Annotated in this window: 103 protein-coding genes and 1 tRNA gene (1 of these 104 cut by a window edge); 54 read left to right on the top strand and 50 right to left on the bottom strand. The window is 64.4% G+C overall.

What is annotated here, in order from left to right; translation table 11 throughout:
- Positions 1–927: the 5' portion of an alpha/beta hydrolase gene (locus tag AC3FLX_RS03430; RefSeq protein ID WP_488693893.1), read on the bottom strand. 12 nt of this gene lie to the left of the window's left edge; only the first 927 of its 939 coding nucleotides appear in the window; it begins with the start codon at positions 925–927; the stop codon falls past the left edge of the window.
- 100 nt (positions 928–1,027) lie between these two features.
- Between AC3FLX_RS03430 and AC3FLX_RS03425 the strand changes: the two genes are divergently transcribed.
- The 6 genes from AC3FLX_RS03425 to AC3FLX_RS03400 all read left to right on the top strand — a co-directional run bounded on the left by AC3FLX_RS03425 (position 1,028) and on the right by AC3FLX_RS03400 (position 7,959).
- Entirely contained in the window at positions 1,028–1,390 is a 363-nt protein-coding gene (locus AC3FLX_RS03425; RefSeq protein ID WP_488693891.1) for an HNH endonuclease, read from the top strand.
- Positions 1,391–1,491: 101 nt separating this feature from the next.
- A tRNA-Leu gene (locus tag AC3FLX_RS03420) sits at positions 1,492–1,576 on the top strand.
- 237 nt (positions 1,577–1,813) lie between these two features.
- Positions 1,814–2,563 carry a metalloprotease LoiP gene (loiP, locus tag AC3FLX_RS03415; protein WP_488693889.1) on the top strand — a complete coding sequence of 250 codons (750 nt, stop codon included), beginning with the start codon at positions 1,814–1,816 and terminating at the stop codon, positions 2,561–2,563.
- Between the two features lie 249 nt (positions 2,564–2,812).
- On the top strand, positions 2,813–4,516 hold the full coding sequence (gene aspT, locus AC3FLX_RS03410) for an aspartate-alanine antiporter (protein ID WP_488693887.1): 1,704 nt from the start codon (positions 2,813–2,815) through the stop codon (positions 4,514–4,516).
- Between the two features lie 79 nt (positions 4,517–4,595).
- A complete protein-coding gene (gene aspT / locus AC3FLX_RS03405; protein ID WP_488693884.1) occupies positions 4,596–6,281 on the top strand; it encodes an aspartate-alanine antiporter in 1,686 nt (561 codons plus the stop codon).
- Positions 6,282–6,330: 49 nt separating this feature from the next.
- Positions 6,331–7,959: a bifunctional aspartate transaminase/aspartate 4-decarboxylase gene (locus tag AC3FLX_RS03400; protein WP_488693882.1), complete on the top strand. Its 1,629-nt coding sequence runs from the start codon at positions 6,331–6,333 to the stop codon at positions 7,957–7,959.
- Positions 7,960–8,096: 137 nt separating this feature from the next.
- On the opposite strand, the gene hutG is transcribed toward AC3FLX_RS03400, so the two are convergent.
- The 11 genes from hutG to AC3FLX_RS03345 all read right to left on the bottom strand — a co-directional run bounded on the left by hutG (position 8,097) and on the right by AC3FLX_RS03345 (position 20,364).
- Positions 8,097–8,918, bottom strand: coding sequence for an N-formylglutamate deformylase (gene hutG / locus AC3FLX_RS03395; protein ID WP_488693880.1), 822 nt, complete (start codon positions 8,916–8,918; stop codon positions 8,097–8,099).
- A 41-nt stretch (positions 8,919–8,959) separates the two neighbouring features.
- Positions 8,960–10,366, bottom strand: a complete 1,407-nt coding sequence (locus AC3FLX_RS03390; RefSeq protein ID WP_488693879.1) for a formimidoylglutamate deiminase — start codon at positions 10,364–10,366, stop codon at positions 8,960–8,962.
- Positions 10,363–11,589 (bottom strand): imidazolonepropionase, encoded by a 1,227-nt coding sequence (hutI, locus tag AC3FLX_RS03385; RefSeq protein WP_488693878.1) that lies wholly within the window; start codon positions 11,587–11,589, stop codon positions 10,363–10,365. The genes AC3FLX_RS03390 and hutI overlap by 4 nt, the downstream gene beginning before the upstream one ends.
- Entirely contained in the window at positions 11,586–12,170 is a 585-nt protein-coding gene (locus tag AC3FLX_RS03380; RefSeq protein ID WP_488693877.1) for a HutD/Ves family protein, read from the bottom strand. The genes hutI and AC3FLX_RS03380 overlap by 4 nt, the downstream gene beginning before the upstream one ends.
- A complete protein-coding gene (gene hutU, locus AC3FLX_RS03375; protein ID WP_488693876.1) occupies positions 12,170–13,873 on the bottom strand; it encodes a urocanate hydratase in 1,704 nt (567 codons plus the stop codon). Before hutU ends, AC3FLX_RS03380 begins: the two co-directional genes overlap by 1 nt.
- A gap of 59 nt (positions 13,874–13,932) precedes the next feature.
- Positions 13,933–15,495, bottom strand: coding sequence for a histidine ammonia-lyase (hutH, locus tag AC3FLX_RS03370; protein ID WP_488693875.1), 1,563 nt, complete (start codon positions 15,493–15,495; stop codon positions 13,933–13,935).
- An 85-nt stretch (positions 15,496–15,580) separates the two neighbouring features.
- Positions 15,581–16,342 (bottom strand): histidine utilization transcriptional repressor HutC, encoded by a 762-nt coding sequence (gene hutC / locus AC3FLX_RS03365; protein WP_488693874.1) that lies wholly within the window; start codon positions 16,340–16,342, stop codon positions 15,581–15,583.
- Between the two features lie 21 nt (positions 16,343–16,363).
- A complete protein-coding gene (locus AC3FLX_RS03360) occupies positions 16,364–17,143 on the bottom strand; it encodes an ABC transporter ATP-binding protein (RefSeq protein ID WP_488693873.1) in 780 nt (259 codons plus the stop codon).
- On the bottom strand, positions 17,140–18,003 hold the full coding sequence (locus AC3FLX_RS03355) for an ABC transporter permease (RefSeq protein ID WP_488693871.1): 864 nt from the start codon (positions 18,001–18,003) through the stop codon (positions 17,140–17,142). Before AC3FLX_RS03355 ends, AC3FLX_RS03360 begins: the two co-directional genes overlap by 4 nt.
- A 13-nt stretch (positions 18,004–18,016) precedes the next feature.
- Positions 18,017–18,976 (bottom strand): ABC transporter substrate-binding protein, encoded by a 960-nt coding sequence (locus AC3FLX_RS03350; protein ID WP_488693869.1) that lies wholly within the window; start codon positions 18,974–18,976, stop codon positions 18,017–18,019.
- 356 nt (positions 18,977–19,332) lie between these two features.
- Positions 19,333–20,364, bottom strand: coding sequence for an NAD-dependent epimerase/dehydratase family protein (locus AC3FLX_RS03345; protein ID WP_488693867.1), 1,032 nt, complete (start codon positions 20,362–20,364; stop codon positions 19,333–19,335).
- Between the two features lie 10 nt (positions 20,365–20,374).
- On the opposite strand from AC3FLX_RS03345, the gene AC3FLX_RS03340 reads away from it, so the two are divergent.
- Together AC3FLX_RS03340 and AC3FLX_RS03335 are read left to right on the top strand one after the other, a co-directional pair.
- Complete coding sequence (locus AC3FLX_RS03340) at positions 20,375–21,430, top strand: CDP-6-deoxy-delta-3,4-glucoseen reductase (protein WP_488693865.1); 1,056 nt, start codon at positions 20,375–20,377, stop codon at positions 21,428–21,430.
- A gap of 261 nt (positions 21,431–21,691) precedes the next feature.
- Positions 21,692–22,879, top strand: coding sequence for an acetylornithine transaminase (locus AC3FLX_RS03335; protein ID WP_488693863.1), 1,188 nt, complete (start codon positions 21,692–21,694; stop codon positions 22,877–22,879).
- 116 nt (positions 22,880–22,995) lie between these two features.
- Here the strand turns inward: AC3FLX_RS03335 and AC3FLX_RS03330 are convergent, their stop codons facing one another.
- From AC3FLX_RS03330 to AC3FLX_RS03300, 7 genes are all read right to left on the bottom strand, one after another.
- On the bottom strand, positions 22,996–23,712 hold the full coding sequence (locus AC3FLX_RS03330) for an ABC transporter ATP-binding protein (RefSeq protein ID WP_488693862.1): 717 nt from the start codon (positions 23,710–23,712) through the stop codon (positions 22,996–22,998).
- 17 nt (positions 23,713–23,729) lie between these two features.
- The gene (locus AC3FLX_RS03325) at positions 23,730–24,506 is read right to left on the bottom strand and encodes an ABC transporter ATP-binding protein (protein WP_488693860.1); all 777 of its coding nucleotides are present in this window, start codon (positions 24,504–24,506) and stop codon (positions 23,730–23,732) included.
- A 13-nt stretch (positions 24,507–24,519) separates the two neighbouring features.
- Positions 24,520–25,674, bottom strand: a complete 1,155-nt coding sequence (locus AC3FLX_RS03320) for an ABC transporter permease subunit (RefSeq protein WP_488693858.1) — start codon at positions 25,672–25,674, stop codon at positions 24,520–24,522.
- Between the two features lie 13 nt (positions 25,675–25,687).
- Entirely contained in the window at positions 25,688–26,623 is a 936-nt protein-coding gene (locus tag AC3FLX_RS03315; RefSeq protein WP_124683376.1) for a branched-chain amino acid ABC transporter permease, read from the bottom strand.
- Between the two features lie 219 nt (positions 26,624–26,842).
- Positions 26,843–28,051: a branched-chain amino acid ABC transporter substrate-binding protein gene (locus tag AC3FLX_RS03310; RefSeq protein WP_488693856.1), complete on the bottom strand. Its 1,209-nt coding sequence runs from the start codon at positions 28,049–28,051 to the stop codon at positions 26,843–26,845.
- Positions 28,052–28,712: 661 nt separating this feature from the next.
- Entirely contained in the window at positions 28,713–29,705 is a 993-nt protein-coding gene (gene ispH, locus AC3FLX_RS03305; protein WP_488693854.1) for a 4-hydroxy-3-methylbut-2-enyl diphosphate reductase, read from the bottom strand.
- Positions 29,705–30,190, bottom strand: coding sequence for an FKBP-type peptidyl-prolyl cis-trans isomerase (locus tag AC3FLX_RS03300; RefSeq protein WP_488693852.1), 486 nt, complete (start codon positions 30,188–30,190; stop codon positions 29,705–29,707). The genes ispH and AC3FLX_RS03300 overlap by 1 nt, the downstream gene beginning before the upstream one ends.
- 385 nt (positions 30,191–30,575) lie before the next feature.
- Between AC3FLX_RS03300 and rpmB the strand changes: the two genes are divergently transcribed.
- The 3 genes from rpmB (at position 30,576) to nadB (ending at position 32,809) form a co-directional block, all read left to right on the top strand.
- Positions 30,576–30,809, top strand: coding sequence for a 50S ribosomal protein L28 (gene rpmB, locus AC3FLX_RS03295; protein ID WP_008644908.1), 234 nt, complete (start codon positions 30,576–30,578; stop codon positions 30,807–30,809).
- Positions 30,810–30,822: 13 nt separating this feature from the next.
- A complete protein-coding gene (rpmG, locus tag AC3FLX_RS03290) occupies positions 30,823–30,993 on the top strand; it encodes a 50S ribosomal protein L33 (RefSeq protein WP_029051226.1) in 171 nt (56 codons plus the stop codon).
- Positions 30,994–31,192: 199 nt separating this feature from the next.
- On the top strand, positions 31,193–32,809 hold the full coding sequence (gene nadB, locus AC3FLX_RS03285; RefSeq protein WP_488693849.1) for an L-aspartate oxidase: 1,617 nt from the start codon (positions 31,193–31,195) through the stop codon (positions 32,807–32,809).
- A gap of 3 nt (positions 32,810–32,812) precedes the next feature.
- Here the strand turns inward: nadB and nadC are convergent, their stop codons facing one another.
- The 6 genes from nadC to purN form a co-directional block, all read right to left on the bottom strand.
- A complete protein-coding gene (gene nadC / locus AC3FLX_RS03280; RefSeq protein WP_488693846.1) occupies positions 32,813–33,676 on the bottom strand; it encodes a carboxylating nicotinate-nucleotide diphosphorylase in 864 nt (287 codons plus the stop codon).
- The gene (gene nadA, locus AC3FLX_RS03275) at positions 33,673–34,827 is read right to left on the bottom strand and encodes a quinolinate synthase NadA (protein WP_488693845.1); all 1,155 of its coding nucleotides are present in this window, start codon (positions 34,825–34,827) and stop codon (positions 33,673–33,675) included. Before nadA ends, nadC begins: the two co-directional genes overlap by 4 nt.
- A gap of 143 nt (positions 34,828–34,970) precedes the next feature.
- Positions 34,971–36,161 (bottom strand): DesA family fatty acid desaturase, encoded by a 1,191-nt coding sequence (locus AC3FLX_RS03270; RefSeq protein ID WP_488693843.1) that lies wholly within the window; start codon positions 36,159–36,161, stop codon positions 34,971–34,973.
- Between the two features lie 307 nt (positions 36,162–36,468).
- Positions 36,469–37,824, bottom strand: a complete 1,356-nt coding sequence (locus AC3FLX_RS03265; RefSeq protein WP_488693841.1) for a mechanosensitive ion channel family protein — start codon at positions 37,822–37,824, stop codon at positions 36,469–36,471.
- Between the two features lie 38 nt (positions 37,825–37,862).
- Positions 37,863–39,257: an RsmB/NOP family class I SAM-dependent RNA methyltransferase gene (locus AC3FLX_RS03260; protein WP_488693840.1), complete on the bottom strand. Its 1,395-nt coding sequence runs from the start codon at positions 39,255–39,257 to the stop codon at positions 37,863–37,865.
- Positions 39,254–39,913, bottom strand: a complete 660-nt coding sequence (purN, locus tag AC3FLX_RS03255) for a phosphoribosylglycinamide formyltransferase (protein ID WP_488693838.1) — start codon at positions 39,911–39,913, stop codon at positions 39,254–39,256. Before purN ends, AC3FLX_RS03260 begins: the two co-directional genes overlap by 4 nt.
- Before the next feature lie 237 nt (positions 39,914–40,150).
- On the opposite strand from purN, the gene AC3FLX_RS03250 reads away from it, so the two are divergent.
- Complete coding sequence (locus tag AC3FLX_RS03250) at positions 40,151–40,810, top strand: response regulator (RefSeq protein WP_029051234.1); 660 nt, start codon at positions 40,151–40,153, stop codon at positions 40,808–40,810.
- Between the two features lie 102 nt (positions 40,811–40,912).
- On the opposite strand, the gene AC3FLX_RS03245 is transcribed toward AC3FLX_RS03250, so the two are convergent.
- Entirely contained in the window at positions 40,913–42,703 is a 1,791-nt protein-coding gene (locus tag AC3FLX_RS03245) for an ATP-binding response regulator (RefSeq protein ID WP_488693836.1), read from the bottom strand.
- 285 nt (positions 42,704–42,988) lie between these two features.
- On the opposite strand from AC3FLX_RS03245, the gene AC3FLX_RS03240 reads away from it, so the two are divergent.
- The 6 genes from AC3FLX_RS03240 (at position 42,989) to dut (ending at position 50,456) form a co-directional block, all read left to right on the top strand.
- Positions 42,989–43,978 (top strand): bifunctional riboflavin kinase/FAD synthetase, encoded by a 990-nt coding sequence (locus tag AC3FLX_RS03240; protein ID WP_488693835.1) that lies wholly within the window; start codon positions 42,989–42,991, stop codon positions 43,976–43,978.
- Between the two features lie 121 nt (positions 43,979–44,099).
- The gene (gene ileS / locus AC3FLX_RS03235; protein WP_488693833.1) at positions 44,100–46,979 is read left to right on the top strand and encodes an isoleucine--tRNA ligase; all 2,880 of its coding nucleotides are present in this window, start codon (positions 44,100–44,102) and stop codon (positions 46,977–46,979) included.
- Positions 46,979–47,515 carry a signal peptidase II gene (gene lspA / locus AC3FLX_RS03230; protein ID WP_488693831.1) on the top strand — a complete coding sequence of 179 codons (537 nt, stop codon included), beginning with the start codon at positions 46,979–46,981 and terminating at the stop codon, positions 47,513–47,515. Before ileS ends, lspA begins: the two co-directional genes overlap by 1 nt.
- Positions 47,516–47,633: 118 nt before the next feature.
- Positions 47,634–48,833, top strand: coding sequence for a bifunctional phosphopantothenoylcysteine decarboxylase/phosphopantothenate--cysteine ligase CoaBC (gene coaBC / locus AC3FLX_RS03225; protein ID WP_488693829.1), 1,200 nt, complete (start codon positions 47,634–47,636; stop codon positions 48,831–48,833).
- A gap of 20 nt (positions 48,834–48,853) precedes the next feature.
- Entirely contained in the window at positions 48,854–49,873 is a 1,020-nt protein-coding gene (locus AC3FLX_RS03220; RefSeq protein WP_488693827.1) for an LLM class flavin-dependent oxidoreductase, read from the top strand.
- Positions 49,874–49,961: 88 nt separating this feature from the next.
- Positions 49,962–50,456: a dUTP diphosphatase gene (dut, locus tag AC3FLX_RS03215; RefSeq protein WP_488693825.1), complete on the top strand. Its 495-nt coding sequence runs from the start codon at positions 49,962–49,964 to the stop codon at positions 50,454–50,456.
- 61 nt (positions 50,457–50,517) lie between these two features.
- Here dut and AC3FLX_RS03210 read toward each other — a convergent pair whose 3' ends face one another.
- From AC3FLX_RS03210 to clpS, 4 genes are all read right to left on the bottom strand, one after another.
- Complete coding sequence (locus tag AC3FLX_RS03210) at positions 50,518–51,363, bottom strand: VOC family protein (protein WP_488693824.1); 846 nt, start codon at positions 51,361–51,363, stop codon at positions 50,518–50,520.
- A gap of 3 nt (positions 51,364–51,366) precedes the next feature.
- Entirely contained in the window at positions 51,367–52,383 is a 1,017-nt protein-coding gene (locus AC3FLX_RS03205; RefSeq protein WP_488693822.1) for a Bug family tripartite tricarboxylate transporter substrate binding protein, read from the bottom strand.
- 205 nt (positions 52,384–52,588) lie between these two features.
- Positions 52,589–54,886 (bottom strand): ATP-dependent Clp protease ATP-binding subunit ClpA, encoded by a 2,298-nt coding sequence (clpA, locus tag AC3FLX_RS03200; protein ID WP_488693821.1) that lies wholly within the window; start codon positions 54,884–54,886, stop codon positions 52,589–52,591.
- Complete coding sequence (clpS, locus tag AC3FLX_RS03195) at positions 54,883–55,209, bottom strand: ATP-dependent Clp protease adapter ClpS (protein WP_049815983.1); 327 nt, start codon at positions 55,207–55,209, stop codon at positions 54,883–54,885. The genes clpA and clpS overlap by 4 nt, the downstream gene beginning before the upstream one ends.
- A gap of 570 nt (positions 55,210–55,779) precedes the next feature.
- On the opposite strand from clpS, the gene AC3FLX_RS03190 reads away from it, so the two are divergent.
- A complete protein-coding gene (locus AC3FLX_RS03190) occupies positions 55,780–55,989 on the top strand; it encodes a cold-shock protein (RefSeq protein ID WP_488693819.1) in 210 nt (69 codons plus the stop codon).
- Between the two features lie 239 nt (positions 55,990–56,228).
- On the opposite strand, the gene AC3FLX_RS03185 is transcribed toward AC3FLX_RS03190, so the two are convergent.
- Complete coding sequence (locus tag AC3FLX_RS03185; RefSeq protein WP_488693818.1) at positions 56,229–56,693, bottom strand: VOC family protein; 465 nt, start codon at positions 56,691–56,693, stop codon at positions 56,229–56,231.
- Positions 56,694–56,903: 210 nt separating this feature from the next.
- Positions 56,904–58,154 (bottom strand): NADP-dependent isocitrate dehydrogenase, encoded by a 1,251-nt coding sequence (gene icd, locus AC3FLX_RS03180; RefSeq protein ID WP_488693817.1) that lies wholly within the window; start codon positions 58,152–58,154, stop codon positions 56,904–56,906.
- A gap of 299 nt (positions 58,155–58,453) precedes the next feature.
- Here icd and AC3FLX_RS03175 point away from each other — a divergent pair, with 299 nt between their 5' ends.
- The 3 genes from AC3FLX_RS03175 (at position 58,454) to AC3FLX_RS03165 (ending at position 59,985) form a co-directional block, all read left to right on the top strand.
- A complete protein-coding gene (locus tag AC3FLX_RS03175; RefSeq protein ID WP_488693816.1) occupies positions 58,454–59,065 on the top strand; it encodes a pseudouridine synthase in 612 nt (203 codons plus the stop codon).
- A 124-nt stretch (positions 59,066–59,189) separates the two neighbouring features.
- Positions 59,190–59,384 carry a hypothetical protein gene (locus tag AC3FLX_RS03170; protein WP_488693815.1) on the top strand — a complete coding sequence of 65 codons (195 nt, stop codon included), beginning with the start codon at positions 59,190–59,192 and terminating at the stop codon, positions 59,382–59,384.
- A 151-nt stretch (positions 59,385–59,535) separates the two neighbouring features.
- The gene (locus AC3FLX_RS03165; protein ID WP_488693814.1) at positions 59,536–59,985 is read left to right on the top strand and encodes a DUF192 domain-containing protein; all 450 of its coding nucleotides are present in this window, start codon (positions 59,536–59,538) and stop codon (positions 59,983–59,985) included.
- A gap of 140 nt (positions 59,986–60,125) precedes the next feature.
- Here AC3FLX_RS03165 and AC3FLX_RS03160 read toward each other — a convergent pair whose 3' ends face one another.
- Positions 60,126–60,611, bottom strand: a complete 486-nt coding sequence (locus tag AC3FLX_RS03160) for a YajQ family cyclic di-GMP-binding protein (protein WP_488693813.1) — start codon at positions 60,609–60,611, stop codon at positions 60,126–60,128.
- 107 nt (positions 60,612–60,718) lie between these two features.
- On the opposite strand from AC3FLX_RS03160, the gene murB reads away from it, so the two are divergent.
- Complete coding sequence (gene murB / locus AC3FLX_RS03155; RefSeq protein ID WP_488693812.1) at positions 60,719–61,729, top strand: UDP-N-acetylmuramate dehydrogenase; 1,011 nt, start codon at positions 60,719–60,721, stop codon at positions 61,727–61,729.
- A 19-nt stretch (positions 61,730–61,748) separates the two neighbouring features.
- Here the strand turns inward: murB and ppnP are convergent, their stop codons facing one another.
- Both ppnP and argF read right to left on the bottom strand, forming a co-directional pair.
- Entirely contained in the window at positions 61,749–62,060 is a 312-nt protein-coding gene (gene ppnP, locus AC3FLX_RS03150) for a pyrimidine/purine nucleoside phosphorylase (protein ID WP_137928229.1), read from the bottom strand.
- 83 nt (positions 62,061–62,143) lie between these two features.
- Positions 62,144–63,067 (bottom strand): ornithine carbamoyltransferase, encoded by a 924-nt coding sequence (gene argF, locus AC3FLX_RS03145; RefSeq protein WP_488693811.1) that lies wholly within the window; start codon positions 63,065–63,067, stop codon positions 62,144–62,146.
- Between the two features lie 436 nt (positions 63,068–63,503).
- On the opposite strand from argF, the gene AC3FLX_RS03140 reads away from it, so the two are divergent.
- Entirely contained in the window at positions 63,504–63,809 is a 306-nt protein-coding gene (locus AC3FLX_RS03140) for a DUF3579 domain-containing protein (protein WP_488693810.1), read from the top strand.
- 154 nt (positions 63,810–63,963) lie between these two features.
- On the opposite strand, the gene rpsT is transcribed toward AC3FLX_RS03140, so the two are convergent.
- Positions 63,964–64,230 (bottom strand): 30S ribosomal protein S20, encoded by a 267-nt coding sequence (gene rpsT / locus AC3FLX_RS03135; protein ID WP_124683347.1) that lies wholly within the window; start codon positions 64,228–64,230, stop codon positions 63,964–63,966.
- 343 nt (positions 64,231–64,573) lie between these two features.
- Between rpsT and murJ the strand changes: the two genes are divergently transcribed.
- The gene (murJ, locus tag AC3FLX_RS03130) at positions 64,574–66,124 is read left to right on the top strand and encodes a murein biosynthesis integral membrane protein MurJ (protein ID WP_488693809.1); all 1,551 of its coding nucleotides are present in this window, start codon (positions 64,574–64,576) and stop codon (positions 66,122–66,124) included.
- 16 nt (positions 66,125–66,140) lie between these two features.
- Positions 66,141–66,989 carry a SirB1 family protein gene (locus tag AC3FLX_RS03125; RefSeq protein WP_488693807.1) on the top strand — a complete coding sequence of 283 codons (849 nt, stop codon included), beginning with the start codon at positions 66,141–66,143 and terminating at the stop codon, positions 66,987–66,989.
- A 24-nt stretch (positions 66,990–67,013) separates the two neighbouring features.
- Here AC3FLX_RS03125 and AC3FLX_RS03120 read toward each other — a convergent pair whose 3' ends face one another.
- Entirely contained in the window at positions 67,014–67,664 is a 651-nt protein-coding gene (locus AC3FLX_RS03120; RefSeq protein WP_488694694.1) for a VTT domain-containing protein, read from the bottom strand.
- Positions 67,665–67,789: 125 nt separating this feature from the next.
- On the opposite strand from AC3FLX_RS03120, the gene mutL reads away from it, so the two are divergent.
- Genes mutL through AC3FLX_RS03105 form a run of 3 tightly spaced genes read left to right on the top strand, consistent with a single transcriptional unit; the run spans position 67,790 to position 71,284 of the window.
- Positions 67,790–69,766, top strand: a complete 1,977-nt coding sequence (mutL, locus tag AC3FLX_RS03115; protein WP_488693805.1) for a DNA mismatch repair endonuclease MutL — start codon at positions 67,790–67,792, stop codon at positions 69,764–69,766.
- Positions 69,767–69,783: 17 nt separating this feature from the next.
- Complete coding sequence (gene miaA, locus AC3FLX_RS03110) at positions 69,784–70,737, top strand: tRNA (adenosine(37)-N6)-dimethylallyltransferase MiaA (RefSeq protein ID WP_488693804.1); 954 nt, start codon at positions 69,784–69,786, stop codon at positions 70,735–70,737.
- 52 nt (positions 70,738–70,789) lie between these two features.
- Positions 70,790–71,284, top strand: coding sequence for a GNAT family N-acetyltransferase (locus AC3FLX_RS03105; protein ID WP_488693802.1), 495 nt, complete (start codon positions 70,790–70,792; stop codon positions 71,282–71,284).
- Between the two features lie 45 nt (positions 71,285–71,329).
- On the opposite strand, the gene purM is transcribed toward AC3FLX_RS03105, so the two are convergent.
- Entirely contained in the window at positions 71,330–72,382 is a 1,053-nt protein-coding gene (purM, locus tag AC3FLX_RS03100; RefSeq protein ID WP_488693800.1) for a phosphoribosylformylglycinamidine cyclo-ligase, read from the bottom strand.
- Between the two features lie 204 nt (positions 72,383–72,586).
- Here purM and AC3FLX_RS03095 point away from each other — a divergent pair, with 204 nt between their 5' ends.
- From AC3FLX_RS03095 to panB, 7 genes are all read left to right on the top strand, one after another.
- Positions 72,587–73,657 carry an AI-2E family transporter gene (locus tag AC3FLX_RS03095; RefSeq protein WP_488693798.1) on the top strand — a complete coding sequence of 357 codons (1,071 nt, stop codon included), beginning with the start codon at positions 72,587–72,589 and terminating at the stop codon, positions 73,655–73,657.
- Positions 73,658–73,704: 47 nt separating this feature from the next.
- Positions 73,705–74,421 carry a DnaA regulatory inactivator Hda gene (gene hda, locus AC3FLX_RS03090; protein ID WP_488693796.1) on the top strand — a complete coding sequence of 239 codons (717 nt, stop codon included), beginning with the start codon at positions 73,705–73,707 and terminating at the stop codon, positions 74,419–74,421.
- A 106-nt stretch (positions 74,422–74,527) separates the two neighbouring features.
- Positions 74,528–75,202 (top strand): histidinol-phosphatase, encoded by a 675-nt coding sequence (locus tag AC3FLX_RS03085; protein ID WP_474227366.1) that lies wholly within the window; start codon positions 74,528–74,530, stop codon positions 75,200–75,202.
- Between the two features lies 1 nt (position 75,203).
- Positions 75,204–76,799, top strand: coding sequence for a polynucleotide adenylyltransferase PcnB (gene pcnB / locus AC3FLX_RS03080; RefSeq protein WP_488693794.1), 1,596 nt, complete (start codon positions 75,204–75,206; stop codon positions 76,797–76,799).
- 1 nt (position 76,800) lies between these two features.
- Positions 76,801–77,319, top strand: a complete 519-nt coding sequence (gene folK, locus AC3FLX_RS03075) for a 2-amino-4-hydroxy-6-hydroxymethyldihydropteridine diphosphokinase (RefSeq protein WP_488693792.1) — start codon at positions 76,801–76,803, stop codon at positions 77,317–77,319.
- A 20-nt stretch (positions 77,320–77,339) separates the two neighbouring features.
- Positions 77,340–77,981: a deoxynucleoside kinase gene (locus AC3FLX_RS03070; protein ID WP_488693791.1), complete on the top strand. Its 642-nt coding sequence runs from the start codon at positions 77,340–77,342 to the stop codon at positions 77,979–77,981.
- A gap of 122 nt (positions 77,982–78,103) precedes the next feature.
- Positions 78,104–78,925, top strand: coding sequence for a 3-methyl-2-oxobutanoate hydroxymethyltransferase (gene panB / locus AC3FLX_RS03065; protein ID WP_488693789.1), 822 nt, complete (start codon positions 78,104–78,106; stop codon positions 78,923–78,925).
- A gap of 62 nt (positions 78,926–78,987) precedes the next feature.
- Here panB and pabB read toward each other — a convergent pair whose 3' ends face one another.
- From pabB to AC3FLX_RS03045, 4 genes are all read right to left on the bottom strand, one after another.
- The gene (gene pabB / locus AC3FLX_RS03060) at positions 78,988–80,787 is read right to left on the bottom strand and encodes an aminodeoxychorismate synthase component I (protein ID WP_488693788.1); all 1,800 of its coding nucleotides are present in this window, start codon (positions 80,785–80,787) and stop codon (positions 78,988–78,990) included.
- A gap of 477 nt (positions 80,788–81,264) precedes the next feature.
- Positions 81,265–82,407: a molecular chaperone DnaJ gene (gene dnaJ, locus AC3FLX_RS03055; protein WP_488693787.1), complete on the bottom strand. Its 1,143-nt coding sequence runs from the start codon at positions 82,405–82,407 to the stop codon at positions 81,265–81,267.
- A gap of 172 nt (positions 82,408–82,579) precedes the next feature.
- The gene (gene dnaK / locus AC3FLX_RS03050) at positions 82,580–84,523 is read right to left on the bottom strand and encodes a molecular chaperone DnaK (protein ID WP_488693785.1); all 1,944 of its coding nucleotides are present in this window, start codon (positions 84,521–84,523) and stop codon (positions 82,580–82,582) included.
- A gap of 181 nt (positions 84,524–84,704) precedes the next feature.
- The gene (locus AC3FLX_RS03045; RefSeq protein WP_488693784.1) at positions 84,705–85,259 is read right to left on the bottom strand and encodes a cob(I)yrinic acid a,c-diamide adenosyltransferase; all 555 of its coding nucleotides are present in this window, start codon (positions 85,257–85,259) and stop codon (positions 84,705–84,707) included.
- Positions 85,260–85,464: 205 nt separating this feature from the next.
- Here AC3FLX_RS03045 and AC3FLX_RS03040 point away from each other — a divergent pair, with 205 nt between their 5' ends.
- The 10 genes from AC3FLX_RS03040 to AC3FLX_RS02995 all read left to right on the top strand — a co-directional run bounded on the left by AC3FLX_RS03040 (position 85,465) and on the right by AC3FLX_RS02995 (position 95,397).
- Positions 85,465–86,883: an FAD-binding oxidoreductase gene (locus AC3FLX_RS03040; protein ID WP_488693782.1), complete on the top strand. Its 1,419-nt coding sequence runs from the start codon at positions 85,465–85,467 to the stop codon at positions 86,881–86,883.
- Positions 86,884–86,893: 10 nt separating this feature from the next.
- Entirely contained in the window at positions 86,894–87,784 is an 891-nt protein-coding gene (locus AC3FLX_RS03035; protein ID WP_488693780.1) for a LysR substrate-binding domain-containing protein, read from the top strand.
- Between the two features lie 204 nt (positions 87,785–87,988).
- Positions 87,989–89,491: an FAD-linked oxidase C-terminal domain-containing protein gene (locus AC3FLX_RS03030; protein WP_488693778.1), complete on the top strand. Its 1,503-nt coding sequence runs from the start codon at positions 87,989–87,991 to the stop codon at positions 89,489–89,491.
- Between the two features lie 74 nt (positions 89,492–89,565).
- Positions 89,566–90,504, top strand: a complete 939-nt coding sequence (locus AC3FLX_RS03025; protein ID WP_488693777.1) for an ion transporter — start codon at positions 89,566–89,568, stop codon at positions 90,502–90,504.
- A gap of 32 nt (positions 90,505–90,536) precedes the next feature.
- The gene (gene glcE / locus AC3FLX_RS03020) at positions 90,537–91,652 is read left to right on the top strand and encodes a glycolate oxidase subunit GlcE (RefSeq protein WP_488693776.1); all 1,116 of its coding nucleotides are present in this window, start codon (positions 90,537–90,539) and stop codon (positions 91,650–91,652) included.
- Between the two features lie 33 nt (positions 91,653–91,685).
- Positions 91,686–92,957 (top strand): glycolate oxidase subunit GlcF, encoded by a 1,272-nt coding sequence (glcF, locus tag AC3FLX_RS03015; protein WP_488693775.1) that lies wholly within the window; start codon positions 91,686–91,688, stop codon positions 92,955–92,957.
- Positions 92,958–93,109: 152 nt separating this feature from the next.
- Positions 93,110–93,484 (top strand): CidA/LrgA family protein, encoded by a 375-nt coding sequence (locus AC3FLX_RS03010; RefSeq protein WP_488693774.1) that lies wholly within the window; start codon positions 93,110–93,112, stop codon positions 93,482–93,484.
- The gene (locus tag AC3FLX_RS03005; protein ID WP_488693773.1) at positions 93,481–94,206 is read left to right on the top strand and encodes an LrgB family protein; all 726 of its coding nucleotides are present in this window, start codon (positions 93,481–93,483) and stop codon (positions 94,204–94,206) included. Before AC3FLX_RS03010 ends, AC3FLX_RS03005 begins: the two co-directional genes overlap by 4 nt.
- An 86-nt stretch (positions 94,207–94,292) precedes the next feature.
- Positions 94,293–94,697: a VOC family protein gene (locus AC3FLX_RS03000; RefSeq protein ID WP_488693772.1), complete on the top strand. Its 405-nt coding sequence runs from the start codon at positions 94,293–94,295 to the stop codon at positions 94,695–94,697.
- Between the two features lie 7 nt (positions 94,698–94,704).
- Complete coding sequence (locus AC3FLX_RS02995; protein WP_488693770.1) at positions 94,705–95,397, top strand: helix-turn-helix transcriptional regulator; 693 nt, start codon at positions 94,705–94,707, stop codon at positions 95,395–95,397.
- 12 nt (positions 95,398–95,409) lie between these two features.
- On the opposite strand, the gene AC3FLX_RS02990 is transcribed toward AC3FLX_RS02995, so the two are convergent.
- The 3 genes from AC3FLX_RS02990 to AC3FLX_RS02980 all read right to left on the bottom strand — a co-directional run bounded on the left by AC3FLX_RS02990 (position 95,410) and on the right by AC3FLX_RS02980 (position 98,285).
- A complete protein-coding gene (locus tag AC3FLX_RS02990) occupies positions 95,410–95,904 on the bottom strand; it encodes a glutathione peroxidase (protein ID WP_488693769.1) in 495 nt (164 codons plus the stop codon).
- A gap of 65 nt (positions 95,905–95,969) precedes the next feature.
- Positions 95,970–97,109, bottom strand: a complete 1,140-nt coding sequence (locus tag AC3FLX_RS02985; RefSeq protein ID WP_488693767.1) for a PilT/PilU family type 4a pilus ATPase — start codon at positions 97,107–97,109, stop codon at positions 95,970–95,972.
- A gap of 132 nt (positions 97,110–97,241) precedes the next feature.
- The gene (locus AC3FLX_RS02980; RefSeq protein ID WP_488693765.1) at positions 97,242–98,285 is read right to left on the bottom strand and encodes a type IV pilus twitching motility protein PilT; all 1,044 of its coding nucleotides are present in this window, start codon (positions 98,283–98,285) and stop codon (positions 97,242–97,244) included.
- A gap of 112 nt (positions 98,286–98,397) precedes the next feature.
- Here AC3FLX_RS02980 and AC3FLX_RS02975 point away from each other — a divergent pair, with 112 nt between their 5' ends.
- A complete protein-coding gene (locus AC3FLX_RS02975) occupies positions 98,398–99,087 on the top strand; it encodes a YggS family pyridoxal phosphate-dependent enzyme (protein WP_488693763.1) in 690 nt (229 codons plus the stop codon).
- 91 nt (positions 99,088–99,178) lie between these two features.
- On the top strand, positions 99,179–99,997 hold the full coding sequence (gene proC / locus AC3FLX_RS02970; protein WP_488693761.1) for a pyrroline-5-carboxylate reductase: 819 nt from the start codon (positions 99,179–99,181) through the stop codon (positions 99,995–99,997).
- 64 nt (positions 99,998–100,061) lie between these two features.
- Here proC and ubiA read toward each other — a convergent pair whose 3' ends face one another.
- From ubiA to recG, 5 genes are all read right to left on the bottom strand, one after another.
- On the bottom strand, positions 100,062–100,946 hold the full coding sequence (ubiA, locus tag AC3FLX_RS02965; RefSeq protein ID WP_488693759.1) for a 4-hydroxybenzoate octaprenyltransferase: 885 nt from the start codon (positions 100,944–100,946) through the stop codon (positions 100,062–100,064).
- Between the two features lie 98 nt (positions 100,947–101,044).
- Positions 101,045–101,530 carry a Dps family protein gene (locus AC3FLX_RS02960; RefSeq protein ID WP_488693757.1) on the bottom strand — a complete coding sequence of 162 codons (486 nt, stop codon included), beginning with the start codon at positions 101,528–101,530 and terminating at the stop codon, positions 101,045–101,047.
- Positions 101,531–101,613: 83 nt separating this feature from the next.
- Positions 101,614–101,799: a hypothetical protein gene (locus AC3FLX_RS02955; protein ID WP_488693755.1), complete on the bottom strand. Its 186-nt coding sequence runs from the start codon at positions 101,797–101,799 to the stop codon at positions 101,614–101,616.
- Positions 101,800–102,056: 257 nt separating this feature from the next.
- Positions 102,057–103,013, bottom strand: coding sequence for a LysR substrate-binding domain-containing protein (locus AC3FLX_RS02950; protein WP_488693754.1), 957 nt, complete (start codon positions 103,011–103,013; stop codon positions 102,057–102,059).
- Positions 103,014–103,125: 112 nt separating this feature from the next.
- Positions 103,126–105,312, bottom strand: coding sequence for an ATP-dependent DNA helicase RecG (recG, locus tag AC3FLX_RS02945; protein WP_488693752.1), 2,187 nt, complete (start codon positions 105,310–105,312; stop codon positions 103,126–103,128).
- A 192-nt stretch (positions 105,313–105,504) separates the two neighbouring features.
- Between recG and queA the strand changes: the two genes are divergently transcribed.
- The 6 genes from queA (at position 105,505) to AC3FLX_RS02915 (ending at position 112,803) form a co-directional block, all read left to right on the top strand.
- The gene (gene queA / locus AC3FLX_RS02940) at positions 105,505–106,557 is read left to right on the top strand and encodes a tRNA preQ1(34) S-adenosylmethionine ribosyltransferase-isomerase QueA (RefSeq protein ID WP_488693751.1); all 1,053 of its coding nucleotides are present in this window, start codon (positions 105,505–105,507) and stop codon (positions 106,555–106,557) included.
- A gap of 34 nt (positions 106,558–106,591) precedes the next feature.
- Complete coding sequence (tgt, locus tag AC3FLX_RS02935) at positions 106,592–107,722, top strand: tRNA guanosine(34) transglycosylase Tgt (RefSeq protein WP_488693749.1); 1,131 nt, start codon at positions 106,592–106,594, stop codon at positions 107,720–107,722.
- A 222-nt stretch (positions 107,723–107,944) separates the two neighbouring features.
- Positions 107,945–108,271 (top strand): preprotein translocase subunit YajC, encoded by a 327-nt coding sequence (gene yajC / locus AC3FLX_RS02930; protein ID WP_488693748.1) that lies wholly within the window; start codon positions 107,945–107,947, stop codon positions 108,269–108,271.
- A 209-nt stretch (positions 108,272–108,480) separates the two neighbouring features.
- A complete protein-coding gene (gene secD, locus AC3FLX_RS02925; RefSeq protein ID WP_488693746.1) occupies positions 108,481–110,346 on the top strand; it encodes a protein translocase subunit SecD in 1,866 nt (621 codons plus the stop codon).
- Positions 110,347–110,370: 24 nt separating this feature from the next.
- Positions 110,371–111,345 (top strand): protein translocase subunit SecF, encoded by a 975-nt coding sequence (gene secF / locus AC3FLX_RS02920; protein ID WP_488693734.1) that lies wholly within the window; start codon positions 110,371–110,373, stop codon positions 111,343–111,345.
- Positions 111,346–111,433: 88 nt separating this feature from the next.
- A protein-coding gene (locus tag AC3FLX_RS02915) for an IS3 family transposase (protein WP_488693732.1) occupies positions 111,434–112,803 on the top strand; the annotation gives its coding sequence in 2 pieces (ribosomal slippage) (positions 111,434–111,902 and positions 111,902–112,803; 1,371 coding nt in all).
- Positions 112,804–112,834 lie beyond the last annotated feature (31 nt).

The raw sequence follows: 112,834 nt of genomic DNA, 5'->3' as shown, positions 1-112,834 counted from the left end.
GATCATCCCCAGCAGCGCGCGCGACAACTGGCTGTCGTCGCGCATCAGGTCGTCCATCGCATTGAAGTGATGGCGGCCCGGCAGCGCGACATCCTCGCGCACATTGCCCGGCCACGCGGCGCGGATCAGCGCGTGCTGGCGATGGTACTCGCTCGATTCGAGCTCGCCGACCGCGGTGATCAGCGGCGCACCGGTGGCCGGCACCATGAATGCCGGCGACAGGCGCGCCACATCGGCTTCGCTCAATTGCAGGTCGGTCTGAAGGAAGTCGGCGCGGCGCAGCGGCTCAAGGTCGTAGAGGCCGCTGATCGACAGCCCGCCCTTGATCAGGTCAATGGGCAGGTCATCGCCGAACTGCGGCCACAGCGCCGCCATCAGCATCGTGACCAGATGCCCCCCCACCGAGTGTCCGGCCAGAAAAATACGGTTGCGATCGTGGCCCAGCCGGTCGGCCTCCCGATACAGCCACGCCACGGATTGCATGACCTGCCACACGATCGTTTCGACGGTCACGGCGGGACACAGCGCGTAGTTGACCACGGCCACCGACACGCCACGGCGCGTGGGCACGTTGGCCACGAAGCTGTGGTCATGCTTGTCCAGCGCGCGGTAGTAGCCGCCGTGCAGGAAGACCAGCAGCGGCGGCGCGTCGTCGTCGCGCAATGTGGCGGGAAAGTAGTCGAGGGTTTCGGTCTCGGAAAGTGGCGAATCGGCATCGCCGTAGGCCAGATTCTCGAAATACGTCACCATGCCGGCCCGCGCCAGTGCCGAATCGGCCGCCCAGCGCGCCATGTGCACGGCATTGTCCGGCACATTGGCGCGATTGTTGTACGCCTTCGCATAAAACGCGGGGTCCTGGGAAGGCAAGGCTGCCAGGCTGGCCAGGCTGGCGGTGGGCGTGGCATCGAGGGTCGGCTGGGCGGACATGGCTCTCGGCTCCGGGTGAGGTCGCTGCGGCACCGCATCGGGCGGTTGCGCGCTATCCTACCGCAACTGCCAGCCCCCCCCTGATTTCACCGGACCCCACATGGTCGTCAAGCGCCGGCTGCGAGCCGGCAAGGCCCCGCAGCTCGGCCCGCCCGAGACTGCAAGCGTTTCGACTCACGCGCGCTGTCCGCTCTGCGGCCGGTCGCTGCTCGACGACGCCAGTACCGACCTGCACCACCCGGTACCCCGCAGTCATGGCGGGCGCGACGTCGTCCCCATGCACCGCGTCTGCCACCAGAAGATTCACTCGGTCTTCACCGAAGCCGAGCTGGCCACGACCTATCACGACTGGGACGCGCTGCGCGCCCACCCGGCCATGACCGACTTCATCCGCTGGATCGCCCGCAAGCCGCCCGGCTACTACGACCGCAGCCGCGCCACCAACGATCGACGCGGACGCTAGCCCCCGCCGGGGTACCGGCTGGTTGTCCGAGGTGTGGAATTGCGGCATAATCCGCGACTCATCATCGCGCGATGTGCATTTCAGTCCATCGCCAAGCCCATGCCCGGGTGGTGAAACAGGTAGACGCAGGGGACTCAAAATCCCCCGCCGCAAGGCGTGTCGGTTCGAGTCCGACCCCGGGCACCATTCCCTCGGTTCCATTCCGAACTACTCCGAAGCTTTCGGCCTCTCGGCCTTGCTCTCGCTTCAGCCCCCCACCCCATAGCTTGTCAGCGTAACGCCCACCAACCTGCTCTCCGGCCCTCCCCCACCCTGCGGCAGAACCTGCTTTGTCAGACACAAACCACTGGTCGTTGCGCCGCCGCGTGCTTATCCTTTCCCCTGCGCCTCCGTCTCAACATATCGATACAGGGAAAAGAAAGAATGAATCGCCTTACTGCTACCGCCGCGGCCTTTGGCTGCGCGGCCCTGCTGGCCGGCTGCGCCGGCGCCAATATGGACAGCCTCACGCAGGCCGGCGGCAGCCTGTTCTCCGCGGCCTCGTTGACTGACGCCAACGTCAAGCAGCTGTCAGACCAGTCCTGCGCGGAGATGGACAAGAAGAACACGGTCGCCGCTGCGAACAGTACCTATGCCAAACGGCTCGTGAACATCATGAGCGGCTTGCAGAACACCGGCCTGCCGCTCGATGCCAAGGTCTATATGACCAAGGACGTCAATGCCTGGGCGATGGCCAACGGCTGCGTCCGGGTCTATAGCGGGCTGATGGACATGATGAGCGACGACGAAGTGCGCGGCGTGCTTGGCCATGAAATCGGCCACGTGGCACTGGGGCATACCAAGCGGGCGATGCAGGTGGCGTACACGACGGCCGCCGCGCGCGGCCTGCTCGGATCCACCGGCAATGTCACGATGACCGCGCTGTCGGCGTCCCAGATCGGCGCACTCGGCGAGACTTTCATCAATGCGCAGTTCTCGCAACGCCAGGAAAGCGAGGCCGACGACTACTCGTTCGACCTGCTGACAAAGAACAATGCCAACCGCCAGGCGCTGGTCACGGCGTTCCAGAAGCTGGCCAAGCTTGATGGCGGTCAGTCCAGCCTGCTGAGCTCGCACCCTGGCTCGGACGCGCGCGCCAAGCATATTCAGGACCGCCTCAACAGCGGAAAGTAATACCGCCCAGCACGATCCCGGCTGCATCGCGCAGCCGGCGCCCCCCCTCCTTCCCCAAGCCCTTCTTGCGCAATGCAATGGAAGCGGCGCAATTCCTCCCACCTCCAAGGCATAGCCGTTTGTTTGATTGCGTTTAATACGCCTTAAAAAGCTTTCAGTACGCGCGCGCTCCTTGTGTCCCGATAATGGCTCACGCCTGCGGAACTCCCGTACGGCTTGCCATGAGCCAAGGGAGGCCCGCGCCGCGTCATGGATTCCGCTTTCGCCCTGCTTGCTGGACAACCGGAGATTGCGCTGTTCCTGGCACTGGCCGTGGGCCATGCGGTGGGCGCCATCCGCTTCGGCCCGTTCCAGCTTGGCGGCATCTGCGGCACGCTCATTGCGTCCCTGATCATCGGGCAGACCGGCGTCCGGCTCGATAACGACGTCAAGAACGTCGCCTTCGCGGTTTTTATCTTCGCGCTCGGCTTTACCGGCGGCCCGCAGTTCTTTGCCAATGTCGCGCGTGAATGGCGGATCGGCGTGCTGTCACTGGTCGAAGTATTCGTATTGCTGGCATTGCTGGCGATTGCGGTGCCCCTGCTCCATCTGGACCCCGGCACCGCATCGGGCCTGCTGGCAGGCGCGGCCACCGAATCGGCCGTCATCGGCACGGCCTCCGAAGCCATTGCGCGGCTCGCACTGCCGGCCGACGCCATCCGCGTGCTGCAGACCAACATCGTCACCGCGTACAGCGTGACCTATCTGTTCGGTCTGATTGCGATTGTCTTGTTTACAAGTCAGTTGGCACCGTGGCTGCTGCGCCAGGACCTGCGTGAATCGGCCAAACAGCTCTGGCAGAAGCTGGGCGGCCGGAACGACATGGTGGAGGGCCAGATGGCCGCGCTGCCATTGATCGTGGCGCGCGTGCTGCGGGTCGAGGGCATGGCCGGCAAGCAGGTCATCGAGGCCGAGCAGGAAGTTGCGCTTGGCGTGACGATCCGGCGCATCCGGCGCGACGGCAATACCTTCCGCCCCACACCCGAAGAAGTGCTGCGGACAGGCGACGTCGTGCTGGCCGTGGGCCGGCGCGATGCGATGGTGCCGTTTGCCGCCCGGGTCGGGCCGGAAATGCCGGAAGAGCCTGGCATGGATGCCGTGGTGCAGGCCGAGCAATCGGTGCTGCTGACGCGCCGCGAGATCATCGGCCTGTCCCTGGCACGACTACGCCAAAGCGTGGATGTGGGGATGGGCCGCGGCGTGTTTGTCTCGCGTATCACGCGCATGCAGCACGCCTTGCCCGTCCTGCCGCAGACCGTGCTCCAACGCGCCGACGTCGTGACATTGTCGGGCCCCGAGGAAGCCCTGCGGCGCGTCGTGCCCGAACTCGGCTATCCGGTCACACCGACGATCCGCACGGACTTCGTCTTCCTTGGCATCGGCGTGTTGCTCGGCATGGTGATCGGCTCGTGGAGCATCAAGGTGGGCCAGGTCGACCTGACGCTCGGCGTGGGCGGCGGCTGTCTGGTATCTGGCCTGGCCTGTGGCTGGCTGCGCGCGCGGCTGCCCGTGATGGGATCACTGCCAGCGCCCGCCGCAGAAATCCTCAAGGATTTCGGGCTGGCCACCTTCATTGCCGCCGTGGGCCTGTCCGCCGGCCCCGATGCGCTGCACCTGATCAAGAAGTACGGCCTGATCCTGCCCATCGCCGGCGTGCTGATCTCGGTGATTCCCGCCGCCGTCTCGCTGTTCATCGGCCATCGCTGGCTCAGGCTCGACATGCCGATTCTGCTGGGCGCGGTAGCTGGCCAGCACTGCAGCACGCCAACCATCATGGCGCTGACCAACGCGGCGGGCAACGGCACGCCGGTGATCGGCTACACGATTACTTACGCCATCTCCAATGTCCTGCTGCCACTGCTCGGCCCGATCGCCGTAGCAATGGCCGGCGCCCTAGCCACGGTGCCGAAGTAGCTGTGCCAGGCGTGCCGGGCATCACAAGTGCCCGCCGCACGCGCCCCCTTCAGCCTTGTCACGCGTTACAGGAGGTTTTATGGATTGGTTGCACACCATCTTTCAGAAATCGCCAGAGTCAGCGCTATTCCTGTCGCTGGCCATCGGCTACGCCATCGGCAAGATCACGTTCGGCAAGTTCCAGCTTGGCGGCGTTGCCGGATCGCTGCTGGCCGCGGTCATCATCAGCCAGGTTGGCGTGGAGATCGACAATGGTGTGAAGGCCGTGATGTTCGCGGTCTTCATCTACGCGGTGGGCTATGAAAGCGGCCCGCAGTTCTTCAACTCGCTGAACCGCAGTTCGCTGCGCGAGATCGCGATGGCCGTGTTCATGGCCGTAGCCGGGCTTGTCACGGTCGTGGTGCTGGCCAAGATATTCCATCTCGACAAAGGCATCGCGGCGGGCCTGGCCGCCGGCGGCATGACGCAGTCGGCCATCATCGGCACGGCCGGTGACGCCATCACCAAGCTCGGACTGCCACCTGACCAGGTGAAAATCCTGCAGGCTAACGTGGCCATTGGCTATGCGGTGACCTATGTGTTCGGGTCGCTCGGCGCGATCATCGTCTGCGTGAACATCCTGCCGCGCCTGATGGGGGCGGATCTCAAGACCGACGCGAAGAAGATGGAAGCGGCCATGCACGGCGGGCTGCCGCAATTCGGCCCGGGCCAGTTCGGCGCGCTGCCGCGACTGGTGGGACGACTGTTCCGAGTGACCAATGCCGCGGGCAAGACCGTCAAGGATATCGAGGTCGGCGGCGAGGACTTGATCACCGTGGAAAAGCTTCACCGCGGCGGCAAGCCCTTGGAATTCAATCAGGACACCGTGCTTCAGGCCGACGACATCGTGCTGCTGGTAGGCCGGCGCGACGCAATGGTGCCGACCGCTCTGGTGATTGGCGATGAAGTGGCCGACGCCGAAGGCATGGGCATGGTCATGCAGACGCGCCGTGCCGTGTTCACACGCAAGGGCCTGAACAACCAGCCGCTCGGAGAAATCGTCGCCAACATGAGCCGCGAGATGCGTCACGGCGTGTATCTGGAACGCATCGAGCGCTACGACCACCCGCTGCCGATCCTGCCCGACCTGAAGCTGCAGCACGGCGACATCATCACGTTCTACGGCACGCCCGCCGATACCAAGCGCGCCGTCGAGCGCGCCGGTTATGAACTGGTACCGAGCGAGAAGACCGACTTCGTCTACTTCGGCGCCGGTGTGCTGGTGGGCCTGCTGATCGGCCTGCTGGTGGTGCGTGTCGGCTCGATTCCGCTGACACTCGGCGCCGGCGGCGGCGCGCTGCTCTCCGGCCTGGTGTTCGGCTGGGCACGGTCCAAGCATCCGATGTACGGCGCCATGCCGACAGCGGCCTGCCAGTTGCTGAAAGACTTCGGCCTGGCTGCGTTCGTGGCCATCGTCGGCATCAACTCGGGCTTGCAGGCCGTGGACACGCTGCGCCAGAGCGGCCTGACGATCTTCCTGCTCGGCGCCGTGGTCACGTTGCTGCCACTGTTCCTGACGATGCTGTTCGGCCGCTACGTGCTCAAGTACGACAACGCCGCGATCCTCGCCGGTGCATTGGCCGGTTCGCGCAGCGCCAACCCCGCGTTCGGCGGCATTCTCGACAAGGCCGAAAGCCCCGTGCCGACCGTGCCGTTCGCTATCACCTATGCCCTGGCCAACGTGTTGCTGACCCTGCTTGGCCCACTTGTCGTCGGCATAGTCTGACACCCCATCGATACCGCAATCGAATCGGATACCCGAAAGGAGCAACGCCATGAGCAAACCGGACCTGTCCAAGCTGTCGAGCCTCTCGCCGTTCGAACTCAAGGACGAACTGATCAAGCTTGCCAGCAGCGATGCCAACCGCCTGATGCTGAACGCCGGCCGCGGCAACCCTAACTTCCTGGCCACGGTGCCACGCCACGGTTTTTGGCAACTCGGCCTTTTTGCAATGCGCGAATCGGAGCGCTCGTTCCAGTACATGCCCGAGGGCGTGGGTGGCTTCCCGCGCCGCGAAGGCATCGAGGAACGCTTCGACCTGTTCGCCCGGGAAAACGGCGAAGTTCCGGGCGTGAAGTTCCTGGCCGGCGCCGTGTCCTACGTGCGCGACCAGCTCGGTCTCAGCGCGGCCGATTTTCTCTATGAGATGTGCGAAGGCATCCTGGCCTGCAACTACCCGGTGCCGGACCGCATGCTCAAGCTGAGCGAGATCATCGTCGGCCAGTACATCCGCAAGGAGATGATCGGCAAGCATCCGTTCATCGGCGAATTCGACCTGTTCGCCGTGGAGGGCGGCACGGCCGCGATGACCTACCTGTTCAACTCGATGCGCGAGAACCACCTGCTCAAGGCCGGCGACAAGATCGCGCTGGGCATGCCGATCTTCACGCCGTACATCGAGATTCCCGAGCTGAACGACTACCAGCTCGTTGAACTATCGATCGACGCCGATCCGGATTCGCGCTGGCAATACTCGAACAAGGAACTCGACAAGCTGCGCGACCCCAGCGTCAAGGCCTTCTTCCTGGTCAACCCGAGCAATCCGCCGTCGGTGCGGATGAGCGATGAAAGCCTGGAATACCTGGCCTCGATCATCGAGGAGCGGCCCGACCTGATCATCCTGACGGACGATGTCTACGGTACGTTTGCCGACGACTTCGTGTCGCTGTTCGCGCTCTGCCCGCGCAACACGATCCTGGTGTATTCGTTCTCGAAGTATTTCGGGGCCACGGGCTGGCGGCTTGGCGTCATCGCCACGCATCGCGACAACATCTTCGACGAGAAGCTGGCCAAGCTGCCCGCGGATCAGCGCAAGCAATTGCACAAGCGCTACAACTCGATCACCACCACGCCGGACTCGCTCAAGTTCATCGACCGCATCGTGGCCGACAGCCGCACCGTGGCCCTGAACCATACGGCCGGCCTGTCCACGCCGCAGCAGGTGCAGATGGTGCTGTTCTCGCTGTTCTCGCTCATGGACACGCCGGACGCGTACAAGCAGGCGATGAAGCGCCTGATTCGCAAGCGCAAGGCCGCGCTGTTCCGCGAGATCGGCATCGCACCGGAGGAAACGGGAGACCCGAATGTGGTGGACTACTACACGCTGCTCGATATCGAGCAGCTCGGTGGCAGGGCACTGGGGCCGGAGTTCGTGAAATGGGTACTGGCGTCGACCGAACCCACCGAGCTGCTGTTCCGGCTGGCCGAGGACGCAGGCGTGGTGCTGCTGCCGGGCCGCGGCTTCGGCACGCGCCATCCATCGGGCCGCGTGTCACTGGCCAACCTCAATGAATCGGACTACGCGAAGATCGGCAAGTCGATCCGCAAGTTGTTCGAGGAATATGTGGAGCGCTACAACCAGGCTACCGGTAGCAAGGCGAACAAGAACGTCACGAAGAAGTAGGGGGAGCGTCAGCGCAGCAAATCGGCCCGTCTGCGGCATGTCTCGCCGCCACGGGCCGTTTTTTTGGCTGCGGGCTGCCGGTTCCGGCTCCCCTCTCCCGCACGGGAGTGGGGAGAAACCATCAATGCCTCGGCGACTCAGCGCGCCTCGACGAAGGTCAGCACCGTTTCCAGCATCTTGCGGATGGCCGGTTGCACGTTGGCGGCCTTTGCGGGGTCATACGCGAACGGATAGACCTCTTCCATATACGACGATTGCGTCAGCTCCAGCTGGATCGCGTGCACGCCATCGGACGGATTACCGTACTGGCGCGTGATATAGCCGCCCTTGAAGCGGCCATTGAGCACGGCCGTATGGTTCGGCACCGCCTTGGCGATGTCGACCACATCGGCGGCTAGCGCCGCGTCGCAGCTCTTGCCATCGGCCGACCCGAGGTTGAAATCGGTCAGCTTGCCTTCGAAGAAGCGCGGCAACACCGAGCGGATCGAGTGGGCGTCCCACAGCCCGATCGTGCCGTGCTCGGCGCGCAGGCGCTTGATCTCTTCCTGCAGCGCGTTGTGGTACGGATGCCAGACCGCGCCGCGACGCAGGGCGATTTCGGCATCGTCCGGACCGGACGTACCATCGGCGTACACCGGCGTCTTGTCGAACGTATCGACCGGGCATAGGCCGGTGGTGTCCTGGCCGGGATACAGGTTCGCGTTATCGGGCGGACGGTTCAGGTCGATCACGTAGCGCGAATGCGTGGCCATCAGGATCGACGCGCCCAGCTCGCGCGCGAAGTTGTACAGGCGGTCCATGTGCCAGTCGGTATCAGGCACGGTGCGGGCCTCGGATGTCAGGCGCGCGGCCAGACCGGCCGGTACATAAGTGCCGACGTGCGGCATCGACACCAGCAACGGGCGGGTGCCGCGATGCAGCGTGAAAGCGGGAATATCGGTGGTAAAGGAGGAGGACATCTTGTCTCGGGGCTGCTTGATTATGGCGGGTGCGGGACCCTTCAGTCCGCCAGCAGACGCGCACGCGCCTCGGCAAACAACCGGCCGGCATCCGCCTGCTGGGGATGCACGCCGTGCTGCACGCGGCACGTGCCGCCCGTACGAACTTCCGCTAGTGTCTCATGTCCGTGGCTGGCGAACACGTAAGTAGCCAGCGCGTGGGCGCCGTCCAGCCCGGCCAGGGTCGGATGCTGGCCATCCAGCACCAGGAAGTCGGCGCGCTGGCCGGCGGCCAGTCCCGCCACGGGCCGCGCCGCCGCGCGCGCACCGCCCGCCACGGCATCGAGCCAGAGCCGGTCGGCCACCTGCGGGTGCGCTTGCGACGCCAGCACGTTGCGGCGCTGCAAACCCAGGCGCTGTCCGTATTCGAACGTGCGCAGTTCCTCGGCCACGCTGACGCTGGCATGGCTGTCCGATCCGATACCCCACCATCCGTGCTGCGCCATATAAGGCGCGGCGTCGAATACGCCGTCGCCAAGATTGGCTTCGGTGGTCGGACAGATGCCGGCCACGGCGCCGCTATGGGCCAGCCGGCGCCGTTCATCCCAGTCCATGTGCGTGGCATGTACCAGGCACCAGCGCGCATCGACGGGGACATGGTCGAGCAGCCATTCCACGGGGCGTACGCCCGTCGATGCCAGGCAATCGTCGATTTCCTTTTGCTGCTCGGCGATATGGATATGCACTGGCGCGGTGGCATCCATCGCGTGTAGCGCGGCAACGGCATGCGTAAGGCTGCGGGGCGGCACCGCGCGCAGCGAATGCGGTGCCAGGCCCAGCCGTGCTCCATAGGCGGCGCAGTGCGGCGCCAGCTTTTCCAGCAAGGCCTGCATGGCATCGGTGTCGTTCAGGAAACGGCGCTGGTCGTGCTGAGCGGGCTTTCCGCCGAATCCGGCCGTCTGGTACAGCACGGGCAGCAGCGTCATGCCGATACCGGCCTGCTGCGCGGCGCGCAACAGGCGCAGTGACATCTCGGCGCGATCGGCGTACGGCTTGCCGTCCGGGTCATGATGGACGTAGTGGAACTCGCACACGCTGGTGTACCCGGCGCGCAGCATCTCGATATAGAGCTGCGTGGCGATGGCTTCGAGCGCATCGGGGTTCAGGCGCAGCGCGAAGCGATACATCAGCGTGCGCCAGCTCCAGAACGAGTCGCCACCGGCAGGATCGTCGTCGGGCGACACGCTGCGGTATTCGGTCAGCCCCGCAAAGCCACGCTGGAATGCATGCGAATGAAGATTCGGCATACCCGGCAACACGGGCCCAGCCGCTTGCGGCGTCGCCGCGTCCGGCACGGCACCTGGCTGGATCGTCGTGAACACGCCATCCGCATCCCAGGCCAGCAGCACATCGCGCACCCAGCCTTGCGGCAGCAGCGCGTGGGCCGCGAACAGTTGGCCGCCACTCATCGGAACACCCTCCCCTGCCGTACCACGCCAGCACACGGGTTGCGGCCGAACCAGTACGCCAGCTCGGCAGGCGACGCCACGCGCCAGAGCGCGAAATCGGCGGCACGGCCCACGGCAAGGCGTCCGTGCCGATCCGCGGCCCCGAGCGCGCGCGCCGCATGCGTGGTCACGCCTGCCAGCACCTCAGGCACCGTCATGCGGAACAACGTACAGGCCATGTTCATCATCAGCAGCAGCGATGTAGTGGGCGACGTGCCCGGATTGTGATCGGTGGAGATCGCCACCGGCACGCCGTACTGGCGCAGCAGCGCCAACGGGGGCAGATGGGTATCCCGCAGGAAATAGTAGGCACCCGGCAGCAATACCGCCACCGTGCCGGCTTCGGCCATCGCCGCCACACCGGCTTCGTCCAGATGTTCGAGATGATCGGCCGACAGTGCGCGATGCCGCGCCGCCAGCGCCGCGCCGCCCAGGTTGCTCAGCTGCTCGGCGTGGAGCTTGACGGGCAGGCCGTGACGCGCGGCGGCGTCGAACACCCGCCCGGTCTGCGCGGGCGAAAAGCCGATGCCTTCGCAGAACGCATCCACCGCGTCGACGAGTTTTTCCTCGGCCAGCGCCGGCAGCATCGTGTTGCAGACCAGGTCGATGTAGTCGTCGGCGCGGCCCGCGTATTCCGGCGGCAACGCATGTGCGCCAAGGAATGTCGTGTGCACGGTCACACCGTAGACCTCGCCGAGCTGACATGCCACGCGCAGTTGCTTGCGCTCGGCTTCGAGCGACAACCCATAGCCAGACTTGATCTCGATGGCAGTCACGCCTTCCGCAAGCAACGCCTGCAGCCGCACGGCGGACTGCGCGAACAGCGTGGCTTCGTCGGCCTCGCGCGTGGCGCGCACGGTCGACACGATGCCGCCGCCGGCCCGCGCGATCTCCTCGTAGCTGGCACCCGCCAGCCGCATCGCAAATTCGTCGGCACGCTGGCCGCCATAGACCAGGTGGGTATGGCAATCGACCAGGCCGGGAGTGATCCACGCACCGTCGCAGGTGTGCCGGTCAAGGTGGGCAAAGTTGCCCGGCAGATCGGCCATCGCGCCGAGCCATGCAATGCGGCCATGTTCGATCACCAGCGCACCGTCGCGGATGGCGCGCTCAGGGTCGCCATCGGGCAGCAGATGGCAGTGATGCCAGACGCCGTCGGCGGATGGCGCGTCGTGGATGTTCATCGATCCCGCTCCATATGCAAAATCACGCGCAGGCACAGCGCGGAAAGTTCGGAGTGATACAACGTGACGGCCGCCGTGCCGGCGGGCATCAGTATGCCCTCCCCGGCCGACAGATGCTGCCCGGCGCTGGTGTCCCAGCTACCGCGCAATGCCAGCAACAGCTCGGTGGCGTCGGCGGGCACCGCGGTGAAGGGCTGCCGCATCAGTCGGACTTCCGCGCGGCAGCGGTCGCGGCGCGTCATCACATTGAAGTCACGCGTCGGGCCATCCACCAGCGTGGCATGCACGGCGGTGTCGCCGGAAAACGGGAACGGCTCGCCCACGCGCACCAGCCGGTGGCCGAACGAATCGTCATGGGCCTGCAGGTGGACGCCCGCGCCATCGATCAGCACGATCTGCCGGTCGATGCCCGGGAATGCCGAAAATGGTCCGTCCGTGGCGATATCGGCCACGCTGATGCGCCAGACGAACGTGTCCATGCCGGCGCCCGGCGGCCACACGGCGATCTCGCGCGTGGTGCCGCCGCCGTTCTTCCACGGCGTGGGCGTGATCGCGTCCAGCGCGAACTTCGTGAGCGTCATCAGCGGTTCACCATCGGCAGGTCCAGACCCTTCTCCTTCGCGCAATCGATGGCAATGTCGTAGCCCGCATCGGCATGGCGCATCACGCCCGTTGCCGGATCATTCCAAAGCACGCGCTCGACGCGCTTGGCCGCCGCGTCGGTGCCGTCGCAGACGATCACCACGCCCGAATGCTGCGAGAAGCCCATGCCCACGCCGCCACCATGATGCAGGCTCACCCACGTGGCTCCACCGGCGGTGTTCAGCAGCGCGTTGAGCAGCGGCCAGTCGGACACAGCATCGGAACCGTCGCGCATGGCTTCGGTTTCACGGTTCGGCGATGCCACCGAGCCGCAGTCGAGGTGATCGCGCCCGATCACCACCGGCGCCTTGAGCTCGCCACTCTTCACCATCTCGTTGAAAGCCAGGCCAGCGCGATGGCGTTCGTCGAGACCAACCCAGCAGATGCGGGACGGCAGGCCCTGGAACGCGATGCGGTCACGCGCCATGTCCAGCCAGCGGTGCAACGGCTTGTCGTCCGGGAACAGCTCCTTCATCTTGGCATCGGTCTTGTAGATGTCCTCCGGGTCGCCCGACAGCGCCACCCAGCGGAACGGCCCCTTGCCGCGGCAGAACAGCGGACGGATATAGGCCGGCACGAAGCCCGGGAAGTCGAACGCATTCTTGACGCCTTCCTCGAAGGCCACCTGGCGGATGTTGTTGCCGTAGTCCACCGTCGGCACGCCCATCTGCTGGAAGGCCAGCATGGCCTGCACGTGCTTGACAATCGATTGGCGCGCCGCCGCTTCCACCGCCTTGGGGTCGCGCACGCGCAGGTCTTCCCACTGTTCGACCGTCCAGCCCTCGGGCAGATAGCCGTTGATCACATCGTGCGCCGAGGTCTGGTCGGTCACGATGTCCGGACGCATGCCACCGGCCTTCGCACGGCGCGCGAGTTCGGGCACGATTTCGGCGGCGTTGCCGAGCAGGCCCACCGAAATCGCCTCGCCCTTCTTCGTCGCGTCTTCGATCATCGCCAGCGCTTCGTCGAGCGTGGTCGCTTTCTTGTCCAGATAGCGCGTGCGGATGCGGAAGTCGATACGCGATTCCTGGCATTCGATCGCCAGTACGCAGGCACCCGCCAGCACACCGGCCAGCGGTTGCGCGCCGCCCATGCCGCCCAGACCCGCCGTCAGAATCCACTGGCCGGTGAGGTCGCCGTTGTAGTGCTGGTTGCCAGCTTCCACGAAGGTTTCGAACGTGCCCTGCACGATGCCCTGCGTGCCGATGTAGATCCACGAACCCGCCGTCATCTGGCCGTACATCATCAGGCCGGCGCGATCGAGTTCATTGAACTTGTCCCAGGTGGCCCAGTGCGGCACCAGGTTGGAGTTGGCGATCAGCACGCGCGGCGCATCGGCATGGGTGCGGAACACGCCCACCGGCTTGCCCGACTGCACCAGCAGCGATTCGTCCTCGCCCAGGCGGCGCAGGCTGTCCAGGATGGCGTCGAAGCATTCCCAGTTGCGCGCGGCCTTGCCGATGCCGCCGTAGACCACGAGGTCCTGCGGGCGCTCCGCCACCTCGGGATCGAGGTTGTTCTGGATCATGCGGTAGGCGGCTTCGATCAGCCAGTTCTTGCAGTGCAGCTGGTTGCCGCGCGGGGCGCGGATCTCGCGCTGGCCGCGCTGGGTGTCGGTGAATTGGTGTTCGTTGGCGTTCATGGTGTGTCTCGCGTCTGTTCGTGTGTTCAATACGGTTTCGGTCTGGCGCCGCTGGCGCGTCAGACCGCTACGTTCGTCGGCAGGATGCTCCTGACCGCGTCGGGCCAGCCGGCGCCGGCATCGCCCTGCACCACCCATTGCTTCATCGCTTCGATATCGGGCGCGAGATAGCGGTCCGATTCCACAAAGTCCACGCGGCCGCGAATGCGGGCCAGTTCCTGCTCCACCAGCGGCGAGGACTTCAGCGGACGGTGGAATTCAATGCCCTGCGCGGCGGCCATTGCCTCGATGCCGACGATCACCGCCGTGTTGGCGGCCATATCGCCAAGGCGGCGCGCGCCGTAGGTGGCCATCGACACGTGATCTTCCTGATTGGCGGAGGTCGGCAGGCTGTCCACGCTGGACGGATGCGCCAGCGACTTGTTCTCCGATGCCAACGCCGCCGCGGTGACCTGGGCAATCATGAAGCCCGAGTTCAGGCCGCCATCGCGCACCAGGAACGGCGGCAGGCCGGACAGGCCCGTATCGAGCAGCAGCGCCAGGCGGCGCTCGGAAATGGCGCCGATCTCGGCGATGGCCAGCGCGATGATGTCGGCGGCAAAGGCCACCGGTTCGGCGTGGAAGTTACCGCCGGACACCACATCGCCCTGTTCGGAGAACACGAGCGGGTTGTCCGATGCCGCGTTGGCTTCGATACGCAGCACGCGCGCGGCGTGGCTGAGGTTGTCCAGGCAGGCGCCCATCACCTGCGGCTGGCAGCGGATCGAGTACGGGTCCTGCACCCGGCCGCAGGTCTTGTGCGAGTCGACGATCTCGCTGCCATCGAGCATTGCGCGCACCGCGCCGGCCACGGCGATCTGGCCGACCTGCCCGCGCGCTTCATGGATGCGCGCATCGAACGGCTTCACCGAACCCTTGATCGCTTCGAGCGACAGGGCGCCCGCCACAAGGCCGGCCGCGAAGGCATCCTCGGCGGCGAAGAGACCGGCCAGCGCCAGCGCCGTCGATACCTGCGTGCCGTTGAGCAGCGCCAGCCCTTCCTTCGGTCCCAGCGTGAAGGCGTCGAGTCCCGCATGGGCCAGACCCTGCGCGGCCGGTACACGGCGGCCATCGATCATCACGTCGCCCACGCCGATCAGCGTGCACGACATATGGGCCAGCGGCGCGAGATCGCCCGATGCACCGACCGAGCCCTTGGCCGGGATGCACGGCGTCACACCGTTGTTGGCCAGCGCCAGCAGCGCGTCGATCAGTTCGGGCCGCACGCCCGAATGGCCGCGCGCCAGGCTGACGGCCTTGATCGCCAGAATCAGGCGCACCGTATCGGCCGGCAGATCGGCACCGGTGCCCACGCTGTGCGACAGCACCAGGTTGCGTTGCAGCTCGGCCAGCTTGTCGTGGGCGATGCGCGACTGCGCCAGCTTGCCGAAGCCGGTATTGATGCCGTAGACCACGGCATCCGCATCGATGATGTCCTGCACGGTGGCCTGGGCGGCACGTACGCCGGCCCAGGCGGAGTCCGCCATGTTCAGGCTAACTTCACCGCGATAGATGCGGCGCAGGTCGTCGAGCGATACGTGGCCGGGGTTCAGGGTCAGGAGGGAGCGGGAATCTTGGGTCATCTTCAATCTTGTATGTTCCTGTCTATACAGGTTAGTCGAAAAATAAACCTGATGGCCAGCTTTTGACTGGCCTCAGGTAACTGTTCTAGCCGAAGGCGGGATTGCCGTCGGCGCGAAAACGGCTGCCCAGCCGGTACCGGTTGCCCGGATGCAGGCAGCGCACGAACGTTACGGGCACGCCGTTGGTCCAGGTGCGGCGTGTCAGCAGCAGGCAGGGTTGCGTCGGCGGCATCTCCAGCTGCACGGCCTGCTCGGCCGTCGCGGCGATGGCATCGACAACATGCTCCACCTGGTCATAAGGCACGTTGCGCAGCAGGTACTCGCCCGGCTGCGTATCGGCAAAATCCTGCGTGATGAAATCGGGCGCCACGCGCGGGTTCACATAGCGATCCTCAAGCTGTACCGGCACGCCGTCCTCGCGGTGGATGCAGATCGAGTGGAACACCGATTCGCCCGTGCGCAGCTCCAGCGCGGCCGCCACTTCGATCGATGCGGAAACCCGCTCCACCAGGATCACGTCGCACGCATAGTCGTGGCCGCGCATGCGAATCTCGTCCTGCAGGTTGACCACGGACAGCAGCGTCGACTGCGGCTTGTGCTCGGCCACGAACGTGCCCACGCCGGCCACGCGCACCACCCGGCCCTGCTCCGACAGCTCGCGCAATGCACGGTTGACCGTCATGCGCGACACCGAGAAGCGGTTCACCAGTTCCTGCTCGGACGGCACGCGGTCGCCGGGCTGCCACGCGCCGCTCTGGATCTGGCGCGCGATGTATTCCTTGACCTGCTGGTACAGCGCAGCCGGTGCGTTGGATGAGGAAGGTGCCGGGTTGGCGGACTGATTCATGGCCTGTTGCGGGTCGCCCGTTCAATGCTCGGCCGAAGCCAGGGCCTCGGCGCGAATCTCCTCGGTGAGCCGGGCCTTGAGCGCGGAGAACTCAGGCGATGTCTTGATCGTGTAGTGGCGCGGATGGGCAAAGTCCACCGCGATTTCGCTCTTGATCCGACCGGGCCGCGCGGAAAACACCGCCACGCGGTTGGCCATGAAAATGGCCTCGTCGATATCGTGCGTCACGAATAATACCGTCTTGCGGTGCGACTCCCAGATCCCGAGCAGCAGCTCCTGCATCAGCACGCGCGTCTGGTTGTCCAGCGCGCCGAACGGCTCGTCGAGCAGCAGGATCTTCGGATCGTTGGCCAGCGCGCGCGCAATCGCCGTGCGCTGCTGCATGCCGCCGGAAAGCTGCTTCGGATAGTGCTGCTCGAAGCCCCGCAAACCCACGCGGGCAATAAAGAAGTCGCTACGCTCCTTCTGTTCCGCCACGCTCATGCCGCGCTCGCGCAGGCCAAAGCGCACGTTCTGCTCGATCGTCAGCCACGGGAACAACGTGTAGGACTGGAACACCATGCCGCGATCGGCGCCCGGCCCGGCCACGGGCTGGCCATCGAGCAGCACGCGACCGCCGCTGGGCGTATCCAGCCCGGCCACGATGCGCAGCAGCGTGGATTTGCCACAGCCCGACGGCCCGAGGATCGTCACGAAATCGTTGTCGCGCACTTCGAAATCGACCGGCAGCAACGCTTGCGTGCTGCCGCCGCGCGGATTCTCGAACGTACGGGAGACCTGCTGGATCGACAGCGCGCTCATTTGATCGAACTCCACGGAAACAGGCGCTGGTTGGCCAGCTTGAAGACCAGATCGGACACCAGCCCAATGCAGCCGATGACGATGATGCCGAAGATGATCTGCCCGGTGTTCAGCAGCGCCTGGCTGTCGGTGATCATGTGCCCGATGCCCGACGACGAACCGATCAGCTCGGCCACGATCACGTAGGTCCAGGCCCAGCCCAATACCAGCCGCAGTGTCTCGGCAATCTCGGGCGCGGCACCCGGAATCAGCACGCGGCGCACGATGCCGCGCGGCGTGGCGCCCAGCGTGTAGGCGGCCTCGACCAGGTCCTTGCGTGCGCCGCCCACCGTGACCGCCACCATCAGCACGATCTGGAAGAACGAGCCGATGAAGATCACCAGCAGCTTCTGCGTTTCGCCGATACCGGCCCACAGGATCAGCAGCGGAATGAACGCGGACGCGGGCAGGTAGCGGCAGAACGACACGAACGGCTCGAAGAACGCCTCCGCCGCCTTGTACGCGCCCATGAAGATGCCCAGCGGCACTGCCAGCACCGCGGCCAGCACGAAGCCACCGACCACGCGCCACACGGTCATGCCGATATCGCCAATGAAGCCGTACTGCGTGAACAGCAGCCAGCCTTCGTTGGCCATCGTCAGCGGATCGGCCAGGAACGTGCGCGGCACGAACCCGCCCAGCGTGGCGATGGCCCAGATGCCAAAGAACAAGGCAAAGAACGACAGGCCCAGCATCCAGCGGATTTGCGAAGACACCGGCACCAGTGGCGAGAGCCACGGATGGCGGGCACGCGGCGCACGATCCGCCGCCGCGGCGACGATCGGCGCTGGCGCGCGCGTGGTGGTAGAGGCTTGCGACATGGATGCCTCCCGCTTACTTGAGGTATCGGGCGTCATAGATCGCCGTCACATCGGGCACCTGGCGGATCACGCCGATCTCCTTGAGCACGTCGGCCGCCTCCTTGCTGAAGCTGGCCAGCTCGCCCGAGAAGAATTTCTGGTTTGCCGACTTGTCCTGCCAGCGCAGGTACGCCGACGACTTGGCAAACTGCTCGCCGGTCTGCTTGACCGCCGACCCCATCAGCTCGTTGGACTTCTCGGGTTCCTTGCGGATCATCTCAAGCGCTTCGAAGTAGCTGTCGACCAGCGCCTGCGCGGCCTTGGGATTGTCCTTGAGCCATTTCGGCGCGCAGCCGAGCGTATCGGTCACCATCGGGTAATCGAGCGTGGTGGCCAGGATCTTGCCCTTGTCCGGATTCGCGCGCACCGTCGACAGGTACGGCTCGTAGGTCATCGCGCCGTCGTTCTGACCGGCCACAAAAGCCTGCGCCGCCGCTTGCGGCGACAGTGTGGTCAGCTTGACGTCTTTCAGGGTCATGCCGTTTTTCTTCAGCATCCAGGCCAGCCCGAAGTACGGCGCCGTGCCTGGTGCATCGACACCGATGGTCTTGCCCTTCAGGTCGGCAAAGGTTTTTACGTCACCGCGCACGGCCAGGCCGTCCGCGCCGTAGGATTTGTCGAGCTGCACGATCTGCGTGATCGGCACGCCGTTGGCATTCCATGCCACATGGGTTTCCACCGTCGTGGCCGCGCACTGGATCGCGCCCGAAGCCAGCGCGAGGTGCCGGTCCTTCTGCGGAATCATCTTGATTTCCACGTCCACGCCATGCTTCTTGAAGATGCCGGCCTTGTCGGCCAGCGAAAGCGGCGCGAAGCCGGTCCAGCCGCTCATGCCAATGGCGACCGGCGTGTTCTGGGCGTGGGCCGTGGTGGCGGCCACCGTGGCAAGGGCAAAAGCGGAAAAGGTCAATGCGGCGCGGCGGTGCAGCTTCATGCTGTCGGCTCCCGATGGGGTCGTTCTTGGATGTCGGTCCCGTCTCCTGGACCAGGGCGGCGCTGTACCGCGCTCGGCCTGACGGGCAATCTAGCAATCCTGTATATACAAGTCAAATCCGGGGTTTACCTGAGGGATCGTACATGTGCGGCATCCGGAATCCCCCGCATGACGCGCATTTTTAGTGCAGCGCGATACCACGATGCACTAAAGCGCATTTACCGGTCGACGCCGGTGATGTCGCGCGCACCATCTTGTCTATACAGGAAGCTTGGCCGGACTGTGACGCAATCGGTGTGCCAGCGGGGATGGTTGGCGGGGGCGCGCCTCGCATCGCCCCCGCCCGAGGGCAGCAATCAGCGATCGAAGAAGGAAGTGACGGTGGGGTAACGCAAACGCAGCCGCAGTTCGCGCTTGAGCCGGCGGTTGTCCAGCCGGCGGGACTCGCTCATGAAGCTCAGGAGCGTGGGGTCGATGGTGTCGCGCGCCTGCTGCCGGGTGATGCGCGGCGGGCGCGGCAGCCCCTTGCGGTCTGCCACGAGGTCGAAGTAGTCGGCCATGCGCAGTTCGGTGTCGTCGCTGGCATGCACCACGCGCTGCGGACGGCCGCGCCAGAGCGCCGCGATCATGGCGCGCGCCAGGTCGTCGGCATGGATATGGCTGGTATAAACATCGTCCTGCGGCGCCAGCGCCGGCGTGCCCTTGTTCAGACGTGCCACCGGCAGCCGGTCTTCGGCATAGATGCCGGGAATCCGCACGATGCTGGCCCGCCAGCCGGCGTCGCGGCCAAAGGCACGCACCGCCGATTCCGCCGCCACGCGCCGGCGGGCGCGCGCAGTCTGGGGACGTACCGCGTGGAATTCCTGCACGCGCGCGCCGCCGCGGTCGCCGTAGACGCCGGTGGTGCTGGCATAGACAAAGGCGCCCGCGGCCGGGGCACGGCCGGGCACCGCAAACGCGCGGTGCCAGCCCCGCTCGGGTAGAATGGCGGCCTCGCCGGAACCGGTGCCAGAACGCGCGGCGCGCGTCCGGCGCCAGGCCGTGCGCCGCAAGGCGCCGAGCAAGGCACGTGTGCGCGGATCGCCGTTGCCCAGCCCGGGCGGCGGCGCCAGGTCGATGACCCGGTCCGCCAGCCGTGACAGCCGCGCCAGTGTGGCGGGCCGGTCCAGGTCGGCCACCAGCGGCACCGCGCCGGCCGCGCGCAACTCGGCCTTGCGAGCGGGTTGCGAAGTGACGGCGAACACGCGCATGCGCGTGGCCAGCTCGCGCAGGATGCGGGTGCCAACATCGCCGCAGCCGACGATCAGCAGGCGCGGACGGCCCAGCCGCCGATGCCGAACGCCCCGTGGGGAAGACAACGCCGCTTGCGGCGACAGAATTTGGTTCATAGACCCGATTATGGCTTATCAAGTTACCGTCATGCCGAGTGGCCACAAGTTCGAAGTGGCTGCCGACGAAACCATCCTGGGCGCCGCGCTGCGCCATAGCATCGGCCTGCCCTACGGCTGCAAGAACGGCGCCTGCGGGTCCTGCAAGGGCCGCGTCGTCGAAGGCACGATCCAACAGGGCGACCACGCCGCGTCCGCGCTGACAGCGCAGGAAAAGACCGAGGGCCGCGCCCTGTTCTGCTGCGCCAATGCCACCTCGGACATCACGATCGAATGCCGCGAGGTGCATGGCGCCGGCGACATCCCCATCAAGAAGATTCCGTGCCGCGTGAGCACGATGGAACGGCTGGCCGACGACGTCATCTCGGTCAAGCTGCAACTGCCCGCCACCGAGCGCATGCAGTTCCTGGCCGGCCAGTACGTGGAATTCCTGCTGCGCGACGGCAAGCGCCGCAGCTACTCGATCGCCACGCCGCCGCATGAGGAAGGCCCGATCGAACTGCACATCCGCCACATGCCCGGCGGCGCATTCACCGACTACGTGTTTGGCGCCAAGGAAGGCATGCCGGCCATGAAGGAGCGCGACATCCTGCGCTTCGAGGGTCCGCTGGGCAGCTTCTTCCTGCGCGAGGAATCGGACAAGCCGATCATCCTGCTGGCCTCCGGTACCGGCTTCGCGCCGATCAAGGCCATCGTCGAGCATGCCGCCTACACCGGTATCACGCGCCCGATGACGCTGTACTGGGGCGGCCGCCGTCCGGCCGACCTGTACATGCACGCGCTGTGCGAGCAATGGGCACGCGACCTGCCGAACTTCAAGTACGTGCCGGTGGTGTCCGACGCCCGCGCCGAGGACAACTGGGCGGGCCGCACCGGCTTTGTCCACCAGGCCGTGATGGCCGACCATCCGGACCTGTCGGACCACGAGGTCTATGCCTGCGGCGCACCGGTCATGGTCAACGCCGCGCGCACCGATTTCTCGGCCCAGTGCAAGCTGCACGAGGACGCGTTCTTTGCCGATTCGTTCACGTCCGAGGCCGATCTGCACCCGGCCGGCGCGGCCTGATCGCGCCGCGCTGCCGTTCCGCCGACACAACAATGCCACCCGGGTCTGCCAAATTTCGCTTTGACACCCGGACGCATGCGTCTTATATTGGCCGCCATGAACACCGCCTTGATCCGACGCCGCGCTCGTACGTTGCTCCCCTCCGGGGTGCCGCGCGGCTGACCGTAGACAGCGTCTGTTCAGGTCAACAAGCCACGGGCAACCCCCGTGGCTTTTTGCTTTTGTCCGTCCATCGTTTCATGCCGACCCCAGGAGTCCGCCATGGCATTTGCTGAGTATCCCGTCCAATCGCTGATGTACATCACCAACCGCCCCGAACTGGTCTTCACCGAAGGCAAGGGTTCGTGGCTGACGGACCATAACGGCAAGCGCTACCTGGACTTCGTGCAAGGCTGGGCCGTCAACGCACTGGGTCACTCGAACGAAGGCATGATCGAGGCGCTGGAGAAGCAAGCGCGCAAGCTGCTGAACCCCAGCCCGGCCTTCTACAACGAGCCGATGCTGAAGCTGGCGCAACAGCTCACCGACAATAGCTGCTTCGACAAGGTGTTCTTCGCCAACAGCGGCGCGGAAGCCAACGAAGGCGCGATCAAGCTGGCGCGCAAATGGGGCCGCAAGCACAAGAACGGCGCCTACGAGATCATCACGATGGACCACAGCTTCCACGGCCGCACGCTGGCGACCATGAGCGCGTCGGGCAAGGCCGGCTGGGACACGATCTTCGCGCCGCAGGTACCGGGCTTTCCGAAGGCCGAACTGAACAATCTGGAATCGGTGGAAAAGCTGATCACCGACAAGACCGTCGGCATCATGCTGGAGCCGGTTCAGGGCGAAGGCGGCGTGATTCCCGCCAGCCGCGAATTCATGCAGGGCCTGCGCGCACTGGCCGACAAGCACAAGCTGCTGTTCATCGTCGATGAAGTGCAAACCGGCTGCGGCCGCTGCGGCACGCTGTTCGCGTACGAACTGTCGGGCGTGGAGCCGGACATCATGACGCTGGGCAAGGGCATCGGCGGCGGCGTGCCGCTGTCCGCGCTGCTGTGCAAGGCGGACGTGGCCAGCTTCGAGGCCGGCGACCAAGGCGGCACGTACAACGGCAACCCGCTGATGACCGCCGTGGGCAGCTCGGTGATGTCGCAGCTGACCGCGCCGGGCTTTCTGGACGACGTGAAGGCCAAGGGCGAGTACCTGCGCGAGCAACTGCTGGCGCTGTCCGCCGAATTCGGCCTGGGCGGCGAGCGTGGCGAAGGCCTGCTGCGCGCGCTGGTGCTGAACAAGGATATCGGCCCGCAGATCGTGGAAGAAGCCCGCGAAATGAACCCGACCGGCCTGCTGCTGAACGCACCGCGCCCGAGCCTGCTGCGCTTCATGCCGGCACTGAACGTGACGCGCGAAGAGATCGACCAGATGATCGGCATGCTGCGCGAACTGCTGAAGAAGCTGGCCTGATTTCCGGCGGCACAATAAAAAACGCCTCGCGGTTGCGAGGCGTTTTTCTTTTGAAGCACTGGCTGTCTGCTCGCCTCCCCCGCCGTGCGGCAGAGGCGAGAACATCCTCCGGGCGATTACTCGCCCAGATAGGCTGCCCGCACCTTCGGGTCGTCCAGCATCTGCTTGGCGTCGCCGCTCATCGTGATCAGGCCAGACTCCATCACGTAGCCGCGGTGAGCGGCCTGCAGCGCCAGGCGCGCATTCTGCTCCACGAGCAGCACGGTCACGCCCTGTGACGACACGGTACGCACCACTTCGAAGATCTTCTCGACCATGATCGGCGAGAGACCCATCGACGGCTCGTCCAGCAACAGCAGCTTCGGCTGGCTCATCAGCGCACGCGCCATCGCCAGCATCTGCTGCTCGCCACCCGACATCGTGCCGGCCAGCTGGTTGGCACGCTCCTTCAGGCGCGGGAAGGTTTCGAACATGCGATCGATGTCAGCCTTGATACCGGCCTCGTCGTTGCGCGTGTACGCACCCATCTGCAGGTTCTCGGTGATCGTCATGCGCGCGAACACGCCGCGGCCTTCCGGCACCATCGCCAGGCCCTGCTTGAGCAGCGTGTAGCTGGGCACGCCCTTGATGGACTTGCCCATGTACTGCACGTCGCCACCGGCCCAGCCCTGCAGGCCGGTGATGGCCTTCATGGTCGTGGTCTTGCCGGCACCGTTGGCACCGATCAGCGTCACGAGTTCGCCGTCCTGGATCTCCAGATCCACGCCCTTGACGGCCTGGATGCCGCCGTAGGCCACCTTCAGGCCGGCAATCTTAAGAATCGTCTGTGTCATGTTGCTTCTCTCCCGCCTCAGTGCGCCGATGCGCCGAGGTAAGCCTCGATCACGGCAGGATTGCTCTGGACTTCATGCGGCAGGCCCTGCGCGATGACCTTGCCGTAGTCCAGCACCGTCAGACGGTTGCACAGGCCCATCACCAGCTTCACATCGTGTTCGATCAGCAGGATGGTCTTGCCATCGTTCTTGATCTTTTCCAACAGGCCGCGCAACTCCACCTTTTCGGTGGCGTTCATGCCGGCCGCCGGTTCGTCCAGCGCCAGCAGCTTCGGCTCGGTGGCCAGTGCGCGGGCGATTTCAAGACGGCGTTGGTGACCGTACGACAGGTTGCGCGACGTGAAGTTGGCGTACTTGCCAATGCCCACGTAGTCGAGCAGGTCGTGGGCCATGTCCTCGATGCCCTCTTCCTCGCGGCGCACCGAAGGCGGGCGGAACACGGCGCCGAACAGGCCGGCCTTGGTCCGCACATGGCGGCCCACCATCACGTTCTCCAGCGCGGTCATCTCGCCGAACAGGCGGATGTTCTGGAACGTACGCGCGATGCCGGTCTTGGCCACCTCGTGCACGGCGGTGGGCTGGTACGGCTTGCCACCGAGCACGAACTCGCCGGAATCCGGCGTGTACAGGCCCGTGATCACGTTGAAGAACGTGGTCTTGCCGGCGCCGTTCGGGCCGATCAGGCCATAGATTTCACCGGGCTTGATCTGCAGACCCACTTCGGACAGCGCCTGCAGGCCGCCGAATCGCTTGTTGACCCCCTGTACGGACAGAAGGAAATCGGAATTGCTCATGTTGTCCTCCTGTTCAGAAACGGCCCACGCTGCCGGGACGACGCACCACCGGGCGGTCTTCCTTGCGAGGCGACGGCCAGATACCGGCCGGGCGATACAGCATCACGCCCACCAGAGCCAGACCGAACAGCAGTTGGCGCAGCACTTCGGCGTCGATGATGACGTGGCCGAACAGGCCGGTCTGCATCGGTTCCGCCACCACGCGCAGCAGTTCCTGGAAACCCACCAGCAGGATGCCGCCCAGGATCACGCCCGGGATGTGGCCCATACCGCCCAGCACCACGATGGCCAGGATGTAGATCGATTCCCACAGCGTGAACGATTCCGGCGACACAAAGCCCTGGAACGCGCCGAACACCGCACCCGAGGCGCCGCCGAACGATGCACCCATCGCGAAGGCCAGCAGCTTCATGTTGCGGGTGTTGATGCCCATCGCCTTGGCCGCGATTTCGTCTTCACGGATGGCAACCCAGGCGCGGCCGATACGCGAGTTCTGCAGTCGCAGGCAGATGAACACGATCACGATGACCAGGAACACCAGCAGGTAGTAGTACATGAACACCGGCGTGAACTTCATCCCGAAGATCTCGTGCGATTTCGAGAAGTCGAAGCCGAAGATGTGCACCGGGTCCACCGCCGTGATCCCCTTGGGGCCGTTGGTGATGTTCAGCGGACGATCCAGGTTGTTCATGAAGATCCGGATGATCTCGCCGAAGCCCAGAGTCACGATGGCCAGGTAGTCGCCGCGCAGCTTCAGCGTCGGCGCTCCCAGCAGCACACCGAACGTGGCCGCGATCAGCACCGCGCAGGGCAGCACCAGCCACATCGTCAGATGCAGGCCGTTCGGAAAGAGCTGGTGGATCCACTCGAACTGGTTGGCCAGGTGCGGCGAACCGAGCAGCGCCATGCTGTAGGCGCCCACCGCGTAGAACGCGATGTAGCCCAGGTCAAGCAGGCCCGCAAAGCCGACCACGATGTTCAGGCCCAGCGCCAGCATGATGTAGAGCAGCGCGAAGTCCAGCACGCGCACCCAGTAGTTGCCGCCGAAGGTCTGGACGAAGAACGGCGCGCACAGCGCCACGACCAGGAAGGCCAGCAAGGCCGCCAGGGTCTTGGCCGGGACACGCGACGGTGCCGCGACGGCCGTGGATGGAATCGGAGTATTCATGGATTCTCTCCCCTCAGGCGCGGTCGGCAACACGTTCGCCCATGATGCCGGACGGACGGAACACAAGTACGGTAATCAGCACGATGAACGCAAACACGTCCTGGTAGTTCGAACCGAACACACCATTGGTCAGGTCGCCGATGTAGCCGGCGCCCAGTGCTTCGATCAGGCCCAGCAGCATGCCGCCGACCATAGCGCCGGCCAGGTTGCCGATGCCACCCAGCACCGCGGCGGTGAACGCCTTCAGGCCGGGGATGAAGCCCATGTAGAAGTGGGCGTTACCGTAGTTGGTGGCCATCATCACGCCAGCCAGCGCCGCCAGCGTGGCGCCGATCATGAACGTGGCCGAAATCACGAAGTTGGGGTTCACGCCCATCAGGCCCGCGACCTTCTGGTTCTCGGCGGTGGCGCGCATCGCGCGGCCGAGCTTGGTGCGGTTCACCAGGGCCAGCAGGCCTGCCATGACCATCACGGCCAGGCCGATGATGACCATTTCCTTGCCGGTGATGGTGGCGCCGGTGGAGCCGATGTCGATCGGTTCCGAAGGCAGCAGCTGCGGGAACGTCAGCGGGTTGCGCGACCAGATCAGCATCCCCATCGTCTGGAGGATGATCGATACACCGATCGCGGTAATCAGCGGAGCGAGACGCGGCGCATTGCGCAACGGCCGGTAGGCCACGCGTTCAATCGTATAGGCAAGCACTGCGCAGACGGGCATGGCGATCAGCGTTGCGATCACCAGCGTCAGCCATTCGGGCAGGCCGGGGGCAAATTTCTGCAGCCCCATGATTGCCGACAAAGCGGTCAGCGCGCCAATCATCAGGACGTCGCCGTGAGCGAAGTTGATGATGCCCAGAATGCCGTAGACCATGGTGTAGCCCAGTGCGATCAGCGCGTAGATGCTGCCGAGCACCAGACCGTTCACGATCTGCTGGATAAAGATATCCATGAAAACTCCTGCTTCAGCCCCGCTCCGGTTGGCATGGTGTGGATGCCGCGGAAGGGACGGTAATGTTGGATAGGTCGGGTAGGTTTGTAGTCAGGTTGCTGGTGTGCTGCCCGCCCTGTTCCATCCATGATAAGGATGCTGATAACACGTTGGCGAGACTAAAAAGAACGGCACCGCAAGGTACTCACGGTGCCGTTCGATCGGGCCGGTAAGCCCAGATTACATCTTCACGACGTCGAGGACGGACTTCTTCTTGTCCTTGTACTCGTACAGCGTGATGGTGCCTTCCTTCATGTCGCCCTTCTCATCGAAGGCGATGTTGCCGATCACGCCCTTGTAGTTCGTCTTGGGCATTTCGGCCAGGATGGCAGCCGGTTCGGTCGAGCCGGCGCGCTTCATGGCATCGACGATCACCATGACGGCGTCATAGGTGAACGGTGCATAGATCTGCACCGGCGAGTTGAAACGTGCCTGATAGCGCTTCTCGAAGTCAGCGCCGGTTTCCATCTTGGACAGGGCCAGGCCAGCTTCCGAGCAGATGATGTTGCTCACCGCATCGCCAGCCAGTTCGGCCACCTTGTCGGTACAGACGCCGTCACCGCCGACGATCTTCGACGAGATGCCCAGTTCCTTGGCCTGCTTGGCGAACGGACCGCCGGTGGCGTCCATGCCGCCGTACATGATCACGTCCGGCTTCTTGCCCTTGATCTTGGTCAGAATGGCCTTGAAGTCGGTGGCCTTGTCGTTGGTGGCTTCACGTGCCACAACGTTCACGCCAGCAGCCTTCGCGGTCTTCTCGAACTCGTCGGCCAGACCCTTGCCGTAGGCGGTGGCATCGTCAACGATGGCCACGCTCTTGGCGTGCAGGCTCTTGGCGGCGTAGTTGGCCAGGGCCGGACCCTGCTGGGCGTCGGTGGCCACCACGCGATACGTGGTCTTGAAGCCTTGCTTCGTGTAGTCAGGGTTGGTCGACGACGGCGAGATCTGCACGATGCCAGCATCGCTGTAGATCTTCGAAGCCGGGATCGAGACGCCCGAGTTCAGGTGACCCACGACGGCCACGACCTTGGCGTCGACCAGCTTCTGCGCCACGGCGGTACCGGTCTTCGGATCGGCTGCGTCGTCTTCGCCCACCAGTTCCAGCTTGATCTTCTTGCCGCCGATCTCCAGACCGGTCTTGTTCACTTCCTCGACGGCCAGGCGAGCGCCGTTTTCGTTGTCCTTGCCAAGGTGCGCGATACCGCCGGTCAGCGGCGCAGCGTGGCCGATCTTGATGACGGTTTCACCACCACCTGCAGCGGCGGGCGCCGCGGCGGCTGCCGGTGCAGATGCTGCCGCATCAGCCGGCTTTTCTTCCTTCTTGCCACATGCAGCGACCAGCGCCACAGCGGCCGCGATCGGCAGAATCTTGGCAAACGTGAATTGCATGAGTGATCTCCTAGGATTCACAAAAACAGGGAAATAACTACGCCTCCCGGACGTATTCCCTGGACCGCCTTTGTTTAGTTTCAATTTGAAACGCGCGCATTGTATCCCCTTTCTTTACGGATGCAATACGCGACGCAACAACCTGAACCATTTACCCGCCAAATGAGCTAGGGAATTTCCCCAATGCACAGATTGGGGCAATCTCCGCCCACTTGGCAGACCCGTCTTCAACGCTTTCAAGAATCATGCCTGCTGCGCCTGTAGAGGCGCTTACGCCATGATTTAAGCCTTCCCGGCGCCACCTATAATACTTTCCTATTAATTAGGTATTTCATTCGAAATAACTGGCACCTACTCTAATGTGCAGAATGTAGCGCCGCACCATAATAGGGAAAACCCCACTCTGCGGGATTACCCTGATATTGTCTGCGTGTTCATACAGCCACCAATCGGATAATCGGCTCAAATGGGCTTTGTACCGTGCATTACCCCGTGCGTGGACGCTTTGAAATGTATGCGGTCAGGGTAAAACCCGAGGCACCACTGCGGTGCAACCGGCGGTCAGCCACGGCGGGCGGAAGTGCGGGAGGGCTTCAGACGCGAACGCCGCTGGCGGGATGCCAGCGGCGTTCGGAAAAGACGGGATGCGAGGAGGGAGGCGTCAGGACTGGACCGATACGCTGGCCAGGCCGCGCGGCAGCGGGAACGACATGTTTTCTTCCACACCTTCCAGCGCGCGCACGCTCTTGACGCCGAACGTACGCAGGCGCTCGACGATAGCCTGGGCCAGGGCCTCGGGCGCCGAAGCCCCGGCGGTCAGGCCGATGCGGCGCTTACCGGCAACCCACTCGGGCTTGAGCTGCTCGGGATCGTCAACCATGTAGGCCGGCACGCCCAGGCGGTCAGCCAGTTCGCGCAGGCGGTTCGAGTTCGAGCTGTTCGGGCTGCCCACCACGATCACGACCTCCACCTGCGGCACCATGAACTTCACGGCGTCCTGGCGGTTCTGCGTGGCATAGCAGATGTCCTGCTTCTTCGGCTCGCGGATCTGCGGAAAGCGAGCCTTGAGCGCGGCCACGATTTCGGCGGTCTCGTCCACCGACAGCGTGGTCTGCGTGACGTAGGCCAGTTGCGCCGGGTCGGCAACCGCGAGGCGGTTGACGTCCTCGACCGACTCCACCAGCAGCATGCCCCGCTCGGACTGGCCCATCGTGCCTTCCACTTCGGGGTGCCCCTTGTGGCCGATCATGATGATTTCGCAGCCTTCGGCGCGCATCTTGCTCACTTCGACGTGGACCTTGGTCACCAGCGGGCAGGTGGCATCGAACACGGTCAGGCCGCGGCGCGTGGCATCCGCCCGCACTTCCTTCGACACGCCGTGCGCGCTGAAAATGACCGTCGAGCCGGCCGGCACTTCTTCGAGTTCATCGATGAAGATCGCGCCCTTCTTGCGCAGGTCGGCCACAACGTAGGCGTTGTGCACGATCTCGTGGCGCACGTAGATCGGCGCACCAAACAGCGACAGCGCGCGTTCGACGATTTCGATTGCACGGTCCACGCCGGCGCAGAAGCCACGCGGCTGCGCCATCAGGATCTCGGCTTCGGCAGAGGTAGTGAGTTCGGTCATGCTGCGTTCCATCGCCACGGCAGACATCAGAGAATTCCGATCAGCTGGACGTCGAACAGGATCGTCTGTCCGGCCAGCGGGTGGTTGAAATCGAAGAGCGCCGCCGTATCGCCGTATTCCTTCAGCACACCGGCGTACTTGCCGCCGCCAGGCGCGTTGAATTCGACGAGATCGCCAGGCGTGTATTCCTCTTCGCTGTTCTCGCGCAGCGTGGCCAGCGAGACCCACTGCAACAATTCAGGATTGCGCGGGCCGAATGCGTGATCGGCATCCAGGCGGTACGTGGTGCGGTCGCCTTCGGGCATGCCCAGCAGCGCCTGCTCCAGCGTGGGCGCCAGTTGGCCCTGGCCCAGCAGCAACGTGGCCGGCTTTTCCTCGAACGTGCTCACCACTTCGGTGCCGTTCTCGAGGGCGATACTGTAGTGAAGCGTCAGGAAGGAATCGACCTGAACGGTCTTGCGCGCGGACGCGCCAGCGGCGCCGGCCTGCGCCGAAGTAGTTTGCAAAGTCATGGGAGTCAACCGGTCAACAGCCGCCATTGTATGCGACTGGACCGTCCGGCGCCGGGTACGCCCGTGCCCGCGTGCGGGAAATCGTCAAAGTCGGCCGCCCACGCCGGACTGGACAGGCGCCGGCGCCGCTATTAAAGTGTGGCCCGCTCCGCGTTAGTGCGCGGGGCGCACAGAGCAGGACCGGCTTCCGGGCGTCACGCCACGTGACGCAGGCGGCACGGCGCAACAGCCCGCTTCCGAATCTATCGGAAGGCATTGATTCGCCGCTCGTTTCCGGTCTATAATGTTCGTTTCGCTGAAGTACCAATCCGCTGCAGTCCGGGCCCGCGCGCCTTTTGTTGATCTGTTGCGAACATTGTCCACGAATAAGATTTAGGAGTGCTTCATGGCACGCGTCTGTCAAGTGACCGGGAAAGCGCCGATGGTCGGCAACAACGTTTCCCACGCAAACAACAAGACCAAGCGCCGTTTTCTGCCCAATCTGCAGAACCGCCGCTTCTTCGTTGAATCGGAAAACCGCTGGGTGAGCCTGCGCGTCTCGAACGCCGGTCTGCGCCTGATCGACAAGAAAGGCATCGACGCCGTGCTCGCAGACCTGCGCGCACGCGGCGAAGTCTAATAAGGAGTAAATCATGGCCAGCAAAGGCGGACGCGACAAGATCAAGCTGGAATCGACCGCGGGTACCGGTCATTTCTACACGACCACCAAGAACAAGCGCACCATGCCGGAAAAGATGGAGATCTCGAAGTTCGATCCCATCGCCCGTAAGCACGTGCCTTACAAGGAAACCAAGATCAAGTAATTGATCGTTGGTCTTCAGCCGAAAGCCCCGCAATTGCGGGGCTTTTTGCATTTGGGCGCACGGATGGTGGTGGGCGCTGCTGCCCCTGTGCCCGCCAACCCTTGTCTGACAAGGGAGAGATGTCAGATTTATGGCAAGCCGGTGTAGACTTCCCAGCTTTCCCCCTCACGCTTTCGCCCCAAAAGCGATCCCCTGCACCATGAACTTCGATGTCGCGATTGTCGGCAGCGGTCTGGCCGGCCTTACCGTCGCGCTGCAGCTGGCCGATACCCACCGGGTTGTCATCCTCAGCAAACGCGCCATGACGACGGGAGCCAGCGACTGGGCACAGGGCGGCATCGCGGCGGTGCTCGACTCCGGCGACAGTCATGACGAGCACACTCAGGACACGCTCATAGCCGGCGCGGGGCTTTGCGACGAGGACGCGACGCGCTTCATCGTCGAGCATGGGCGGGAAGCGATCCAATGGCTGATTGACCGCGGCGTGCCGTTCACGCGCGACGATCAGGCCGAACTGGGTTTCCATCTGACGCGCGAGGGTGGCCATAGCCGCCGGCGCATCATCCACGCGGCCGATGCCACGGGCCACGCCGTGGTGACCACGCTGGCCGAGCAGGCGCGCAACCATCCGAACATCACGATCCTGGAAGACCAGTTCGCCATCGACCTGATCACATCGGCCAAGCTGGGACTGGCGGGCAACCGTTGCTACGGCCTGTACGTTCTTGATGTGGCCACCGACGAAGTGCGCACTATCACGGCCACACATACGGTGCTGGCCGCCGGGGGCGCCGGCAAGGTCTACCTCTATACGACCAATCCCGATACAGCTACCGGTGACGGCATTGCAATGGCCTGGCGCGCGGGATGCCGCGTGGCGAACATGGAATTCATCCAGTTCCACCCGACCTGCCTGTACCACCCGTACGCAAAATCCTTCCTGATTTCGGAGGCGGTGCGTGGCGAAGGCGGCCTGCTGAGGCTGCCGGACGGCACCCGCTTCATGCTCGACCATGACGAACGCGCCGAGCTGGCACCGCGTGATGTGGTGGCCCGAGCGATCGACTTCGAAATGAAAAAGCGCGGCCTCGACTGCGTCTACCTCGATATCACGCATCAGCCCGAGTCGTTCCTGAAGGAACACTTCCCCACGATCCACGCACGCTGCCTGGAGCTTGGCATCGATATCGCCCGCGAGCCGATTCCGGTCGTGCCCGCCGCGCACTACACCTGCGGCGGCGTGGTCACAGACACCGCCGGACGCACCGACATCGGCAACCTGTACGCCGTGGGTGAGACGGGCTGCACGGGCCTGCACGGCGCAAACCGCCTGGCATCCAACTCGCTGCTCGAATGCATGGTCATCGGCCAGGCGGCCGCCACCGACATCGCCTCGCAAGGCAAGTCCGGCGCGCCGGACATCGCGCTGCCGGCCTGGGACGAAAGCCGGGTGTCGGACGCCGACGAGGAAGTGGTGGTGTCGCACAACTGGGATGAGCTGCGCCGCATGATGTGGAACTACGTGGGCATCGTGCGCACGGACAAGCGCCTGGAGCGCGCGCAGCATCGCATTGGCCTGCTGCGCGAGGAGATCGCCGAGTACTACGCGAACTTCCGCGTCACGCGCGACCTGCTGGAACTGCGCAATCTTGTGGAAGTGGCGTCGCTGATCGTTGATAGCGCGTACTCGCGCCACGAAAGTCGCGGGCTGCATTACAGCCGCGACTATCCGGAGACCCTGCCCAAGGCGCTGCCGACGGTGCAGCAGCCTGTGACGGGCCGCGCGGCCCGTCACAGGCAGCACAAGGCCGGCTGAACGTCAGCCGATGATGCGCAGCGAGTAGTCGGTCGCCCGCACATCCTTGGTGAGCGCGCCCACCGAGATACGGTCAACGCCGGTCTCGGCGAACTTGCGGATCGTTTCGTAGTTCACGCCACCCGAAACTTCCAGCAGTGCGCGCTCGTGGTTGAGCGCCACGGCCTCACGCATCATCTCGAGTGTGAAGTTGTCGATCAGCACCGACTTCGCACCTGCCGCCAGCGCCTCTTCGAGTTCCGCGATCGACTCCACCTCGATCTGGATCGACGCATCGGTACCCAGTGCCAGCGCCGCCTGCATCGCGGCCGTGATGCTGCCCGCCGCGGCGATGTGGTTTTCCTTGATCAGGATGCCGTCGTACAGGGCTAGGCGCTGGTTCTCGCCACCGCCAACCTTTACCGCATACTTCTGCGCAAGCCGCAGACCCGGCAACGTCTTGCGTGTATCGAGCACGCGCGCACGCGTGTCGGCAATCAGGTCGGCGTAGCGGCGCGTAGCGGTGGCCACGCCGGACAGCAACTGCAGGAAGTTCAGCGACGGGCGCTCGGCGGTCAGCAACGCGCGGGCCGGACCCGTGATTTCGCACACCACGTCATCGGGCGCCATCCGTGCGCCCTCTTCCTTGAGCCACTTCACTTGCAACCGCTCGTCGACGGCCCTCATGCAGGCCTCGAACCACGGACGGCCGCATAACACTGCCGTCTCACGCACGATCACGCGCGCTTGCACAGCCTTGTCAGCAGGCACCAGCAGGCCGGTCAGGTCGCCGCTGCCGACGTCCTCGGCGATTGCGGCACGCACATTGGCTTCCAGCGCCGCCTTGAGCGCCGCGCCATAGTTGTCGAATACCGGATTCACGCTCATGCCGGACCAACTCCCTGGAACAGTGCGGCTTCCTTGGCCAGGTCGGCGGCGGGACGCACATTGGCCTTCTGCTGCGCGGCAAAATCGAGCATGCGATCGATACAGGTGACTGCACGCCGGCCGATATCGGGATCGACGTGGATTTCGTTGCGGCCGGTCTCCAGGACTTCGGCCAGGTTGGTCAGCGCGTTCATGGCCATCCACGGGCAATGCGCGCAGCTCTTGCAGGTGGCGCTGTTGCCGGCCGTCGGGGCCTCGATGAACATCTTGCCCGGCGCGGCCATGCGCATCTTGTGCAGGATGCCGTTGTCGGTCGCCACGATGAATTCGTTGGCGTCGAGCTGCTGCGCGGCTGCGATCAGCTGGCTCGTGGAACCCACCACGTCGGCCTGCTCCACAACGTTGGCCGGCGATTCCGGATGCACCAGAATCTTGGCCTTCGGATGCTCGCGGCGCAGGAGGTCCAGTTCGATACCCTTGAACTCGTCATGCACCAGGCACGAGCCCTGCCACAACAGCATGTCCGCGCCCGTTTGCTTCTGGATGTAGCTGCCCAGATGCTTGTCGGGCGCCCAGAGAATTTTCTCGCCGCGAGCGTGCAGGTGCTCGACGATCTTCAGGCCGATGCTGGAAGTCACCATCCAGTCCGCGCGCGCCTTCACGGCGGCACTGGTATTGGCATAGACCACCACGGTGCGGTCCGGATGGGCATCGCAGAACGCGGTGAATTCGTCGGCCGGGCAACCGAGGTCGAGCGAACATGTCGCATCGAGATCCGGCATCAGGATGGTCTTTTCCGGGCTCAGGATCTTGGCCGTCTCACCCATGAAGCGCACGCCGGCCACCACCAGCGTCTGTGCTTCGTGATCGCGGCCGAAGCGCGCCATCTCCAGGGAATCGGACACGCAGCCGCCGGTTTCCTCGGCCAGATCCTGCAGATCCGCGTCAACGTAGTAGTGCGCCACGAGTACCGCGTTGCGCTCCTTGAGCAACCCGCGGATACGGTCTTTCAACGCGCTGCGTTCGTCGGGGGTCAGCGCCGGAGGCACCTTGGCCCAGGCGTGGGCCACGCAGCTACCGCCGGTGGCATTGTCGGCGTCCGCGAGGTTCGGTTTTTCGAACTCGACGGTCTTGATCGATTGTGGGGTCATCTCTGCAGTACTCCTCGGGGCACCCGTTGGCCGCCGCGCTCGGACGCGCGATCTGTGCCGGAAACATGGGGGAGTGTAGCCAAAAGAAAAGCCCCGCCTTGGGGCGGGGCTTTGTAGCCATGACGGGCGCGTCGGCGATTGTATCAGGCGTACCGGCGCAGGCGCAGCGAAAACTCCTGCAGTGCCTGGATGCCGCTGGCTTCGGCGCGATGGCACCAAGCCTGCAGCTGGGCCAGCAGTTGCTCGCGCGTCATATTCGAGCGGCCCCAGATCACGGCCAGCTCGCGGCGCATTTCCACGTACGTGTGCAGCATCTTGTTCTGCTCGGTGATGCTGGCCAGTTGCTGGCGCTGCGGCGCGGCCAGCTTCACTTCTTCACGGTGGAACCACTTGCGTGCCGGCTTGTAGCTCCGGTACTCGGGCGAGTTGCCTTCCTTGTGCTTGCGCAGCTCGGCCTTGTACGCACTCTTCAGCGCCTTGGCATAGCGGGCCATCACGTCGTAGCGGTTGGCGATGATCGCTTCCAGCGTGTTGTGGTCCACCGGACGTGCCTCAACCAGTCGCGCCTTGGGCGGGGTCTTCTTGACCTTGGCCAGGCCGACCGACTGCATGGCACGGATGTACCACCAGCCCACGTCGATCTCATACCACTTGATCGAGAACTTGGCCGACGTCGGGTACGTATGGTGGTTGTTGTGCAGTTCCTCACCACCGATGATGAAGCCCCACGGCGACACGTTGGTCGACGCATCTTCGCAGTCGTAGTTGCGGTAGCCCCAGAAGTGGCCCAGGCCGTTGATGATGCCGGCGGCATGGATCGGAATCCACAGCATCTGAACCGCCCACACGCTCATGCCGACCAGGCCGAACAGCGCCAGGTCGATGATCAGCATCAGGCCCACGCCCTGCCAGCCAAAGCGCGAATACACATTGCGCTCGACCCAGTCATCGGGGGTGCCGTGACCGAACTTGGCGATGGTTTCCTTGTTCTTGGCCTCGGCGCGATACAGCTCGGCCCCTTCCAGCAGCACCTTGCGGATGCCGCGCGTCTGCGGGCTGTGAGGATCGTCCTCGGTCTCGCACTTGGCGTGGTGCTTGCGGTGAATGGCGGTCCATTCCTTGGTCACCATGCCCGTGGTCAGCCAAAGCCAGAAGCGGAAGAAATGCTGGGCAATCGGGTGCAGGTCCAGCGACCGGTGCGCCATGCAGCGGTGCAGGAAGATGGTGACGCCGGCGATCGTGATGTGCGTCACCACGAGCGTGTAGATCACGATCTCCCACCAGGACCAGTTGGCAAGGCCGTTGGCGGCCCAGTCAAGAATAGTGTCGAACAAACTATGTTCTCCGTCGTAAAACGAGTGTTTGCAGCGCGGCACCACCGTGCGGCGCACCTGTCGCGCAGAAAAAAGACTGCAAATTTATCGATTGCGATAGCTTTCTGGCGCGGGCTGTATCCCTGAGGGAGCCTGGCCGAGGCACGAACCGCTGCAATCTGGCGGTTGTCTGGTGTGGGACTGCGGGTCATCCGTATACCCGCGACAACCTGTAATTCTACCGGATCGCGGCGGGTGGGACATCCGCTTTTTCCCCGACTTTGATACAGTCTGTTGACTTTCGTTCCGCAGGTGCCTTGCAAGCAACCTAGTCCTGCGCCGCGACAGTGCCTGGTAGTGCACCCGAAGCCGGGTTCAGCAGCCGTATTTCTCGCTGCGGATACGGTATCGATACCCCATGTTCCTGGAACACACGCCAGATTGCGCGGTTCATCGCCGACTGGACGCCCAGTTTTCCGTTCTGAGGATCGGCGATGTAGACCGCGGCTTCGTACTCGATACCGCTGTCCGCGAACGCCACCAGAAACGCCGCAGCCGCGGGCTCGGGCAGGACACGTGGAATATCGCGCACACAATCCTGCAGCAACGCGATCACGGTTTCTGGATCGGTCCCGTAGTCGGCCTGCACCCGCACCGCCACGCGGACATTGGTACCCGAGAACGAATGATTCTGGACGGACTGCGCCACCAACTGCTCGTTCGGCACCAGCGTCTCGCCATCGCCGTTGCGCACCACCGTGTAACGGGTGCGGATCTGCGACACGATGCCGGTGTACTTGTCCACCGTGATCTGGTCTCCCAGCTTGACGGAGCGGTCCAGCAGGATGATGAAGCCAGAGATGTAGTTGCTCGCAATCTTCTGCAGACCAAGGCCGAGACCCACGCCGAGCGCGCCGCCAAACACGGACAGCACCGTCAGGTCGATGCCGACCAGCGACAGGCTCAACAACAACGACACCAGCAGCAGCAGTGCCTTGGCAATGCGTGTCAGTACAACCTTGAGGTTGGCATCCAGCGTCTGGGCCCGCATCAGGCGCTCTTCGAGCCAGGACCCAAACCACATGGCCACCAGCACCGTCAGCAGAATCCACACCACGCCCATCAGCGCATCGGCGATGCTGATCGGATGCTTGCCGCCCACCGGAAACCGCACCGACTCCATCCAGTGAATGACGTCGGGCAGCAGGCCGACCACGTACAACGCCATGCCGACCCATACCAGCGTGGTCAACACCTTCTCGACCAGCACCAGCATGCCGTGCAGTTGTCCGCTGGCGGACATCACGCGGCGCAGGACATAAAACGCGATGTAAAGCGACGTAATGCCGAATAGCGGCACCAATGCAAGCCGCAGCACGCTGATCGAAGCAAACGGCGCGAGCGCGAAGCGCGCCACCAGCACCAGCAGCCAGGCAAACAGCGGGAACATCGCCCGCTCCAGGCTGACCGCGGCCAAGCGCAGCGCGAAACTCGACGTCTCATGCCGCGCTTCCAACCGCTTGACCACCAGGCGCGCCAGCGGCCAGGCCACCAGCAGGCAGCCGGCCAGGATGCCGATCTGCCAGAAGAACCCCTGCCCGCCAGCATCGTGAATCAGGTCTTCGAGCATCTTGCCCATCACGGAATGTGACCGGGTGAGAGCAACGAGGGTATCGGGGTTCATCGCACTGCCTTCTGCAGATATGCGCGCATGTCTGGCATTTAACGCGTACGTTCCAGCACGGCTGCAAAGAACCCGTCGGTCTGATGGACGTGCGGATATAGCGCCAACATGCCGCCTTCCGCCGGCAAATCAGGCACCTCGATCTTCTGCTCGGCCAGCACTTCGGCTACAGGCACGAGGCGGAAGTTATCGTTCTTGGCCAGGAAATCGCGGACGATCGCTTCGTTTTCGGCCTCCAGCACGCTGCAAGTGGCGTACACGACACGACCGCCACCCTTGACCAGCTTTGCCGCCGCCTCAAGGATTGCCCCCTGCTTGGCAGTCAGCTCGAGCACCGACTCCGGCGTCTGACGCCACTTCAGATCAGGATTGCGACGCAGCGTGCCCAGTCCGCTGCAGGGCGCATCGACCAGCACTCGATCGATCTTGCCTGCCAGGCGCTTGACCTTGGCATCGCGCTCCGAGTCGATCAGCACCGGATGGACGTTGGACAACCCACTGCGCGCCAGGCGCGGCTTCAGGTTAGCCAGGCGTTTTTCCGATACATCGAACGCATAGAGGCGGCCGGTGGATCGCATTGCCACACCCAACGCCAGCGTCTTGCCGCCCGCGCCGGCGCAGAAGTCCACCACCATCTCGCCACGGCGCGGCGCCAGCAGGTGGCACAGCAACTGGCTGCCTTCGTCCTGCACTTCCACGCCACCGTTGATGAACAGCGGCAACTGGTTCAGCGCCGGCTTGCCCTTCAGGCGAATGCCCGCGGGCGCCATCGGTGCCGCCTCAGCCGCGATGCCGGCGGTCTGCAGTTCGGCCAGGGCCTCTTCGCGCGACAGCTTGGCGGTATTGACGCGCAGATCCAGCGGCGCGGGGCGCAGCCACGCATCGCCCATCGCCGCCGTGAAGGCATCGCCATGATGGGCGACGAGCTCGTCATAAAGCCACTCGGGCAAATTGGCACGTACGCGCGGGGCCAGGCTCGAGCGCTCGATCGTCGTCAGGCGGTCCAGCCACTCCGCTTCGTCGGGATAGAGGAACGGCGTCAGCGTGTCGCGGCCCAGCGTCGCCGCCAGACCCAGCAAACCCAGGCGGCGCGTTGCGGAACCGGTGCCGCTCTCGGCAAATTGACCAAATTCGACGCGCCGGCGCAACACTGCGAAAACTGCTTCAGCAATGATTCCGCGGTCACGATGACCAAGTTTGCTATTTTCACGGAAGTAGTGGCTCACCACCGCATCGGAAGGTCGCGCGAACAGCAGCACCTTGCCGAGCAGGCGGTCGATATGCTGCAGATGGAATGCCTGCAGGCTGCCCGGTGTACGCGGCGCGTGGTTCGCTTGCCCGGCTTGCGACTTGCGAATCGGACTGGCTTTGCCCTTGCTGCCCCGCGAGCGTTGACGGTTATCGCGGGAGGTTGAAGTTTCTTGACGACTCATGGCTGTTTTCCTGCCGCTTGGGGCGAGATGGCCATGAACCATTGGGGTTCGGCCGGTTGAACTTGAACGACGCCGTCTTGCACATGCAGACGGTCTTCTACAAACCAGCGCACAGCGCGCGGGTAAATGACATGTTCGCTATCGAGCAAACGATCGGCCAGCGACTCCGGTGTGTCGCCAGGCAGAACATCGAGCGCAGTCTGCAGCACAATCGGGCCATGATCGAGTTCGGGCGTGACGAAATGAACCGTCGCGCCATGCAGCTTGACGCCCGCTTCCAGCGCCTGGCGGTGCGTGTGCATGCCGGGAAAGCTGGGCAGCAGCGACGGATGGATATTCAGCATCCGGCCCGCGTAATGCTCGACAAATTCGTCGGTCAGGATGCGCATGAAGCCGGCCAGCACGACGAGGTCGGGCTGGTACGCGTCGATGGCATCGCGCATCGCCGCGTCGAAACTGGCACGATCGGAAAACTGCTTGTGGTCCACCACACCGGTGGCAATGCCGTGATCGGCAGCAAACTGCAGGCCCGTGGCATCGGGCCGATTCGACAGCACCGCAGCCACGCGCGCCGGCCAATGCTCGGCCGCGCAGGCCCGGACGATGGCTTCCATATTGGAGCCGCGCCCGGAAATCAATATGACAATATTTTTCATCGCCGCGATTCTACCAAGCTGTGGTCCAAACGCTTGCAATCCGTGCTCAATAGGTACTTAATTACCGCGAAACGCGCCTCCCACAACGCTTTCCACCCGAGCCGCAAGAAGAAATACCCCAGTGCGACGGATTGTGACGCGCACCCCGCTCTGTTAGAGTGGGTCCTACGTCCACGCGCCGCTTTCTCGGAAAACGGTGACAACAAGGACGAAACGGGAAATTAGACGGGAATACGCATGTCGAACGCTGCACCGACTTTGTTGGTGGTCGATGATCATCCTATGGCTCTTTCCGGCACCACCGCTTTTCTGGCGGAGGTGATGCCCGACGTTGCTGTCCATGCTGCCGGAAGTGCCAAGGAAGCTCTCCACTCGCTAAACCAGGGACTTCGTCCCGATATCGTGCTGCTTGATATCTGGCTGAATGACGGTACTGGCTTTGATGCCATGCAGGCATTCAAGACCGTGATTCCGGGCGCACGCTTTATTTTCATGTCCGCCGAAGCCACGCCCGAAATCGTGGGGCGTGCGCGTGCGCTGTCCGCATGCGGTTTCGTCGGCAAGCATCTCGATGCCAATGCATTCACGGCCGCCGTACGCAAGGTGCTGGCGGGCGACACGAGCTTTCCGTCGGACGAGGCACTGTCCGGACGCTCGCAGTCGTTCGGTCCCGCGCACGGCATTCCGGTAACGCCGGCGGAACTCGGCCTGACGCCGCGGCAGGGTTCTGTCCTGGCGCTGGTGCTGGAAGGCCTGCCCAACAAGGTCATCGCGCGCAAGCTGGGATTGACCGAGAACACGGTGAAGGAACACGTCTCCGCGATTCTGCAGCGGCTCGGTGTTCGTACACGGATGCAGGTCATGTCGCGCATGGAACGGTTCCGCCTGCGCCAGTAAGACCGCGCCATACCAGCAGTCATGAAAAACGCCGCCTCGTCAGGGCGGCGTTTTTTTATCGGCGAACTGCGCGTTTGACCGAATGGCGATAACGCTGACCTCTCAGCCCGCCTGCAGCCAGCGGCGCAGCAGCATGCGCAGATTGGCTGGGTCCACGGGCTTGGGCAGCACAAAATAGCCGGCGTCCTCGGCGGCCAGCAGTGCCGCCGATTTCAGATCGCCGGTCAGCAACGCGCTGCGAGCCTGCGGCTGCGTGGTCTGCCAGCGCTCCAGCAGATCCAGCCCATTTTCGTTACCGGGCAGGCGCAAATCGCAGAAGATGATGTCCGGCTTCAGGCCCTTGGCGAACAGAGCGTCGGCCTCCTGCCCGTGCGCGGCGCAGGCTACCCGAATGCCCCACGCCTCCATCAGCGCAATCCATGCCTTGCGGATCTGGCTGTCGTCGTCCACCACGAGCACAGTGCCGCGCAGGCGGTCCTGCCGCGCTTCCTCGGCCTGCGCATTGGCACGCATCGCCCGCACGTTATCCACCGTTTCGGCAGGCACCGGCGCCAGCGCGAACCAGAATACCGAACCCTTGCCCGGCACGGAGCGAACACCGTAGGTGCCCCGCATCAGGCGCACGCATTCCTTGAAGATCGCCAGACCCAGCCCCAGACCCTGTGAAGGATCGCGCTGCGGATTGTGTACCTGGTAGTACGGCGAGAAGATCTCGGGCAAGTGCTCGGGTGTGATACCCGCGCCGGTGTCCCAGACTTCCACCCGCACATGCTTGCGGCGTTGGCGTGCGGTGACCAGAATGCCCCCACGCTTGGTGTAGCGCAGCGCGTTCTGCACAAGGTTGAACAGCGCGCGCCGAAGCAGCACAGGTTCGGCCATTGCATAGAGTTCGTCGGGCACGCGCGGCGTCAGCGTCAGCCCGCTTTCCCTGGCATCGGCGGCGAACTGGCTCATGACGTCATGGATCAGCGCGTGCAGCTCGCACGGCTCCAGCGTCGGCAGAACCTTGCGGCCTTCGAGCTTGGAGAGGTCCAGCAGCGAGCGGAACAGCAAATCGATGGTCTGCGTGCCGGCCGCCACCTGTTCTACCAGCGGATGCAGTGCGCTCGACTGGTTGCGCGCGCGCAACGCCTCGACCAGCATCACCAGCGCATGCACCGGCTGACGCAGATCGTGGCTGGCCGCTGCCAGGAAGCGCGATTTCTCCTCGCTGGCGTGGAGCGCCCGTTCCTTTTCCTCCTGGAACTGCTTGGCCAGGCGGCGGCTTTCAGATTCGAGCTGGATGGCACGCACCAGCGTGTGCTGCAGGTTCAGCGAATGGCGCGCCAGCATCAGCGCATAGATCACAAGCAGGATCTGCACGAAACCGCCGTGGCCAGGAAATGCAAAGTCGGCCAGCAGGATGTTGGGCACCAGGATCGGCACGCCGGCGAACACCAGGTTCGAGGGAATCGGGGACTGCGACGTGGCACCACCGGCAAGCACGCCAAGCGTCAGCAGGTACAGCACGCTCGAAAACACCACCGACCCCGTATACAGATGCAGCACGGCGGAGCTTCCCCAGGTCAGGCCCGTCAGGAAGGCAATCGCGCGCATGTTGTTCCACCACTTGCGCGTATGGGCGGAACGGCTCATCTTGCCGCTGTCGCGCTGGTAGCCGAGGTAGAACCAGCTGCCGCCGGCCGTCAGCAGCAGCATGATGGCGCACCAGATCAGCAGCGCAATATGGTTGGCTTCGCTCCAGAAGGCCCAGGCAGTGAGCGCGGGCAGCGCCACGGACGAGATGATCGCCGTGGGCGATACCCGATGGACCGTGGCCAGCAGCTTGGCCCGCGTCTCGGTATCGAGCTGCGGCCCTGGTGGCGGCAGTATCTTGTTAAGCAGCGCGTTCAAGTGTGGCCTGGCATGTAAGGCGACGACATTCCGCTGCAGCAGACCCGGCACGGCGGCGACTGTTGCAGGAATCGCGCGGTTCTTGTTCTGAATCGCGCATATCATGCCGCCTTTTGCGGCGCCGCGCCATCGAAGGACGGCACGAAAGCGCACAATTTCGCCATTTGTGGGCACCTTGCATACAAAGGCACGGTGCCGGTGCCCGCAAAACGGGGATTCAGGCGGCATGCCAGGCCATTCGCCTTATAATGCTCGCTTTCCCTGAAAAGCTCGTCCGCCGTCCTCGTGAAAGTCTTCCGCGGCCTGCCCAACGCCGAAAGCCGGGCGCCCTGCGCGCTCACCATCGGCAATTTCGACGGTGTGCATCGCGGCCACCAGTCGCTGCTCGCGCGCGCCCGTGCCGCGGCCGACGCACGCGGCCTGCCGCTGTGCGTCATGACGTTCGAGCCGCATCCGCGTGAATTCTTCGCACCCGAGCACGCGCCAACCCGCATCGCCCTGCTGCGCGACAAGCTCGACGCCTTGCGCCGCAACGGCGTGGACCGCGTGGTGGTGGAACACTTCAACGCCCATTTTGCAGCCCAGTCTCCGCAGCAGTTCGTTGAGAACGTGCTCTGGCACGGCCTGCACGCGCGCTGGGTGCTGGTGGGCGACGACTTCCGCTTCGGCGCCAAGCGCGCGGGCGACTTTTCCTATCTGCAGGAGGCCGGCGGCAAGTTCGGCTTTGACGTCGAGCAGATGGGTTCGGTCTCGGAAGGCGGCATCCGGATTTCAAGCTCGGCGGTACGCCAGGCCCTGGCCGAAGGCGACCTCGAGCACGCGCGCCGCCTGCTGGGCCACGGCTATGCAATCAGCGGCCACGTGATCCACGGCCGCAAGCTGGGCCGCAACCTCGGCTTCCCGACGCTGAACCTCAGGATCACGCACAAGCGCCCGGCCGTGAACGGCATCTTCGTGGTGCAGGTACATGGCATTGCCGACCACCCGCTGCCAGGCGTGGCCAGCATCGGCGTGCGACCCACCGTGGAAGACGCCGGCCGCGTGCTGCTGGAAGTGCATCTGTTCGATGTCAACCAGAACCTGTACGGAAAGCTGGTGCGCGTGGAATTCATGAAGAAGCTGCGCGACGAAGAGCGCTTTCACTCGCTCGATGCGCTGACGGCGGCCATTGCCAAGGATGCCGAGGACGCCCGCGCGTTCTTCGGCCTGGCAGCGCCCGATGCCACGGGCGGCCGCCGCGACTTCGCCACCTCCGCCACGGACCGAATTAGCTAGCGGCCGGCAGCGCGCCGCATGCGGACGCGCCGCCGGGTCCCGCCCTGCCTCACCCCCAAATGACACGCGCGCGGCGGTCATCCACCGGTCCGCGCCCAACGAATTGCCCCGAGAATCAACCATGTCCGACGACAAACGCGCCAAGCCCGAAAAAAGCAAGTATCCGGTCAATCTGCTGGATACCCCGTTCCCGATGCGCGGCGACCTGCCGAAGCGCGAGCCGCTGTGGGTCAAGCAATGGCAGGACAAGCAGCTCTACAAGAAGATCCGCGCCGCGCGCCGTGACGCCAAGAAGTTCGTGCTGCATGACGGCCCGCCGTACGCCAACGGCGACATCCACATCGGCCACGCGGTGAACAAGGTCCTGAAGGACATGATCATCAAGGCGCGCGGACTGACCGGCCTGGACGCCGTGTACGTGCCGGGCTGGGACTGCCACGGCATGCCGATCGAAATCCAGATCGAAAAGCAGTTTGGCAAGGGCCTTCCGGTGCAGGAAGTCCAGTCGAAGGCGCGCGCCTATGCCACCGAGCAGATCGCCCGCCAGAAGAAGGATTTCGAGCGCCTGGGCGTGCTGGGCGACTGGGACAATCCGTACCTGACCATGAACTTCAGCAACGAAGCCGACGAGCTGCGCGCGCTGGGCAAGATCATGGAAAAGGGCTACGTGTTCCGCGGCCTGAAGCCCGTGAACTGGTGCTTCGACTGCGGTTCGGCACTGGCTGAAGCGGAAGTCGAGTACAAGGACAAGGTCGACTTGTCGATCGATGTCGGCTTCCCGTTCGCCGAGACCGACAAGATCGCTCATGCGTTCCACGTGCCGCTGGCGCAGCTGGAAGGCAAGCCGGGCTGGATCGTGATCTGGACCACCACACCCTGGACGATCCCGTCGAACCAGGCGCTGAACATGCACCCGGAAGTGGAATACGCGCTCGTCGAAACGCCGCGCGGCTTCCTGATCCTGGCCAAGGACCGCGTCGAGGAACAGCTCAAGACCTACGCGCTGGAAGGCAAGATCGTCGCCACCGCGCGCGGCGATGCGCTGACCGAGGTGCGCTTCCACCATCCGCTGTCCAAGATGGATGCCGGCTATGCCCGCACGTCGCCCGTGTACCTGGGCGACTATGTGACCACCGACACCGGTACCGGCATCGTCCACTCGGCGCCTGCCTATGGCGTGGAAGATTTCCAGTCGTGCAAGGCGCATGGCATGCCGGATTCGGAAATCATCAGCCCGGTGATGGGCGATGGCGTCTACGCCAGCACGCTGCCGCTGTTCGGCGGCCTGTCGATCTGGGATGCCAATCCGAAGATCGTTGAAGTGCTGCGCGAGTCGGGCAACCTGTTCAACTCGCACAAGTACGAGCACAGCTACATGCACTGCTGGCGTCACAAGACGCCGATCATCTACCGCGCCACGTCGCAGTGGTTCGCGGGCATGGATGTGGACCCGGCCGACAACGGTCCGACGCTGCGCGAAACCGCGCTGGCCGGCATCGAAGCCACCGAGTTCTACCCGTCGTGGGGCAAGCAGCGCCTGCACAACATGATCGCCAACCGCCCGGACTGGACGCTGTCGCGCCAGCGCCAATGGGGCGTGCCGATGGCGTTCTTCCTGCACAAGGAAACCGGCGCACTGCACCCGCGCACGCCGGAACTGCTGGAGGAAGTGGCCAAGCGCGTGGAGCAGCACGGTATCGAAGCATGGCAGTCGCTTGATCCGAAGGAACTGCTCGGCGACGAGGCCGCGCTCTATGAGAAGAACCGCGACACGCTCGACGTGTGGTTCGACTCGGGCACGACGCACTGGACCGTGATCCGCGGCTCGCATCGCGCCGAACTCTACGATCCGTCCGCCGACACGCCCGAAGGCCGCCTGGCCGATCTGTACCTGGAAGGCTCGGACCAGCACCGTGGCTGGTTCCACTCGTCGCTGCTGACCGCTTCGATGCTGTATGGCAAGCCGCCCTACAAGGCGCTGCTGACGCATGGCTTCACGGTCGATGGCGAAGGCCGCAAGATGTCCAAGTCTGTCGGCAACACGGTGGCGCCGCAGGACATCTCGAACAAGATGGGCGCGGAAATCATCCGCCTGTGGGTGGCCTCGACCGACTACTCGGGCGAGCTGTCGATTTCCGAGGAAATCCTCAAGCGCGTGGTGGAAGGCTACCGCCGCATCCGCAATACGCTGCGCTTCCTGCTGGCCAACCTGACGGACTACGACCACGCCAAGCATGCGATGCCGGCGTCGGAATGGCTGGAGATCGACCGTTACGCCGTCGCGCTGACCGATCGCCTGCAGAAGGAAGTGCTGTCGCACTACCAGGCGTACGAGTTCCACCCGGTGGTGGCCAAGCTGCAGACGTTCTGCTCCGAAGACCTGGGCGGCTTCTACCTCGATGTACTGAAGGATCGCCTGTACACGACCGCTGCCGATTCGAAGGCCCGTCGCGCCGCGCAGAACGCGCTGTACCACATCACGCAGGCGATGCTGCACTGGATGGCGCCGTTCCTGTCGTTCACGGCCGAGGAAGCGTGGCAGATTTTCGCTCACGGCACCGAGCACACCGACACCATCTTCACGAGCACGTACTACGAGGTGCCGTCGGTGGACGACGCCGACGACCTGCTGCAAAAGTGGCACGAAATTCGCGCCGTGCGCGCCGAAGTGACGCGCCAGCTGGAAGCGGTCCGCGTGGAAGGCGACATCGGTTCGTCGTTGCAGGCCGAAGTCACGATCGCGGCCGGCGGCCCGGTGCTGGCCGCGCTGCAGAGCCTGGCCGATGACCTGCGCTTCGTGCTGCTGACGTCGGCGGCCAAGGTGACGGCGGCCCCCGAGGGCGGCGACCTGCTGGTGACGGTGACGCCGTCGCAGCACGCCAAGTGCGAACGCTGCTGGCACTACCGCGCCGACGTTGGCCACAACCCCGAGCATCCCACCATTTGCGGCCGCTGCGACAGCAACCTGTTCGGCGCCGGTGAGCACAGGAGCCACGCCTGATGGCATCGTCCTCGACCCGTTCCTCGCGTTCACCCTCCACGCGCGGCAAGAGCAAGCCCAGCGCCAACGTCACCCCCTGGCTGTGGATGGCGTTTGCGCTGCTGGTGGTGATGATCGACCAGTTCTTCAAGGTCGTGATCACGCGCTCGTTCCAGTACGCGGAGTCGCGCCCGGTCACCAGCTTTTTCAACCTGGTGCTGGTCTACAACAAGGGCGCGGCATTCAGCTTCCTGGCTGATGCCGGCGGCTGGCAGCGCTGGTTCTTCACGCTGCTGGGCGTGGTGGTCGGTGGCTTCATCGTCTGGCTGCTGTACCGCCACACGGGCCAGAAGATGTTCTGCCTGGCCGTCTCGCTGATCCTGGGCGGCGCCGTGGGCAACGTGGTGGACCGCGTCATCCACGGCCATGTGATCGACTTCCTGGATTTCCACTGGCGTAACACGCATTTCCCGGCCTTCAACGTGGCCGACTGCGCGATCACGCTGGGGGCGATCCTGCTGATCGTGGACGAACTGAGGCGGGTACGCCGGCATTGACGCCATGCTTCCACGCCCGGCTCCCGCAAGTGGGAGTGGGGCGCGGCGCTTCCAGCGTATCCCCGTCACCGGCGGTATGATGCGGAACTCTGATCTCTGATCTCCGAAGAGCATCCTCATGGATTTGCGCGGCAAGCACATCGTTCTCGGCCTGACTGGCGGCATCGCCTGCTACAAGTCCGCCGAGCTGGTTCGGCTGCTGACCAAGGCCGGCGCCACCGTGCAGGTGGCCATGACCGAGGCGGCAACGCACTTCATTACACCGGTCACGATGCAGGCCCTGTCCGGGCGCCCGGTTTTCCTGTCGCAATGGGATGCGCGCATCGGCAACAACATGGCCCATATCGACCTCTCGCGCGAGGCCGATGCCATCCTGATCGCCCCTGCTTCCACCGACTTCCTGGCCAAGCTGGCCAACGGACTCTGCGACGACCTGCTGACCACGCTGTGCATCGCGCGCGAATGTCCGCTGCTGGTGGCACCCGCGATGAATCGGCAGATGTGGGCCGCCGCCCCGACGCAACGAAATGCCGCGCAGCTACGCGCCGATGGCGTGACGATCCTCGGCCCCGGCACGGGCGATCAAGCCTGCGGCGAGATCGGCGATGGCCGGATGCTGGAGCCGGAGGAACTGGTCGAGGATCTGATCGCGTTCTTCCAGCCCAAGCCACTGCAGGGCAAGCGCGTGCTCATTACCGCCGGCCCGACCTTCGAGGCCATTGACCCGGTACGCGGCATCACAAACCTGTCGTCGGGCAAGATGGGGTTTTCGATCGCGCGTGCCGCGCGCGAAGCCGGTGCCGATGTGCTGCTGGTAGCCGGCCCCACGGCCTTGCCGACCCCGCGCGGCGTGGCGCGCACCGATATCCGCAGCGCTCAGCAGATGCATGACGCCGTGATGGCGCAGCTGCGCGACGTCGATGTGTTCATCGCCGTCGCGGCGGTAGCCGACTGGCGCCCCGCCGAGGTGGCCCGGCAGAAACTCAAGAAGGCTAACGATACCGACACTCCGACGCTGGAGTTCGTGCAGAACCCCGACATCCTGGCCGCCGTGGCCGCGCGTGCCGATGCGCCCTACTGCGTCGGCTTCGCGGCCGAGAGCGAAAACCTCGAACAGTACGGCGAACAGAAGCGCCAGCGCAAAGGCGTGCCGTTGCTGGTGGGAAATATCGGCCACCATACGTTCGGCCTCGATGACAACGAGATCGTGCTGTTCGATGCCAAAGGCATGACGCGCCTGCCACGCGCCGACAAGCTGTCGCTGGCGCGCGAGCTGGTCGCGGCGATTGGCCAGCGCCTGCCGCGCAAGTCCGTGTAACACCGCCGTACCCAATGTCCATGAGTGATACCCGTCCCAAGCTGCGCCTGTCGGTGCTGGATCAGAGCCCGGTCATCCACGGCCATACCGCGCGCGACGCCTTGGCCGCCACGGTCGACCTGGCCCAGATGGCCGACGAACTTGGCTATACGCGCTACTGGTGCGCCGAGCATCACGGCCTGCACGGCGTCTGCAACCCCGCGCCGGAAGTCATGCTGGCGCGGCTGGGCAGTGTGACCAAGCGAATTCGCCTGGGGTCGGGCGGCGTGATGCTGCCCTACTACAGTCCGTTCAAGGTGGCCGAGCAGTTCCGCATGCTCGAGGGCCTGTTCCCGAACCGTATCGACCTGGGGGTCGGGCGCGCTCCTGGCGGAGACATGCGCACGGCCCAGGCCGTGGCGATGGGTCAGTACAACCGTGGCGACCAGTTTCCGCAGCAGGTGCAGGACCTGTCGTTCCTGCTGCGCGGCGAGGTGCCCCCCGACCATCTGGCCGAGGGCGTGCTGCTGCAACCGGCCATCGACACCCGGCCGGAGATCTGGGTGCTCGGCTCCAGCGATTTCGGCGGCGCGCTGGCCGCGCGGCTCGGCCTGCGTTTCGCCTTCGCGCATTTCATCAACGCCCATAGCGGCGAACTCGTGGCACAGCAGTATCGCGATGACTTCGAGCCGGGCTATGAGGACACGCCATATAGCGCGGCAGCCGTGTTCGTGATCTGCGCCGATACCGAAGCCGAGGCACTGGCTCTGGAACGCGCGGTCGATATCCGCCGGTTGCAGATGGCCTATGGCGTCAACGCGCCAATCCCGTCGCTGGCGCAGGCGGCCGACTTCACGCCTACGGAGCGCGATCGCCTGATCATCGAGCGCGAACGCCCGCGCACGATCTGCGGCACGCCGGAACAGGTGGCCGAGCGCATGCTGGCGCTGAAGGATCGCTTTGCCGCCGACGAGCTGGTCGTGCTGAGCGTCACCGCGTCGTACCACGCGCGCACGCGCACCTACGAACTGCTGGCCGAAGCCTTCGACCTGCAAACCTGAAGTGCCGGATCGGCCGGAGCGGCGCGGTATCATGCCGCCTTTGTCCGATTAACGCCTTAGTTGCGCCCTGGCGCAGGAAAACGAATCCATGACCGTAGCCGCGAACCCGACCGTCGAAATCAAGGTGCTCGACGCCCGTCTGAATGACTGGGGCCTGCCCGCTTACCAAAGCGACATGGCTGCCGCCATCGATCTGCACGCCTGCGTCGACGGCCCGGTGACGATCGCTCCCGGCACGCCCGCGCAACTGGTGCCAGCCGGCATCGCGGTGCACATGGCCAACCCGTTCATGTGCGCGACGATCGTGCCGCGCTCGGGCCTGGGCCACAAGAAGGGTCTGGTGCTGGGCAATTCGATCGGCGTGATCGATGCCGATTACCAGGGGCAGATCATGGTCAGCGTGTGGAATCGCAACGCGCCCGGCAGCGAGCCGATTGTGATTCAGCCGGGCGAGCGCATCGCCCAGATGATGTTCGTGCCGGTGCTGCGCCCGGTGTTCACCACGGTGGAAGAATTTTCGGAAGACTCCGCCCGTGGCGCGGGCGGTTTTGGATCGACCGGCGTGGCTCACGCAAAGGCGTAACAGCCGGCTTGTTGGTTTCCCCCCTCTGCCATGCAATGGGAGAGGGGAATGCAGGCCGAGCTCAGCGCTGTTCGAAGATCAGCGCCACGCCGTTGGCCTGCGCGGCCGGGATCAGCGAAACCGCCGGCGAGAGGTCGGTAGCCTGCACCCCATTGGCCCGCCAGTGAGCGCGGGCGCGCTCCAGATCGTTTGTCGCAAGCCGGATCGCCGCGTAACCCGTCTTGCCTTGCGGCAACCCCGGCACCTCGGCCGCTTCGGCCAGCGCCTGGGGCGCCGTGATCACGAATGACGCACCGTCGATGTCGAGCATCGCCACCTCGCCCGCTGTCCGGGCCATCGGGGCGCCAGTCATCACGGCATAGGCATCGGCCGTCTCGGCTACCTGACCGGCCTCCACCACCAGATACGTCGCGGCAATCGCCTGTGCGCCGTTGGCATGCGTCTGCCATTCCGGCCGCCACAACAGTTCGGGCGTCCGGTGTTCGCAAACGAAGTAGCGGGCGCCAGGCGCATTGTCCAGCGCGGTGACGCGGAACGTGGCCGGATGCTCGCTGCCATCGTCAAGCCGCACCGGGCGCGAGAACTCGATCGGATCCGACGGCTGGAATCCCGCCGCACGCAGCCGGTCGGCCGTGGCAAATGCATCGCTGCTCTTGCACGACATGGCCGCGCAACCACCACCGCGCTGCTGGGCATCCCAGTAGTACTGGCGGCTCGGGCTTGGCGCCGTGACGTGCAGCAGCTCCAGGTAGTCGCGCGCCAGCATGATGCAGTGATTCTGCGATCCCAGCGTGTGATAACCGCGCGGCGTCAGCGTGAAACCCAGTTCGCGCCAGCGCGCGGCTGCGGCATCGAGGTCGCCGCAGACAATGACGGCATGGTCGAATGGTTCAGGCAGCGTTTGCATCGATCAGTCGAACTGGATATTGGCTTTGCGGGCCACGGCCTGCCATTTGTCGTGTTCGTGGCGGACCAGGTTGCCCAGGTCGGCCGGCGATCCGATGGCAATCTCGAAACCCTGCGCGGTCAGCGCTTCCACGACCTTCGGCTGCCTGATCGACGCAGCGAGTGCGTCATGCAGGCGCGAAACCGTTTCCGACTGCATATGGGCCGGACCGAAAACACCAATCCACGAATACGCCTCGAAGCCCTTGTAGCCTTGCTCGGCCACAGTCGGCACCTGCGGTAGCTGCTTGATGCGGCTGGTGCCAGTAACGCCCAGCACCTTGATCGTCTTGGCCGCGATATGTGCCTGCACCGCTGCGTAGCTGCTGAAGAACAAATCCACCTCGCCCGCCAGCACGGCCTGCACCGCCGGGCCACCGCCCTTGTACGGCACGTGCAGGAAATGCACGCCTGCCTCCGTTGCCAGCGCCTCGGCGGCCAGCTGGTTCAGGCTGCCGATACCCGACGAGGCATAGCGCACAGCGTTGGGATTCGACTTGGCCAGATCGATCAACTCGCGCACGTTCGACGCGGATAGGGCCGGGTTCGCCGCGATAACGAGCGGAAAGCGAACCAGTTGCGTGATCGGCGTGAAGTCCTTGAACGTGTCGTACGGCAGGTTCTTGTACGCAAACGGGTTGATGGCATGCGTGTCGAACGCCATCAGCAGCGTATTGCCATCCGGCTTGGCGCGCGCCACGGTACTGCTGGCAATCAGACCACCGGCACCTGGCTTGTTGTCGACCACCACCGTCTGACCCAGGCTCGTCTTCAAACCCGGCTGCAACTGCCTTGCCACGATATCCACGCTGCCACCAGGCGGGAACGGCAGCACCATCGAGATCGGCCGGCCGGTCGAGGCAGGCTCCGCTGCATGTGCAACCTGGGCGAGACCGGCGAGTGACGCCACAGGCATGGCGGCGCTCATCGGCAGAGACTTGAGCAGCAAGCGGCGTAGCCGCATGCGGTCGGGAGAGGACATCAGGGACTCGGGGCTAGGCGGCCACACGGCCGCGGAATCTGTAAAAGGCGGCTTGCCGCCGCCGCGTATTTTGCCCGATGATCGCGCAACTTGCAGGGATTGCCGTCGCTGATCGCCCGGAAACTGGAACAATCGGGCAACTCAGGACGAAAAAATGGCCGGGACAGACCCGGCCATTGCATGACGGTGCGGCAGAAACGTGCGCTCAGACTTCGGCGCGCTGTTCGCTTTCCGGTGCCTCTGGCGGCTCCGGGTCGGCTTCCGAGAAGGTCAGCTTGATCTGATCTTCGCCATCCAGATCCACCGCCACCTTGCCACCGCTCACCAGCTTGCCGAACAGCAGTTCGTCCGCCAGCGCCTTGCGGATCATGTCCTGAATCAGGCGTTGCATCGGACGGGCACCCATGAGCGGGTCGAAACCCTTGTGCGCCAGATACTTGCGCAGCTTCTCCGAGAAACTGGCTTCGACCTTCTTCTCGTGCAACTGCTCTTCCAGCTGCATCAGGAACTTGTCCACCACACGCAGGATGATTTCTTCGTCCAGCGAACGGAAGCTGATGGTCGCGTCCAGCCGGTTGCGGAACTCGGGCGTGAACATCCGCTTGATGTCGGCCATCTCGTCGCCCTGCTCGCGCGCCGTGGTGAAGCCGATGGTGGCACGGTTCATCGTCTCGGCGCCCGCGTTGGTCGTCATGATGATAATGACATTGCGGAAGTCAGCGCGACGGCCGTTGTTATCGGTCAGCGAGCCGTGATCCATCACCTGCAGCAGGATATTGAAAATATCCGGATGTGCCTTCTCGATCTCGTCGAGCAGCAGCACGCAGTGCGGCTTCTTGGTGACGGCCTCGGTCAGCAGGCCGCCCTGGTCGAACCCGACATAGCCCGGCGGCGCGCCGATCAGCCGGCTCACCGCATGGCGTTCCATGTATTCGGACATGTCGAAGCGCAGCAGCTCGATGCCCATGATGAACGCGAGCTGCTTGGCCACTTCGGTCTTACCCACGCCGGTGGGACCCGAGAACAGGAACGAGCCAATCGGCTTATCGGTCTTGCCCAGCCCGGCACGCGACATCTTGATCGCCGATGCCAGCGCCTCGATGGCCGGGTCCTGGCCGAACACGACCGACTTCAGATCGCGCTCCAGGGTCTGCAGCTTGCTGCGGTCATCCTGGTTCACGCTCTGCGGCGGGATGCGGGCGATGCGCGAGACGATGTCCTCGATCTCGCCCTTGCCGATGGTCTTCTTCTGCTTCGACTTCGGCAGGATGCGCTGGGCGGCGCCTGCCTCATCAATCACGTCGATGGCCTTGTCCGGCAGATGACGATCGGTGATGAAGCGCGCGGACAGCTCCGCCGCGGCCGTCAGCGCCGAGGCCGCGTACTTCACGCCGTGGTGTTCTTCGAAGCGCGACTTCAGGCCGCGCAGGATCTGCACGGTCTGGTCCACCGACGGTTCGACCACGTCGATCTTCTGGAACCGGCGCGACAACGCCGCATCCTTCTCGAAGATGCCGCGATATTCGGTGAACGTGGTGGCACCCACGCACTTGAGCTGGCCCGACGACAATGCCGGCTTGAGCAGGTTGCTGGCGTCCAGCGTGCCGCCCGAAGCGGCGCCTGCGCCGATCAGCGTGTGGATTTCGTCGATGAACAGAATCGCGTGCGGATTGTCCTTGAGCGACTTCAGCACGCCCTTCAGGCGCTGCTCGAAGTCCCCGCGATACTTGGTGCCGGCCAGCAACGCGCCCATATCGAGCGAGTACACCGTGGCCTTTTCCAGGATATCGGGCACTTCATTCTTGGTGATGCGCCATGCCAGGCCCTCCGCAATGGCGGTCTTGCCCACGCCGGCCTCGCCAACCAGCAGCGGGTTGTTCTTGCGCCGACGGCACAGCACCTGCACCACGCGCTCAACCTCGCTGTCACGACCGATCAGCGGATCGATCTTGCCAGCCTTGGCCAGTGCGTTCAGGTTCTGGGTGTATTGCTCGAGCGGACTTTCCTTGCCATCGCCGCCCTCGCCCTCCGGATTGCCTTCGCCGTGCTTGGCCGGCTCGGCCTGATCCTTGCGGATGCCGTGGCTGATGAAGTTGACCACGTCCAGACGGGTCACACCCTGCTGTTGCAGGTAGTACACCGCGTGGGAATCCTTCTCGCCGAAGATGGCCACGAGCACGTTGGCACCGGTGACCTCCTTCTTGCCATTCGACGTCGACTGCACGTGCATGATGGCGCGCTGGATCACCCGCTGGAAGCCCAGCGTAGGCTGAGTGTCCACTTCATCGGTGCCGGGCACGACAGGCGTGTTATCGGCGATGAAGTTCTTCAGACTCGTGCGCAAGTCCTCGATATTGGCCGCGCACGCGCGCAGCACTTCAGCTGCAGTGGGGTTGTCGAGCAACGCCTGCAACAGGTGTTCCACGGTAATGAACTCGTGGCGCGCCTGGCGAGCCTCGACAAAGGCCATGTGCAGACTTACTTCCAATTCTTGCGCAATCATGCTTCCTCCATCACGCACTGCAGTGGGTGGCCCGCCTGCCGCGCATGGGTTGATACAAGCTCGACCTTGGTCGCCGCAATATCCCGCGTGTAGATACCACAAACGCCTTTACCTTCCCGGTGGACGGTGAGCATGATCTGCGTCGCCGTTTCCCGGTCCCTGCTGAAATACTGCTGCAGGATCATCACGACAAACTCCATCGGAGTGTAGTCGTCATTGAGCAGGAGCACCTTGTACATCGCTGGCGGCTTGAGCTGCTGCTCTTTCCGCTCGATGACTGTGCCTGCTTCGCGTTGGGGGGTGTTCGCCAGCCGTGTCGCCATGGCTTTTATTCTAACCCTTACTCACAAGTCTGCAATTTGGGGAACTGGCCTGGTATTCAAGGGCAGCCGTTCGGAAATTTCCTAGCGTGGGCCACCGCACAAAGGGCGCCCCGCGCACGTTTGCGGTGCATGCCCCGCGCCGATCGACCCTGACTTGGGGCGCCGCCGCGGAGGCTGGGCATGCGTTTCGAAAAACGCTGCACCACTGCGGTAAAGGTACCATTCCTGGCCGTTTCAATCCCGCCACACCCCACGCCGAGTGGGGAATCTGCCAGCTTGACAGTATGTAGGTTTGCCAGAAAAATCGTTTGCGCATCCCGGGCCTGGTCAGCGAGCCAAGCATAAAGTCCAGACCGGGTGTTTCCGTGAGCAGGGAGGCCCACGACCGGCGTAGCCAGCCATTTGCAGTGCGTTTTCGGACGGACGCAGGCGGTTGGCCACGCGAACTTCATTTGCGCGGCGCTTTTGCAGCCCGATCCATTGGGAGCGGTCTGCCGGGGTCCGTCAGGGTGGTTTTCAGCTGGCCATTGGTTTCCCCGCTTGAAATCAGTTTTTTCGTTGGGGGAGTTTATGGCAAGCGGTATCGTCAAATGGTTCAATGACGCCAAGGGTTTCGGCTTTATCAAGCCGGATGATGGCGAGGAAGAACTGTTTGCGCACTTTTCGGCAATCCAGATGGCCGGCTTCAAGACGCTGAAGGAAGGCCAGCGCGTTTCGTTCGAGGTCGTGCAAGGCCCGAAGGGCAAGCAAGCCACGAACATTCAGGACGCGACTGCGTAAGTGCGCCGCGGCTGAACGCGCCATACTGAGCGGCGTCGGCCAATGCGGATGTGAAGGGGACATGCTCCCCTTCGGAACGGGATCCTATGCCACGGCAGGCAATGCCTGTCCGGGGCATGCGCCAAGCGCGTACGCCAAGCATCCGGCAAGACGCCCGGCCCATGTGAACCATGTGCCGGGCGTTTCTGTTTGCGCTGTATCGCGGATGTCCGCTCTGCCGCTCTGTCGCAGAGCGCCCCCTACTCCGACCACCCGTCGATGCTGAGTCCCGAGACCGCCTCCGCCTCCTCGCGGCTGACTTTGCGGACGGACTGGCCGAAGCTCCACACGTGCCCCTCGGGGTCACGCGCCGCGTAGACACGATCGCCATAGAACTGGTCCTCGGGCTCGCGCACGATCTGCGCGCCTGCGGCGCGGGCCTGCTCGCAATGGGCGTCCAGCCCATCCTCCAGATGGACATGCACGGACTGTGTGTTCTTGCCACCCACTGACACCGGGCTGGCGGTGTAGTCGGCCCACTCGCTGCCGACCATCAGATAGCTGTCTCGAAAGCGCATTTCGGAATGGGCCAGCTTTCCGTCCTGGTCGGTGATGACCATGACGCGCTCGAAGCCAAACGCCCGTTCGAGCCAGTCCAGCGCGGCCATCGGGTCCTTGTAGTAGACCGCCGCGCCAAGGGCGGCTCGTTTGAATGGATCTTCCATCGCAGCCTCCGTTGTATCCACATCGTCCTTTGCCGGCGTTCCGCCGTGCTGCAAACGTTGTAGTCGACGTCCGCAAAAAGGGAAGAACGGCTGCATGCCACCCCACGAGTCAGAGATTTCGTAGCCTTGAAGCCGGCGGACAACGCTGCGGCCAAAAAACAAACCCGGACTCAGGGTCCGGGTTCGAGGATGCGGAGTCGATGCGACGACTTACATGTTGTCGATCATCACCTGACCAAAGCCCGAGCACGACACCTGCGTGGCGCCTTCCAGAAGGCGGGCGAAGTCATAGGTGACCTTCTTCGACAGGATCGATTTCTCCATCGAGTCGATGATCAGGTCGGCCGCTTCCGTCCAGCCCATATGGCGCAGCATCATTTCGGCAGACAGGATTTCGGAGCCCGGATTCACATAGTCCTTGCCCGCGTACTTCGGCGCGGTGCCGTGCGTGGCTTCGAACATCGCCACCGAATCGGACATGTTGGCCCCCGGCGCAATGCCGATGCCGCCGACTTGCGCCGCCAATGCGTCGGAAATGTAGTCGCCGTTCAGGTTCAGCGTGGCAATCACCGAATATTCGGCCGGCCGCAGCAGTACCTGCTGCAGGAATGCATCGGCGATGGCATCCTTGACCACGATGTCCCGGCCGGTCTTCGGGTTCTTGAACTTGCACCACGGACCACCGTCGACCAGCTCGGCGCCGAACTCCTGCTGTGCCAGCTCATAGCCCCAGTCGCGGAAGCCACCCTCGGTGAACTTCATGATATTGCCCTTGTGCACCAGCGTCACCGACGGCTTGTCGTTGTCGATCGCGTACTGGAAGGCCTTGCGCACCAGGCGCTGCGTGCCCTGCCGCGAGACCGGCTTGATGCCCACGCCCGAGGTCTCCGGGAAGCGGATCTTCTTCACGCCCATTTCGTTCTGCAAGAAGGCAATCAGCTTCTTCGCGCCCTCGCTGCCGGCCTCCCACTCAATGCCGGCATAGATGTCTTCCGAGTTCTCGCGGAAGATCACCATGTTGGTCTTTTCAGGTTCGCGCACCGGCGACGGCACGCCCTTGAAATAACGCACCGGGCGCAGGCACACGTAGAGGTCCAGCGTCTGGCGCAGCGCCACGTTCAACGAACGGATGCCACCACCCACCGGCGTGGTCAGCGGACCCTTGATCGACACCACGTATTCCTTGACCGCATCGAGCGTCTCGTCAGGCAGCCACACGTCCGGCCCGTAGACTCGGGTGGATTTTTCGCCCGCGAAGACTTCCATCCACGCAATCTTGCGCTGACCGCCGTAGGCCTTGGCCACGGCTGCGTCCACCACCTTCAGCATCACCGGCGTGATGTCGACACCCGTGCCGTCGCCTTCGATATACGGAATGATGGGGTTGTCCGGCACATTCAGCGAAAAATCGGCGTTGACCGTGATCTTCTCGCCTGCCGGCACCTTGATGTGCTGATACATGTTCGTCTCCAACTGCGGATGGGGGTGATGACTGGCACCAGGCCGCAGAGCCCGGCGACGCGATTGTGTTGTGCGAGGCATTGTAACGGGCGTTTTGCCGTTGCCACGTTGACACAGGCCATCGGCCCCGTTAGGCCCGTACCGCACTGCACTGCACTGCACTGCACTGCACTGCACCGAGGATCGCATGGCAGTGTTGTATAAGACATAAGACGATTCGCATTTTATGCATAAAGCGAAATCACGTACCAAGCACGGCAGGCCCGCAGGCTCGCGCCACTGGTGGATAATGCGCGCCCATGACCCTGATCGCCCTCAACAAGCCCTTCCAGATGATGAGCCAGTTCTCCGCGCATCCGTCGCGGGCCACGCTGGCTAATTGTGTCGACCTGCCCGGCGTCTATCCGGCGGGCCGCCTCGACGCGGACAGCGAGGGCCTGCTGCTGCTGACCGATGACGGTGTGTTGCAGGCGCGCATTGCGGACCCACAGCACAAGCTGCCGAAGACCTATCTTGCGCAAGTGGAAGGCGTGCCCGATGAGAGCGCGCTGGCCAGCCTGCGCGCCGGCGTGGACCTTGGCGACTTCAAGACGCTGCCAGCGGTCGTGCGTATCGTCGACCAGCCTGCGTGGATGTGGGACCGGAATCCACCGATCCGTTTTCGGGCGGCAATTCCCACGACGTGGGTCGAATTGCAGATTCGGGAAGGCAAGAACCGCCAAGTGCGGCGCATGACAGCGGCGGTGGGTTATCCAACGCTACGCCTGGTTCGCGTGGCGATTGGCAAGCTTTCGCTGCCCGATCTCGGGCTGTTACCGGGTCAATGGCGTGAGACGGATGTCCTGGAATTAGGACCTTCGATCAAGGCTTCGCATGTCCGTGACGCAATACATGTGCGCAAGGGGCGGTAAAACGCAGTTACAAATACTGATAAACATGACGTCAACGCCAGAAGATGGCGTCTCGTTGTTGCGAGTGACACGTCTACACGCGTCGAACCCTCCAAATACTGGATACATCTCTGAGGTACTCGCAATGAAAAAACTGATCGCTGCCCTGGTTGTTGGCCTGTTCGCTACCGGCGCTTTCGCCCAGGCTTCGGCTCCCGCCGCTGACGCAGCGCCGGCCGCCAAGGAAGCCGCGAAGCCCGCGAAGTCCAGCCACAAGAAGCATTCTTCGACGAAGAAGCACGCCAAGAAGGCGGACGCTTCGGCACCGGCCGCCCAGTAAGGTGGTCCGTGCGCGGGCCTCGGTGTCCGCGCATTTGTAGAAAGGCAGGCGCTCACGCGACCTGCCTTTTTTCATGCCCGGCTCACCGGCACGCCCGGCATGGCTGCGCTATGCTCTCGCCTGCAGTTGACCCCCAACGACAAGAACCGCCATGCACCCCGTGTTCAAGACCCTGATTGCCGTGGGCGCCTTCGCGCTGACGAGCCTGGCCCAGGCGCAATCCGCGCTGCCCGTCATTCCGCTGACGGCCGGCATGTACGCCATCCAGGCCGAATTGGCAGCTTCGCCCGAAGCCCGTGAACGCGGCCTGATGTTCCGCAAGTCGATGCCTGCCAACGCCGGCATGCTGTTCGTCTTCGAGGAAAAGGCCGGGCACTGCTTCTGGATGCGGAACACCGATCTGCCGCTCTCCATCGCCTTTCTGGCCGATGACGGCAGCATCGTGAACATCGAGGACATGAAGCCGCAGACGGAGGACAACCACTGTCCGCGTGCGGCCGTGCGCTACGCGCTGGAAATGAACAAGGGATGGTTCGCGCAGAAAGGCCTCAAGCCCGGTGCGAAGATCGGCGGCCTGCCGCAGCCGCGGCAGGGCCAATAACCCCCTCGGGGTGAGCGCCTTCCAGGAGGCGCTATCAAAACGAGGCGAAGCGCCTCTGGCCAGGACGGAGCAGGTGTTTCAGCTTGCACGCGAGCTGCCTGCCAGCAATTGGGCGCCCTGCACGGGCGCCAAGCCGTCTACTAGTCGCGGAAGTTGTTGAAGTCCAGCGGCGCCTCGTTGACGTCCTTGCGCAGCAGCGCGATCACCGATTGCAGGTCGTCGCGCTTGGTGCCCGACACACGCACGGCATCGCCCTGGATGCTTGCCTGGACCTTGATCTTGCTGTCCTTGATCATGCGCACGATCTTCTTGGCCAGGTCGCCGGTCACGCCCTTCTTGATCGTGATGACCTGCTTGACCTTGTCGCCACTGACCTTTTCGACCTTGCCGTAGTCAAGAAAGCGCACGTCCACGTTGCGCTTGGCCATCTTGTTGATCATCACGTCCTTGACCTGATCGAGCTTGAAGTCGTCATCGGCAAACACGGTCAGTTCGCCTTCCTTCTGCTCGATGCGGGCATCGGACCCCTTGAAGTCGAAGCGCGTGGAAATTTCCTTGTTGGCCTGTTCCACGGCGTTCTTCACTTCAACCATGTTGGCTTCGCAAACTACATCAAACGACGGCATTTCGATTCTCCTGGCATTGCGCGGCGCGCCGCTTGCAACGGCGGCCGGTCCATACGGTTACGTATAATCTGGGCCTGCCCCGGTCCGGGGTGCTTTCCCCGTCCTTCATGGCAGATTTTCACGAATTCTATCCCCTGCGCACCCACAATACATTCGGGTTTGACGCACGAGCGCGTCTGGCGAGCCATATTCGCAGCGAAACGGACCTGGTATCGGCCCTGTCCGATCCGCGCGCGGCCGGTTTGCCCGTCGTGGTACTCGGGGGTGGCAGCAATGTGGTGCTGACGGGTGATCTCGACGCCTGCGTACTGCTGATGGAAATCCCCGGCTACGAAATTACGGAAGACCACGACAGTTGGCTGGTGACAGCCGGCGCTGGTGAAAACTGGCACGGACTGGTGAGCCGTACCGTCGCCGACGGCCTGCCCGGCCTGGAAAACCTGGCCCTGATCCCCGGCACGGCCGGCGCGGCACCGATCCAGAACATTGGCGCCTACGGCGTGGAACTGCGCGAACGCTTCGCCTGGCTGCGCGCCTACGACCGTCAGTCTGGCGCGTTCGTCACGCTCGATCTGGATGCCTGTGCCTTCGGCTACCGCGACAGCCTGTTCAAGCACGCAGGCCGCGACCGATACATCATCACCGCCGTGACGCTACGCCTGCCGAAGGCGTGGCAGCCCGTGCTGAACTACGGCGAGCTGGCCCGTGAACTGGAAGGTGTGGCGTCGCCGGCAGCGGCGCAAATCCGCGAGGCGATCATCGCCATCCGCTCGCGCAAGCTGCCCGACCCGGCGAAGATCGGCAACGCCGGATCGTTCTTCAAGAATCCGGTTGTCGAAGCGGCGCAACGCAATGCGCTGCTGGCCGAGCATCCGGCACTGGTCAGCTATCCGCAGCCCGACGGCAGCTACAAGCTCGCGGCGGGGTGGCTGATCGACCAATGCGGATTCAAGGGACTCGATGACGGCGCGGTGGGCGTCTATGGCAAGCAGGCGCTGGTGCTGGTGCACCACGGCGGCGGCACCGGCGCCGCGCTGCTGAAACTGGCGAACCGTATCGCCGATACGGTTCAGGCGCGATTTGGCGTGCGGATCGAGCCGGAGCCGGTGATTCTCTGACTTCCCCGGTCTTGCGGGATTATTCGAAGTGGCAGACGTAGTCCAGGGTTTCGGTCACTTCGATATCGAAGCTGCTGTTGCCCGGCACGTTGAACTGCTGGCCCGCGCCATAGGTCTTCCATTCTTCCGAACCGGCCAGGCGCACGCGGCAGCTACCCGCGTTGACTTCCATGATTTCCGGAGCGCCCGTATTGAACGTCAGCGCGGCCGGGAAAATCACGCCCAGCGTCTTGCGTGTGCCATCGGCAAACAGCACCGTGTGGCTCACGCACTTGCCGTCGAAATACAGGTTGGCTTTCTTGACGACAGATACGTTGTCGAACTGGCTCATCTCAATCTCCTCAATCTTCCGGTTTCGTAAAGACGTAAAAAAGGGAGCCATCTTGGCCCCCTTTCATTGGCTCCGGCAATCGCTCAATAGCGGCCGCAGAGCAGGTATTCCATCAGCGCCTTCTGCACGTGCAGGCGGTTTTCGGCTTCTTCCCACACCACGCTGCGCGGACCGTCGATCACGGCGGCTTCCACTTCCTCGCCACGGTGGGCGGGCAGGCAATGCATGAACAGCGCGTCGTCGGCAGCGCGGTCCATCATCGCCGTGGTCACCATCCAGTCCTTGAACGCACGCTTGCGCGCATCGTTTTCGGCCTCGAAGCCCATGCTGGTCCAGACATCGGTCGTCACCAGGTGCGCGCCCTGGCAAGCCTCCAGCGGGTCGGCGAACACCTTGACCCGCGATGCCGCCGAGGCCGGCACCATTGCGGGGTCCAGCTGGTAGCCCGGCGGCGCCGAGAAGGTGAAGGTGAAATCAAGCCGCTCCGCTGCCTGGATCCAGGTGTACGCCATGTTGTTGGCGTCGCCAATCCATGCAACGGTCTTGCCTGCGATGCTGCCGCGCTGCTCGATATACGTGAAGATATCGGCCAGCACCTGGCAGGGGTGGTATTCGTTGGTCAGCCCGTTGATCACCGGCACGCGCGAATGCGCGGCAAAGCGGTCCAGAATGTCCTGGCCGTAGGTGCGGATCATGATGATGTCCACCATGCGCGAGATCACCTGCGCCGCATCCTCGATCGGCTCGCCACGGCCCAGCTGCGAATCCCGCGTATTCAGGAACACTGCATGGCCGCCCAACTGGTGCACGCCAGCCTCGAACGACAGACGCGTACGCGTGGAATTCTTTTCAAAGATCATGGCCAGCGTGCGGTCGTGCAGAGGGTGCCATGTCTCGTAGTTCTTGAACTTCGCCTTCAGAATCCTCGCGCGGTCCAGCAGGTACGCGTACTCATCGGCACCAAGGTCGCTGAACTGGAGGTAATGCTTGATCGGGGTTGGGCTCATAAAACAAAGAAGGCGACTCGCTTAGGACACGCAGCCCGATTGCGTGGAAGTGCAATCCTTCAGGGCTGGAGCGTGTCGCGGAGCCGCCTTTCGCGTCGCTTACGCAATGTAATTGCAAAGATCATAAGGGATTATTCCAGCTTTGGCGAGTCCGCGCCGATAACCCTGTGATGCCGCGCAAGCGGCCACTGACAGGTTTCCGACAGGATTTCGTCGTATGCGCAAGTCTTATATAAGATATAATACTCGCTGATTCACGCGGGGCCCGGCATACCCATGCCACCGCCCGCCGCCGGCATCAAAAGTGCCCCCGTCGACACTACCGCCCCGCTCCTCGTCCGGATGCGCGCGAACCAATCGCCCACCGGATGCGTCAAACGGGCGCCCGTGCCAACGGGTTTACCGTCGAGTCACCCAAGCAGATCCCCGCAGTCCCATGACCACCCCCCAAGTTCGCGAATATTTTATCCAAGGCGTGACAAAGGAAGGCAAGACCTTCCGCCCCAGCGACTGGGCCGAGCGGCTGTGCGGCGTGATGGCGCAATTCCGACCCGAGGGTGATACCGGCGATCCTCGCCTGACCTATTCGCCATATGTGCGCCCGGTGATCGTGGCGGGTGTGAAGAACGTGGTGGTCGATACCCGGCTGCGCGAGATCGAACCGAAGGCGCTGGACTTTGTGCTGAACTTCGCGCGCGACAACAACCTTCAGGTGGTGGAGGCCTGCTCGGTCGACAACTGACCAGGGCATCCGCTCCCCGAAACGACAGAAACCCGGCGCTGGCCGGGTTTTTTGTTGGCCGGCCGCGCTGAAGCCGACTGAAGCGGAAAACAAAAAAGCCCGTCTGGAGACGGGCTTTTTCATTCTGCGAGCCACCGGAGTGGCCGGAGCAGTATCAGGCAGCCATCGACTTGATAGCAGCCGACAGGCGCGACTTGTGACGTGCAGCCTTGTTCTTGTGCACGATCTTCTTGTCAGCGATGCTGTCGATGATCGTTTGCGACTGCTTGAAGATCTCAGCAGCAGCGGCCTTGTCGCCAGCGTCGATGGCCTTGCGAACTGCCTTGACGGCAGTGCGCAGACGCGAGCGCAGGCTGGAGTTGTGGGCGTTCGCGGCGACGGCTTGGCGCGCGCGCTTGCGAGCTTGTGCGGAATTTGCCATGTATCTCTTCCTGAATTCAGAATGCGCGCCCGGGGCGACGCAATAATTTGGGACGCAACAATTAAGTCACATCTTGCGACCCGGGATGTTTCGACAAACGAATCCTGGACGCGACTGTCCTTGCGAATCGGCGATTATACACACACGCTGGCGCCGTAGGCAAGGGAGATCCGTAAACGCCGCGTGACGGTCGCCCGGCACCGGCCGATCCGTATAATAAGCGCCACATCAGGCGCCAGGCGTGGCGCCGCGGCAACTTTGCAAGCGTATGGGCGTCTGAACCGCCGAACGCAACGCCGGCCCCACTGGCGTCCGGTACCCGAAGCTTCCCCGATCTATCACCTTGAACCTCCTCAAAGCGCTTGCCACCATCAGCAGCCTGACGATGCTTTCGCGCATCACCGGCCTGATGCGCGAAATCCTGATTGCCCGCGCCTTTGGCGCCTCGGACATGACCGACGCCTTCAATGTGGCGTTCCGCATTCCCAACCTGCTGCGCCGCGTGTTTGGCGAAGGGGCGTTTTCGCAGGCCTTCGTGCCGATCCTGAACGAGTACCACGGCAAACGCGGCGACGAAGAAACGCATCTTCTGATCGACGCCGTGGCCACGGTCATGGCCTGGGTGCTGGCGGCCGTGTCGCTGCTTGGCGTGATCGCCGCGCCGATCGTCATGACGGTGGTGGCCACCGGCTTCCGCGGCGATGCCGAAACCTACGACGCGGCGGTCTTCATGACCCGCGTCATGTTCCCGTATATCGGCCTGATCTCGATGGTGGCGCTGGCGTCGGGCATTCTGAACACCTGGCGCAACTTCGCGGTTCCCGCCTTCACGCCGGTGCTGCTCAACATCTGCCTGATCATCGCGGCGCTGTGGGTGGGTCCGCATATGAAACAGCCGATCTACGCCCAGGCCTGGGGCGTGCTGGTAGGCGGCGTGCTGCAGTTGGCGATCCAGATTCCCGCGATGCGCCGCCTGGGCGTGCTGCCACGCGTCTCGCTGAACCTGCGCGCGGCCTGGTCCAACCCCGGCGTGCGTCGCGTGATCAAACAGATGGCGCCTGCCCTGCTGGCGGTTTCCGTGGCGCAGATCAGCCTGATCATCAATACGAACATCGCGTCGCGCCTGGGCGCCGGCAGCGTGTCGTACCTGACCTATGCCGATCGCCTGATGGAATTCCCCACGGCGCTGCTAGGCGTGGCACTTGGCACGATCCTGCTGCCGAGCCTGTCCCGCGCCAGCGCCAACGATGACCGCGAGGAATATTCGGGCCTGCTCGACTGGGGCCTGCGCCTGACATTCCTGTTGGCCGTTCCGTGCGCGGCGGGCCTCTTTGTCTTCGGCACGCCGTTGACCTCGGTGCTGTTCAATTACGGCAAGTTCGACGCGCATGCGGTGGAGATGACGCGCCAGGCGGTGGCCACCTACGGCGTCGGCCTGCTCAGCCTCATCCTGATCAAGATCCTGACGCCGGGCTTCTACGCACGCCAGGACATCCGCACGCCGGTAAAGATCGCGCTGCTCGTGCTGGTGATCACGCAGGCCTCGAACTACGTCTTCGTGCCGATCTTCGCGCATGCCGGACTGGCGCTGTCGATCAGCTTCGGCGCGACGGTCAACGCGCTGCTGCTGTTCTTCGGTCTGCGCCGCCGTGGGTTCTATCAACCGGCTCCTGGATGGGGGCTATTCCTGCTGCGCCTTGTTGCGGCAGTGCTGATTCTGTCGGGCATGCTGCTATGGCTGGCGCGCAACTTCGACTGGGTGGGAATGGGCGCCACGCCTGGGCTGCGCATCGCGCTGATGGCGGCCTGCCTGGTACTTGCGGCGGCAGTCTACTTCGGTACACTGTGGCTCATGGGCCTGCGCTATGCAGCCTTCCGGCGCCGCGCCGGCTAGTCAGGAATACCGCCCCATGACCTCCACGAAAGTCCTGGACTACTTCGCCAGCCTCGTGGCCGACGACGATGCGATCCCGCTGACCGAGACCGCGCTCGCGATCGCCCAGGACGCCTACCCGGACCTGGACCTGCAGTCGGAACTGGCCGCGCTCGACGTGCTGGCCGTACGCCTGAAGCGGAGGATTGCCGAAGGCACGCCGGCCATCCAGCGGCTGCGCCTGCTGAACCATTTCTTCTATCGTGACCTGGGCTTCGGACCGAACGCGAACGATTACTACGATCCGGACAATTCGTACCTGAACGTGGTGCTCAAGCAGCGCCGCGGCATTCCCATTTCGCTGGCGGTGCTCTACATGGAGCTGGGGCAGCAGATCGGCCTGCCGCTCAAGGGGGTGTCGTTCCCCAACCACTTCCTGGTGCGCATGACGATTCCGGCGGGCGATGTCGTGCTCGACCCGCTGACGGGCGAAACGCTGTCGAAGGAACAGTTGCAGGAGATGCTCGACCCGTTCCTCGAACGCGAAGGCATCACAGGATCGAATGAGGTGCCGCTGGGGCTTTTCCTACAGGTGGCCGGCCATCGCGAGATCATCGCGCGCATGCTACGCAACCTGAAGGCCATCTATCTGCAGGAATCGCGCTGGCAACGGCTGCTGGCTGTGCAGAACCGCCTGGTGATCCTGTTGCCCGATTCGATCGAGGAAGTGCGCGACCGCGGCCTGGCCTATGCCAATCTGGAGTGTTTCCGGCCGGCGCTGGAAGACCTGGAAGCCTACGTCCAGGCCCGTCCCGACGCAGCCGACACCACGCAGATCCGCGATCGCATGCCGGCCTTGCGGATGATGAGCCGCAGCATCAGCTGACGGCTCATCGAAGAGACTACGCCCTCAGGGCTTGCGGTCCGCTGGACGGCGCGTGCCGCGCACCAGCTTCCACAACCCGCCCAGCACCAACGGCACAATGGCAGCGCCAATACCGGCCAGCACGATCAGGTTCAGGTACTGCTTGATGAACGGCAGGTTGCCGAAGAAGTAGCCGGCAAAGACCAGGCCGAACACCCATGCGGCGGCGCCGACCACATTGAACAGCTGGAAGCGCGCGAACGTCATCTGCGACACACCCGCCACGAACGGCGCAAACGTGCGCACGATGGGGATGAAGCGCGCCATCACCAGCGTCTTGCCGCCATGACGTTCGTAGAAATCGTGCGTCTTGCGCAGCGCGTTCTGGTCCAGAAAGCGCCACTGGTGATCGAACACCTTCGGCCCGATCCAGCTGCCCACGAAATAGTTGACGGTATTGCCGATCACGGCGGCCGCGAACAGCAGCCCGGACAGCATCCATTCATTCATCGCACCGGTGGCGCACATGGCCCCGGCAATGAACAGCAGCGAGTCGCCCGGCAGAAAGGGCACCACCACCAGCCCGGTTTCTGCAAACACAATGGCGAAAAGAATGCCGTAGACCCAGACGCCATAGTCCAGGACGAACTGGCCCAGGAATTTGTCGACATGCAGGATCATGTCGATCAGATGCAATACGGTTTCCAAATTAGTCCTCTCTCCGTGAAGGCCCACATCATACAAGAGCCCTTGCAACAATCCGTCACGTGCCGGCCGGGGATGTGCCGAAAAGGTTTCCGGCCGCACGTATAATCGCCCGCATGCCTGCCGACGCCGCACTGCCCGAATCCCGGGCCCTACTCCGCACCACCCAGCCTGGCCGACCGATTCGTCCGTTGCCGGATCAACTGATCAGCCAGATCGCCGCCGGCGAGGTGGTGGAACGCCCCGCGTCGGTGGTCAAGGAACTGCTCGAAAACGCGCTCGACGCCGGGGCCACGCAACTGGGCATCCGGCTCGAGGAAGGCGGCGTGCGGCGTATTGTCATCACCGACAACGGCTGCGGCATCCCCCCCGACGAGCTGCCCGTCGCGCTGATGCGGCACGCCACCAGCAAGATCGCCTCGCTCGACGAGCTTGAATCCGTCCTGACACTCGGCTTCCGCGGCGAGGCGCTGGCCTCGATCGCGTCGGTGTCCCATCTGGTGCTGACCAGCCGCACCGCCAGCGACCCGCACGCCACGCAGATCAGCGCCGATAGCGGCCAGCTGCAACCGGCTTCCGGTGGCGTCGGCACGATGATCGACGTCCAGCACCTGTACTTCAACACGCCAGCGCGACGAAAGTTCCTGAAATCGGAACAAACCGAGCTTGGTCATTGCCTGGAGATGATCCGGCGCGCGGCGCTGGCGCGGCCCGACGTCACGATCTCGGTCCACCACAACGGCAAGCCGCTGGAGCACTGGAACGCCGGCGACGTCGCCACCCGCACCGCGCAGGTGCTTGGCAACGACTTCGCACGTGCCCGGCTGGCGCTCGACGAAGACGCCGACGCTCTGCACCTGTATGGCTTTGCCGGCTTGCCCACGGCCTCCCGGGGGCGTCCCGACCAGCAATACTTCTTCGTCAACGGCCGCTTCGTGCGGGACAAACTGCTCAACCACGCAGTGCGCAGCGCTTACCAGGATGTGCTGCACGGCGACCGCTTTCCTTCGTATGTGCTGTGCCTGGACCTGCCGCCCGAGCTGGTCGATGTGAACGTGCATCCGTCGAAGATCGAGGTGCGGTTCCGCGAATCGCGTGCGGTGCACCAGTTCGTCTATCACGCAGTGCAGCGCTGCCTCGCCCGCCAGGCTGGCGAGCAAGGCGATAGCCTGCATTCCGATACTGGCGATGGCGCCGGCCTGGTGCCGATGCCCGCCGCGCGGCCCGCTGGCGTGCCTGGCGCCGCGCCGCAATGGGTCAACTATTCGGCGGGCCGTCAGACCGAGCTTGGCATTGCCCAGCCGCGCCAGGCCTATCTGGGCATGGTGCGCGACGCCACGGCGCCGCAGTCTTCGGACGCCGCGCGGTCCTGGCAGCCGTCCTCGCAACCGCCGGCATGGCTGGCCGATGCGCAGGCCGCGCGCGCCGACGAACCGCCCGGCCTGCTCGACCGTCTGCCGCCGCGCGCATCGGAACTCCCTGCCGCGAACGCCGAAGACGGCGACGACGACCATCCGCTTGGCTATGCGATTGCACAGCTGCACGGCATCTACGTGCTGGCGCAGAATGCGCGCGGGCTGGTGCTGGTGGATATGCACGCCGCCCATGAGCGCATCCTGTACGAGCAGATCAAGGCCGGCCTCGACGCCCGCGACCTCGCCGTGCAACCGCTGCTGATTCCGGTCACGCTGCCGGCGAACCCGGTGGAAATCGGCGCGGCCGAGGAGTATCAGGAAACGCTGCAGTTGCTGGGCTTCGATATCGCGCCGGTATCGCCCACCACGCTCGCCGTGCGGGCGATTCCCGCGCTGCTCAGGCAGGCCGATGCCGAAGCGCTGGCGCGCGACGTGCTGCGCGACCTGCAGTCCTACGGCGGCTCGCGCGTACTGGCCGAGCGCCGCAATGAACTGCTGGCCACGCTGGCGTGCCATAGCGCGGTGCGCGCCAACCGCAAGCTGACTGTCGAAGAGATGAACGCGCTGCTGCGCCAGATGGAACAGACCGAACGGGCCGACCAGTGCAATCATGGCCGCCCCACCTGGGTGCAGCTGACCGTGACCGAACTCGACCGCCTGTTCCTGCGCGGCCAGTAACGCCGTAGCGCTTCACGATGTCTTCGCAGTCCTCCGCATTTCCGCCCATCGTCTGCCTGCTCGGACCCACCGCGTCCGGCAAGACGGCGGCGGCACTCGAACTCGCCGCCCGCAAGCCGGTGGAGATCATCAGCCTCGATTCCGCGCTGGTCTATCGCGCGATGGATATCGGCACGGCCAAGCCCACGCCCACTGAACTGGCCAGCGTGCCGCACCACCTGATCGACATCATCGACCCTCTCGACAGTTACTCGGCCGCGCAGTTCGTGACCGATGCCGAGCGGCTGATCGATGAAATCCGCGCGCGCGATCGCACGCCGCTGATCGTCGGCGGCACCATGCTCTACTACAAGGCGCTGACGCAAGGCCTGAACGACCTGCCGCAAGCCGACGCCTCGGTGCGCGCCGAACTCGATGCACTGGCCGCCGAGCGCGGCTGGCCGGCCCTGCATGCGATGCTGACCGAGATCGATCCGGTCACTGCCGCGCGACTGGCCCCGAACGACGCGCAACGGATCCAGCGCGCGCTGGAAATCCACCGGCTGAGCGGCCAGCCCATGTCGGCCCTGCTCGCGCGTCAGGCCGACGCACGGACGTTCACCGGCGCCGCCGATGCCCGTTACCGCGTGATCGCGCTCGAACCGTCGGATCGTGCCGTGCTGCATGATCGGATTGCCAAACGCTTCGACGCGATGCTCGAAGGCGGACTCCTCGACGAGGTCAAGCAGTTGCGTGCGCGCGGCGACCTGCATCTGGGCCTGCCGTCGATGCGCTGCGTCGGCTATCGGCAAGTGTGGGAATACCTGGACGGCGATTGCGACTTTGCCACGATGCGCGAGCGCGGCATCGCGGCCACGCGCCAGCTCTGCAAGCGCCAGCTGACGTGGCTGCGCAGCACGCCGGAGCGCATCGGAATCGACGCCCTGGCGCCCGACTACGTCTCACAGGTTGCCCACGCGGCGGGCTGGTGATCGCGGGCCGTGTGACCGATAATCGTCGCTCACATTTTCAGAGCGATACGTGATGACCGCCTTCTCGATCCGCCCCGCCACGCCCGCCGACAGCGCTACACTGTTCCGCCTGATTTCGGACCTGGCCGAATACGAAAAACTCACGCATCTGGTGGAAGCCACGCCGCAGAAGATTGGCGATGCGCTGTTCGGTGCGAAGCCGCATGCCGAAGCCGTGCTCGTGGAAGTCGACCAGGACGGCGCGAAGCACGCCGTGGGCTTTGCGCTGTTCTTCCACAATTTCTCGACCTTCCTGGCCAAGCCCGGCCTCTATCTGGAGGATCTGTTCGTCGAGCCGGCATGGCGCGGTCACGGGCTGGGCAAGGCCCTGCTCAAACACCTGGCGTCGATTGCCGTGGAACGCGACTGTGGCCGCTTCGAATGGTCGGTACTCGACTGGAATCAGCCGTCGATCGATTTCTACCAGGCGATGGGAGCGGACGTGATGCCGGACTGGCGGATTTGCCGGGTCACCGGCGAGGCATTGAAAGCGCTGAGCGCTGCTTGAGGGGTGCGCCCCGTTCCCGCACGGCGGGAGCGGGGCGGACAACAATCAGACTACGACCGTCTGCGCCTGGCCTTCAGCGCGTTCCTTGATCTCGCCGATCTGCCACACGGCTTCGCCTGCCGCCTGCAGGTGGCGGATGGCGCGTTCGGCGTCTTCCTTGGCCACGATCACGACCATGCCGATACCGCAGTTGAACACGCGGTGCATTTCGGCGTCGGCCACGTTGCCTTGGGCCTGCAGCCACTGGAACAGCGGCGGCAGCGTCCAGGCGTCGCGCTGGATCACGGCGGTCAGGTTGTCGGCCAGCACGCGCGGCACGTTTTCGGTCAGGCCACCACCGGTGATGTGGGCCATGCCCTTGACCGGCAGCGTTTCGATCAGCGACAGCAGCGGCTTCACGTAAATGCGCGTCGGCGCCATGATGGCGTCCTGCAGGCGCTGGCCGTGGAAGTCGGCATTCAGGTCCGGCTTGGCCACTTCAATGATCTTGCGCACCAGCGAGTAACCGTTCGAGTGCGCGCCCGACGAAGCCAGGCCCAGCACCACGTCGCCCGGCTGAATCGTCGTACCGTCGATGATCTTCTTCTTTTCCACCGCGCCGACCGCGAAACCGGCAAGGTCGTACTCGCCGTCCGGGTACATCGTCGGCATTTCAGCGGTTTCGCCGCCGATCAGGGCGCAGCCAGCCAGTTCGCAACCGTGGGCAATGCCCTTGATCACGGTGGCGGCGGTGTCCACGTCGAGCTTGCCGCAGGCAAAGTAGTCGAGGAAGAACAGCGGCTCGGCACCCTGCACCAGGATGTCGTTGACGCTCATGGCCACCAGATCCTGGCCCACGGTGTCGTGGCGGTTCAGTTGGAAGGCCAGCTTGAGCTTGGTGCCCACACCGTCCGTGCCGGACACCAGCACCGGCTCCTGGAACTTCTTCGACAGTTCGAACAGGGCGCCGAACCCGCCGATACCGGCCATCACGCCCTCGCGCATGGTGCGCTTGGCAAACGGCTTGATGCGGTCGACCAGGGCGTCGCCGGCATCGATGTCAACACCGGCATCGCGGTAGGAAAGGCCTGCCTGGCCGGCGGTCGGGGATGCGCTCATGAGAACCTGCTTGTCTTTGAGGAGGGTGAAGTGTGGAATCGGTCGCTTTGGCGAAGCTGCCCAGGCCGTCGGGGCCGATCGGGCGCCGGGCACGGGCGCGACTCCAGTAAAATCATGATTTTAACGGATACAGGCTCCCGGCGACCAGTGATCGCGGACGAATCCACCTGCCACACTGACAACCATGATCCGCCGGCCCCTCCGATGACCAGCCCCCTGCTTTCCCAAGACACCAAACGCATCCTGCTGTGGATTGTCGTCGCCGCCGCGCTGTTTGCCGTCATTCTGGCGCTGGCGCCCGTGCTGACGCCGTTCCTGGTGGCGTTCATCTTTTCGTACATCCTGAATCCGGGCGTGGACTGGCTGCAACGCCGCCGCGTGCCGCGTTTCGTCGGCGTCACGCTGATGATCGGCCTGCTCGCCATGATCCTGCTCCTGCTGGCGCTGCTGCTGATTGCCGTGCTCCAGCGGGAGATCCCCCAGCTGCGCGAGCAGGTGCCGATCCTGCTGCAGAAGCTCAACAGCGTGCTGGCACCGAAGCTGGCCGACCTGGGCGTGCGCGTGCGCTTTGACTTTCCGGGGCTGCGCAGCATGCTCCAGAACCGCTTTGCGGCCAGCCCCGAAGACCTGCTGCAGGTGCTGCTGGACTACGTGCGTGTGTCGGGGTCGGCACTGATCGAGATCGCCGGGCTGCTGTTCATCGTGCCGATCCTGATGTTTTACCTGCTGATGGACTGGCACATGGTCATGCGGCGTATCGAGCGCCTGGTGCCCCGCCGCTGGGTGCCCAAGGTGCACGAGCTGTCCGCCGAGACCGATGCGCTTCTCTCCCAATACCTGCGCGGCCAGATCCTGGTCATGCTGATCCTGGCGGCGATCTATTCGATCGGCTTGACCGTGGCCGGCTTCGACGTGGGCATTCCGGTTGGCATTTTTACGGGGCTGGCCGTGTTCATTCCGTACATCGGCTTCGGCATCGGGCTGGCGCTCGCCACCGTGGCCGCGCTGCTGCAGTTCGGCAGCTGGTACGGACTGGGTGCCGTGGCGGTGGTTTACGGCATCGGCCAGTTCGTGGAAAGTTTCTACCTGACGCCGCGCCTGGTGGGCGAACGCATCGGCCTGCATCCGCTGGTCGTGATCTTCGCGCTGCTGGCGTTCGGGCAATTATTTGGTTTCTTTGGCGTGCTGCTGGCATTGCCCACCTGCGCCGTGCTGCTGGTCGGCGCACGTCAGTTGCGGCGCGTTTACCTGGCCAGCGACCTTTATCGCCACTAGGCGCCAGACATCGAGCAGGCAAGCATCGCGCAAGTAACGGATTCGTCATGTCACCGCGTCAAAGTCATAAGCAGCAGCTGTCGCTCGAACTGGGCAGCCCGCCGCCTTCCACATTCGAGAATTTTTTCGTGGCCGCCAACCGCGAGCCGGTGCAGCGGCTGCGCGAGCTGCCCGGCCAGGTGGCGCGCGAGCAGGCCAACGACCGCCTGGTCTACCTGTGGGGCGACATGGGTTCCGGCCGTACCCATCTGCTGCATGCCGTGTGCGACGGGGCCATCCACGCGGGCCTGAACTGCCGCTACCTGAGCCCGCACCACGCGCTGTCGGACTTCATCTTTGACCCGGCCTGCCAGGTCTACACCGTCGATAACGTCGAGCTGCTCGACGAAGCGCGTCAGATCGCCGTGTTTTCGCTTTACAACGAAGTTCGCGCCCACGTGCGATGCGCGCTCGTGGTGGCGGGCGGGCTGGCACCGCGCGCCATGCCGGTGCGTGAAGACCTGCGCACACGCCTGGGCTGGGGGCTGGTCTACCAGCTCCAGCCGCTGTCCGACGAGGACAAGATGGCTGCGTTGGTACAAGCTGCCAAGGAGCGCGGGCTGCAACTATCGCCGGAAATCCCGCACTGGCTCGTCACGCGCCATTACCGTGACATGCCCAGCCTGATGGCCCTGCTTGACGCGCTGGACATGTATTCGCTGGAGCGCAAGCGCGCGGTGACGTTGCCGCTGCTGCGCGAAATGTTTGCCGAATTCCGGGAGTAACGGCCCGAATCCGTACACAATCTCGCGGGGCCGACCGACCAGCCTCCCCGCCACCGCCCCGGGCCATGCCGACCGCCCGCTGCACCTTAATGTAAAATCGCGCCCCATGAATCTGGCACTGTTTGACCTCGACCACACCCTGATCCCGACCGATAGCGACCACGAATGGGGCCGCTTCCTGGTCCGCATGGGCGTCGTCGACGAGGAATCGTATCGTCGCAAGAACGACGAGTTCTATAGCCAATACAAGGCTGGGACGCTCAATATCCAGGAATTCCTGCGCTTTGCGCTGGCCCCGCTGGCGGCCAACCCGCGCGATCGCCTGGACCAGTGGCGCGTGCGCTTCATGCACGAGGTCATCGAGCCGGTGATCACCCCGCAGGCCAAGGCCCTGGTGTACAAGCACCTGGAAGCCGGCGACCTGTGCGCGGTGGTGACAGCCACCAACAGCTTTGTCACCGCGCCGATCGCCCAGGCCTTCGGCATCAAGCACCTGATCGCCACCGACCCGGAAACGGTCGACGGCAAGGCCGAAAGCGCCTTCACCGGCGAAGTGTTTGGCGTGCCGAGCTTCCGCGAGGGCAAGATCACCCGCGTGGAAAGCTGGCTCAAGAGCCTGGGCGCCAAGTGGGACGATTTCGGCACCACCACGTTCTATAGCGATTCGGCCAACGACCTGCCGCTGCTCGAGAAAGTCAGCGAGCCGATCGCCGCCAACCCCGACGACCGGCTACGCAACCACGCGGCCGCAGCCGGCTGGCGCATCATGGACCTGTTCTGACGTGATCAAGAAGCTCATCAACCGGCTGCTTGGCAAGCCGGGGCCGAAACAGCGCCGCACGGGCCGTGCGCATACCCCGAACATCGTCGGTGTGGACGAACACCGCATCGATCCGTCGCTGATCTCGCGTAACGCGGTCAAGGTCACGTCCACGCTGCAACAGGCCGGCTACCAGGCCTACATCGTGGGCGGCGCGGTCCGAGACCTGCTGCTCGGCATCAAGCCGAAGGATTTCGACGTGGCCACCAACGCCACGCCGGAGCAGGTGCAGGCTTTGTTCCGCCGCTCGCGCATCATTGGCCGCCGCTTCCAGATCGTGCACGTGACGTTCTACGGCGGGCGCGAGCAGGAAATCATCGAAGTGTCGACATTCCGGGCACTGGTGGACGCCGTGGCCAGCGAAACGCTGCCCGAAGGCCGCCGCCTGAAGCGCGCCGAGCTGGACAGCAAGACGCATGCGATCGACGCCAGCGGCCGTGTGCTGCGCGACAACGTCTGGGGATCGCAGGCCGAGGATGCGGAGCGCCGGGACTTCACGATCAACGCGATGTACTACGATCCGGCCGCGCAGACCGTGCATGACTACCATCACGGCATGGAAGACATCCGCGCGCGCACGCTGCGCATGATCGGCGACCCGGTCACGCGCTACCGCGAAGATCCGGTCCGCATGCTGCGTGTGGTGCGCTTTGCCGCCAAGACCGGCTTCGGCATCGACGAGGAAACACGCGTGCCGATCGCCGAAATGGCACCGCTGATCCACAACGTGCCCAGCGCGCGCCTGTTCGACGAAATGCTCAAGCTGCTGATGTCCGGCCACGCCTGGGCATCGCTGCAGGAACTGCGCAAGGCCGGCCTGCACAAGGGCCTGCTGCCGCTGCTCGACGTGGCGATCGAGCAGCCGATGGGCCAGCGCTTCGTGCAACTGGCGCTCGACAACACCGACCGCCGCGTACAGGCCGGCAAGCCCGTATCGCCGGGATTCCTGTTCGCGTCGCTGCTGTGGCACCACGTGCTGCAGCGCTGGACCAAGCTGCGCGACGGCGGCGAGCATCCGATTGCCGCGCTCAACACGGCGATGGACATCGTGCTGGAAAAGCAGACCGGCCAGCTGGCCATCCAGCGCCGCTTTGTCACCGACATGCGCGATATCTGGGGCATGCAGCCGCGTTTTGAAAAGCGCGTTGGCCGCATGCCGTATCGCCTGCTGGAGTCGCCGCGCTTCCGTGCCGGTTACGACTTCCTGCAACTGCGCTGCGAGGCGGGCGAGCAGCCTGCCGAGCTGGGCCAGTGGTGGACCGATTTCCAGAACGCCCACCCCGAAGAGCGCGAGGCCATGATCGACGCCGCGCGCCCCGCTCGCGGCAAGCAGGGCAAGGGTGGCGCGGGCGGCGCGGGCGGCGGCCAGGAAGGCCCCGATGACGGCGGCGAACCCGGCGGCGGGCCCGAGGGCGACGCGCCGGCGCGCAAACGGCGCCGCCGACGCAGTCCGCGGAAATCGGATAAAGTGTCTTCCCGCAGCGAGGCGGAAACAGCTGACAGGGCCGATGGAGGTCAGCCCGAGCCGGAGTCCCGCCGAGTCCAGCCGGAGGAATAACATGACGCTAGCCTTCATCGGCATCGGCGCCAACCTTGGAGATGCGCGCCAGGCACTGAAAGACGCCATCGTGTGCCTGGCCCAGCAGGTCGGCATCACGGTCGTGGCGCGTTCTTCGTTCTATCGCACGGCACCGGTCGACGCCACGGGCGGCGACTACTTCAACGCCGTGGTGAAGATCGAAACGACGTTCACGGCGTCGCAGCTGCTGCGCATCTGCCACCACATCGAAGACCAGTTCGGCCGCGAGCGGCCGTTCCACAACGCCCCGCGCACGCTGGACCTGGACCTGCTGTTGTTCGGCAGCGAAGCGGTCAACACCGAGACGCTGACCGTACCGCATCCGCGCATCATCGAGCGCGCATTCGTGCTGGTGCCATTGATCGAGCTGGACCCCGCGCTGGAAATCCCCGGTCACGGCCGTGCGGCCGACCACCTGCCTGGCGTACAAGGCCAGCGCATCGAGAAGCTTTCCTCATGCAAGTGCACGCGCTTGCAGGAAGGCAAAGCGCAATCCTGAGCGCACGGAGCATCTGAGACATGCTCGACCATCTGCGCCGCATCGTCATCGAAGGCCCCGTTGGCTCGGGCAAGTCCTCGCTGGCCCAGCGCCTGGCCCAGTACCTGCGGGCGGGCGAACTACCCGATGGCGCGCGCCGCAATCCATTCCTCGAACGCTTCTATCGTGAACCGCAGCGCTATGCGCTGCCGATGCAACTGGCCTGCCTGAACCAGCGCGCCACCCAACTGCAGCAATGGCAGACGGCGATGCTCGGCGGCCATCGCATGGTCACGAACTTCCTCTACGCGCGAGACCGTCTGTATGCGTCGCTGACGCTGGAGACCGACGAGCTGGCGCTCTACGATGCGCTGGCGGCGCGGCTACAGGTGCCCGCGCAACGCGCGGATCTGGTCATCATGCTGCAGGCGACACCGTCGCTGCTGCGCGAGCGCATTCTGCGGCGCGGCCTGCCAGGCGAAACCGCAATCGACGAAGCGTACCTGCAACGTCTGCATGACGCCTACGGTGAGCTGTTCCACCGCTACGACGACGCACCGGTGCTGATCGTCGATACCGCGCACTTCAATCCGGTGGACAACGACAACGATTTCCGTACACTACTGTCGCGCATCGAGAACATGCGGGGCCGCAAGGCCTTCCTGAATCTCGCGGCGTCCTGAGACTGCTCCATAGCCGCTGCAAAGACGCGCCTAAGGCCCCCGGCAGCACTACACGATAACGACAACGGCCGCCGCCGAAGCATTTCGTGCGATACACGGCCGCTACTCCTACGGGCACTGCCATGAGTTACCTCCTCGACCCCTCCCGCAAGACCGTCACCACTCCCAAACTGCAGACCATGCGCGATGCCGGCGAGAAAATCGTCATGCTTACCGCGTATGACTCCAGCTTCGCCGCGTTGCTCGATTACTGCGGCGTGGAGATGATCCTGGTCGGCGATTCGCTTGGCAACGTGATGCAGGGCCAGCAGACCACGCTGCCCGTCACGCTGGAACACATGGCGTATCACACCGAATGCGTGGCGCGCGGCAACCAGACCGCGTTGCTGGTGACAGACCTGCCGTTTGGCACCTATCCCACGCCTGAAAAGGCATTCGAAAGTGCCGCCACGCTGATGCGCGCCGGCGCGCAGATGGTGAAGCTCGAAGGCGGCGAATGGCTGGCGCCGATCGTCAAATTCCTCGTCGAACGCAGCATTCCGGTCTGCGCGCATATCGGCCTGACACCGCAGTCCGTGCACGCCTTCGGCGGATTCAAGGTGCAGGGTAAAACCGAAGCCGGCGCCGCCCAGCTCAAGCGCGACGCGCAGGCGCTGGAACAGGCCGGTGCGCAGGTGATCCTGATGGAAGCGGTGCCCGCCAAGCTGGCGGGTGAAGTGACCGCGTTGCTGAAGGTGCCGACCATCGGCATCGGTGCCGGCGTCGACTGCTCGGGCCAGGTGCTGGTGCTGCAGGACATGCTCAACATCTATCCTGGCCGCAAGGCGAAGTTCGTCCGCAACTTCATGGAAGGCCACACCTCGATCGAGAGCGCCGTGCGCGCGTACGTGGCCGCGGTGAAGGATGGCAGCTTCCCGGCCGAAGAGCATACGTTCTCGGCTTGAGCCGGTGAATCCCTCGCCGTTCTGACTACCCTCTTCCGTGAATGGGAGAGGGTAGACAACCTTCAGGGTGCGATACGCAGCCGCGCCCCCATCGTCCCCCGCAGTGCATTGGCGATAACGATCGCCTCGGCCCGCAGCACCATGTCGCGTGTCACCGTGGCTTCGGACACCGGTCCGTCGATGCGTGCATCGCCCTCCTCCATCACCACGGCCCGCATTACGCCCGGCAGGATGTCCGCCGATAGCGGCGGCGTCAGCCACTGACCATCCACCTTCACGAATACCGAGCTACGTCCGCCTTCGAGCAGTTCGTCGCGCGTGTTGAAGAACAGGCGGTCGAATGCCCCGGCGCGCTCGGCGGATTGCCAGCCCTGATCGAAAATGCTGCGTGCGCTGAGCTTGTGGCGGCGCAGTGGGTCGGCCACGGGTAATCGTGTGTCCGCCAGTTCGACGTCCACCGTGTCGTTTTTCAACGGCACCAGCGCGCCGGAGGCAAATGCAATCACACCGCGTTTGTCGACGCTCATCCGCAGTCGCCAGTTGCCATCGCCAAGGCGTCCGGCCTCGGCCTGCAATGCCGCGCGCGCGGCTGGCAGGTCGAACGCGAATCCGCACGATTTCGATGATCTTGCGATGCGCGCGAGATGCCGCTCCCGATGCAGGATCACCCCGTCGCACGCATGCATGGTTTCGAACAGCGTAAAGCCGGGATCATGCGCGGTAAGAAAGCGCGCCTTCCAGCCGCACTCGGCAAATTCGTCGTCCGCCACGCTGTCGTGCACGATGCCGCCGCCCACACCCAGCTCGCCTTGCCGCAGGCCGTCATGTCCCGTTGCGTCCAGCACCAGCGTGCGGATCGCCACGGACATGCCGAAGGCGCCCAGCGCGGCGCCATCGCGTGGCGCGTCGAGCCAGCCGATCGATCCGGTATAAAGGCCGCGCGGTGACGATTCCAGCTCGGCAATGATCTGCATGGTGCGGCGCTTGGGCGCGCCGGTGATCGAGCCGCACGGGAACAGCGCCTGCATGAGACCGCCGAACGACGTGGCAGGCCGCGCCGTGGCGGTGACCGTCGATGTCATCTGCAGCACGCGGCCGAACGGCTCAACGACGAAGCGATCGGGAACCGCCACGCTGCCGGGCACGGCGAGCCGCCCCAGGTCGTTGCGCAGCAGGTCGACGATCATCACATTTTCGGCCCGATTTTTCGGATCGGCTGCCAGGACCTTGGCGGACCGCACGTCCTGCTCAGCATCGCCGGTACGCGGTGCCGTACCTTTCATCGGGCGCGCCACGAGGTGACCGTTGCCATCGTGCGCCACGAACAACTCTGGCGACAGCGAGAGTACCCAGCAATCGCCAGGCAATCGAGCGAGCGCGCCGAACGGCACCGGCTGGGCGTCACGCAGTGCGGCGTACAGCGCGGTCGGATCGCCGAATACCTGAAAGCGTAGCCGCTGCGTGAAGTTCACCTGGTAGGTATCGCCCGCCTTGATGTAGTCGTGGATATGGGCGATGGCAGCGGTGTACTGCTGGCGCGACAGGTTGCCGGCCACGTCGAGCATCCCCGCTGGTCCCGGCAACGCATGGGCATCGACCCACTGCTTGACCTGGCCGGCATCGAGCAGGGACAGCGTGCGGAACCAGAGCAGACGCAAGGCGCCATCGTGGAACGGTAGTTGTTCGTCGACGTGGACCGGCGCGCCTACGAGGTGGCCGCCAAATTCGTATGGCGCGAACAGCGCGACGTGCAGGCCATCGTGCCAGCCTTGCGCCAACAGCGTGTCCAGCGCGGCGGCATCGGTACCGGCCGGGACGGTGTCTTCGCGCACGAAGCCGGTGTACAGGCGTGAGGCAGCCACGCCTGGTGCGTGGGCGTCGTCTAGCAGGACAAAGGGATCGGTTGGCGAAATCAATTTGTGCGAGCGTGGTCGGGATACGAACCGCCTGCCCTCTCCCCCAGCCCCTCTCCCGCAAGCGGGAGAGGGGAGAACAACGCGGGCATATCGGATGCCATCGGCTTACTCCCCTCGCTCCCGCAAGCGGGAGGGGGAGAACGACACGGGCATATCGATTGCCATCGGTTGCTCCCCTCGCTCCCGCACGCGGGAGGGGGAGAACGACACGGGCGTATCGATTGCCATCGGTTGCTCCCCTCGCTCCCGCAGGCGGGAGGGGGGAGAACGACACCGGCGTATCGGTTGCCATCGGTTGCTCCCCTCTCCCGCGCGCGGGAGAGGGGTCGGGGGAGAGGGCTGGCCGTTCCTTCGCTAACGATACATAAAAAAACCGGCCACGTTACACACGTAGCCGGTTTCAGTTTCCAACGGCGCGCTGGCTTAGCTGAAGAAGCTCTTCACCTTGTCCAGCCAGGACTGTTCCTGTGGGCTGTGGCGCGATCCGCCCTCATGCACCGAGCGGTCGAACTGGCGCAGCAGTTCCTTCTGGGCGTCGGTCAGCTTGACCGGCGTTTCCACGTTCACATGCACGTAGAGGTCGCCGGGATAGCCCGAGCGCACGCCCTTGATGCCCTTGCCGCGCAACCGGAACGTCTTGCCGGCCTGCGTGCCTTCGGGCACCGGGAAACTCGCCTTGCCGCCCAGCGTCGGCACCTCGAGCTCGCCGCCCAACGCTGCCGTGGCGAACGAGATCGGCATCTGGCAGTGCAGGTCGTCACCGTCGCGCTCGAATACCTCGTGCGCCTTGATATGCACCTCGACGTACAGATCGCCCGGCGGCCCGCCGTTGATGCCCGGCTCACCGTTGCCCGACGACCGGATGCGCATGCCTTCGTCGATACCAGCCGGAATCTTCACCTCGAGCGTCTTCTGCGACTTCAGCTTGCCCTGGCCGTGGCACTTGGTGCACGGCTTCGGGATGAACTTGCCGCTGCCATGACACTTCGGGCAGGTCTGCTGCATCGTGAAGAAGCCCTGCGACACACGCACCTGGCCAATGCCGTTACAGGTCGGGCAGGTTTCCACCGTCGAACCCGGCTCGGCACCCTTGCCGTGGCAGTGGTCGCAGTCGTCCCAGTGGGGCACGCGAATCTGCGCCTCGTGGCCGTGCGCGGCCTGCTCCAGCGAAATCTCCATGCTGTAGCGCAGGTCGGCGCCGCGGTAGGCCTGCGGCCCGTTACCACGACGCGCGCCACCGCCGGCCGCCTGGCCGAAGATATCGCCAAAGATGTCGCCGAACGCCTCGGCAAAGCCGCCGCCGCCAAACCCGCCGGCACCAAATCCGCCGGCCATGTTCGGGTCCACGCCGGCATGGCCGTACTGGTCATAGGCAGCCCGCTTCTCGGGGTCGGAAAGCATCTCGTAGGCTTCCTTGACCTCCTTGAATTTTTCCTCGGCTTCCTTGTTATCCGGATTGCGGTCCGGATGGAATTTCATCGCGAGCTTGCGATAAACCTTCTTGATTTCGTCTTCGCTCGCGTTCTTGCCTACCCCGAGCACTTCGTAGTAGTCACGTTTTGCCATGGTGGCTCATACCTGATTGGCCGGACGGGTCACAAAACACCCGCCTGGCGATAAGCAAAAAAGCCGAGCGCGGTGTCCGACCGTGGTTTGCACCCTGAGTCAGACCACCGTCGCCCGGCGTCGGGAACGGGCGGCGGCGCCGGCATCACCCGCGCCGCCGCCCCCTTCCCGCTTACTTCTTGTCGTTCACTTCCTTGAACTCGGCATCCACGACGTTGTCGTCCTGCGGCTGGGCCTGCTGCGCGCCCGCACCACCGGCCGCACCCGCGGCGCCGCCTTCACCAGCCTTGGCCTGCATGTCGGCGTAGACCTTCTCGCCCAGCTTCTGGCTGGCTTCCGACAGTGCATTGACCTTGGCGTCGATCTCGGCCTTGTCGCCGCCGCGAGCGGCGTCTTCCAGTTCCTTGATCGCGGTTTCGATCTTTTCCTTCTCGCCGGCTTCGAGCTTGTCGCCATGCTCGGTCAGGGCCTTGCGGGCCGAGTGGATCAGCGCGTCGGCCTGGTTGCGGGCATCAGCCAGCTCACGGGCACGCTTGTCTTCCTCGGCGTTGGCCTCGGCGTCCTTGACCATGCGCAGGATCTCGTCTTCCGACAGACCCGAGTTCGCCTTGATCGTGATGCGGTTTTCCTTGCCGGTAGCCTTGTCCTTGGCGCCCACGTGCAGAATGCCGTTGGCGTCGATGTCGAACGAGACTTCGATCTGCGGCGTGCCGCGCGGCGACGGCGGAATGCCTTCCAGGTTGAACTCGCCCAGCAGCTTGTTGCCGCTGGCCATCTCGCGCTCGCCCTGGAACACCTTGATCGTCACGGCCGGCTGGTTGTCGTCGGCGGTCGAGAAGACCTGGGCGTGCTTGGTCGGGATGGTCGTGTTCTTCGTGATCATCTTGGTCATCACGCCACCAAGCGTCTCGATACCCAGCGACAGCGGCGTCACGTCCAGCAGCAGCACGTCGGTACGGTCACCAGACAGCACCGAACCCTGGATGGCGGCACCCACGGCCACGGCTTCGTCCGGATTCACGTCCTTGCGGGCTTCCTTGCCGAAGAACTCGCGCACCTGCTCCTGCACCTTGGGCATGCGGGTCATGCCGCCCACCAGGATCACGTCGTCGATGTCGCTGACCTTGACGCCGGCGTCCTTGATCGCGGTACGGCACGGTTCGATCGTGCGCGAGATCAGGTCTTCCACCAGCGCTTCGAGCTTGGCGCGCGTGATCTTCAGGTTCAAGTGCTTCGGACCCGAGGCGTCGGCCGTGATGTACGGCAGGTTGATCTCGGTCTGCTGCGAGCTCGACAGTTCGATCTTGGCCTTTTCAGCGGCTTCCTTCAGGCGCTGCAGGGCCAGAACGTCCTTCGACAGATCAACGCCCTGTTCCTTCTTGAACTCGCCGATGATGTAGTCGATGATGCGCTGGTCGAAGTCTTCGCCGCCCAGGAACGTATCGCCATTGGTCGACAGCACTTCGAACTGCTTCTCGCCATCCACGTCGGCGATTTCGATGATCGAGATATCGAACGTGCCGCCGCCGAGGTCATACACGGCAATCTTGCGGTCGCCCTTCTCGTTCTTGTCCATGCCGAACGCCAGCGCGGCAGCGGTCGGTTCGTTGATGATGCGCTTGACGTCCAGACCGGCGATGCGGCCGGCATCCTTGGTGGCCTGGCGCTGCGAATCGTTGAAGTACGCCGGCACCGTGATCACGGCTTCGGTCACGGGCTCGCCCAGGTAGTCCTCGGCGGTCTTCTTCATCTTGCGCAGCACTTCGGCGGAAACCTGCGGCGGGGCCAGCTTCTGGTCGCGCACGCCAACCCAGGCGTCGCCGTTGTCGGCCTTGACGATCGCATACGGCATCAGGCCGATGTCCTTCTGGACTTCCTTCTCTTCGAACTTGCGGCCGATCAGGCGCTTCACGGCATACAGCGTGTTGCGCGGATTCGTGACGGCCTGACGCTTGGCCGGGGCGCCAACCAGGATCTCGCCATCTTCCATGTAGGCGATGATCGACGGCGTGGTGCGCGTGCCTTCCGAATTCTCGATGACTTTCGGCGTGTTGCCTTCCAGGACCGACACGCAGCTGTTGGTGGTACCCAGGTCGATACCGATGATCTTACCCATAGTGTTCTCTCCTATCGCCCTGTCTCTCATCAGGGGCTTGCAAACTTGACTGAAGGCGAAATGTGGCCGTCCCGGGCCATTTCAAGGGCGAAATATGCAATTCCGAGTAATTTTCTCGGTTTATCCCCAGGATCGGGCCGGCTCCGCCAAACGTTATCTTTACATCACAATCTGAAGCGGATCAGGACTGCCGTTCGCGCTGCCACAGCACGTCGGTGCCGCCGGCGGCGCGGTTCAGCACGCGCGCCAGCACGAACAGCAGGTCCGACAGCCGGTTCAGGTACTGGCGCGGCGCCTCGTTGAGCGCCTCCGCGGCGCCCAGCTCCACGAGCGAGCGTTCGGCGCGGCGGGCCACGGTCCGGCAGACATGGGCCTGGGCGGCGGCGCGGCTGCCGCCCGGCAGGATGAATTCGGCCAGCCGCGGCAGGCTGGCATTGTAGTGATCCAGCCATTCGTCGAGCTGCGCCACCTGGGGTGCCTTGAGCAGCGTGTACCCCGGAATCGACAGCTCGCCGCCCAGGTCGAACAGGTCGTGCTGGATATGGAGCAACGCATCGCGCACGTCGGCCGGCAGGTCCGGCTCGGTCAGCAGCAGCCCGATCTGCGAATTCAGTTCGTCCACGTCGCCGATCGCGGCAATGCGCAGGCTGTTCTTGCCCACGCGGCTGCCATCGCCCAGGCCGGTGGTGCCGGCGTCGCCGGTGCGCGTGGCAATCTTGGACAGGCGGTTGCCCATGCCGGTCTCCTAATGGTTTGGATTCGTACCGTGCCGGTACCTTCGAAGTGGCGCAATTATGGCCTGCTTCGGACTTCGATTGGCCGTTTATCGGCCGATGGGCGGCAAAAGCCCGCCCTTCAGGTGGCGCGCACGGCGTAAGCGAGTCGTAGAATAGCGGCATTCCACTGCATACAGAGCCATACGGCCCCGCCCGGAGACCCGCATGAACCACCCCACCCCTGCCGCCGCGCTGGCGCGCCGTCCGTTCCCGTCCGAGCTGGCCGATGCCCTCGCCGCGCGCTTTGCCGAGCGGTTTTCCACCTCGCCGGGCGTGCGCGATCACCACGGCCGCGACGAATCGCCCTTCCCGCCTGCCCTGCCCGATGCGGTGGTCTTTGCCCACAGCACGGAGGAAGTGGCCGAAGTGGCCAGGCTCTGCAATACGTATGGCGTGCCGCTGATTGCCTATGGCGCCGGTTCGTCGCTGGAAGGTCATCTGCTGGCCGTAGCCGGCGGCGTCAGCCTTGATCTCTCGCAAATGAACCGCGTGCTGGCCGTGCACCCCGAGGACCTGACCGTGACGGTGCAGCCTGGTGTCACGCGCAAGCAGCTGAACCAGGAAATCAAGGATTCGGGGCTGTTCTTTCCGATCGATCCCGGCGCGGATGCCTCGCTGGGCGGGATGTGCGCCACGCGCGCGTCGGGCACCAACGCCGTGCGCTACGGCACGATGCGCGAAAACGTGCTGGCACTCACCGTGGTCACGGCCGATGGCCGCGTGATCCGCACCGGCACGAATGCGCGCAAGTCGTCGGCCGGCTACGACCTGACCCGACTGTTCGTCGGCAGCGAAGGTACGCTGGGCATCATCGCCGAAGTCACGGTGCGCCTGTATCCGCAGCCCGAGGCGATCTCCGCCGCCGTCTGCGCATTCCCGAGCATGGGCGACGCCGTACGCGCCACGATCCAGACCATCCAGCTTGGCGTGCCCGTGGCGCGCGTGGAGTTTGTGGATGCGCTGGCGATCCGCGCGATCAATCGCCACGACAACCTGACGCTGCCGGAAACCCCGCACCTGTTCTTCGAATTCCACGGCACCGAGGCCGGCGTGCGCGAGCAGGCCGAAACCGTGCAGGAAATCGTCGCCGATCACGGCGGCCAGGGCTTCGAATGGGCCACCCGCCCCGAAGACCGCTCGCGGCTCTGGAACGCCCGCCATACGGCCTACTTTGCCATGCTGCAGTTGAAGCCGGGCTGCCGTGCGGTGACCACCGATGTGTGCGTGCCGATCTCGCGCCTGGCGGATTGCGTGACCGAGACCGAAAAGGACCTGAACGCGTCGTCGCTGCCTTGCCCGATCGTCGGCCACGTCGGCGACGGCAACTTCCACGTGGCCATCCTGGTGGATACCGGCAAACCCGAAGAAATGGCCGAGGCCGAGGAAATCAATCGCCGGATCGTGCAGCGTGCGCTGGCGATGGGCGGCACCTGCACCGGCGAGCATGGGGTGGGCCTGCACAAGATGGGCTTCCTCGTGCAGGAACACGGCGAGGACGCGCTGGACCTGATGCGCGCCATCAAGGAGGCGCTCGATCCGAACCACATCCTGAACCCGGGCAAGATCTTCAACGCTACGCGTTGAAGCCGCGGCTATGGCATCGGTCTTTCAACGCGTTCCTCCGCTACACCTGCTGATTGCGTTCGAATCGGCCGCGCGGCTGGGCAGCTTTGCGCGAGCCGCCGAAGAACTGTCGGTCACGCCGAGCGCCGTCTCGCACCGGATCAAGAACCTTGAGGAACTCTGGGGCGAAGACCTGTTCGTGCGCTCGAACGCGGCGCTACGGCTTACGGCCGCCGGCACGCGCTACCAGCGCAATGTGCAGGACGCGCTGAAGTCGCTCAACGAGCTTGCGCGCCCCGAGTACAACAAGCTGCGCACCCGGCTGCGCGTGGCCATTCCGCCCACCTTCGGCCGCCAGCATCTGGTGCCGCGCCTGCCCGAGTTCAGCGCGCTGTATCCGCATATCGACCTGGAGCTGCACCTCGCCGTGCCGTTCCTCGATGTGAAGGCCGAGGACACCGACATCGAGATTCGCTATGGCACGGGCCGCTATCCGGACCTGAAGACCACGCGGCTGCTGGTGGAACCGGTGTTTCCGGCGTGCGGGCGCGAATACTACGAGCGCGTAAACGGGTTCGCGGTGACCAAGCCCGAGGATCTGCACAATCTGACACTGCTGCGCAGCCCGCTGGAGCCGTGGCGCCCGTGGTTCGAAACCGCCGGGCTGGACTGGCCCGAGCCGCAGACCGGCGCGCAATTCAACGATATCGGCCTGATGCTCGAAGCCATCGTCTCCAACCAGGGCGTGGGACTGGTGCGCCAACGCATGGCGCGGCAATGGCTGGCCGCCGGGCAGATGGTGAAGCTGCTGGATATCGAATCGATCTCGCCGCACGGCTACTACATCGTCGAGCGCGAACAGGCGCCGCTGATGCCCGAGGCGCGCTACTTCATCGACTGGCTGCTCGGGCTGGACTGGTAGCGCCGGAGCCACTACGCTGAAAGCGTCCTGCCGGGCTGGTTCGACCCGGCATGAACCATTTTGATCGGGTCGGCATGCCGAATTCACGTGCGCCGGAGCCCGCCTGGCGAGGTGCCTGCGCTATAGTCTGCCGTCCCGGCCGTGCGCTTGTGATCCCGTGTTGATCCGGCGTGCGGCGCCCGGTTCGTCACAGGAGTTGCTGCCATGAACGCCCCGCAAGACGCCCACACTGCCGCGGATGTATCCGCCGAGTCGCGCCGCGCCACGCTGCTGGCCCGGCTCGCGGCCATCCTGCCCGAGTCCGCCGTGCTGTGGAAGGCCGAAGACACCATCCCCTATGAGTGCGACGGGCTGGCCGCGTATCGCCAGGTACCCGACGCGGTGGTGCTGCCCGACACCGAAGAACAGGTTTGCACCGTGCTGCGCCTGTGTCATGAACTCGGCGTGCCCGTGGTGCCGCGCGGTTCCGGCACCAGCCTCTCGGGCGGCGCCATGCCGATTGCCGGTGGACTGGTGCTGTCGTTGGCCAAGTTCAAGCGCATCGTATCGGTCGATCCCTATTCCCGCACGGCCGTCGTGCAGCCCGGCGTGCGCAATCTGGCCATTTCCGAGGCCGCCGCGCCGCACAACCTCTACTACGCACCCGACCCCTCGTCACAGATCGCCTGCTCGATCGGCGGCAACGTGGCCGAAAACTCCGGCGGCGTGCATTGCCTGAAATACGGCCTGACCGTGCACAACGTGCTGCGCGTGCGCGCCGTGACGATGGAAGGCGACGTCGTGGTCTTTGGCTCCGACGCCCCCGATTCGCCGGGCCTGGACCTGCTGGCAACGATCATCGGGTCCGAGGGCATGCTCGCCGTGGTCACCGAAGTCACGGTCCGGCTCATACCCAAGCCGCAGCTGGCGCAGGTCATCATGGCCAGCTTCGACGACGTGGAAAAAGGCGGCAACGCGGTGGCCGACGTGATCGCCGCGGGCATCATTCCGGCCGGGCTGGAGATGATGGACCGCCCCGCCACGGCCGCGGTGGAAGAGTTCGTCAAGGCCGGCTACGACCTCGATGCCGCCGCGATCCTGCTGTGCGAATCCGATGGCACGCCGGAGGAAGTGGCCGAAGAGATCGGCCGCATGAGCGAGGTACTGCGCGCATCGGGCGCCACACGTATCACGGTCTCGCAGAACGAGGCCGAGCGGCTGCGCTTCTGGAGCGGCCGCAAGAACGCCTTCCCGGCGGCCGGGCGTATCTCGCCCGACTACTACTGCATGGATGGCACGATTCCGCGCAAGCACATCGGCACGCTGCTCAAGCGCATCGAACAGATGGAGCAGAAGTACGGCTTGCGATGCATCAACGTATTCCACGCGGGCGATGGCAACATGCACCCCCTGATCCTGTTCGATGGCGGCGACGTCGATGAATGGCACCGCGCCGAGCTGTTCGGCTCCGACATTCTGGAGACCTGCGTCGAACTGGGCGGCACTGTCACCGGCGAGCATGGCGTGGGCGTGGAGAAGCTGAACTCGATGTGCGTGCAGTTCTCGCGCGAGGAGTGCGAGGCGTTCTTCGGCGTGAAGGCGGCATTCGATCCGGCGCGCCTGCTCAATCCGGACAAGGCCATTCCCACGCTGGCGCGCTGTGCCGAATACGGCAAGATGCACGTCAAGCGGGGGCTGCTGCCGCATCCAGACATCCCGCGGTTCTGACCGACGCGCACGGAAAGGCGCGAACGTCGGCATACCGCGTTCCCGCTTGACCCCGCTTACCCGTATCGTCAGACATGCCACAACGCAACACCAACGCCATGATCCGCCAGCGCCTGGGCCAGCCCGAATCCGGCTGGCGCCAGCACTGGTACACGATCATTTTCGAAGCGGACACGCGCCCCGGGCGACTGTTCGACGTCGTGCTGCTGATCGCCATCGTCGCCAGCGTCGCCGTGGTGATGCTCGACAGCGTGCCGAGCATCCACGCGCGGCTGGGCACGGTGTTCCTGGCGCTCGAATGGATGTTCACGCTGCTGTTCACGGCCGAGTACGTCATGCGGCTGTGCGTGGTGAAACGGCCGCTGCGGTACGCGCTGAGCTTCTACGGCATCATCGACTTCATCTCGATCATGCCCACGTGGGCGTCGTTCTTCGTGCCCGAGCTGGCGTTCCTGATCGACGTACGGCTGCTGCGCCTGCTGCGCGTGTTCCGGATCCTCAAACTCACGGTCTATTTCGAGGAAGCCGAGATCCTGGCCCGCGCGCTGACCAACAGCCGGCGCAAGATCTTCGTGTTCCTGGGCACCGTATTCATCATCACCGTGATCCTGGGCACCGTGATGTACGTGGTGGAAGGCCCCGAACACGGCTTCACCAGCATTCCGCTCAGCATGTACTGGGCCATCGTCACGCTGACCACCACGGGCTTTGGCGATATGGTGCCGAAGACGCCGATCGGACAGTTCATCACGTCGCTGACGATCCTGCTGGGCTACGGGATCATTGCGTTCCCGACCGGCATCGTCGGTGCCGAGCTGGCCGCCAGCATCATCAAGCGGCCGCTGACCACGCGCTCGTGCGAACACTGCCTGACCGAAGGCCACGAGCCGTCAGCGAAATATTGCCAGCACTGCGGCAGCGTATTGCCGGAGTACCGCAGCGAACCCGGCCTGGAGGGCCGGCTCGAAGGGGCCGTGGAAAACGCGCCACCGCCCAAGCCACCGCATCGCTGACCGAACCTCAAAACTCACAACGACACGTCCTCATGCAAGCCACCCTCGACGCAACACTCGCAACGTTTCGTGACGCGATTCGCCAGGCCGGCGACAGCCGCACCCCGCTGCGGCTGCGCGGCGGCGGCAGCAAGGATTTCTATGGCCAGGCCCTGGTCGGCAACGTGCTCGACACGCGCGCGTATCGCGGCATCGTCGAATACGACCCGGCCGAGCTGGTGATCACCGCGCGCTGCGGCACGCCGCTGGCCGAGATCGAGGACGCGCTGGCCGAGCATCGCCAGATGCTGGCCTTCGAGGCCCCGCACTTCGCCGCGCACGGCCAGGCCAGCACCGCCACGCTGGGTGGCGCGTTTGCAGCGGGCTTGTCGGGGCCGCGCCGCCAGTCGGTGGGCGCGTTGCGCGATTTCGTGCTTGGGGCGCGTTTGATGGACGGCAAGGGCGAGGTCCTGAACTTCGGCGGTCAGGTCATGAAAAACGTGGCCGGCTACGACGTATCGCGTCTGCTGGCCGGATCGCTCGGCACGCTTGGCCTGGTCACCGAGGTATCGCTGAAGGTCTTGCCCGTGCCGTTCGACGACGCCACGCTGCGTTTTGCCATGTCGCAGGCCGACGCCATCGACCAGCTCAACAAGTGGGGCGGCAAGCCACTGCCGATTGCGGCTTCCGCCTGGCATGCCGGCACGCTGTATGTCCGGCTGAGTGGCGCCACCGCGGCCGTCTGCGCGGCACGCGACAGCCTGGGCGGCGATGTGGCCGACAACAGCCACGCGCAGCAATTGTGGGCGGCGCTGCGCGAACAGACGCATCCGTTCTTCGGGCCGGCGCGCGATGCGGGCCGCGCACTGTGGCGCATTGCCGTGCCGACCGTGGCCGGGCCGCTGGAGCTGCCCGGTGAACAGCTCGTGGAATGGGGCGGCGGCCAGCGCTGGTGGCTGGCACCGGACGACACTACGGCATCGGCCGACCATGTGCGTGCCATCGCCCGGGCCGTGGGTGGCCACGCCACGCTGTTCCGCAACGGCGACAAGTCCGTCGGGGTATTCACCCCGCTTTCGTCACCGCTGGCCGCGATTCACAAGCGGCTGAAGGCAAGCTTCGATCCCGCGGGCATCTTCAACCCGCAGCGTATGTACGCCGGACTCTGAAAACGCATCGCGCCACCATAACGATCCCCCACCATGCAAACGACACTGGCCGAATTCCTGCGCAATACGCCCGAAGGCGAAGAGGCAAAATCGATCGTCGGCAAATGCGTGCACTGCGGCTTCTGCACCGCCACCTGCCCCACCTACCAGTTGCTGGGCGACGAACTCGACGGCCCGCGTGGCCGCATCTACCTGATGAAGCAGGTGCTCGAAGGCAACGCCGTGACCGAAAGCACGCGCCTGCACCTGGATCGCTGCCTGACCTGCCGCAACTGTGAATCGACCTGCCCGTCTGGCGTGACCTACGGGCGGCTCGTCGATATCGGCCGGCAGATCGTTGATGACCGGCTGGCCGCACAGGGTGTGGAGCGCCCGGTGAAGCAGCGCATAGCGCGCTGGATGCTGCGCGAAGGGCTGACGCGTCCGGCGCTGTTCGGGCCGGCGCTGAAGCTCGGGCAAATCGTGCGTCCGCTGCTGCCTCAGACATTGCGCAACAAGGTACCGGCCCATCCGACGCCGCCGGGCACGTGGCCGCGCACCGAGCATCCGCGCAAGATGTTGTTGCTCGACGGTTGTGTGCAGCCCGCGATGTCGCCCAACATCAATGCCGCCACGGCGCGTGTGTTCGACAAGCTCGGGGTGCAACTGGTGTTGGCGCGCGAAGCCGGATGTTGTGGCGCCATCCGCTTTCACACTGGCGACCACGCAGGCGGCCTCGACAATATGCGCGCCAATATCGACGCATGGTGGCCGCATATCGAAGCCGGCGCCGAAGCGATCGTCATGACCGCATCGGGCTGTGGCGCGATGGTCAAGGACTACGGCCATCTGCTGCGCAACGACCCGAAATACGCCGAACGCGCGGCGCGGGTGTCGGCGCTGACGCGCGACCTGTCGGAACTGCTGCCCGACTTCGCCGACGACCTGCACCGCCTGGCCGGCGCGGTTCCGCGCGACGGCCGGCGCGTGGCATGGCATCCGCCCTGCACGCTGCAGCACGGCCAGCAGATCCGCGGCAAGGTGGAGGCCCTGCTGACGCGCCTTGGCGTGGACGTGCGGCTCTGCGCCGACAGCCACCTGTGTTGTGGCTCGGCGGGAACCTACTCCGTGCTACAGCCCGAGCTGTCCTACCGGCTGCGCGACGACAAACTCAACAAGCTGCAGGCCACGTCGCCGGACTCCATCGTCACGGCCAATATCGGCTGCATCACGCACCTGCAAAGCGGCACGGAAACGCCGGTGATGCACTGGGTGGAACTGGTGGACCGGATGCTGACGCCGACGGTGACGGCGCAGGCGGCCTAGGTGTGTTTTTCTCCCCGTTCCCACACATGGGCGCGGGGAGAAATCGGCACCGGAGAAACCTGGGCCGGATTGATGCCTGATCTTGCACGCATCTTGTACGGGAGTACCATGTCGGCACATTCTGTCCCACTTGGTCTCTCCAAGCTGCCCCCATGCTTCAGACTTTTGCCATCCTGCTGGTCTTCCAGACCGTCGGTGAGGTAATCAGCTACGCGCTGCGCCTGCCCGTGCCCGGTCCGGTGATCGGCATGCTCCTGCTGTTCGGCTGGCTGGTATTCGACAACCGGCTGCTGCCCGTGATCCAGGGCTCGGCCAGCGAACTGCTTAAACACCTGTCGCTGCTGTTCGTGCCGGCGGGCGTCGGCATCATGGTGCATGCCAACCGCATTGGCAGCGAATGGATGCCGATCGTCATCGCCCTTGTCATCTCCACCTGGGTAGCCATCGCCGTCACGGCACTGGTCACGCATGCCCTGATGCGCAAGCCCCCCGCGGAGCAGCCGTCCGACATTGGAGTCCAGCCATGATGTCGCCGCGACTCAATGAAATCTGGGTGTACCTGGCCGCGAGCCCGCTGATCGGCCTCACGGCCACGCTGATCGCCTACGTGTTCGCGTTTCGCATCTACGAACGCGCCAGGTTTTCGCCGCTGGCCAACCCGGTGATGATCTCCGTGGCCATCCTGGTCACGGTACTGACCGTCACGGGCACGCCATACAAGACATACTTCGATGGCGCGCAGTTTGTGCACTTTCTGCTGGGTCCGGCCACCGTGGCGCTGGCCGTGCCGCTCTACACACAGTTGCCGAAGCTGCGCAGCAATGTGCTGCCGCTGCTGGCCGGCCTGCTGGCGGGCTCGGTGGCCGCCGTGGTTTCGGCGGTTGGCATTGCCTACCTGCTGGGCGCGTCGCCTGAAGTCGTCCGCTCGCTGGCGCCGAAGTCGGTGACGATTCCGATTGCGATGGGTGTATCCGAAAAGATTGGCGGCTTGCCGTCGCTGACGGCCGTCCTGGTGATGGCAACCGGCATCATCGGCGCGGTCAGTGCCACCGGCCTGCTGAACCTGCTGCGCGTGCGCGACTACACGGTGCGCGGCTTCGCCACCGGCGTGGCCGCGCACGGCATCGGTACGGCGCGCGCGTTCCAGGTCAGCCAGGAAGCCGGCGCGTTCGCGGCGCTGGGCATGGGCCTGAACGGCGTGCTGACCGCAATCCTGGTACCCGTAATCGCCACCTGGATGCCCCGCTGACACCCTGACAGGCTCCTGACAGCACGCTGTCAGGAGCCTCCGCGCATCATCCGTTCTCCCGACAAGACGATGATGAGGAGCGCCACATGGCCAATCCGTCCAATGCACTGGTCAACTGGCTGGAAATTCCGGTGACCGATATGAAGCGCGCGATGCAGTTCTACGAGACCGTATTCGAGCATCCGCTGCGCAGCGAAACCATCGGCGACGTGGATCTGGCGGTGTTCACCCATGCGGAATCGTCGGGTGCGCTGGTGCGCGGCGAGCAGTACCGGTCGAGCGCGTTCTACGGCGCGGTGCCATACTTCAACGCTCCGCAACTCGACGATGTGCTTGCGCGCGTGACCTACGCCGGCGGCCGCACCGTACGCGGCCCCGTTCAGCTGCCCGACAACATGGGCCGCTTTGCCCATATCACCGACAGCGAAGGCAACCGGATCGGCCTGCACGAACCGGCCGTCATCCACGCCACCGCCGACACCACGCACTGACGCCGCCATGAGCCGACGCGCCGACCGACTCTTCCAGATCGTGCAGGTTCTGCGGGGGCGCCGTCTGACCACAGCGGCACTGCTGGCCCAGCGGCTCGGCGTCTCCGAACGCACGGTCTACCGCGATATCCAGGCCTTGTCGCTATCGGGCGTGCCCGTGGAGGGCGAAGCCGGCATCGGCTACCGCCTGCGGCCCGATTACGACGTGCCGCCGCTGATGTTCACGTCGATGGAAGTCGAGGCGATGGTGGCCGGCCTGCGCCTGCTCAAGGCCTGGGGCGGTGGCGCGCTCGCCGCCGCGGCCGATCCGTCGCTGGAAAAACTGATGGCCGCCCTGCCGCCGCAACGGCGACTGGCCGCGCAACAGAGCCGCATTTTCGCGCCCGAGTATGCCAACCAGCCGGCGGTGCGCGAGGCGTTCGACATCGTGCACTCGGCCATCGGCGCGCAGCGGCTGCTTCAGATCGACTACAGCGACGCGCAGCAGCGCGATACCGTGCGCGTGGTGCAGCCGCTCGGCCTGTTTTTCTGGGGGAATGTCTGGCTGGTGGCGGCGTGGTGCACCGCGCGCGAGGATTACCGCAGCTTCCGGCTCGACCGCTGCCGCAAACTGACGATGCTCGCCGAGCGATTTCATGAAACGCCGGAGCGCTCGCTCAACGGTTTCCTGCGCGCGGTCCGTGCGGACTCGCACGGCTGAAACTTCAGCGGCTCAGGCGCCTGGGTCGTTCAGCAGCGTCTCGATATCGCCGCGGATTTCTTCGGGCTTGGTGGTCGGCGCGTAGCGCTTGAAGATCGTGCCGTCGCGGCGCAGCAGGAATTTGGTGAAATTCCATTTGATCGCCTGCGTACCCAGCAGGCCGGGCTTTTCCGATGTCAGCCACTTGTAGAGCGGATGAGCGTCGGCGCCGTTCACGTCGATCTTGCCGAACATCGGAAACGTGACATGGAAGCGCGACTCGCAGAACGCGCCGATCTGCTCGGCGTCACCCGGCTCCTGCTTGCCGAACTGGTTGCACGGAAAACCCAGCACATCGAAACCGCGCGTCTGGTAAGTGTCCTGCAGCGTCTGCAACCCGGCGTACTGCGGCGTGAACCCGCATTCGCTGGCCGTATTGACGATCAGCAGTACCTTGCCCTGGAATTCTGTCAGCGGCACCGGCTGGCCCGCCAGCGAGCTGGCTTCGAACTGGTAGACGTTGCTCATTGTCGGTCTCCTGAATAGTGATGGGCGCAAGGATACCGCGCCCCGCCGTTTGCGTCCGGCCAGCGTCAGATCACGTTCAGATGCTCGGTACCGGCGCCGAGGTCGGAATCCCGATGGCGTGCGCTATGAAGCTTGATCATCAGGCGCAGGTCATTGAGCGAGTCGGCATTCTTGAGCGCGTCCTCGTATGTGATCTTCTCTTCTTCGTACAGTTCGAACAGCGCCTGGTCGAACGAGATCATCCCTTGCTCGCGCGATTTCTTGATGACTTCCTTGAGCTCGTGGATCTCGCCCTTGAAGATCAGGTCGGCCACCAGCGGCGTGCCGATCATGATCTCGACGGCCGGCACGCGGCCCTTGCGGCCGGCGCGCGGCAACAGGCGCTGCGAGATCATTGCCTTGAGGTTCAGCGACAGGTCGATCAGCAGTTGCTGGCGCTTTTCCTCGGGGAAGAAGTTGACGATCCGGTCAATCGCCTGGTTGGCGTTGTTCGCGTGCAGCGTGGCCAGGCACAGGTGGCCCGTTTCGGCATACTGCATCGCGTATTCCATCGTTTCGCGGTCGCGGATTTCGCCGATCAGGATCACGTCCGGCGCCTGGCGCAGCGTGTTCTTCAGCGCCACGTGCCACGACTCGGTGTCAATGCCCACCTCGCGCTGCGTGACGATGCAGTTCTGGTGCGCATGCACGTATTCGATCGGGTCCTCGATCGTGATGATGTGACCGTACGAGTGTGCGTTGCGGTGATCGAGCATCGCCGCCAGCGACGTGGACTTGCCCGAACCCGTCGCCCCGGTGACGATGACCAGGCCGCGCTTGGACATGACGATCTCATGCAGCGACTGCGGCAGGTCCAGGTCTCCCACCGTCGGGATACGCGTATTGATGGTACGCACCACCATACCGGCGCGGCCCTGCTGGATGAACGCGGACACCCGGAAGCGCCCCGCGTTGGGCGCCGTGATGGCGAAGTTGCACTCGCGCGAGTCGTCGAATTCCTTCACCTGGCGCTCGTTCATGATCGAACGCACCAGGCCCAGCGCCTGCGTGGGATTCAGCGGCTGCTGCGACACCGGCGTGATCTTGCCGTCGACCTTGATGGCAGGCGGGAATTCCGAGGTGATGAACAGGTCCGAGCCACGGTTGTTCACCATCAGCTCGAGCAGGTCGTTGATGTACTTCGATGCGGATTCGCGGTCGAGCATGCTCTTTCCTTATTTGCCTGGAAACCGTTTCAGGGTGAAGCGATACGGTTCTGGCCGGGCGCGCGGCCGCCGACAGGACAAGCTGTACGGCAAGACCTCACAACGACGTCAGAACCAGCCTGAAGCGGTGTCCTAGCCCATGAAGGCGTCAGGGTTCTTCGCAATCGCCCTGGCGTCGTTGTAGTTGATCATGCCGCGCTTGATCAGGTCGCCCAGGCACTGGTCCAGCGTCTGCATGCCCATGCCGCTCGACGTCTGCATCATCGAGTACATCTGCGCGATCTTGTTCTCGCGGATCAGGTGGCGGATGGCGGGCGTGGCGATCATGATCTCGTGCGCCGCCGTCCGGCCGTTACCGTCGCGCGTCTTGAGCAGCGTCTGTGAGATCACCGCTTCGAGCGATTCGGACAGCATGGTGCGAACCATGTCCTTTTCCTCGGGCGGGAACACGTCAACCACACGGTCGATCGTCTTGGCGGCAGAACTCGTGTGCAGCGTGGCGAAGACAAGGTGGCCGGTTTCCGCGGCGGTCAGTGCCAGGCGAATCGTTTCCAGGTCACGCAATTCGCCCACGAGAATCACGTCCGGGTCTTCACGCAGTGCCGAACGCAGCGCGTTGGCAAACGAGTGCGTGTGGGGTCCAAGCTCGCGCTGGTTGATCAGGCTCTTCTTGGAGTTGTGCACGAATTCGATCGGGTCCTCCACCGTGAGGATGTGGCCCATGTCGTTATCGTTGCGATGATCGACCATCGCCGCCAGCGTGGTGGACTTGCCCGAGCCGGTTGGCCCGGTCACCAGCACCAGGCCGCGCGGCTTCATGCACAGATCGCCAAACACCGCGGGCGCGTGCAGGTCGTCGAGCGTCAGCACCTTGGACGGAATCGTCCGGAAAACCGCCGCCGCACCGCGCTGGGTGTTATAGGCGTTGACCCGAAAACGGGACAGGCCGGCAATTTCGAATGAGAAATCGACCTCGAGACGTTCTTCGTAGGATTTGCGCTGAACGTCGCTCATGATGTCGTACACCATGGCGTGGACGTCCTTGTGCGTCATTGCCGCGACGTTGATGCGGCGCATGTCCCCGTGAATACGCACCATCGGCGGCATGTCTGCCGAGAGGTGAAGATCGGAAGCCTTGTTCTTGACCGCGAAGGCCAGAAGCTGTGCGATGTCCATCTATAATGACCCCACCCTAAAGAGACCCTGGCAGGAAAGAGCCATTCGCCGGGTCTTCACAGGTTTATTGTTGTACTTCTAGTTGTACTTCTTTGAATATTTCCGCTGGATTATGTCTGTAATCGCCGCCAACTTGCAAGCCGTGAAAAATGACATCGCGGCGGCCACACAACAAGCCGGCAGGGCCCCTTCCGGCGTCACGCTGCTGGCGGTTTCCAAGACGGTTTCGCCGGACCGCGTGCGCGAGGCATTCGACGCCGGCCAGCGGGCATTTGGCGAGAATTACGTCCAGGAGGGGGTGGACAAGATCGCCGCGCTGGACGACCTGCGCAGCCAGATCCAGTGGCATTTCATCGGCCCCCTGCAAAGTAACAAGACGCGGCCGGTGGCTGAGCAATTCGACTGGGTTCATGCGATCGACCGCCTGAAGATCGCGGAACGGCTGTCCGCCCAGCGGCCGGCCGGACTGCCGCCGCTGCAGGTCTGCATCCAGGTCAATATCAGCGATGAAGACACCAAGAGCGGCGTGGCGCCGGCGGAGGTGCCGGCGCTGGCCCAGGCCATCGCCCGCCTGCCCAACCTGCAGTTGCGCGGCCTGATGGCGATTCCGGCGCCCGCATCGGACCCCGCCGCGCAGCGTCAACCGTTTGCCGCCCTTCGTGCGTTGCTTGATCAACTGCGCCAATCCGGGCTAAAGGTGGACACGCTCTCGATGGGGATGTCCGCCGACATGGACGCGGCCATTGCCGAGGGCGCCACGCTGGTGCGCATCGGCACCGCGATATTCGGCGCGCGGCACTGATCGCTGCCGCCAGGGTCCGCGCAGTCCCCGCAAGGACCATGACATGAAAACGCCAGCCGACACGTATCGCGCTGGCAGACCAGGAAACTTGATGCTCGATTCCCTCACCTTCGGCTTCCTCGGCGGCGGCAACATGGCCTCCGCCCTGATTGGCGGCCTGATGGCCCGCGGCGTGCCGGGTGGCGCGATCCGCGTGGTCGACCCCTTTGAAGATGCGCGCCAACGGCTGGCGCAAAGCGGCGTGCAGGCGCTGGCCGCGCCGGATGCCGCCTTCGGCGCCAGCGACGTGATCGTGCTGGCCGTCAAGCCACAGCAATACCGCGACGCAATCGCCCCGCTGGTGCCGCTGCTGGCCGACAACCTGATCATCAGCGTGGCGGCCGGCATCCGGCTGCAGGACATGGCCCGCTGGCTGGGACGCAGCCGGCTGGTGCGCGCCATGCCGAATACCCCGGCGCTGGCCGGCATGGGCATGACGGGGCTGGCCGCGGCGCCGGGCGTGTCCGACAAGGACCGAAGCATTGCCACCGCCGTGGCCGAGGCCGTGGGCCAGTGCGTCTGGGTGGACAACGACGATCAGATCGATGCCGTTACGGCGATTTCGGGCAGCGGCCCCGCCTACGTGTTCTATTTCATCGAAGCAATGGAGCGCGCAGCCACGGAAATGGGACTGTCCGCCGAGCAAGGCCGCGAGCTGGCCGTGGAAACGTTCCGTGGCGCGGCAGCGCTGGCCGCACAGTCGGCCGAGCCCGTTTCGCTGCTGCGCGAACGTGTGACGTCCAAGGGCGGCACGACCTACGCCGCGCTGACGTCGATGGAAGCCAGCGGCATGAAGGATGCCTTCGTCAAGGCGATGCACGCGGCCGCCGCGCGTGGCCGGGAGATGGGCGCGGAATTCGGCAAGGACTGAGGTGGGAATGCCCCCTCTTCCCTCTTCCATGAATGGGAGAGGGGAAAAAAGAACCGCCGGTCTTCTACTTCAGTAGATAAGCCGCGAACGTCCCCGCGAACACACAGGCCCCAAGCCAGTTGTTATGCCGGAACGCGGCAAAGCACTTCATCCGGTCACGATCCTTGATCAGCGTGTAGTGGTAGCCCGCCAGGACCGCCGCGGCCGCCAGACCGGCGTAGAACGGCCAGCCCAGGTCGAGCAGTACACCCGTCCAGGCCATCAATCCCAGGAAGGCCGCATAGCAGATCATGATTGCGGCCACGTCAAAGCGCCCGAACGTGATGGCCGACGTCTTCATGCCGAGCAGCAGGTCGTCGTCACGGTCGACCATCGCATAGGCCGTGTCGTACGCCACGGCCCAGAACACGTTCCCCAGCAGCATCAGCCAGGCAACGAACGGCACCTGCCCCTGGATGGCGGCGAACGACATCGGAATGCCAAACCCGAAGGCGATACCCAGGTACGCCTGCGGGATCGCAAAGAAACGCTTGAAGAACGGGTAGGTACCGGCCAGCACCGCCGCCACCACGGCCAGCCACTTGGTCAGCCCGTTCAGCGGCAGGATCAGCGCGAACGCGATCAGCGCCAGCACGGCGGCCACGGCCAGCGCTTCCCAGCTGGCGATCAGCCCGGCGGTCAGCGGCCGCTCCTTGGTGCGCTTCACATGCTTGTCGAAATCGCGATCGGCCCAGTCGTTGATGGCGCAGCCCGCCGAACGCATCAGGAAAGTGCCGGCAAAGAAGATCCAGAAAATCTGCCAGGACGGCGTCCCGCCGGCTGCCATCCACATCGCCCAGAGCGTGGGCCACAGCAGCAGCAGCGTGCCGATTGGCTTGTCGATGCGGACCAGTCGCGCGTACAGCGCCAGTCGGCTCGGATGATGGGGGGCGGTGGAGGGATGGGACATGGCGGAGGCGGACTTCAGGTAATACCAAGCAAAAACGCGCCTCGGCGCGGGACCGAGGCGCGTTGAACCGGTTCAACCGGTAACGGGCATGATGCGGATCAGGCCAGCAGCGAGCGCAGCATCCACGCAGTCTTCTCGTGCGTCTGCATGCGCTGGGTCAGCAGGTCGGCCGACGGCTCGTCACCCGCGGCGTCGATGACCGGGAACAGCGAGCGCGCGGTGCGCACCACGGCCTCCTGGCCTTCCACGAGCTTGCGGATCATCTCGGTGGCTTCGGGCACGCCCTCTTCCTCGGCGATCGACGACAGCTTCGCGTATTCCTTGTACGTGCCCGGTGCCGGGTAGCCCAGCGCACGGATACGCTCGGCGATGGCATCAACGGCCAGTGCCAGTTCGGTGTATTGCGTCTCGAACATGGTATGCAGCGTGTTGAACATCGGGCCCGTCACATTCCAGTGGAAGTTATGGGTCTTGAGATAGAGGGTGTAGGTATCGGCCAGCAGCTTGCTCAGGCCTTCCGCGATCTTCTTGCGTTCCTTGTCCGAAATACCGATGTTCACGCTCATCTCATTCTTCTTTGCCATTTTTTTAAGCTCCATTCTGGTCAGGCCACGAGGATCGACCGTCCGCGCAAGGCAGACGAGCAGCGGCCATTATCGTATCAGGTTCAAGTCACAAGGACGGACAGTCCCCGTGCGGCATCAAGGAACATGACCATCGCGCCCAATGCCACGACAGCCATGCCGATTTCCTTGCGTACCACCTTGCGTTGCAAGCGCCCAGCATCGCCCGCTTGCACCGCGGCGGCGCGCAACTGCCGGAATTCGCTTACGAAAAGATCGAGCATTGCCATGATGAATCTCCACGTCCGTTTGCGGGGTCCGGCACATCCGCCTGGCATGCCTGCGACCCGATGGACGAAGTCTAGCCAGACGCTATCGAAGTGACTATTTGATTATTTAAAACTATCAAATAGGCGATAGCTATACCCGCGTGGTGGGCAAGGTTTTGGTGCTTTGGAGAACGCTGGCAAACGCTGGAAACGCGGAAAAGCAAAACGGCAGGGTCTCCCCTGCCGTCTCGGTGTTCTGCGAAAAAGGCCGGCGCGCGTCAGGCGGCAACCGCCTCCACAGCCTGGGCATCGCCAATCTTGCGCACGCCGGGCAGGTCGCATGCCGCCACGGCATTGGCCAGCGCATCCATCGCCGGCAGCCGTGTGAAGCTCTTGCGCCAGGCCAGGACCACGCGGCGATCGGGCACGGGATCGGCAAACGGGACGTAGGACAGCATGTCGTTGCGCGGCTTGAGATCGGGCACCGAAGTGCGCGGCAGCACCGTGATACCGACACCGCTGGCCACCATGTGCCGGATGGTTTCGAGCGACGAGCCTTCGAACGTCTTCTGGATGCCGTCCGCCGCCTGCGAGAAGCGCGACAGTTCAGGACAAACGCCCAGCACATGGTCGCGGAAGCAGTGGCCGCTGCCCAGCAGCAGCATGGTTTGCTGCTTCAGTTCATCGGGGTCGACCATGCTCTGCTCGGCCAGCTTGTGTCCGCGCGGCACGGCCACCACGAACGGTTCGTCGTAGAGCGGGCGCACGGTCAGACCCGAATCCGGGAACGGCTCGGCCATGATCGCGCAATCGATCTCGCCCTGCTTGAGCAGCTCGATCAGCTTGTTCGTGTAGTTTTCCTGCAGCATCAGCGGCATCTGCGGGACGGTGTCGATCATCTGCTTGACCAGTGCCGGCAGCAGATACGGTCCGATCGTGTAAATCACGCCCACGCGCAGCGGACCGGCCAGCGGGTCCTTGCCCTGCTTGGCGATTTCACGAATTGCCATCGTCTGCTCGAGCACGCGCTGCGCCTGCGCCACGATCTGTTCGCCGATGGCCGTCACCGACACCTCAGACGTGCCGCGCTCGAAAATCTGCACGGTCAGCTCATCTTCCAGCTTCTTGATGGCAACCGACAGCGTCGGCTGCGAAACGAAGCACGCCTCGGCCGCCCGGCCGAAATGGCGCTCGCGCGCTACGGCAACGATGTACTTGAGTTCGGTGAGCGTCATGATTAATCAAATCCGGTTAGGCGATAGATTTTAGCTTCGATTGCAGCGTCTGTCAGATCGCCGAAGCAATGTCAGTTCTGAAGCACTTTTTCTGACAAATCAGAAGTGGCGCCTACGCCTTCAGAAAGTGCTCGCGTCCGCCGAGCCATCGCGACAGATGTGCTTCGACCGCCTCCGGGAATCGCGCCAGCATCAGTTCGGCCGCCTCCTGCGCATAGTCCACCAGCCAGGCGTCCGTTTCCAGATCGGCAAAACGCAACATGGCCTCGCCCGACTGCCGCGCCCCCAGAAACTCGCCGGGTCCGCGAATTTGCAGGTCGCGGCGGGCAATCTCAAAGCCATCGGTCGTTTCGCGCATCGTCGCCAGGCGTTCACGCGCTGTCGGTGACAACGGCGCCTGGTACATCAGCAGGCAGACCGATTCCGCGCTGCCGCGCCCGACCCGGCCGCGCAACTGATGCAACTGCGCCAGGCCAAAGCGCTCGGCATGCTCGATCACCATCAGCGAGGCATTGGGCACGTCCACGCCCACCTCGATCACGGTGGTGGCCACCAGCACCTGAAGCCGGTTGGCGGTGAAATCTTCCATCACGGCCGCCTTTTCGGCCGGCGGCAGGCGGCCGTGAACCAGCCCGACACGCAGGTCGGGCAGCGCGGCCATCAGCGTTTCATAGGTTTCCTGGGCGGTCTGCAGCTGCAGCGCCTCGCTTTCCTCGATCAGCGGACACACCCAGTAGACCTGGCGCCCTTCCGCCGCGGCGTGATGCACGCGCTCGATTACCTCGTCGCGCCGTGCGTCGTTGACCAGGCGCGTGACGATCGGCGTGCGGCCGGGAGGCAGTTCGTCGATCACGGATACGTCGAGATCCGCGTAGTAAGTCATCGCCAGCGTGCGTGGAATCGGCGTGGCGGACATCATCAGCTGGTGCGGCACTTTCTCGTCCGCCGGCTTCGGCTGGTCGCCCTCCGCCGCCTTGCCACGCAGCGCCAGCCGCTGCGCCACGCCAAAACGATGCTGCTCATCGACCACGGCTAGACCAAGGTTGGCAAACTTCACGCCGTCCTGAATCAGCGCATGGGTACCGATCACCAGCTTTGCTTCGCCCGACTCGGCGCGCGCCACGGCCTCGCGCTTGGCCTTGGCCTTGAGGCTGCCGGCAAGCCAGACCACTGGCACGCCCAGAGGCTCCAGCCACGCCGACAGCTTGCGGAAGTGTTGCTCGGCCAGGATTTCGGTCGGCGCCATCAGCGCGGCCTGATAGCCGGCGTCGATGGCCTGGCAGGCCGCCAGCGCGGCCACAATGGTCTTGCCGCTGCCCACGTCGCCCTGCAACAGGCGGTGCATCGGGTGGGGCAGCACCATGTCGGCCGCGATTTCCTCGACGACGCGCGCCTGGGCGCCGGTCAGCCTGAACGGCAGCGCCGCCAGAAAGCGCGTCAGCAGCCCATCGTCGCGACGCGGCATCGACGGCGCATTCTTCTCCTTGCGAGCAGCCTGCGAGCGGCGCAGCGAGATTTGCTGCGCCAGCAATTCATCGAACTTGATGCGGACCCACGCCGGATGCGACCGGTCGGCCAGCGCGGCCTCGCTTTCCTGCGGCGGCGGGTTGTGCAGCAGGCGCAGGCAATCGATCAGCGGCGGCAGCTTCAACTGCGCCAGCGGCCCGCGCAGGATGGGCTGCGGCAGCGTTTCAGGCATGGGCGTGCGCGACATGGCGCCGCCGATGGCCTTGCGCAGATAGGCTTGCGAAATACCCGCCGTGGCCGGATAGACCGGCGTCAGGCGTTCCGGCAGCGGCTCGTCGGGTATCACGGCGCGTACGGTCGGGTGGACCATCTCCGCCCCAAAGAACCCGCCACGGATCTCACCACGGACACGCAGCCTGACACCTTCGGCCATCAGCTTGGTCTGGCTGCCGTAGAAATTGATGAACCGCAGCGTGAGCTCGCCGGTATCGTCGGCCACCTTCACCACGAGCTGGCGGCGGGGGCGGAAGGTGACCTCGTTCGAAATCACGTCGCCTTCCACCTGCGCGGCCAGGCCCATGCCCGCGCGGCGGATGGCATCGCGGATCGGCTCCAGCGTGGTCTCGTCCTCATAGCGCAGAGGCAGGTGCAGCACCAGGTCGACCGGGCGCCGCAGGCCGAGCTTGGCCAGCCTGGCCATCGCGGAGGAGGGCTTGGCCTTGGGGTCGGCCTTAGGGTCGGCGTTGGCGTCGGCCTTGGCGGCGGCACGCCGGGCCGGCTTTTCGGCGGTCGGGGCGGGTTCGTCAATCGGGTCGGTGGCGGTGCCTGGCATCAGCGCGGGAATATGGGGTTCACAAGCGGGGCACGGGCGAAGCCGGGCGCCCAAGCCTTACAATGTCGGATTCGCCGATTGTACCCATGCCGTACCGATGACTGCGGCTGCACCCCGTTCGGGCTGCAGCCACCGGCTCGTATTGCTTTTGGTATTGCTTTGGTATTGCCCTTGTTTTGCCCCGCTGAGCCCATGCTGACCCTGTCCGATTTCGATTTCCCGCTGCCACCCGAGCTGATCGCGCAGTCCGCCCTGCCCGACCGCAGCGCCAGCCGCCTGCTGGTGGTGGAACGGACAACCCCGGAAGACACCGCCGACGCGGTGCGGCTGGTGGATCGCGCATTCAGCGACATCCTCGAATACCTGGGTCCCAACGACCTGCTGGTCTTCAACGACACTCGCGTGATCAAGGCGCGCTTCTTCGGCCAGAAGCCCAGCGGCGGCCGCATCGAAGTGCTGGTCGAGCGCGTGCTGGACACGCACACGGTGCTGGCCCAGGTGCGTGCCTCGAAAACGCCCGCCGAAGGCAGCCAGCTCCAGCTTGCCGACGACGCGTTCTCGGTCACGGTGGGGCCGCGCGTGGACCAGTTCTTCACGCTGCGCTTTCCCGAACCGGCACTCGATCTGATCGAACGCTACGGCCGGCTGCCGCTGCCGCCCTACATCACGCATGACCCCGACGCCTACGACGAAACGCGCTATCAGACCGTGTACGCCCGCAATCCGGGGGCGGTGGCCGCGCCCACGGCCGGCCTGCATTTCGATGACGCGCTGTTCGCCCGGCTTGACGCGGCTGGGGTCCGGCGCGCCTTCCTGACGCTGCATGTCGGCGCGGGCACGTTCCAGCCGGTGCGCACCGAAAACCTGTCCGAGCACAAGATGCACTCGGAGTGGTACGCGATCACCCCGGAACTGGCCGATGCCGTGCGCGAAACCCGCTCCCGTGGCGGCCGCGTGATCGCGGTGGGCACCACGTCGCTACGCGCGCTGGAATCGGCCGCGGCCGAGGATGGCACGCTGGAGGCGGGCAACGGCGACACCGACATCTTCATTACCCCCGGCTACCGCTTCCGCGCGGTGGACGCGCTGATCACGAACTTCCACCTGCCCAAGTCGACGCTGCTGATGCTGGTGTCGGCCCTGGCGGGCGTGGAAGCGATCCGTGCGGCCTACCGCCATGCGGTCGACCAACGCTACCGATTCTTCAGCTACGGCGACGCCATGCTGCTGAGCCGCCGCGACTGATCCGGCGCGACCGACCGATTTCGAGAACAGAAACATGCTTAATTTCGAACTGCTGACCACCGATGGCAACGCGCGCCGAGGCCGTGTCACGCTGAACCACGGCGTGGTGGAAACGCCGATCTTCATGCCCGTGGGCACCTACGGATCGGTCAAGGCGATGTCGCCGCTGGAACTGAACGAGATTGGTGCCCAGATCATCCTGGGCAACACGTTCCATCTGTGGCTGCGCCCCGGGCTGGACGTCGTCGAAACCCACAAAGGCCTGCACAAGTTCATCGGCTGGGACAAGCCCATCCTGACCGACTCCGGCGGCTTCCAGGTCTTTTCGCTCGGTGAACTGCGCAAGATCACGGAAGAAGGCGTCACGTTCGCCTCGCCGGTGAACGGCGACAAGCTGTTCCTGTCGCCCGAGATCTCGATGCAGATCCAGCGCACGCTCAATTCGGACATCGTCATGCAGTTCGACGAGTGCACGCCATATGAGATCGACGGCCGCCCGGCCACGCACGACGAAGCCGCCCGTTCGATGCGCATGAGCCTGCGCTGGGCCAAGCGGTCGCGCGACGAATTCGAGCGGCTGGCCAATCCGAATGCGCTGTTCGGTATCGTGCAGGGCGGCATGTTCGAGGACCTCCGCGACGAATCGCTGGCCGGGCTGTCCGAGCTGGACTTCCACGGCTATGCGATCGGCGGCCTCTCCGTGGGCGAGCCCAAGGAAGACATGATGCGCGTCCTGGAGCACGTGGGTCCGCGCCTGCCGGCTCACAAGCCGCACTACCTGATGGGCGTGGGCACGCCGGAAGACCTGGTGGCCGGCGTCGCGCACGGCGTGGACATGTTCGATTGCGTGATGCCGACGCGAAATGCCCGAAATGGCTGGCTGTTCACACGCTTTGGCGACGTAAAGATCCGCAATGCGGCGCACCGCAACGATCCGCGCCCGCTGGACGAGCAGTGCGGCTGCTACACCTGCCGCAATTTCTCGCGCGCGTATCTGCATCACCTGCACCGCGTTGGCGAAATCCTGGGCGCGCGCCTGAACACGATCCACAACCTCTATTACTACCTGGAGCTGATGCGCGAAATGCGCACCGCCATCGAGGAGCACCGCTTCGAGGCGTTCCGCCGCCAGTTCGCCGAAAACCGCGCGCGCGGCACCAAATAGCGCAATGTTTTGAAGACAAGACAGGCAGGCGAACTTTTTGGCGTCTGCTGGTCGAATTACTGCCCGCGACGGGTCTGTCCGGGGCGTCTTCCGCAACGTCTGCAAAGTACTTGCAAAGCACCCCGAACAAACCCGTAATTCGCCCTAGAATGCCAAGGCGGGACAACAACCGGGTGATAGAATGCCCGATTCCCTGATTGACCTTTGTGACGGAGAAGTAACGTGCTGATTTCGAACGCTTTTGCGCAGACCGCTGGTGCCAGCGGCGCGGCCGGTGGCCTGATGAGCTTCCTGCCGATCATCCTGATGTTCGCGGTGCTGTGGTTCATCATGATCCGCCCGCAGATGAAGCGCCAGAAGGAATCGAAGGCCATGCTGGAAGCGCTGGCCAAGAACGACGAAGTCGTGACCGCCGGTGGCATCCTGGGTCGTGTGACCAAGGTCAACGAAAACTACGTAACGCTGGAAGTGGCGGAAGGCACGGAAATCACCGTGCAAAAGAACGCCGTGACCACCGTGCTGCCGAAGGGCTCGCTGAAGTCGCTCTGATCGGACGATCTCTCCAGCCTGATCCGGGCAGGTGTCATGTGGCGCCCGACGCTCCGCTGACCTTGCCCCGCGCAGCCGCCTGAATCAGCTCCCAGGGTCCTCCCGGACCCATGACAGGGCTGCCAGGCGGCTGTTTGCCAACCGGTCCGCCGAACCGGCGCGCGTTTTGCGCGACTTGTCGGCATGCCAACCGCAATGACTGGCCAAAGATGAACCGCTATCCGCTTTGGAAATACATCGTGATTCTGGTGGCCCTGGCCATCGGCATCATCTACACCCTGCCGAACTTCTTCGGTGAGGCCCCCGCTGTCCAGGTATCGTCGGCCAAGGCCACGGTCAAGGTCGACCTGTCCATGCAGAAGCAGGTTGAAGAGATCCTGGCGCAGAACCAGCTGCAGCCTGACGGCCTGTTCTTTGACGTGGCGGGCCAGTCCGGCTCCGTCAAGGCGCGCTTCCGCACGACGGACGAGCAGCTCAAGGCCAAGGACGTGCTGTCCCGCTCGCTGAATCCGGACGCCAACGACCCCACCTACGTGGTCGCGCTGAACCTGCTGTCCGGCTCCCCGCGCTGGCTGACCTCCATGCACGCGCTGCCGATGTACCTGGGCCTGGACCTGCGCGGTGGCGTGCACTTCCTGCTGCAGGTGGACATGAAGGGCGCGGTCGACAAGAAGCTCGACAGCCTGTCTGGCGACACGCGCACGCTGCTGCGCGACAAGAACATCCGCCACGCCGGTATCGACCGTGACGGCGACCGCCTGACCGTGCGTTTCAACAACGCCGATGACGCCAACCGCGCGCGCGGTGTTCTGGCCGACAACCTGCGTGAGCTGGCTTTCACGATCGATGGCACCAGCGTGGTGGGCGTCTTCACTGATGCCGCCCGCAAGGCGGTGCAGGACGCGGCCGTCAAGCAGAACATCACCACGCTGCACAACCGCGTGAACGAACTCGGCGTGGCCGAGCCGGTGATCCAGCAACAGGGTTCCGACCGTATCGTCGTCCAGTTGCCGGGCGTGCAGGACACCGCCAAGGCCAAGGACATCATCGGCCGCACGGCCACGCTGGAAGCCCGCCTGGCCGACCCGGACGCCCCGCGCAATCCGCGCCCGGGTGACCCCGTACCGTTCGGCGACGAACTGTTCACCCAGGGCAACGGCGCCCCGGTGATCCTGCGCAAGCAGGTGATCTTTACCGGCGACCGCATCGAAAGCGCCTCCGCCGGCTTCGACCAGAACCAGCGCCCGTCCGTGAACATCAAGCTCGACGCACAGGGTGGCCGCGTGCTGCGCGATGTGTCGCGCGAGAACATCGGCAAGCCGATGGGCATCGTGCTGTTTGAAAAGGGCAAGGGCGAAGTGCTGACCGTGGCGACGATCCAGTCCGAACTCGGTTCCAGCTTCCAGATCACTGGCTCGTACTCGACCGAAGCGGCCAATGACCTGGCCCTGCTGCTGCGCGCCGGTTCGCTGGCCGCGCCGATGGAAATCATCGAGGAACGCACGATCGGCCCGTCGCTCGGTGCGGACAACATCCAGAAGGGTTTTGATTCGGTGGCGTACGGCTTTGCCGCGATCGCCGTCTTCATGGTCCTGTACTACATGCTGTTTGGCGTGTTTTCGGTGGCCGCCCTGGGTATCAACCTGTTGCTGCTGGTAGCCGTGCTGTCGATGCTGCAAGCCACGCTGACGCTGCCCGGCATCGCCGCTATCGCGCTGGTGCTGGGTATGGCCATCGATGCGAACGTGCTGATCAACGAGCGGATCCGCGAGGAACTGCGTGCTGGCGCATCGCCGCAGATGGCCATCGCGATCGGCTTCGAGCGCGCCTGGGCCACCATCCTGGATTCGAACGTGACCACGCTGATTGCCGGCCTGGCACTGCTGGCCTTCGGTTCCGGCCCGGTGCGCGGCTTCGCGGTGGTGCACTGCCTCGGCATTCTGACTTCGATGTTCTCGGCGGTGTTCTTCAACCGCGGGCTGGTCAACCTCTGGTACGGCCGCAAGAAGAAGCTTCAGAGCCTGGCCATCGGCCAGATCTGGAAGCCGGACCCCGACACCCCGGTGGCCAAGTAAGCCAGGACACATCAGGACTACATCATGGAATTCTTCCGCATCAAGCGCGACATTCCGTTCATGAAGCACGCGTTGATCTTCAACGTGGTGTCCTTCCTGACGTTTGCCGCCGCTGTTTTCTTCCTCTGGCACAAGGGCCTGCACCTGTCGATCGAATTCACGGGCGGCACGGTGATGGAGGTCAACTACCAGCAGACCGCCGATCTTGAAAAGATCCGCGGACAAGTCGGCAAGCTCGGTTACTCCGACGTGCAGGTGCAGAATTTCGGCACCTCGCGCGACGTGATGATCCGCCTGCCGCTGCAGAAGGGTCCGGACGGCAAGCCCGCGACCTCGGCGCAGCAGAGCGAGCAGGTGATGGGCGCCCTGACGGCGGCCACACCGGACGTGAAGCTGCAACGCGTGGAGTTCGTGGGTCCGCAGGTGGGCAAGGAACTGGCCACCGACGGCCTGCTGGCGCTGCTGTGCGTGGTGATCGGTATCGTGATCTACCTGTCGTTCCGCTTCGAATGGAAGTTCGCGGTGGCCGGCATCATCGCGAACTTGCACGACGTGGTGATCATCCTGGGCTTCTTTGCGTTCTTCCAGTGGGAATTCTCGCTGTCGGTGCTGGCGGCCATCCTGGCGGTGCTTGGCTATTCCGTGAACGAGTCGGTGGTGATTTTCGACCGGATTCGTGAGGCCTTCCGCAAGTACCGCAAGATGAGCACGCATGAGGTCATCGACCACGCGATCACCAGCACGATGTCGCGGACCATCATCACCCACGGCTCGACCGAAATGATGGTGCTGTCGATGTTCTTCTTCGGCGGCCCGACGCTGCACTACTTTGCCCTGGCGCTGACGGTCGGTATCCTGTTCGGTATCTACTCGTCGGTGTTCGTGGCGGCGGCCCTGGCCATGTGGCTGGGCGTAAAGCGCGAAGACCTGGTCAAGTCCGACAAGAAGGGTGTCGACGTCACCGACCGGAACGACCCGAACTTTGGCGCACAGGCTTAAGCGGCCTGGGCGATTCCAAAAAAGAAAAAGGCACCTTTGAACTGCACCCCAGAAGTTGGACATCCATCCAACCTTTGGGGTGTTTTTCATGGCGAAGTACGATGAGCAATTCAAGCTCAGAGTGGTAAGGCAGTACCTGGCCGGTCGAGCCGGCTTCAACGCAATCGCAGCCGAGCATGGTATTGGCCATAGTCTGGTGGAGCGTTGGGTGGCCAGCTACCGACAGCATGGCCGAGACGGGCTGCGCAAAAAATTCAGCCACTACAGCGCCGAATTCAGATTGGCGGTGCTGCGGCGCATGTGGCGAGATGGTTTGTCGATCGGACAGACGGCCGCTTTGTTCGACATTCGCAGCCCTGGCTGCATTGGGGTCTGGGAGCGCCGCTATCATAGTGGCGGTATGGATGCCCTGTCGCCCCGACCTCGCGGGCGCCCCAAGACGATGCCACAAGCCACGCCTCGCAAGCCTGCAACCGACACCCCAGTCCCCGACGACGAGCGCTCCCGCAAGGACTTGCTCAAGGAGATCGAGAACCTGCGCGCGGAGGTGGCGTATCTAAAAAAGCTCGACGCCTTGGTTCAAGCGAACAAGACATCTGCGCAACCCAAAAAGCGCAAATAGTGCTTGAGCTGAGGCAGCAGTATCCATTGGTCGGCTTACTGAAGGCGGCGGGGCTGGCGCGCAGCACGTTTTACTACCAGCAGGCGGTGCTCCAGGCCCAAGACAAGTATGCGGGCCTGAAAGCGCGCATTCGCGACCTCTTCGACCGACACATGGGCCGTTATGGCTACCGCCGCATCACAGCAGCAATCCGGCAAAGCGGCATGATCGTCAACCACAAGACGGTCCAGCGCCTCATGAGCGAGATGGGACTGAAGTCGTTGGTACGGCCAAAGAAATACCGATCCTACAAGGGCACGGTAGGCCGTGTCGCGCCCAACGTTCTGCAACGGCAGTTCCGGGCCAGGCGTCCGAATCAGAAGTGGGTAACCGACGTGACCGAATTCAACGTGGCTGGCGAGAAACTGTACCTCTCCCCGGTGCTGGACCTGTATAACGGCGAAATCATCGCCTACGAGACCGCCCACAGGCCGGCCTTCGAGATGGTGAGCAGCATGCTGAAGAAAGCGTTCCGGCGCCTATGTCCGCAGGACCGGCCGGTCCTGCATTCCGACCAAGGCTGGCAGTACCAGATGCCGGCCTACCAGCGGATGCTCAAGCAGCGCAATATCCGTCCCAGCATGTCACGCAAGGGCAATTGCCTTGACAACGCCGTTATGGAAAGCTTCTTCGGGACCCTGAAGTCCGAGTTCTTCTACCTGAACAAGTTCGCCAGCGTCGAGGAGCTACAGCAAGGCCTGCGCCAATACATTCACTACTACAATCACGACCGCATCAAGCTCAAACTAAAAGGGCTGAGTCCCGTGAAGTACAGAACTCAGCCCTTGGCGGCCTAAGTTACCCGTCCAACTTTACGGGGTCCGTTCA

It is taken from the genome of Cupriavidus sp. 291-E7 (genome assembly GCF_057798835.1).
This window is presented reverse-complemented; position numbering and strand designations above follow the sequence as displayed.

What these genes read in the sequence shown, in the direction of transcription:
- AC3FLX_RS03425 (WP_488693891.1), top strand. Translation starts at nt 1,028, where the DNA reads ATGGTCGTCAAGCGCCGGCTGCGAGCCGGCAAGGCCCCGCAGCTCGGC.
- loiP (WP_488693889.1), top strand. Translation starts at nt 1,814, where the DNA reads ATGAATCGCCTTACTGCTACCGCCGCGGCCTTTGGCTGCGCGGCCCTG.
- aspT (WP_488693887.1), top strand. Translation starts at nt 2,813, where the DNA reads ATGGATTCCGCTTTCGCCCTGCTTGCTGGACAACCGGAGATTGCGCTG.
- aspT (WP_488693884.1), top strand. Translation starts at nt 4,596, where the DNA reads ATGGATTGGTTGCACACCATCTTTCAGAAATCGCCAGAGTCAGCGCTA.
- AC3FLX_RS03400 (WP_488693882.1), top strand. Translation starts at nt 6,331, where the DNA reads ATGAGCAAACCGGACCTGTCCAAGCTGTCGAGCCTCTCGCCGTTCGAA.
- hutG (WP_488693880.1), bottom strand. Translation starts at nt 8,918, where the DNA reads ATGTCCTCCTCCTTTACCACCGATATTCCCGCTTTCACGCTGCATCGC.
- AC3FLX_RS03390 (WP_488693879.1), bottom strand. Translation starts at nt 10,366, where the DNA reads ATGAGTGGCGGCCAACTGTTCGCGGCCCACGCGCTGCTGCCGCAAGGC.
- hutI (WP_488693878.1), bottom strand. Translation starts at nt 11,589, where the DNA reads ATGAACATCCACGACGCGCCATCCGCCGACGGCGTCTGGCATCACTGC.
- AC3FLX_RS03380 (WP_488693877.1), bottom strand. Translation starts at nt 12,170, where the DNA reads ATGACGCTCACGAAGTTCGCGCTGGACGCGATCACGCCCACGCCGTGG.
- hutU (WP_488693876.1), bottom strand. Translation starts at nt 13,873, where the DNA reads ATGAACGCCAACGAACACCAATTCACCGACACCCAGCGCGGCCAGCGC.
- hutH (WP_488693875.1), bottom strand. Translation starts at nt 15,495, where the DNA reads ATGACCCAAGATTCCCGCTCCCTCCTGACCCTGAACCCCGGCCACGTA.
- hutC (WP_488693874.1), bottom strand. Translation starts at nt 16,342, where the DNA reads ATGAATCAGTCCGCCAACCCGGCACCTTCCTCATCCAACGCACCGGCT.
- AC3FLX_RS03360 (WP_488693873.1), bottom strand. Translation starts at nt 17,143, where the DNA reads ATGAGCGCGCTGTCGATCCAGCAGGTCTCCCGTACGTTCGAGAATCCG.
- AC3FLX_RS03355 (WP_488693871.1), bottom strand. Translation starts at nt 18,003, where the DNA reads ATGTCGCAAGCCTCTACCACCACGCGCGCGCCAGCGCCGATCGTCGCC.
- AC3FLX_RS03350 (WP_488693869.1), bottom strand. Translation starts at nt 18,976, where the DNA reads ATGAAGCTGCACCGCCGCGCCGCATTGACCTTTTCCGCTTTTGCCCTT.
- AC3FLX_RS03345 (WP_488693867.1), bottom strand. Translation starts at nt 20,364, where the DNA reads ATGAACCAAATTCTGTCGCCGCAAGCGGCGTTGTCTTCCCCACGGGGC.
- AC3FLX_RS03340 (WP_488693865.1), top strand. Translation starts at nt 20,375, where the DNA reads ATGGCTTATCAAGTTACCGTCATGCCGAGTGGCCACAAGTTCGAAGTG.
- AC3FLX_RS03335 (WP_488693863.1), top strand. Translation starts at nt 21,692, where the DNA reads ATGGCATTTGCTGAGTATCCCGTCCAATCGCTGATGTACATCACCAAC.
- AC3FLX_RS03330 (WP_488693862.1), bottom strand. Translation starts at nt 23,712, where the DNA reads ATGACACAGACGATTCTTAAGATTGCCGGCCTGAAGGTGGCCTACGGC.
- AC3FLX_RS03325 (WP_488693860.1), bottom strand. Translation starts at nt 24,506, where the DNA reads ATGAGCAATTCCGATTTCCTTCTGTCCGTACAGGGGGTCAACAAGCGA.
- AC3FLX_RS03320 (WP_488693858.1), bottom strand. Translation starts at nt 25,674, where the DNA reads ATGAATACTCCGATTCCATCCACGGCCGTCGCGGCACCGTCGCGTGTC.
- AC3FLX_RS03315 (WP_124683376.1), bottom strand. Translation starts at nt 26,623, where the DNA reads ATGGATATCTTTATCCAGCAGATCGTGAACGGTCTGGTGCTCGGCAGC.
- AC3FLX_RS03310 (WP_488693856.1), bottom strand. Translation starts at nt 28,051, where the DNA reads ATGCAATTCACGTTTGCCAAGATTCTGCCGATCGCGGCCGCTGTGGCG.
- ispH (WP_488693854.1), bottom strand. Translation starts at nt 29,705, where the DNA reads ATGTCTGCCGTGGCGATGGAACGCAGCATGACCGAACTCACTACCTCT.
- AC3FLX_RS03300 (WP_488693852.1), bottom strand. Translation starts at nt 30,190, where the DNA reads ATGACTTTGCAAACTACTTCGGCGCAGGCCGGCGCCGCTGGCGCGTCC.
- rpmB (WP_008644908.1), top strand. Translation starts at nt 30,576, where the DNA reads ATGGCACGCGTCTGTCAAGTGACCGGGAAAGCGCCGATGGTCGGCAAC.
- rpmG (WP_029051226.1), top strand. Translation starts at nt 30,823, where the DNA reads ATGGCCAGCAAAGGCGGACGCGACAAGATCAAGCTGGAATCGACCGCG.
- nadB (WP_488693849.1), top strand. Translation starts at nt 31,193, where the DNA reads ATGAACTTCGATGTCGCGATTGTCGGCAGCGGTCTGGCCGGCCTTACC.
- nadC (WP_488693846.1), bottom strand. Translation starts at nt 33,676, where the DNA reads ATGAGCGTGAATCCGGTATTCGACAACTATGGCGCGGCGCTCAAGGCG.
- nadA (WP_488693845.1), bottom strand. Translation starts at nt 34,827, where the DNA reads ATGACCCCACAATCGATCAAGACCGTCGAGTTCGAAAAACCGAACCTC.
- AC3FLX_RS03265 (WP_488693841.1), bottom strand. Translation starts at nt 37,824, where the DNA reads ATGAACCCCGATACCCTCGTTGCTCTCACCCGGTCACATTCCGTGATG.
- AC3FLX_RS03260 (WP_488693840.1), bottom strand. Translation starts at nt 39,257, where the DNA reads ATGAGTCGTCAAGAAACTTCAACCTCCCGCGATAACCGTCAACGCTCG.
- purN (WP_488693838.1), bottom strand. Translation starts at nt 39,913, where the DNA reads ATGAAAAATATTGTCATATTGATTTCCGGGCGCGGCTCCAATATGGAA.
- AC3FLX_RS03250 (WP_029051234.1), top strand. Translation starts at nt 40,151, where the DNA reads ATGTCGAACGCTGCACCGACTTTGTTGGTGGTCGATGATCATCCTATG.
- ileS (WP_488693833.1), top strand. Translation starts at nt 44,100, where the DNA reads ATGTCCGACGACAAACGCGCCAAGCCCGAAAAAAGCAAGTATCCGGTC.
- lspA (WP_488693831.1), top strand. Translation starts at nt 46,979, where the DNA reads ATGGCATCGTCCTCGACCCGTTCCTCGCGTTCACCCTCCACGCGCGGC.
- coaBC (WP_488693829.1), top strand. Translation starts at nt 47,634, where the DNA reads ATGGATTTGCGCGGCAAGCACATCGTTCTCGGCCTGACTGGCGGCATC.
- AC3FLX_RS03220 (WP_488693827.1), top strand. Translation starts at nt 48,854, where the DNA reads ATGAGTGATACCCGTCCCAAGCTGCGCCTGTCGGTGCTGGATCAGAGC.
- dut (WP_488693825.1), top strand. Translation starts at nt 49,962, where the DNA reads ATGACCGTAGCCGCGAACCCGACCGTCGAAATCAAGGTGCTCGACGCC.
- AC3FLX_RS03210 (WP_488693824.1), bottom strand. Translation starts at nt 51,363, where the DNA reads ATGCAAACGCTGCCTGAACCATTCGACCATGCCGTCATTGTCTGCGGC.
- AC3FLX_RS03205 (WP_488693822.1), bottom strand. Translation starts at nt 52,383, where the DNA reads ATGTCCTCTCCCGACCGCATGCGGCTACGCCGCTTGCTGCTCAAGTCT.
- clpA (WP_488693821.1), bottom strand. Translation starts at nt 54,886, where the DNA reads ATGATTGCGCAAGAATTGGAAGTAAGTCTGCACATGGCCTTTGTCGAG.
- clpS (WP_049815983.1), bottom strand. Translation starts at nt 55,209, where the DNA reads ATGGCGACACGGCTGGCGAACACCCCCCAACGCGAAGCAGGCACAGTC.
- AC3FLX_RS03190 (WP_488693819.1), top strand. Translation starts at nt 55,780, where the DNA reads ATGGCAAGCGGTATCGTCAAATGGTTCAATGACGCCAAGGGTTTCGGC.
- AC3FLX_RS03185 (WP_488693818.1), bottom strand. Translation starts at nt 56,693, where the DNA reads ATGGAAGATCCATTCAAACGAGCCGCCCTTGGCGCGGCGGTCTACTAC.
- icd (WP_488693817.1), bottom strand. Translation starts at nt 58,154, where the DNA reads ATGTATCAGCACATCAAGGTGCCGGCAGGCGAGAAGATCACGGTCAAC.
- AC3FLX_RS03175 (WP_488693816.1), top strand. Translation starts at nt 58,454, where the DNA reads ATGACCCTGATCGCCCTCAACAAGCCCTTCCAGATGATGAGCCAGTTC.
- AC3FLX_RS03170 (WP_488693815.1), top strand. Translation starts at nt 59,190, where the DNA reads ATGAAAAAACTGATCGCTGCCCTGGTTGTTGGCCTGTTCGCTACCGGC.
- AC3FLX_RS03165 (WP_488693814.1), top strand. Translation starts at nt 59,536, where the DNA reads ATGCACCCCGTGTTCAAGACCCTGATTGCCGTGGGCGCCTTCGCGCTG.
- AC3FLX_RS03160 (WP_488693813.1), bottom strand. Translation starts at nt 60,611, where the DNA reads ATGCCGTCGTTTGATGTAGTTTGCGAAGCCAACATGGTTGAAGTGAAG.
- murB (WP_488693812.1), top strand. Translation starts at nt 60,719, where the DNA reads ATGGCAGATTTTCACGAATTCTATCCCCTGCGCACCCACAATACATTC.
- ppnP (WP_137928229.1), bottom strand. Translation starts at nt 62,060, where the DNA reads ATGAGCCAGTTCGACAACGTATCTGTCGTCAAGAAAGCCAACCTGTAT.
- argF (WP_488693811.1), bottom strand. Translation starts at nt 63,067, where the DNA reads ATGAGCCCAACCCCGATCAAGCATTACCTCCAGTTCAGCGACCTTGGT.
- AC3FLX_RS03140 (WP_488693810.1), top strand. Translation starts at nt 63,504, where the DNA reads ATGACCACCCCCCAAGTTCGCGAATATTTTATCCAAGGCGTGACAAAG.
- rpsT (WP_124683347.1), bottom strand. Translation starts at nt 64,230, where the DNA reads ATGGCAAATTCCGCACAAGCTCGCAAGCGCGCGCGCCAAGCCGTCGCC.
- AC3FLX_RS03125 (WP_488693807.1), top strand. Translation starts at nt 66,141, where the DNA reads ATGACCTCCACGAAAGTCCTGGACTACTTCGCCAGCCTCGTGGCCGAC.
- mutL (WP_488693805.1), top strand. Translation starts at nt 67,790, where the DNA reads ATGCCTGCCGACGCCGCACTGCCCGAATCCCGGGCCCTACTCCGCACC.
- miaA (WP_488693804.1), top strand. Translation starts at nt 69,784, where the DNA reads ATGTCTTCGCAGTCCTCCGCATTTCCGCCCATCGTCTGCCTGCTCGGA.
- AC3FLX_RS03105 (WP_488693802.1), top strand. Translation starts at nt 70,790, where the DNA reads ATGACCGCCTTCTCGATCCGCCCCGCCACGCCCGCCGACAGCGCTACA.
- purM (WP_488693800.1), bottom strand. Translation starts at nt 72,382, where the DNA reads ATGAGCGCATCCCCGACCGCCGGCCAGGCAGGCCTTTCCTACCGCGAT.
- AC3FLX_RS03095 (WP_488693798.1), top strand. Translation starts at nt 72,587, where the DNA reads ATGACCAGCCCCCTGCTTTCCCAAGACACCAAACGCATCCTGCTGTGG.
- hda (WP_488693796.1), top strand. Translation starts at nt 73,705, where the DNA reads ATGTCACCGCGTCAAAGTCATAAGCAGCAGCTGTCGCTCGAACTGGGC.
- AC3FLX_RS03085 (WP_474227366.1), top strand. Translation starts at nt 74,528, where the DNA reads ATGAATCTGGCACTGTTTGACCTCGACCACACCCTGATCCCGACCGAT.
- folK (WP_488693792.1), top strand. Translation starts at nt 76,801, where the DNA reads ATGACGCTAGCCTTCATCGGCATCGGCGCCAACCTTGGAGATGCGCGC.
- AC3FLX_RS03070 (WP_488693791.1), top strand. Translation starts at nt 77,340, where the DNA reads ATGCTCGACCATCTGCGCCGCATCGTCATCGAAGGCCCCGTTGGCTCG.
- panB (WP_488693789.1), top strand. Translation starts at nt 78,104, where the DNA reads ATGAGTTACCTCCTCGACCCCTCCCGCAAGACCGTCACCACTCCCAAA.
- dnaJ (WP_488693787.1), bottom strand. Translation starts at nt 82,407, where the DNA reads ATGGCAAAACGTGACTACTACGAAGTGCTCGGGGTAGGCAAGAACGCG.
- dnaK (WP_488693785.1), bottom strand. Translation starts at nt 84,523, where the DNA reads ATGGGTAAGATCATCGGTATCGACCTGGGTACCACCAACAGCTGCGTG.
- AC3FLX_RS03045 (WP_488693784.1), bottom strand. Translation starts at nt 85,259, where the DNA reads ATGGGCAACCGCCTGTCCAAGATTGCCACGCGCACCGGCGACGCCGGC.
- AC3FLX_RS03040 (WP_488693782.1), top strand. Translation starts at nt 85,465, where the DNA reads ATGAACCACCCCACCCCTGCCGCCGCGCTGGCGCGCCGTCCGTTCCCG.
- AC3FLX_RS03035 (WP_488693780.1), top strand. Translation starts at nt 86,894, where the DNA reads ATGGCATCGGTCTTTCAACGCGTTCCTCCGCTACACCTGCTGATTGCG.
- AC3FLX_RS03030 (WP_488693778.1), top strand. Translation starts at nt 87,989, where the DNA reads ATGAACGCCCCGCAAGACGCCCACACTGCCGCGGATGTATCCGCCGAG.
- AC3FLX_RS03025 (WP_488693777.1), top strand. Translation starts at nt 89,566, where the DNA reads ATGCCACAACGCAACACCAACGCCATGATCCGCCAGCGCCTGGGCCAG.
- glcE (WP_488693776.1), top strand. Translation starts at nt 90,537, where the DNA reads ATGCAAGCCACCCTCGACGCAACACTCGCAACGTTTCGTGACGCGATT.
- glcF (WP_488693775.1), top strand. Translation starts at nt 91,686, where the DNA reads ATGCAAACGACACTGGCCGAATTCCTGCGCAATACGCCCGAAGGCGAA.
- AC3FLX_RS03010 (WP_488693774.1), top strand. Translation starts at nt 93,110, where the DNA reads ATGCTTCAGACTTTTGCCATCCTGCTGGTCTTCCAGACCGTCGGTGAG.
- AC3FLX_RS03005 (WP_488693773.1), top strand. Translation starts at nt 93,481, where the DNA reads ATGATGTCGCCGCGACTCAATGAAATCTGGGTGTACCTGGCCGCGAGC.
- AC3FLX_RS03000 (WP_488693772.1), top strand. Translation starts at nt 94,293, where the DNA reads ATGGCCAATCCGTCCAATGCACTGGTCAACTGGCTGGAAATTCCGGTG.
- AC3FLX_RS02995 (WP_488693770.1), top strand. Translation starts at nt 94,705, where the DNA reads ATGAGCCGACGCGCCGACCGACTCTTCCAGATCGTGCAGGTTCTGCGG.
- AC3FLX_RS02990 (WP_488693769.1), bottom strand. Translation starts at nt 95,904, where the DNA reads ATGAGCAACGTCTACCAGTTCGAAGCCAGCTCGCTGGCGGGCCAGCCG.
- AC3FLX_RS02985 (WP_488693767.1), bottom strand. Translation starts at nt 97,109, where the DNA reads ATGCTCGACCGCGAATCCGCATCGAAGTACATCAACGACCTGCTCGAG.
- AC3FLX_RS02980 (WP_488693765.1), bottom strand. Translation starts at nt 98,285, where the DNA reads ATGGACATCGCACAGCTTCTGGCCTTCGCGGTCAAGAACAAGGCTTCC.
- AC3FLX_RS02975 (WP_488693763.1), top strand. Translation starts at nt 98,398, where the DNA reads ATGTCTGTAATCGCCGCCAACTTGCAAGCCGTGAAAAATGACATCGCG.
- proC (WP_488693761.1), top strand. Translation starts at nt 99,179, where the DNA reads ATGCTCGATTCCCTCACCTTCGGCTTCCTCGGCGGCGGCAACATGGCC.
- ubiA (WP_488693759.1), bottom strand. Translation starts at nt 100,946, where the DNA reads ATGTCCCATCCCTCCACCGCCCCCCATCATCCGAGCCGACTGGCGCTG.
- AC3FLX_RS02960 (WP_488693757.1), bottom strand. Translation starts at nt 101,530, where the DNA reads ATGGCAAAGAAGAATGAGATGAGCGTGAACATCGGTATTTCGGACAAG.
- AC3FLX_RS02955 (WP_488693755.1), bottom strand. Translation starts at nt 101,799, where the DNA reads ATGGCAATGCTCGATCTTTTCGTAAGCGAATTCCGGCAGTTGCGCGCC.
- AC3FLX_RS02950 (WP_488693754.1), bottom strand. Translation starts at nt 103,013, where the DNA reads ATGACGCTCACCGAACTCAAGTACATCGTTGCCGTAGCGCGCGAGCGC.
- recG (WP_488693752.1), bottom strand. Translation starts at nt 105,312, where the DNA reads ATGCCAGGCACCGCCACCGACCCGATTGACGAACCCGCCCCGACCGCC.
- queA (WP_488693751.1), top strand. Translation starts at nt 105,505, where the DNA reads ATGCTGACCCTGTCCGATTTCGATTTCCCGCTGCCACCCGAGCTGATC.
- tgt (WP_488693749.1), top strand. Translation starts at nt 106,592, where the DNA reads ATGCTTAATTTCGAACTGCTGACCACCGATGGCAACGCGCGCCGAGGC.
- secD (WP_488693746.1), top strand. Translation starts at nt 108,481, where the DNA reads ATGAACCGCTATCCGCTTTGGAAATACATCGTGATTCTGGTGGCCCTG.
- secF (WP_488693734.1), top strand. Translation starts at nt 110,371, where the DNA reads ATGGAATTCTTCCGCATCAAGCGCGACATTCCGTTCATGAAGCACGCG.